Source organism: Bradyrhizobium ganzhouense, from assembly GCF_049949285.1.
In the GTDB taxonomy this organism is placed as follows: domain Bacteria; phylum Pseudomonadota; class Alphaproteobacteria; order Rhizobiales; family Xanthobacteraceae; genus Bradyrhizobium; species Bradyrhizobium ganzhouense.
On the sequence record NZ_CP181318.1, the window covers coordinates 1397750 to 1507832 of the forward strand.

Here is a 110083-nt window from a genome sequence, read left to right on the forward strand (position 1 = left end):
CTTTGCAGCATTCGGGGGCTGAGGCCGAATGTCACGCACTGGTATCGGACTGCGCGGGTCCACCCGTAGATTTCCCAGAGCCTGGACAAAATCGAGCAGGTCGGTCTCTTGAACTCCGCGTGCAAAGATGAAGCCATTTGCTTCCAATTGGCTCACATCGATCGACATGCCGGGATCGCTTGCTCAAGGTATGTAAAACCGAATCTCAGAGATTCCATTACGCGTATTCAGCCCGAAGTACAACCTTGTTGCAAACTGATCTAACGTTCGTTGCGGCGCTCAGCATCGGCAATGTTCGTCATTCCGTCGAACGCGGAGATAGATTCCGAAGTGTCGCCAACTGCTCTGCGCACGGCGCGGCCCGATGGATCCCGGGCTCGCGGCTTCGCCGCAGCCCGGAATGACGGAATTACGGTGACAGTGCTCTAAATGGTATCAACTGCGCTCGCTTTGGAAATTAGTGCACTGTCACCGTAATACTCGGTCAACAAGGCCTTTGTCGGCAAGAAGCCGCAGACCACGGTGACCGCCACAGCCGCCGGCCGCGGCGCGTTTGCGCGGCATGTGGCGACGTTGCAGGAGATTGTTGCGGGGAGGCAGGTTTAGCGTTGCGAGTCCGATTGTTGCGCGACCTCTTTCGTTGCGGAGAGAGGGCGGCGAGGACGGTAGACAAAGGGTACGCCATACGGCGTTGCTCTCTTCAGGAGACGTCCTCTTTGCCACACCCTATTATGCGCACAGATCGAATTCGTCAGGCAAGTTCATAGATGACCGTGGCATTCAAGGCCAGACTCCAAGGCAATCCTTGGGACCTGTGGGGTCTGTCGAAGATATTCGACGGCACGAATAGTGATGCCACCTGCATCCACGCAAAGGACCCGGCGACTGTTCGGCTCGATATGCGGAAGCCTGAGGACCGAGAGCACTTCAACATGTTCGGCCATGAAACCCATGCCGACCTCACCAGCAACAGCTTCGCGCTGGAATACCCCTTTAATGGGCGCAGTATGTACGAGCTTGCCATGCCGGTAATTAACCGGATCAACGCGATAGGCCGCCTGCTCGACCCTGAGTTTACGCCGGTCACGTTGTTCAGCTGCGATCACCCTAGGGATAAGCCGAATTCGTTCAATCTGTATGGTCCGGGCAAACCGTACAAGAATAAGGCCACCCTGGGCGAACATGGGCAATCGCCCTTCGCGCACGATGTCTTTGAATTGGGCTCGGAAAACTCAGCCATTGATTTCGTGATGGAGACATGGACCCTCCCCACAACGTGGGCCTCCCTGTACCTCATCTACGAAGCGATCCGAGATAACGTCGGCGGACAAACCGAACTTGAGCAGTTCAATTTCGTTACGGGTCAGGAATTGAGAGATTTCAGGTTTGCCGCGAATACTTGCCGGGTGATCTCCGAAGGCATCAGGCATGCAACCCCGCTTGACGAATCTACCCCGTCCCACATTCCGCTATCGGATGCACGCCAGATCATCAACAAACTGACGGTCGGCTGGCTTGACGCATGGCGGGCCCAAGCGTCCGCACGCTGAATCGGCGCGTCATTTATCTCAGAACGGTTTCCGTCCAGACACCTTCCTTCATCGGGTCGTGACCGTCCGTGACCACCTTGTAGAACCATCCGCGCGGGACAACGAAGGTTATCGGCGTATGACGCTGCCCAATGTTCAAAGTGACCATCGCCGTCGGGCTGGCCGCGCATTCAGTGAAGTTATTGGGCAAGGTCACCGCGCTCGCGGCCGTCCCCGCACAAATGGTACCACCCGTGATGTTTCCCTGGGATGGATTGAACGTGGTCATAGTGACCAACCAAGTACCCCTGCTCACGTTCTCGACCGGTTGGCCGAAACTATGTGAGACCACATGTGTTTCTGCCTCGCGGGTAAAGGGCAGAAAGCCGCGATCATACGCAGCGATAAGCAGCAACCCGATAGCCAATGAACAGGCAGCGCTAATGGCTATCGCGCGCGCCGTCTCCTGCTCCGGCCTCCACTTCAACCACCCCGCAGCACGACCGACAAACCAAGCAACAATCGGCGTAACTACAGCCGTGACCAATATACCCAGAGCAGTATCACCAACGTTGTTAAGCACTCGATCCCCCTATTTCCTTGAGCAGCAACAATATCCAAAATCTTCGTTGCAGCAATCTAGAATTGTGACATCATCGCGATGCGTCATAAGACGGATATAAATCAACGAGAAGATAGAGAAATGTTGGGATTCATTGCTGGCGCTGCGGTTGTCGTAGGCGCCTTGACCGGAGCCTTCTGTCAAGGCCAGAATTACGGTGACAGTGCACTAAATGGTATCAACTGCGCTGGCTTTGGAAATTAGTCGTGGATGTCGCGGGGGCCATGGCGGACCTGGCTGCCGGTCGGGTCGCCTAGCTTTGCTGGACAGTTGAATTGCGCCCCTAACCGCTCCTTCAGCGAGCTTCGTCCACTGGCCGAACTTCGCAAAGATTGGAGCGATGGGCTGGCGTACCGCTGACGGGATCTCGCACCGCGGCGTCGACCGTGAGATTGAAGTTGCTGCCGCTCGCTGCGAACGGATCGGAACCGGCAATCCCCAGTTCATCACAACCTTGCCACCAACCGTGTTCGCCGACGACGACGCGTGGATCGAGTTGGTCGCTGAAACGCGCCCTGGCGCGCATCGCGCCGGCAGGGGTCCGCAACTCGACCCAGTCTCCGTTCTTGATCCCGCGAGCAGCGGCAGTCGCGGGATTCAGTTCGATCTCGGGGTGCAATGCACGCTTGCGCAGGCTTGGCAGCGCACGATGTTGCGTCTGACAAAACAGACTAGGTTTGGCGCAAGTCAGAATCAAAGGGAAAGCTGCGGCCAGGTCAGGGCGAGCGACAGGGCCGATTGGCGGCTCGACGAAATCCGGCATGGCCGAATAACCACGATCGAGGAAGGTCTCGGACCAGAATTCAATTTTTCGCGAAGGCGTTGGAAAGCCACGCGGGTTTCCCTTGGCGTCGCTATCGGCATACTTGCGATATCGCGTCGTCAGTGGCTTTCGCAATCCAGCCGGCGCCGCTCGAAGCTGCTCCAGCGCGATGCCGCTAGGACCGAGCTGTTGCCGGTAGCTGGCATCGACGTTGCCGTTCCAGAAATGCTCGCCGAGGCCAAGCCGCGTGGCGAGGTCAAAGATGATATCGGTGTCGGAACGCGCTTGACCGGGCGGCTCAACAATCGCTGGCCGAAGCTGAACATGCGATTGCGCGTCGGCGCTGATATCGAATCCAATTTTGAGAGCCTCGCGTTCGAAGCAGGATGCGACGGGCAGCACAATATCGGCAAGCGCGGCCGTTGGCGTCATGAACAGATCGGCATGGGCGTAAAAATCGAGCGCGGCCAGTGCGGCCCGTCCACGAACGGGATCGCCATAAGCAAGCAAAAGATTGCTGCCAAACCCGATCAGTCCGCGCACGGGATAGGGAGTACCCTCCAGGGCAGCGCGAAAAAAGTCTTGAGCGGAGACGTTGTTCCAGCGCGCCGGTCCCAGCGGGCGTTCGACAAAGCCGATCGTGGGGGCCAGGCGCTTTGCCGCAGGCAGGTCTTCCCCGGGGATAGGGGCGGCAGGTATGGCTGGCAGTAGCACGTTGCCACCAGCCGCATCGAAACTGCCGGTCAACGCATAGAGCATGGCCATCGCCCGCGCCGTCTCCGTGCTGTTGGCGTGATGCTCGTGCCCGCTCCAGGCGTAATACGAGACCGGCCGGGCCTGCCAGATCGTGCGTGCAGCTTCCTCCAATTGGCCAGGTGCAATCCAGCAGGTCCGTTCGATCACATCTGACGAATATGTTCTGCACAGCTCTGCGTAGCGATCGAAGACCGGCCGGCAGCTGACGACGCCGTGCATGGTTGCGACATTGAATTCGCCTCGCAGGGCAAGATGTCCGGCGGTCGCCTCGTAGCATCCGGCCGCCGGATCATAGCTGACGGTGCGGTTGGCCAACGAATCCCAGGCCACAAACTGGCCTGAGCTACCCCCGGAAGCCAGTTCGTTTGCGGTGAGCAACCTGTCGGTATCCGACCGCACCAAAAGAGGTCCGTTGCTCCAAGCGCGCACGAATTCATGATCGTACCAACCTCGCTCGATCATGACGTTGGCCAGACCCAATGCGAGCGCACCGTCAGTTCCGGGGCGCACGCGCAACCAGACGTCGGCCTTGTTGGCCAGCCCGACGTTGCGCGGATCGATCACGATCAGCTTCATTCCGCGCTTCAGGGCGGCAACGGTCGCTGTCGCGTGAGTGATGCGCGAAAATGAAGGGTTATAACCCCACAGGATAAGGCAGCCGGATTCGGCGATGTCGGGCATTGCGCCGCCAAGGTTTGTCGCAACGGTGCCAACGCCGAACACATAGCGCGTCGCAAAGCCGCGCCCCCAACCGCACAAGTCCAACCCCGACACCAAATTTGGCGTACCAAATGCGTTCATCAGTCTTCGGATATAGCCAGCGGAATCCGCGATCGCAGTTGTTGACGGGGACGATTGGCTGAAGGCTACCGCTTCTGGTCTGTGTTGCTCGGCGATGCGACGCATCGCAGCGGCGATCTGATCGAGCGCCGCATCCCACGAGATTTCCTCCCACCCCGGATCGGCATCGCCTTTCGGTCGTGTTCGACGCAGCGGTCTCGTCAACCTGTCCTTGTGGTAGACCAGTTCCGGAGCCGCTCGGCCCTTGGCGCAGATTGCGGCGCCGGTGGGGTGCGTCGGATCGGGATCGAGCCGCGTGAACCTGCCATCGGTCAATGTCGCGACCGTGCCGCAACGAGCGATGCAAAGACCGCAGTAGCCTTGCACCTGACGCACGTCCGGGGTTTCCGCTGACATGCACAAGCTCCGTTGTGACAATCGATGCGTGTGTCGGATCGCGCCTTCGTTTCGATGGCCGGTAAGCTGCCGCATGGTATCATAAACCGCAGGCCATGCGGATCGTGTCCGGTTATGGGCCCATCTGAGACTTCTCGATCCGGCCGAATGTCCGGTTTGCGCAAATACCGTCCGCGCCGACAGCCGGGCCGTCGCGCCGCCAACCCGGCGGCCCATGGATCGGGGCTCGCGCCCAAGCGTGCGAGCGGCGGAATGACGGGGATGGGGGCAACACCCCTTGAGACCCGCGCCGATTCGTGCGACCTCCGCCCCCAGCAAAACCCCTCATTTCGAGCCCCGTATGCACATTCTCCTCCTCGGTTCCGGCGGCCGCGAACATGCCCTGGCATGGAAAATCGCAGCCTCTCCCCTGGTGACCAAATTCTGGTGCGCGCCCGGCAATGCCGGCATCGCGCGGGAGGCGGAATGCGTGGCGCTCGATGTCGCCGACCATGCCGCCGTGATCGACTTCTGCAAGACAAATGCGGTCGAGCTCGTGGTGGTCGGCCCGGAGACGCCGCTGGCGGCCGGCATCGTCGATGATCTCACCGCCGCCGGCATCAAGGCGTTCGGGCCGAACAAGATCCCCGCCCAGCTCGAAAGCTCCAAGGGCTTCACCAAGGCGCTCTGCACCGAATTCGGCATTCCGACCGGCGCCTACAAGCGCTTCACCAATGCCAACGATGCGCGCGACTATGTGCACAGCCAGGGCGCTCCGATCGTCGTGAAGGCCGATGGTCTTGCCGCCGGCAAGGGCGTCGTCGTCGCCAAGACCGTGCGCGAGGCCGAGGACGCCATCGCCATGATGTTCGAGGGCGCGTTTGGCGAAGCCGGCGCCGAGGTGGTGATCGAGGAATTTCTGCCGGGCCGCGAGATCAGCTTCTTCGCGCTCTGCGACGGCGAGACCGCCATCCCGCTGGCCTCCGCCCAGGACCACAAGCGGGTGTTCGACCACGATGTCGGGCCGAACACCGGCGGCATGGGCGCCTATTCGCCGACGCCGTTGGTGACGCCGGCGATCCACGACGCGATCATGGCCAAGATCATTCTGCCGACGGTCGCCGGCATGAAGCAGCGCGGCACGCCGTTCCGGGGCATTCTCTATGCCGGGATCATGCTGACGACGCAGGGCCCGAAGCTGTTCGAGTTCAACGTCCGCTTCGGCGATCCCGAGTGCCAGGTGCTGATGCTGCGCATGATGTCCGACATCGTGCCAGCGTTCATCGCCGCCTGCGACGGAGAGTTGAAGCATTTTGATCTGCGCTGGTATCCGGAATCCGCGCTGACCGTGGTGATGGCCGCGAAGGGCTATCCCGGCGACTATCAGAAGGGCACGCGAATCGAGGGGCTCGACGAGGCCGCGAAGGTCGACACCGTCGAGATCTTCCACGCCGGCACGGTCGCGAAGGATGGCGCCATCCTCGCCAATGGCGGCCGCGTGCTCAATGTCTGCGCGCTCGGGGCGACCGTGACCGAAGCGCAGGCGCGCGCCTACCAGGCTGTCGACCGCATCCACTGGCCGGAAGGTTTTTGCCGCCGCGACATCGGCTGGCAGGCGGTGGAGGCCGAGAAGGCGAGGAGCTGACGGCGGTTTTTGCGGCTCACGCGCAACGTCTGGCCGCGCCCGCCGGCACTCCAAAAATGTGCAGGCAGGTCTTGAACTTAGCTACTGTGCATGGGGTTGTTTTCGACTTTCATGTCGAGGCGCCCTCGCGACTGACCAGATAAGGATGCAGAAGATGTCCGATCTCGCCGACCTCTATCCCGGCTTCGCCTCCGAATGGATCAACACCTCGTTCGGCCGCATCTTCGCCCGCGTCGGCGGCAAGGGACCGCCGCTGCTTCTCTTGCACGGCTTCTCCGAGACGCATGTGATGTGGCACCGCGTCGCGCCGCTACTGGCCGACCGGTTCACGCTGATCATCGCCGACCTGCCGGGCTATGGCTGGTCCGACATGCCCGAGAGCGATGCGCTGCACATGCCTTACAGCAAGCGCGCGATGGCCAAGGCCATGGTGGAGGCGATGGAGAGCCTCGGCCACGTGCACTTCGCGCTCGCCGGCCACGACCGCGGCGGCCGGGTGTCGTATCGGCTGGCGCTCGATCATCCGGGCCGGCTGTCGAAGCTCGCCGTGCTCGATATCCTGCCGACCTATAATTACTGGGAGCGGATGAACCGCGCCTATGCGCTGAAGATCTATCACTGGACCTTCCTCGCCCAGCCCGCGCCGCTGCCGGAGACGCTGATCGCAGGCCAGGGCGAATTCTTCCTGCGCTTCAAGATGGCGAGCCAGACCAAGTCGAAGACGCTGGACGCGATCGACCAGCGCGCGCTCGCGCACTACATCGCCCCGTTCCGCGATCCTGCCCGCGTGCATGCGATGTGCGAGGACTACCGCGCCGGCGCCTATATCGACTACGATCTCGACAAGGCCGATTTCGATTCCGGCAAGAAGATCACGGTCCCGATGCTGGCGCTGTGGGGCGGCGTCGGCATCGCCCAGGCCGCCGCGACACCGCTCGACATCTGGAAGCAATGGGCGACCAATGTCGAAGGACAGCCGGTGGACTCCGGCCACTTCCTCACCGAGGAGAACCCCGACGTCACCGCCAAGGCGCTGCGGGAGTTTTTCGCTAGTCGTTAACGCCGCTCGCGAAAGAATTCCTTGAGCAGCCGCGCCGCCTCGCTCTCGCCGACGCCGGAATAGACATCCGGGGCGTGGTGGCAGGTTGGCGAGGCAAAGAACCGCACGCCGGACTCGACGGCGCCGCCCTTGGGGTCGGCGGCGCCGTAATAGAGCCGGCGGACCCTTGCAAAGGAGATCGCGCCCGCACACATGGTGCAGGGCTCCAGCGTCACGTAGAGGTCGCAGTCGACCAGTCGCTCGCTGCCGATCCTTTTCGCCGCCTCGCGCAGCGCAATGATCTCGGCGTGTCCCGTGGGGTCGTAGTCGGTCAGGGTCCGGTTGGCGGCGGTGGCGATGACCTCGTAATTGCGGACCACCACGCACCCGATCGGAACTTCGCCCGCCTTTCCGGCATTTTCGGCCGTTTTGAGCGCCAAATCCATGAAAGAGGGGGCTTTCAAGCCTCGTATCATCCGAAGAAACCTGCTAGTAGCTGCGCCTTCAGCAGAAGTGCTTATCGATTTTGCCTGAGCATGCGGCTCGCAATGAGCGCGCGCAATGCTTTCCGGCCACCCCCTGAGTGAGATTATTCATGCCTCGCGACAGCGACAAAGACAACGATTCCCGCGGCCGGCGAGGCCCGGCCAAAGGCGGCCGCAGCGGCAAGCCGCGCGGTCCCGACAAGAAATTCGCCAAGCGCGGTTTTGAGGGCAAGGGCGACGGCGACAAGCGTCCGCCCCGCGGCGATCGCGACAGCCGCCCGTTCCGCCGCCGCGAGGAGGGCGACGCCCCGCGCCGCGATTTTTCCGACCGTCCGAAATTCAAGCGCGACGACCGTAGCGGTGGGGAGCGCGGTGAGCGCAGCTTCAAGCCGCGTGGCGACCGTCCGTTTTCCGATCGTCCGTCGCGCGATGGCGAAAAGCGGCCGTTCAAGCCGCGTGGTGATCGTCCATTCTCCGGGCGCGACGACCGTCCGCCGCGCAGCCGGGACCGCGACGATTCGCGTCCCGCCGGTCGCTTCGGCGACAAGAAGTTCGGCGACAAGCGGCCATATGCGCCACGCGGCGATCGTCCGGAGCGCAAGTTCGACGGCGAGCGGAAGTTTTCGCGCGATCGCGGCGAGCGGGATGATTCAAAGCCGTGGCAGAAGCGCGATGATCGTCCGCGTGGCGATCGTCCGCCGCGCAAGGACTTCAGCAAAGGTCCGCGCAAGGATTTCGGCGGCCGAGACCGCAGCGAAGACAAGCCCTGGCAGAAGCGCGAAGGCGGTGGTGAGGACCGTCCGCGCTTCTCGCGTTCGCGCGACGACCGCGCATCAGGCGATCGTCCGTTCCGCGAGCGGCCGAAGTACGATCGACCGCGCGATGACCGTCCCAAATTTGACCGACCCCGTCGTGACGGCGATGGCGACCGCGGTGGGCGCAGTGGTGACCGCCCGAAATTCGATCGTCCGCGTGAGCGCTCTGAAGGCCGCTCCGACTGGCACGAGCATCCGCGCAACGAAGGGCGCTTCGGCGATCGGCCGCGCCGCGAGAACGAGGACGAGAGCAGGATCTTCGAGAAGCGCCCGGCCTTCGGCGGCCGCGGCGCCTATCGCGCGCGCGAGCGTGATTTCGAAGGCCGCCCACGTCGCGAAGAGGCGCCGAAGCCGAAGAAGGCCGGCGAGCGCATCGCCAAGGCGCTGGCGCGTGCGGGCCTCGCTTCCCGCCGCGATGCCGAGGAGATGGTCACGCAGGGGCGTGTCACCGTCAACGGCCGCGTGATCAACTCGCCGGCGCTCGACATCACGAAGAACGACGTCGTTCTGGTCGACGGCAAGCCGTTGCCGGAGCGCGAGCGCACGCGGCTGTTCCTCTATCACAAGCCGCGCGGGCTGATGACGACGCATGACGACCCCGAGGGGCGTCCGACCGTGTTCGACAATCTGCCCGAAGGTCTGCCGCGGCTGATCTCGATCGGCCGGCTCGACTTCAACACCGAAGGCCTTTTGCTGCTCACCAATGACGGCGGTCTCGCTCGAACGCTCGAGCTGCCGGACACCGGCTGGCTGCGGCGCTATCGCGTTCGCGCGCATGGTGACATCACCCAGGCGCAGCTCGACCAGCTCAAGGACGGCATCGAGGTCGAGGGCGTCAAGTACGGCCCGATCGACGCGACGCTCGAGCGCGACCAGGGCGCCAATGTCTGGCTGGTGTTCGCGATCCGCGAAGGCAAGAACCGCGAGGTGCGTAACGTCTGCGCCCATCTCGGGCTCGAGGTGAACCGGCTGATCCGCGTTTCCTACGGCCCGTTCCAGCTCGGCGAAGTCCCCGAGGGCCAGGTCGAAGAGGTCCGCGCGCGTGTGCTGCGCGATCAGCTCGGCGACAAGGTGATCGAGAAGTCCGGCGCGCAATTCGACGTGCCGCAGAAATCGTCAGGCGAGGGCGATGCATCGGGCGAGAAAAAAACGTCCAAGCGCGACGTGATCGCCGACCGCAAGGGCCGCCGCGTGCTGGTGCAGCGTACCGGCAGCGACGAAGCGCGCGAGCGCAACGAGGAAGAGGCCAACGGCTACGGCCCGCCGCGCCGTCCCAAGCGCGGCTATCACGGCAAGCGCGATTTGACGCCGCGGGAGGACTAGCTTGCGCGTCGTCGGCGGTCGTTTGAAGGGGCGCAATCTCGCCTCACCGTCCTCGCGTGACATCCGTCCCACGGCGGATCGCCTGCGCGAATCCGTGTTCAACATCCTCGTGCACGCCTATGACAATCCGATCGAGGACGCCCGCGTGCTCGATCTCTTTGCCGGCACAGGGGCGCTCGGCATCGAGGCGTCCTCGCGCGGTGCGAAGTTCACCCTGTTCGTGGACAATGGCGCGGAGGCGCGCGCGTTGCTGCGTAACAATGTTGAGTCGCTCGGCCTCGGTGGTGTTACAAAAGTCTATCGCCGCGATGCGACCGATCTCGGCCCCGCGCATCCGGTCGAGCCGTTCTCGCTGGTGTTTCTTGATCCGCCCTACGGCAAGGGCTTTGCGGAGAAGGCGCTCGCGAGCTTGCGTGACGGCGGCTGGCTCACGCCCGGTGCGCTGCTCGTGGTGGAAGAGGCGAAGGCCGCGCAGTTCGCGGCGCCGGACGGATTCGAGGAGCTGGAGCGGCGGGGCTATGACGATACGGAGTTCGTGTTTTTGAAGAGGCCGTAGCCTCGTATCCACGCTACGAAGTTCACCTCCGCCCGAACAGCTTCTCCACATCGGCCAGTTTCAGCTCGACATAGGTCGGACGGCCGTGATTGCACTGGCCCGAGTTCGGCGTGTCCTCCATCTCGCGCAGCAGCGCGTTCATCTCTTCCGGCCGCAGCCTTCGGCCCGCGCGCACCGAGCCGTGGCAGGCCATGGTGGCGGCGACGTGCATCAGGCGGCGCTCCAGCGGCAACGCTTCGTCCCATTCGGCCATGTGCTCGGAGAGATCGCGCAGCAGGGCGCCGGCATTGGTCTTGCCGAGCAGCGACGGCGTCTCGCGCACCGCGACCGCGCCGGGGCCGAAGGATTCGATGGCAAGACCAAAAGAAACGAGCTCGTCGCTGCGTTCGAGCAGCCGTTCCACCGTGGCCTCGTCCATCTCGACGATCTCGGGGATCAGCAGGATCTGCCGCTGCACGCCGTTCTCGGCGAGCGAGGCCTTCAGCCGCTCATAGACGATGCGCTCATGCGCGGCGTGCTGGTCGACGATGATGAGACCGTCGCGAGTCTGCGACACGATATAGGTCTCGTGCAGCTGCGTGCGCGCAGCACCCAGCGGACGATCGACGAGATCGGCCACCGGCTGCGCCTCGAACCGCACATCGGCGCTCGGCGCGCCAACGTCGAACGCGGCCTGCGCACGCTCGGCGAAGGCGGGCGCGGCGGAGCCTTCGAATGACGGCATCGGCGCAACGGGGGCGGATGGCGAGGCTCGCCAGTCCCAGCTTGCGGGACGCGGCGGTGTGAAGGCGGGCCGGAACGAGGACAATGCGCTCTCGCCGCTGTTGGCCGCGGTACGGCGCCCTTCACGTGCAAGCCCTTCCTTCAATCCGTGCACGATCAGCGCACGGACGAGGCCTGCGTTACGGAAGCGCACCTCGGTCTTGGCCGGATGCACGTTGGCATCGACCTCGCGCGGATCCAGCGTGACGAACAGCGCCAGCACCGGATGCCGGTCGCGCGGCAGGTAGTCGGCGTAGGCTCCGCGCACCGCGCCCAGGATCAGCTTGTCACGCACCGGACGGCCGTTGACGAAGAGATATTGTCCGAGCGCGTTGGCCTTGGTCAGCGCAGGTGCTGCGGCATAGCCGGCGACGACGACGCCCTCGCGCTCTGCATGGACCTCGAAGGCATGGCTGCGGAACTCCGCGCCGAGGATGTCGCCGAGCCGCGTCAGGCGTCCGGCTGCGCCGGGCAGCGCCGCGGCCCAGGTCACCGGCGCGCGCTCCTCGCCTGCGAGCGTGAAGGCGACATCGGGCCGCGCCATGGCCAGCCGCCGCACCACCTCGCGGATCGCCTCCGCCTCGGTACGGTCGGTTTTCAAAAATTTCAGCCGGGCCGGGGTCGCGTAGAAGAGATCGTTGACCTCGACGCGGGTGCCGTGCGCGAGCGCGGCCGGCATGATCTCGGATTTCTCGCCGCCCTCGACAGTGAGCGCCCAGGCATGCGGCTCGCTGGCATGCCGCGTGGTGATGGAGAGACGCGCGACCGAGCCGATCGAGGGCAGCGCTTCGCCGCGGAACCCCAGCGTGCGGATCTGGAGAAGGTCCTCGTCGTCGAGCTTGGACGTGGCATGGCGCTCGACTGCGAGCGACAGGTCCCGCTGGGTCATGCCACCGCCGTCATCGGTGATGCCGATCCGCCGCCGCCCGCCGCCATCGGTGAAGACGTCGATCCGGCTCGCGCCGGCATCGATCGCGTTCTCGACGAGTTCCTTGACCACGCTCGCCGGGCGCTCGACCACCTCGCCGGCGGCGATGCGATTGACGACTTGTTCTGGAAGCTGACGGACGGGCATGGGGCTTTCGATTTGGATTCGCTGACGACGCTATTCTAGGCCGTGTTGCGTCAAAAGCATGTGTTGGGCAACAGGTGTGTCGCGCCCTGGGGAAGAGGGATGCCTATCACATTGAAGATATTGGGCGTTCGAGAAAATCGCACAACCGGAGCGGACCGAGCTCCGGCTGCGGTCCTGATTGTGAGGTGCCGGGCAGCGGTGTAGCATCGTGAAAAAATGGCAAGAGGACGGGAGGACGCCATGTGCCATCTCTTCGCGCACCAGCCCCAACGCGACTATGAATCCCAGACCCGGTCTTTGCGGATCGGCGGGCACTGCACCTCGATCCGGCTGGAGTTGGCGTTCTGGGATACGCTGGAGGAGATCGCGGCCAAGGAGAACATGAGCCTCGGCAAGTTCCTGACCACGCTCTACAACGAGGTGCTCGACCATCACGGCGAGGTCAACAATTTCGCTTCGCTGCTGCGCTGCTCCTGCCTGATCTATCGCTCCAGGAGTACGGTGCCGGTGCAGGAGTTCAAGGCGACCGTTGCGCCGATTCTCGATGCGGCCGAGTAGCTGCTAAGCGCGAGCCCGCATTCACATTCTCGATGTCGTCCCGGCGAACGCGGGGACCCATACCGCGGAATCCATCGAGTGCGGGTGATCGGAGTACCGAACGACTAGTCTTCATCACACTCCTCCCTGTGGTTATGGGTCCCGGCTTTCGCCGGGACGACACCTTGAGCGTGGATGCAGAATCTCTCCTCAACGCCGTCTTGGGCGACGTAAGATCAAATCTCCTTTTTCTGCATCGCCCCCGCAATGTAATCCGCCTGCCGGATCGCGAGTGCGACGATGGTCAGTGTCGGATTGCAGGCCGCGCCGCTGGTGAACTGGCTGCCGTCGGAGACAAACAGGTTCTTGACGTCGTGGCTCTGGCCGAACTTGTTGACCACGCCGTCGCGCGGCTTCTCGCTCATCCGGTTGGAGCCGAGGTTGTGCGTGCTCGGATAGGGCGGCGTTGGATAGGTCACGGTGGCGCCGACGGCGTCGTAGACCGCCGCACCCTGCTTGTAGGCGTGCGCCCGCATCGCGAGGTCGTTGGGATGATCGTCGTAATGCACGCTCGCCACCGGCTGGCCAAACTTGTCTTTCACGGTTGGATCGAGCGTGATGCGGTTGGTCTCCTGCGGCATGTCCTCGCCGACCAGCCACATGCCGGCCATCCGCGGATAGCCGTCGATCGCAGCGGTGAACGGCCGGCCCCATGAGCCGGGATTGAGGAACGCGGCCATGAAGGGCAGTCCGAGCGAGAGCGTTTCCATCTCATAGCCGCCGACAAAACCGCGCTGCGGATTGTTGGCGGCCTCGTCGCGGATGATGCCGGCCATGGTGGTGCCGCGATACATGTGCACGGACTTTTCGAACACGGCGTAGACGCTGCCGGTCATGTGACGCATGTAGTTGCGGCCAACCTGTCCCGATGAATTGGCGAGGCCATCGGGGAACATGCTCGAAGCGCTGTTGAGCAGCAGCCGCGGGCTCTCGATCGAATTGCCTGCGACCGCAACGATCCGCGCCTTCTGGCGCTGCATCGCCCCACTCTCGTCGGCATAGACCACGCCGGTGGCCTTGCCGCTCGCATCGTGCTCGATCTTGACCACCATGCTGCTGGGGCGGACCTCCAGATTGCCGGTGGCCTCGCCCTTGGGAATCTCGGTGTAGAGCGTCGACCATTTTGCGCCGGATTTGCAGCCCTGGAAGCAGAAGCCGATCTGCTGGCAGGATCCGCGTCCGTCGCGTGGCTGGCTGTTGATCGCCATGTTGCCGGTGTGCACGGTTTTGTAGCCGAGCTTTTTCGCGCCGGCCTCCAGCACCCTGAAATTATTGTTGCCGGGAAGTCCGGGGATGCCGTTGGTGCGGGTCACGCCCATCTTGTTCTCGGCCTTGGCGTACCACGGCTCCATCTCGGCGAGCGTCACCGGCCAGTCCAACAGATTCGCACCGGGAATGTTGCCGTAGGTGCTCTTGATCCTGAACTCGTGCTCGTCGAAGCGCAGCGATGCGCCCGCCCAGTGCACGGTCGAGCCGCCGACCGCCTTGACGATCCAGGCGGGCAGGCCCGAGAAATCCTTGGCGACGCGCCAATTACCCGACGTGGTGCGGGCATCGGTCCAGGCGAGCTGGGTGAAGCTCTCCCACTCGTCGTTGACGAAGTCCTGGTTCTCGATGCGTGGGCCGGCCTCGAGAATGACCACCTTGACGCCCTTTTGTGCGAGCTCGTTGCCCAGTGTGCCGCCGCCGGCGCCGGAGCCGACGATCACCACAACGCTGTTATCGTTCAGATCGAATTTTGCCATATGCGTTCTCCTGAACCGTTGGGTGGCCGTTAAGCTTTCGGCAGCCAGTCGATGTCGGCAAAGCCGCGGTTGATGTAGCCGCCGTGCTCGGCGGAGGAGCCCTCGTAGCCGAACCTCGGCCAGACTTCTTTCTGGTTGTAGAGGGAGACCACGAGGTCGCCGCGCACCTTCTGGAAGAAGTCGCTCTGCTCGATCTCCTTCAGCAGCACCACGCGATCGGCTTCCCAGGGCACCTCGGCGTAGGGCGCCTTGTGGCGATCCCTCGCGTTCTGATCGAGCCTGGCAATGCCGTCGCTGATGAGCGCCTTGACGGCCGGGTCCTTGGCGGCCTTGTCGTCCCATGGTTTGATCGCGGTGATGTAGTAGCTGTCGCCGAGAACGTCGTGCGGATAGATGTCGCGCGCGACCTTCAGCAGCGTCTTCATCGTGGCGGACGAAAGTGTGCCGGCCTCATCGGCCCAGGCGCTCTCGATGCTGACGCCTACGCTTGTGGCCGCGGCCACGACCGGCACGGCAGTCACCGCGCCCTTGAGAAAGACGCGACGGCTATGCTTGCTTCGACGATCGACTTCTCTCATGGCATTCCTCCGTAGATTTTTTGGATTTTATGTTCTGGTCAGTTGAAGCGTCCGCCTCGCTGGATCACCTCGATCTTGTAGCCATCGGGATCGCTGACGAAGAAGAAGCGCGCCAGCGTCTTGCCGTCGTGCTTGAAGTCGCGCAGCGGCCCCGGTGCTAGCTGCTCGCGCGCGAAGCGGGCATGTTCGGCATCGAGATCCTCGACAACCACGGCGAGATGGCCGTAGCCGTCGCCGAGCTGGTACGGTTCCTTGCGATCGGAATTCACCGTCAGCTCGACCTCGAAGGGTGAGGAGGGGTGACGCAGATAGATCAGCGCAAAGTCTGGAAACTTCAGATGATCTGCGACTTCGAGGCCGAAAGCGCGCCGGTAGAAGTCGAGCGATCGTGCTTCATCGAGCACGCGGATCATGGAATGGACAGGCTTGGCCATTCAGTTCAGCTCCTTGAGATAGGCGATGATGGCAGCGCGCGTCTCCGGCTTGCCCTGGCGATAGGCCATGACCACGCCGGGAATGACGGCCTGCGGATTCGTCAGCCAGGCGTCGAGCCTGGCGTCGTTCCAGGTGAAGTCCGCTTTCGCGAGACCGTCAGAGTAGTGAAAGCCTTCGATCTTGCCGGCCGTCCGCCCCACGACCTTCACCAGCGGCGGACCTTGCCGCATTGGTTCCGAGAGATTGGTGGTGTGGCACACTGCGCATTGCTGCTTGAACAGCGTCGCGCCATCCGGCGGCTTCGCGGCCGGCAATGGCATCTGCGCATCGGCAACGCGCACCACCAGCACCATCGCGGTGCACAATCCCAGCATGACTCCGCGCATCGCCAAAGCCCGTCCATCCACGTCACGTTCAGCGTGCGCAAACTCTAGGCGGCACAAAACATGCGGTGGTAGTAGCGGGCTGTTTCAACTGGGAACAAAGCGCAATTCGCGCGATGGGCCTGATGCGATCGACGGCTGTAATCCTTAGTCGTCGAAGCCGCGCCCGCGCTTGGACTTGAGGTCGCTACGACGCTTCTTGCCGTCGAGCCGTCGCTGCTTGGAAGCGAAAGTCGGTCGCGTCGCACGGCGTGGCGTCGGCCGGATCATCGCTTCGCTCAGGATCTCGACGAGGCGGTCGATGGCGTCCTGCCGGTTGCGTTCCTGGGTGCGAAAGCGCTGGGCGTGGATCACGATCACGCCGTCCTTGGTCATGCGCTGGCCGGCGATGCGGGCGAGCCGGATCGTCGCATCCTCGGGGATGGTCAGCTTGCGCGTGTCGAAGCGCAACTGGGCCGAGGTCGAGACCTTGTTGACGTTCTGCCCGCCCGGGCCGGAGGCGCGGACAAAGGCGATCTCGATGTCGTCCTCGTCGATGACGAGATCGCGGGATATCCGCAGCATGATGGCACCATTCGTGATGTCCGGACATACCTTGGACATCGACGTTCGGCAATGGCGCCCATGCGAAACGCAAATGGCCGGGCGAGCCCGGCCATTTCAGGAAACGTCAGGTGACGTCAGTTCGACTTCATCGCCGGTGCGGCCGCCGGTTGTGCGGCAGCCTGCGGGGCGCGGCCGACGATGACAGTCAGAAGGCCCTGGCCCCACAGCCGCTTGGCGGCGGCCTTGGCGTCGTCCAGCGTCACCGCGTCGACGATGCCGTTGCGCTTCTCGATATAGTCGATCGGCAGCTTGTCCTGCTGATATTGCAGCAGCGCCTGCGCGAGCTTGGAGGAGGTATCGAGCGCCAGCATTTGCGAGCCCTTGAGGTACGACTTGGCCTCGTCGAGCTCCTTTTGCGTCGGGCCTTCGTCGGCGATGCGGCGCACTTCCTTCTCGATGGCATCCATGGTGTCGCCGGCACGGTCGGCGCGGGTGCCGGTGTTACCGATGAAGATGGCCGAATGCTCCATCCAGAGCAGCGATTCAAATACGGAGTAAGCCAGCCCGCGCTTCTCGCGGACCTCGTGATAGAGCCGCGAGGACAGGCCGCCGCCACCGAGGATGTGGTTGACGACATAGGCCGCCATGAAGTTTGGATCGCTGCGCTTCACGCCGGGACCGCCGAAGGTGATCACGGTCTGCGGCACGTCGAGCGGCACGAACGCGCGCTGCGGCGGCTTTGCGGCCTCAACGTCGGCAACCGGCGTCAGAGTGGCCTTGGCAGGCAGGCTGCCAAACGTGTGGTCGAGCAGCTTGCCGAGGGTCGCCGGATCGACGTCGCCGACGACGGCGATCTTGAGCGTGTCCTTGGCAAGGTTGTGGCTGACGTAATCCTTCATGTCGGCGACCGTGATGGTCGGCACGCTCTCGAGCGTGCCGTTGGTCTGCCGTCCGTAGGGATGATCGCCGAACGTCATCTCCAGGAATTTTCGGCTCGCGAGCGAGCTCGGGTTGGTGGTCTCGCGGCGCAGGCCCGAGATGACCTGCGAGCGGATGCGCTCGACATCGGCCGTGTCGAAATGCGGCGAGGTCAGCGCGGACCGCAACAGATCGAAGGCCTCGTCCTTGTTGTCGCGCAGCATGCGCAGGCTGCCGCGGAAGGTGTCGCGGGTGGCGCTGAAGGAGAGCTCGATGGCGCGGCGGTCGAGCCGCTCATGGAACGTCTTGGAATCGAGATCGCCGGAGCCCTCGTCGAGGAGGTCGCCGACCAGATTGGCGACGCCGGGCTTGTCCTTGGGATCCTGCGCCGAGCCGCCGGCAAAGGAATATTCCATGGCGATCAGCGGCACGGTCGCGTCCTGGACGAACCAGGCCTCGATACCGCCCGGCGAGACCAGGTGCTGGATTTTTGCTGCCGCCTGCGAGGGCGAGACCGCGGCGAGCGCGAGTGCCGCGCCGGTGGCGACGGACAGCGCGAAGCGTCTGGTGAGTAGGAAGTGTCTTGCGTGAAGGAAGGGATGGGTCACGAACGCTTCTCCTCGCGCTTGGCGGTAGCGGTGTCCTTGATCAGATAGCCTGTCACCGAGCGCTTCTTCTCGAGCCATTTTTGCGCGGCTTGACGGACTTGCTCGGCGGTGACGGCGCGGATGCGGTCGGGCCAGCTTCGGATGTCCTCGATCGACAGGCCCGTGGACAGCGCGCCGCCATACCAGCGCGCCAGCACGGCCTGATTGTCCTGGGCGTAGATCGCTTCCGCGATGAGCTGGGTCTTGACCCGCTCGAGATCCTCGGCGCGGATCGGGTTCGCAACGATGTCCGCGATGACGCCGTCGATGACCTGCTCGATGTCTGCGAAGGTGACACCTGATTTCGGCGAAGCCGAGATCATGAACTGGGTCGGGTCGAGCGAGATGCTGGAATAGCTGGCGCTGGCGGAGACCGCGAGCGGCTTGTCGACGACGAGGGCGCGGTAGAGATAGGAGTTGCTGCCGCTGCCCATCAACTGCGCCAGCACGTCGAGCGCGGCGCTCTCGCCGGCCGCAGCCGTCGTGGCCGAGGGCACCAGGTAAAAGCGGCGAAGGCTCGGCTGTTCGACGCGCGGGTCGGACAGCGTGACCGTGCGCGGTGCCGCCGGCTCCGGCTCCTGCGGGCGGATGCGCTGCGCGGGGATCGCCGGCTGGGCCGGGATCGGGCCGAAATTGCGTTCGACCAGCGGGCGCACGTCGGCGGCCTCGACGTCGCCGGCGATCACCAGGATCGCGTTGTTCGGCGCGTAGAAGCGGCGGTAGAAGGCGAGTGCGTCCTCGCGATTGAGCTTCTCGATCTCCTGGTGCCAGCCGATCACCGGCCGGCCATAGGGATGGTTGAGATAGAGCGCGGCCATGACCTGCTCGTTGAGCCGCGCGTCAGGGCTGTTGGCGACGCGCATGTTGTACTCTTCGAGCACGACGTCGCGCTCGGGCAGCACATTCTCGTCCTTGAGGATCAGGCCGGTCATGCGATCGGCCTCGAACTCCATCATGGTCGGCAATTGTTCGCGCGGCACGCGCTGGTAGTAGTTGGTGTAGTCGACCGAGGTCGAGGCATTCTCGTTGCCGCCGACCCGGAGCACGGTCTGCGAGAATTCACCGACCGGATGCTTCTCCGTGCCCTTGAACATCAGGTGCTCGAGGAAGTGGGCGAGGCCGGATTTGCCCGGCGTCTCGTCGGCCGAGCCGACCTTGTACCAGATCATCTCTGTGACCACGGGCGTGCGGTGGTCAGGGATCACCACGACCTGCAGGCCGTTGCTGAGCGTGAAGCTGGCGGGCGGCGCGGACGTGACCGTCGTCTGGGCGAGTGCGCTGCCGACGTCGAGGGCAGATGTCGAGAGCAGCGCGGCGAAGAGGCAGGCAACCGATCGGTGTGAGGACATCACGATCCTTGTGAAAGCCCGGACCCCGATGTCCGGGCGTGAAAGCACGGCATGCTACACCGCGCGGTTTTGAGCTTCGGGTCACGAAGCAGAGAACGCGGTCAAGTTGTACTTAAAAATAGGTCATCTGCCGCGTCCGGCCTACACCGGACGATTGCGGCGAGTCGACGCCTGCGTGCTACGGGCAAGGAGCCTATTGCTCCTTTTCCTTACCCGACCTGACGTCGAAATAGGTCCGCCGCGACTTGTCCTCTCCGGTACCATAGGCATAGTTCGACGAAGGCGTCTGATATCCCGGCGGCGGCTCGGTCAGAGACTGGCGCGGCGGCTCGGACGTGAATTGCTTGCTCTCGTCCTTGTTGTTCGAAAACATCTTGAACAGGCCGCCGGTGTAGCCGAGCTCGGCCGGGCTCATAGCCGGGTGGTTGACGTTGGAGCCCGGCTGGACCGGATCATTGACGGTCTTGTCGGGGCCAACCGTCTTGTGGGCGTCCAATTCGGCCGGCGACAGCGGGCGGGCGTTTTGCAAGTACTCCGCTGCCTTGTTGCCCCCCTTCTTCCGCTGAGCGATAGCCTCCTTGCGGCGCTTCTCGTCGGGGTCCTTCGGCCAGTTCGGTGCGTTCGCAGCGTCGGCGCTGGCGGGCGGCGGCAGGTCGAGCTTGGGAGGCACCACCAGCGGCGACCGCTCGCGGTACTCGATGCCCTTCTTTTCCATGCTCCTGCCGCCGATGCCGGACATCAGGTTGTCGATGAGCTTCTCTTCGAAGGTCATGTCGTCGTCATCGTCGCCGTCGTCACCGGCGCGGACCGGGCCTGCCGACATCACGAGACCGATGCCAAGGGCGACGGCTGACAATTTCAGCGCCAGCCAAAGTCCCCGCCGGGCGTCTCGGCCTATCGAACCGCTGGTCTCGGAGCTGCGCATGCCTGTACCTGTTCCATATTGTGGCAGTCTTGATGATAAAGGTCTTGCCGCGTCGCGCGCGACCACTCCTCGCCAAGCAAGGTTCCGCCTCCGGCCCGTATCAGCCGGGATCAGGGCGCTTTTGCGGCGGGTACCCCCAGGAAGGAATCATACAATAGGGCCGCCACCCCAGCAACGATGGCCACGTCTGCCAGGTTGAAGACGTACCAATTATAGGTAATTCCGCCGATTTCGATGTGGAACAGGGCGAAATCGACCACCGCGCCATAGGCCAGGCGGTCGATGCCATTGCCGATCGCGCCGCCGATGATCAGTCCGAGCGCCACCGTGGCGAGCCGGGTCTGCGACCGCGCCATCCAGACCGCGAGCGCAATCACTGCGATGACCTTCACCGCCATTAGCGCGAGCTGCGCGGCCTGACTGTCATTCTGGAGCCAGCCGAAGCTGATCCCGATGTTCCAGGCCAGCACCAGGTCGAAGAACGGCGTCACCTTCACCACGCCGCGCCGGGCCAGGTCGAACCCATTCAGCAGCCAGAGCTTTGAGGCCTGGTCGGCCACGAGCGTGACCAATGCCGCGAGGATGCCGGCGCGGAGCGGAGTCATGGGCTGGGATCAGACGCTCACGCCCAACGCCTTCCATTCGCGCAGCGCCTTGGCGTCGCGCGGGGTGACGTCGGGATATTCAGGGTCCTCACCCACGGTCGGCGAGATCTTCCAGGAGCGGGCGCATTTGGTGCCGACGGCCTTCTCCACCACGACCGCGACGCCGGGCACGGCATCGAGACGGAATGCAGCGGTCGGCGCCTCGCCCTCACGCACCTCGTAGTTCGAGGTGATGCAGATCTCGGCGAGATCGGTGTCGAACAACGTCGCCAGCATGTCGCGGTCGGCGACATAGATCACGGGCGAGGCCTCGAGCGAGGAGCCGATGTTCTTGGCGGCACGTTCGAGCTCCAGCGCGCCGGTGACGACACGGCGGACGTTGCGGATGGTCTCCCACTTCGCGGCGAGCTTGTCGTCGCGGAATTGTTCGAGGCCTTCCGGGAACAGCGTCAAATGCACCGACGGTTCGGCATCGGGCTTGTACATGCGCCAGCCTTCTTCCGCCGTGAAGCTCAACACCGGCGCCAGCCATTTCAGGATCGAATTGCACAGCAGGTCGATCGTGGTCAGGGCCGCCTTGCGTGTCAGCGAGGATGGCGGATCGCAATAGAGCGTGTCCTTGCGGATGTCGAAATAGAACGCCGAGAGTTCGCTGTTCAGGAAGGCGGAGAGGGTCGCGACCACGCTCTTGTAGTCGAACGTCTCATAGGCCTTGCGGACCAATTCGGCGCGGAGCGCAAGCTCGTGCAGCATCAGCCGCTCGAGCTCGGGCATCTCGGCAGGCGCGACCGCGTCGGCCGGCTTGTAATGATGCAGCGTGCCGAGCATCCAGCGCACGGTGTTGCGCAGCTTGCGGTAGGTCTCGACCGTGTTCTTCAGGATCTCCGGGCCGATGCGCTGATCGTCGGTGTAGTCGCAGGACGCGACCCAGAGTCTCAGGATGTCGGCACCGGATTCCTTGATGACGGACTGCGGCTCGATGGTGTTGCCGAGCGACTTCGACATCTTGCGGCCGTCCTCGGCCTGGGTGAAGCCGTGGGTCAGCACGATGTCGTAGGGCGCGCGACCGCGGGTGCCGCAGCTCTCCAGCAGCGAGGAATGGAACCAGCCGCGATGCTGGTCCGAGCCTTCGAGATACATCACGGTGTCGGTGCCGCCGTCGACCTTGCGCTTGATGCCGGCGAGGCCGGGGAAATGCACGGGGTCTTCGAGCACGAAGGCGTGCGTCGAGCCGGAATCGAACCAGACGTCGAGGATGTCGTCGACCTTCTGCCAATCCTCGTTGGCACGCGGCCCCAGGAAGCGCTCGCGCGCCCCTGTCGCGTACCAGGCATCCGCCCCTTCCTTTTCGAAGGCATCGCCGATGCGGGTGTTGACAGCCTCGTCCTGGAGGATTTCGGCCGAGCCGTCGCCCTTCTCGCGGACGAACACGGCGATCGGCACGCCCCAGGCGCGCTGCCGCGAGATCACCCAGTCGGGGCGCGCCTCGATCATGCCGTTGATGCGGTTCTCCCCTGACGGCGGCACCCATTGCGTCACCGAGATCGCGTGCAGCGCGCGGGCGCGCAGCGTATCGCCGGGTTTGGTCTTGCCGTCGGCCGCGATGTCCTTGTCCATCGCGATGAACCATTGCGGCGTGTTGCGGAAGATCACCGGCTTCTTCGAGCGCCAGGAATGCGGATATTGGTGCTTGAGCCGGCCGCGTGCGAGCAGCATGCCCTTGTCGACGAGTGCCTTGATCACGGCCTCGTTGGCGTCGCCCTTCTCGCCCTTGTCATTGATGACGCGCTTGCCGGCAAAGCCCGGCGCGTGGTCGGTATAGGCGCCGTTCTCGTCGACGGTGTAGGGGATCGCGCTGTTGATGCCGCGGGCGTCGAGCTCGCGGGTGCTCGCTGTCCAAACGTCAAAGTCCTCGCGGCCGTGGCTGGGCGCGGTGTGCACGAAGCCGGTGCCGGTATCGTCGGTGACGTGGTCGCCGGAGAGCAGCGGCACGATGAAGTCATAGCCGCCGGCGAGGCCCTTCAGCGGATGGGCGCATTCGATCGCGTCCATGGTGTCGCCGGGGATGTCGCGCACCTTCTCAAAGGCCGTGACGCGCGCCTGCTTGAAGACCTCTGCGGCAAGCGCGTCGGCGAGGATCAGCAGATCGCCGGTCTTGGCCCAATTGTCGGCCGGAGCGTCCGTCACCTTGTAGAGGCCATAGGCGATCTTCGGCGAGAACGAGATGGCGCGGTTGCCGGGCAAGGTCCAGGGCGTGGTGGTCCAGATCACGACACTGGCCGAGGCCAGCGCGCCATGCGCCGGCGAGGTGACCGGGAATTTCACCCAGACCATGTCGGACGTGTAGTCCTCGTACTCGACCTCGGCTTCGGCGAGCGCGGTCTTCTCGACCACGCTCCACATCACGGGCTTGGAGCCGCGATACAGCGTGCCATTGGCGGCGAACTTCATCAGCTCGCGCGCGATCTGGGCTTCGGCCGGATAGTTCATGGTGGCGTAGGGATGAGCCCAGTCGCCGATCACGCCGAGACGCTTGAACTCCTCGCGCTGCACGTTGAGCCAGTGCGTGGCGTAGGCGCGGCACTCCTTGCGGAAATCGATCATCGCGGTGCTGTCGCGGAAGTCGGGCTTCTGCTTGCCCTTCTTGCGATAGTTCTCTTCCTCGACCTTCCACTCGATCGGCAGGCCGTGGCAATCCCAGCCCGGGACGTAGTTGGAATCGAAGCCGAGCATCTGCTGGCTCTTGGTGACGAGATCCTTGAGGATCTTGTTCAGCGCCGTGCCGATATGGATGTTGCCGTTGGCATAGGGCGGGCCGTCATGCAGCACGAACTTGTCGCGGCCCTTCGCGCTCTCGCGCAGCTTCTCGTAGAGGCCGATCTCGTACCAGCGCTTGAGAATCTCCGGCTCGCGCTGTGGCAGGCCGGCGCGCATCGGGAATTCGGTCTGCGGCAGGAACAGGGTTTTTGAATAGTCTTTAGCTTTTTCGGACATCAGGCTGACTGGCTCGGAATGGCGCGGGAACGGATGGCGATGCGGAATCGCGGGGTGAGACGACAAAATCCCGGTCTTGCGCCGAGCCGGAGCTCAGGCGGAAGCCGGGCCGCTAATCCCTATGATGCGCCGCGCAAACATGGGCTCTCCATAGCAGGGGGCCAGGGGAAGCGCAAAAGGTAGAAGCGCAAAGGTCCGGCGGGCCGGCTTTGGGCCCTTAATCGACGGTCCCGAGCCGCGGAAACGCGTCCGGGGCGGCCGCCAGCATGGCGCGGGCGCGGGCGGAATCGTCGTCCATCTGACGGATCAGGGCCTCCAGGCTGTCGAATTTCAGCTCCTCGCGGATGAAGCCGATAAAGGCGCAGTCCAGCGCCTGCCCGTAGAGGTCGCCCTTGAAGTCGAACAGGAAGATTTCCAGCAGCGGCGCGCCATTATCAAAGGTCGGGCGGCGGCCGAAGCTTGCCACCCCCTCCAGGCGCTCAGGCCCGCGGCCGACCCGCACCGCATAGATTCCGTGCTTCAGGCCGCAATTGGCATCGAGGCGGATGTTGGCGGTGGGATAGCCGAGGTCGCGGCCGCGCTTCTCGCCATGGATGACCTCGCCGGTGATGAACCAGGGCGCGCCCAGCATGGTGGTGGCCTCGTCGATGAGCCCCTCCGCGAGCGCGATCCGGATCGCACTGGAGGAGACCGGCCGCTCGTCGATATCGACATGGGGCTGCACGTCGACCTCGATGCCGAGCCGAGGGGCTTCGTTGACCAGAAGGCCGGGCGAGCCGACGCGTCCTTTGCCGAAATGGAAGTCGTAGCCGACCGCAATGCCGCTGACGCCGAGGCGCCCGATCAGCTCATGGTGAATGAAGTCTTGCGCGGTGGTCCCGGCGCGGGCCTTGTCGAAGGTCATGACCACGGCGCCGGTAAGCCCGGTCCCGGCCAGGAGCCGCAGCTTGGCCGGCTCGTCCGTCAGGCGGAATTGCGGGGTGTTGGGGCTGAAGAACCGCCGCGGATGCGGCTCGAAGGTCAGCGCCAGCGCAGGGCGGCCATGCGCCCGGCCCATTTCCAGAGCAGCTGCAATGACGGCCCGGTGCCCGAGATGGACCCCGTCGAAATTGCCCATGGCGACCACCGCCCCCTTCAGGATGGCAGAATCCGGCGTGGTATCGCGGATAACGGTAAATTGCGGGGCCATCAGGGGAATTCTCAAGCCGGCGGGACCGGCCGGGACCGTGGCGTGACCCGGCCGATGAAGTCAAGCGTTAGGGGTTGGCCGCACTGAACGCGATTTCAATTCATCGGGGCGACCCCAGTTAACGCGCTGTTTAACGCCTTGGTGCTAGTCCTTGAAACGTGGAACCGCGGGCTACGGCCCGGCAGGTTCGATTATAGTATTTCCTGGGTTTGCGTTGGGGGAGTCGAGATGGCGGTTGATTTGTCGATGTCGGTTCTGGTGGTGGATGACTACAGCACCATGATCCGTATCATCCGGAATCTGCTGAAGCAGCTTGGCTTCGAGAATATCGATGATGCCAGCGACGGTTCGGCGGCGCTGAACAAGATGCGCGGCAAGAAGTATGGCCTCGTGATTTCCGACTGGAACATGGAGCCGATGACGGGTTACGACCTGTTGCGCGAAGTGCGGGCAGATCCCAACCTCGCCACCACGCCTTTCATCATGATCACGGCGGAATCGAAGACCGAGAACGTGATCGCGGCCAAGAAGGCCGGCGTGAACAACTACATCGTCAAGCCGTTCAATGCGGCGACGCTGAAGACCAAGATCGAGGCGGTCTTCCCGGACATGGCGAGCGCGTAAGCGCGCGATCTACGTCGTCTGCTGAGTTTGGAAAGCCCGGGCGCTTGTCCCGGGCTTTCTGTGTTTGCAGCGACGACGGCTAGGCCGTCACCACTTCAATTCGCGCATCAGTGCCTTCGGCGGGTGGCCGAACAATTCCGTCACTGACTTGGGATCGAGCTGGTCGAGACCTTCGAACTCCTCGGCATGGATGCCGCGGGTGACGAACAGACAGTCAATGCCGAATTCACGCGCGCCGGTCAGGTCGGTGCGGACGGAATCGCCGATCGCCAGCACCTTCTTCCGGTCGATTGGGTGGCCCTGGCGTTCGCCGGCCAGCCGCATCGCGCGCTCGTAGACCGGCCGGTGCGGCTTGCCGTAGAAGATCACCTCGCCGCCGAGCTCGCGATAGAGCTCGGCAATCGCGCCGGCGCAATAGATCAGCCGGTCGCCGCGCTCGACCACGATGTCGGGGTTGGCGCAGACCAGTGTCAGCTTGCGCTCGCGCGCCTTGAGCATCATGCCGCGATAATCTTCCGCGGTCTCGGTCTCGTCGTCAAAGAGGCCGGTGCAGACGATGTAGTCGGCCTCTTCCAGCGGCGCGGTCTTCGCGTCGAGACCGCGATAGATCGAGTTGTCACGCTCTGGGCCGAGCCAGAACATCTTGCGTCCGGGATGCTCGGCGACATAGAGCCGCGTCAGGTCGCCCGAGGAGACGATCGCGTCATAGGTCTCGTCGGCGACACCGAGCTTACGCAACTGCCGCTGCACGGAGTCGGCCGGGCGCGGCGCGTTGGTGATCAGGATCACCGTACCGCCACGGCTGCGATAGGTGTGCAGCGCCTCGCAGGCCTCGGGGAAGGATTCCAGTCCGTTATGGACGACGCCCCAGATGTCGCTGAGCACGACCTCGACCCCGTCCACGAGCTCGCGCAGGCCTTGTGCGAAATGCAGCGTGGTCATGATGCGTGCGGCCGATCAGATGCGGCGCGCCAGCGCTGCGTTGCCGGTGATGCGCGATGACGGGGCGGCAGGCGCCGCAGCTGATGTTGCGCTTGGGCTGGGTGTTCCGGAGCCATTGGATCCCTGAATGTCCTGCGCCGGGTTCGACGCGGCCCCGCCGGTAGCAGATGCCCCCTCGGGCCGCAATGGCCGGGGAGGCGCGAATAGGAAGCCCTGGCCGAACCGCACGTCATAGTCGAGCAGATCGACCACCGCGCGCTCGCCCTCGATCCGCTCCGCGATTAAATCGATGCCGAAGCGGCCGAGCAGGTCGGACAGGTCGGAGGGATGAATGTCCGAGGTCGACGCCTGCTTCGGGTCGAGCAGGAGCGAGGCCGGGACCTTGATGAAGCGCACGCCGCGGTCGGCGAGTTCGCGCGGCTCGATCCGCAAGTCGGTGACATGGTCGATCGAGAAGCGGAAGCCGCGTTGCGCGAGTGCCGCGAGATTCTCGGTCTCTGCAGGGCCGAGGCCGCGGAAGGTCGACTGTTTGAACTCCAGCACCAGCGACGGCGCGAGCGCCCGGTTGGCCTCGAGGAAGTCGAGGCATTGCGCGAAGGTGGTGGAATTGCCGAGCGTCGACGCCGCGACGTTAGAGAACACGCCGACATCCTTGTTGCGCACCATCAGCCGGCGCAACACCTGGACACAGCGCAGCAACACCATGTTGTCGATGCGTCCGATCAGCCCGGAGGCCTCGGCGATGCTGATGAACTCTTCCGCCGCAATCAGCTGGTCGCGCTCGTCGCGCACCCGGGTCACGGCCTCGTAGAAGCGGACCTTGCGCTGCGGCAGCGTCACCATCGGCTGCAGGAAGATGTCGATCCGGTTCTCGTCGATGGCGTTGCGCAACGTCGCCAGCATCTGGGTCTGGTTGCGGCCGCCGGCCGTCGAAACGGCATTGGCGGTCTTGCTCTGGACGGCCGGCGCCGTCGGCCGCGGCGGAGCAGGAATCGGCGGAGGAGCCGCCGGCCGCTCCGCGAAGGGCGCAATCAGGTCGATCGGCGCTTCCGGCTCGAGCCTGGCGACCGGAGCGGGGGACGGCGCGTGACCGGCCAGCAGGTCCTCATGGGTCGACACCGTGGCGGCAAGCTGCCTGATCAGCCCGCCGAGTTCGTTGATCTCGCCGACCACCGACTGGACCCGATCGGAATTGGTCGAATTGGACGAGGCGATGCGGCCCTCGACCGCGGCGAGCCGGCGGCCGAACTCGGCCACCTGGCGGGCGAGGTCGGCGGTGCCGCGCGACAGGTCGGCGATCTGGCCGCCGACGTCACTGCGGTCGCGCAGCCGCATCGAGACCGCGTTATAGAGGATCAGGAAGGTCAGCGCGGTCAGCGCCACGATCGCGGATTCGGTTCCGCTGATGCCGGCGACCGCGTAGAGCACAAGCCCGAGCGAGGCCGCGACCAGAACCATGCAGATGGCGATGAAGATCGTCGAAATGCGAATCATGCCGCGCGCCACGCCTCAAGAGCTGATTGCCTCACCCGGGAAAACACGGGCTGCAATACGCACCCGTCGCGCCTCATGCTCCCCAAGCCGCTTCACCCTAACATCATTGTTGATTCGAGGGGATAGTTCAGCTCCGCCCCGAACATGACCACGATGGCGGACATCCACATCATCAAGCTGATCGCAACCCCGAGCGAGCCATAGGTCGCGCTGTAATTGGCGAAGGCTTGTCGAGCTGCTCGCTGTGCCCCGCACACATGTCAGGCGTCCAGTCCGTGACGGTCGGGGGATGAACGTGGCGGGATTTGGCTTGTTCCGCCGGAGCGGGCTTGCGCCTGGCGGATCAGCCGAGATCGGCGGCCGCGATCCAGAACACCTCGCCCTCGGAGTCCTCGGTGTCGAGCCAGAGCAGCGGCAGTTCCGGAAAGGCCTCGTCGACCAGCTCGCGGCCGCGGCCGATCTCGCAAAGGAGACCGCCATCGGGCGTGAGATGGTTGGGCGCTTCGTGCAGGATACGGCGGACCACGTCGAGGCCGTCCAGGCCGCCGTCGAAGGCAAGCTTCGGCTCGGCCCGGCATTCCGGCGGCAATGCCGCCATGCCTTCCGCGTCGACGTAGGGCGGGTTGGTGATGATCAGATCGTATTTGTTGGCGCCGAGCGGCGCGAACAGGTCACCCCGGTGGAGCGTGATCCGCTCACCCAGCCCATGTTCCCCGACATTGCGCGCGGCGACTTCCAGCGCGCCCTTGGAGATGTCGACGGCATCAACCAAGGCATTCGGGAAATGATACGCGGCGAGGATCCCGAGACATCCCGATCCCGTGCAGAGATCGAGCACGCGCTCGACGGCCGTGGGATCGTCGATCAGCGAACCCGCTTCGCCGTCGCCGCCGAAATGCGAATCCAGCAGCTCGCCGATGAAGGAGCGCGGAACGATGACGCGCTCATCGACATAGAACGGCAGGCCGCGCATGTAGATCTTGTTGACGAGATAGGCCGCCGGTTTGCGCGTCGTCACGCGCTTATGGATGAGGTCGAGCAGGGTCTTGCCTTCCGCTGATGTGACGCAGGCATGGCCAAAAATCTCGAACTGGTCCGGATGCAGGTGCAGGGCCTCGCAGACCAGGAAGACGGCTTCCGCGACCGGATCGGTCGTGCCGTGGGCAAAAGAAAGTTTCGCCTCGACGAAGCGGCTGACCGCATAGCGGACGAAATCGATCAGGGTGAGCAGCTCGCCGCGGCCGACCTTCGCGAGTTTTGGCGCGGCGCGGCCGCGCGTGGTCTTTCTCACAGCTCTTGCCATCAGGATATTGCCATCAGGATCGGGTCCAGCGTGCGGCGGCCTCGTCGTCACGGGCTTGGGCCTCGACCCAGCCGGTGCCGGTGGCGCTCTCTTCCTTCTTCCAGAACGGCGCGCTGGTCTTGAGATAATCCATCAGGAACTCGGCCGCCTCGAACGCCGCCCGGCGGTGTTGCGACGCCGTGAGCACCAGCACGATGTTCTGGCCGGGCATGAACCGCCCGACGCGATGGATCACCGTGACGCCGTTGAGCGGCCAGCGCGAAATGGCCTCGTCGACATGGCGCTTGATCTCTTCCTCGGCCATATCAGGATAATGCTCGAGCGTGAGCGCGGCGATCTTCGAACTATCCTCGTCGGCGCGGCAGATGCCGGAGAAGCTCACGACCGCGCCGATGTCGGTGCGGCTCTCGGTCAAGAGCGCGATCTCGCGCGCAATGTCGAAATCGTCTTCCTGGATGCGGATGACGACGGGGCAGGTTGTGACAGGGGAAGTCATGGCCTAGCCGCCGGTCATCGGCGGGAAGAACGCGATCTCGCGGGCGCCCGCGATCGCGGCGTCGGCCTTGACGTGGGCGTGGTCGATCGCGGTGCGGATCACCTTCGGCTTCTCGAACGCATAGGCATAAGCCTCGCTTCTGCCGGACAGCCAGGCGATCAGCTCCTCGACGGTGCGCACGGTTGCGGGCGGCTCGATCGTCTCCTCGGCCTTGCCGACGCGCTCGCGCACCCAGGCGAAATACTTCACCTTCATCCCTCATCCTCCTTGATGAGGTGATGGATGCCGGCGCGGAAATAGTCGTAGCCGGTGTACATGGTCAGGATCGCCGAGGCCCACAGCAGGACGAGGCCGATCAGCGAGACCATAGGAATGACCTCGTCGCCGGCCGGACCGGCGAGCAGGAAGCCGATGGCGACGAGCTGAACCGTGGTCTTCCATTTGGCGAGCTTGGTCACGGGCACGCTGACACGGAGCGCGGCGAGGTATTCGCGCAGGCCCGAGACCAGGATCTCGCGGCACAGGATCACGATGGCGGCCCACAGCGACCAGCCATGGATGATACCGTCGGCGGCCAGCATGAGGAGGCAGGAGGCGACCAGCAGCTTGTCGGCGATCGGGTCGAGCATCCGGCCGAACGCCGATTGCTGATTCCAGATCCGCGCGTAATAGCCGTCGAGATAATCCGTCACCGCAGCGCCGATGAAGATCGCGACCGCGACCCAACGCAGCCACAGCGGGTAGTCCATGATCGACTGCGCGTAGATGCATCCGACCACGACCGGGATCGCGGCGATCCGGCCATAGGTCAGGATGTTCGGCAGGGACATCGCGCGGCTGGTTGTCCCTCGTGTCGTGGCGATGTTCATCCGTCCTACCAATACCGCTCAAGCCTGAAGGTCAACCGTCCGTCCCTAATTGGGGTGCGGGATGCGACGACCATATGACTACGGCTCCTTTAGTTCACCCCGGCTGGGGATGGAAATAGTCGAAAATCCTGCGAGCGCTTTCGGCGCTCACCCCAGGAACCTTGCCGAGATCGGCGATCGAGGCGCGTTCGATCTCCTTCAGGGTTCCGAAATGGTGCAGCAAGGCACGTTTGCGTGACGGGCCGATGCCCGGAATCTCCTGCAAGCCGGCCTCGCGAATGTCCTTCTTGCGCAGCTTGCGGTGCGAGCCGATGACGAAGCGGTGGGCCTCGTCCCGCAGGCGCTGGATGAAATAGAGCACGGGGTCGCGCGGCTCCAGCTTGATCGCTTCGCGCTCCGGCATGAACAGGGTCTCGCGGCCGGCATCGCGGTCCGGCCCCTTGGCGACCGACATCAGCGACACCTGGGTCAGGCCGAGGGTGGTGAAGATCTCCCGGACGGCGTTGAGCTGGCCGCGGCCGCCGTCGATGATGACGAGGTCAGGCCATTGCGGGAAGTCGTCGTCCTTGGCTTTGGCCGCGCCCTCTTCAGGCGGGTTGATCAGGCGCTTGAAGCGGCGCTCCAACACCTCGCGCATCATGGCGAAGTCGTCGCCCGGTGTGATCCCTTCCGACTTGATGTTGAACTTGCGGTACTGGTTTTTGACGAAGCCGTCGGGGCCGGCGACGATCATGGCGCCGACCGCATTGGTGCCCTGGATGTGGCTGTTGTCGTAGACCTCGATGCGCTTGGGCGGATGCGGCAGGCTCAGCGTGGTGGCCATGGCGTCGAGCAGACGGCTCTGCGTTGCGGTGTCGGCGAGCTTGCGGCCGAGCGCCTCGCGCGCATTGGTCAGCGCGTGGGTCACGAGCTCCTTCTTCTCGCCGCGCTTGGGCGTGATGACCTCGACCTTGTGGCCGGCCTTGATCGACAGCGCGTTGGCAAGCAGCTCGCTCTCCTCGATCTCGTGTGAGAGCAGGATGGTCTTCGGCGGCGGCTTGTCGTCGTAGAACTGGGCGAGGAAGGACCCCAGCACTTCCTCCGGCGTGTAGGTTTTCTCCGCGCGCGGGAAATAGGCGCGGTTGCCCCAGTTCTGGCCGGTGCGGAAGAAGAACACTTCGACGCAGGAGAAGCCGCCCTCCTGGTGGATAGCGAACACGTCGGCTTCCTCCACCGTGCGTGGATTGATGCCCTGCTGCGACTGGATCGCCGACAGCGCGGCAAGGCGATCACGATAGAGCGCCGCACTCTCGAATTCGAGCTCGCCGGAGGCCTTCTCCATCTCGCCCGCGAGCTCCTGCTTCACCGCCTGGCTCTTGCCGGACAGGAAGTCGGTCGCTTCGCGCACCAGCGTCGTATAGCCGGGGAAGTCGATCTCGCGGGTGCAGGGGCCGGCGCAACGGCGGATCTGGTACAGCAGGCAGGGCCGCGAGCGGCTCTCGAAGAAGGAATCCGTGCAGGAGCGGATCAGGAACGCGCGCTGCAGGGCCGTGATGGTGCGGTTGACGGCGCCGGCAGAGGCGAACGGTCCGAAATAGCGCCCGGGCCGGGTCTGCGCGCCGCGGTGCTTCAGGATCTGCGGCGCCCAATGGTCGCCGGTGATCAGGATGTAGGGAAACGATTTGTCGTCGCGCAGCTGCACGTTGAAGCGCGGCCGCAGCTGCTTGATGAGGTTGGCTTCCAGCAGCAGCGCCTCGGTCTCGGTCGTGGTCGAGATGATCTCCACGGTCACCGTGGCCGCGATCATGCGCAGGATGCGCGCCGGCAGCGGCGCACTCTGGCGCGCGTAGTTGGACAGGCGCTTTTTGACGTTCTTGGCCTTGCCGACATAGAGCACATCGGCATTGGCGCTCAGCATGCGATAGACGCCGGGCGAGGTGGGCGCGAGCCGGACCGCGCGCTCGATCGCCTCGTGACCGGTCGCCAGCGGCTCTTCGCCGATCGCGCCGCTCTCTTCCAGAATGTCCGGCAGCCGCGCATCGTCTTCGTCATCGCCACCCGCGGTGGCGGGATCGAGGTCGGGCGGCGCCGTCTCGCGCGATGTCTCTTGGGGCGGGGCATCGGCGGTCGCTGCTCGCGGCGATTTGCGCGCGCGTGCGTCGTCCGGATTGTCGGTGGAATCGTGAACCATGGTGCGAATTTAGGCGCTGGGGGAGCCGATTTGAAGTTCCGGCCGTGCCGCACGCACAGGATGGCGGCGCAGTTCCCGGTAACGCTTTCTTAAGTCTGTTAACAGCGCGGTAACGGGTCTTAACAGCCCTTTAACTTAAAACTCTCGATAAATCTTACGCGAAAAAGTGGTGGTTCCGTAACCATGCGGTTTGGCCTTGCGCGGCGGCGCAAGCCTCGCACCCGGTTGCGGCAGTTGCGTTGGAGTGTGTGATGAAGGGGCTCGTTGTGGGCGCGGCCGCGCTGGTTGCAGCCGGCTGGACGGCGTCGGCAGAGGCCGCCGATCTCAGTTACGGGGAGCGTGCGCCCTATACGGTCAATCAGCCGCTCAATGGCTATAGCTGGGCCGGCCCATATCTCGGCGCCAATCTCGGCTATGAATGGGGCTCGGTGAGCAACACGCCCGTGAAGCCCTCCGGCTTCGTCGGCGGCGTGCAGGCCGGCTACAATTTCCAGAACGGCCCGTGGGTGTTCGGCGTCGAGGGTGACATCCAGGGCGCAGGCGCCGACGACACTTTCGCGCCGTGGAAGTTCTCCAATCCCTGGTTCGGCACGCTGCGCGGTCGCGCCGGCTATGCCTTCAACAACATCCTGTTCTACGGCACCGCAGGCCTCGCTTTCGGCGAGCTACGCGCGCAGACCTTCGGCTGGACGGAATCGCACACCACCGCCGGCTGGACCGCCGGCGTCGGCGCGGAAGTCGGCTTCGCGCCGAACTGGAGCGCGAAGCTCGAATATCTCTACATCGATCTGTCGTCGAGCCAGTTCGCAATTACAGGCGTGTCAAACGGCTATAGCGCCAGCGTTGTTCGCGCAGGCGTGAACTATCATTTCTGATCGCCAAATAAGAAAATACCGGACTACAGCCTCCCGGCCGCTCGCGGCCGGGACTTTTTTTGCGTCAGGTTTCCCGGGGCAGGTCCGCTACGAAAGGATCACAAGATTGACCGCCTTCGGCCCCTTCCCCTTCTTGTCCGGTTCGACTTCGAATGTGATACGCTGTCCTTCAGCAAGGTCCTTCAGTCCCGCCCGCTCGACAGCGGTGATGTGAACGAAGACATCGCGGCCGCCGTCGTCCGGCTTGATAAAGCCGTAGCCGCGCTCGCCGTTGAAGAACTTAACCGTTCCCGTATTGGCCATCGGGAAACTCCCCCTCATTGCTCCTCCGTCGCAACGCAGACGCGCGCTGCGACATGACCGGGCATCACGAAGCCCGGGAGAGCTGGCCATCCTTGGGCAGACCCTTCGGTCCGACTGGATCTTTCTTAGGCCTTCACTCCGCCGCAACCATTCGCGGAAGCGGAACGTAAAGCCAGTCACGCAAATAGCATAATACGGTTCTTTGCAGATTGACTACCGCTACTGCATATTTTTCCCAAGAATGGCGGCGCTTTAGGGGTAAGGCTTTGGTGTTTCCAATCGGAATCTGGCAGCGCCACCCTGGCCGAGCGGCATCTCCAACTCGGGCAGTATCGTCTTCAACTCGCCCTGCAGCGTATAGGGCGGATTGACGATTAGCAGTCCGGCCGAGGTGAGGGCCGCGCCGTCGACCTGTGGTGCGACGCTGAATTCGAGTCGCAAACATTTTCCCGGAGTCTTTGCTGCCGCTGCGGTCCGCGCCACCAGTTGCGCGAGTGTGTCGGTGGCGCGCCGGCTCTTGGCGGGATACCAGATTACATAGATACCGGTCGGCCATTTCGCGAAGGCGGTGGAGAAGGCCTCGCCCAGTCTTTCGAATTCGTCCTTCGCCTCGAATGGCGGGTCGATCAGCACGAGTCCGCGCCGCTCCTTCGGCGGCACGAACGCCGGAAGCGCCATCCAGCCGTCGAGATCGACTACGCGCGCCTGTTCGTCGTGCCGCAGCACGTCGATCAGCGCCTTGCGCGCCTTCGGTTCGAGTTCGCACGCCACGAGCCGGTCCTGCGGCCGCATCAGGCCGCGCGCGATCAAGGGCGAGCCCGGATAAGCCTTGAGCTCGCCCTTCGGATTGAAGGCGCGAACGATGTCCATGTACGGCTTGGTCAGCGCGACCGTCTCGTTCGAAAGGCGCGCCTGCATCAGCCGCGCGATCCCCGTCAGCCACTCGCCGCTGCGGCGCGCCTCGTCGCTGTCGAGATCATAGAGGCCGGCACCCGCATGGGTGTCGATGACGCGGAAGGCGGCCGGCTTGTCCTGCAAATAGGTCAGGATGCGCGCCAGCACGATGTGCTTGATGACATCGGCGAAGTTGCCGGCGTGAAAGGCGTGGCGGTAGTTCATGCAAGAGCACTACGCCACGTGACGGCCTGAGCAAAGAGGCACGAGGGCCTGAACTAGCCACCTCTGATCGGCGGCATCGTCACCTGGTCGCGCCGGCAGGCGCGACGTTCCATTTCCTCGCAGGCGCGGAACTGCAAATCCTTGCTGAGGCAGATGCGGACCTCGGAGAGCCGGGTGCGGTTGCAAGTGACCGAGACGGCTGCGTTGCTCAGCCCCGGATTGGCCTTGATGAAGGCTTCTTCCACCTCGCCCGGCGCCACGGTCTTGGCCTGCGACAGGTCGAGATATTCGGCCGGAATCTTGATCGCGGCACGGGCCTTGCGGATCGTCTCGAAATAGTTGCGGTCCGTCAGCCCGGAGCAGGTGCCGTGCTTGTCCCACTCGTTGAAGATCAGCCCCGGCGCCGGCATCAAATCGAGCATCGAGGAGACGATGTTGCGATTCAGCCGCGGCGACGGCCGCTGGCAGTATTCAGGGAAGCCGTTCTCATATTGCGGCCACAGCCCGTGCACCACGAAGGAATAGGGGCGTCCCTCGCACTGGATGTTCGAGCGCCCGCCGCCGCGGCCGCGCTCGGCCGCCTCTTCGCAGAAGGACGGCGACCAGGACAGCGACAGCACATAAAAATCGAATTCGCCGGGCGCGTTCTGCCGTTTGTCCTGCGCCTTCGCGCCGCCGGCCAGCGAGATCAGCCCGGCCGCAACGGTCAGGGAGATCAGAAGGCGGGAGAACGAAAGCAATCTAAAATGAAACATGGCGACGCCCCTCAACCAGACTGTGCAATCAGCCTAGCAGGCAACAAGAACATTTCAAGAACAAATTTCGGCCGACCGTCGATCGGCCGCTTGATCGGTCCGAATCAGGACCTTCGACTTACTGCTTTGCGGCGCGGCAGGCCGGATTGTAGGCCCAGTTGCGGTCGAGCCCGACCACGCACCATTCCACGCCCTGACCGTAGCCGGCAAAGCCGCCATCCTCGACGATCGAGAAGTGCACCTTGCGCACCTTGCCGTCATTGAGCATGGCCTCGCCGGTGCAGTAGCGGCGCGGAATATTGTCGGACGCCCAGGGCCGGAACGCGGTCTCATGGACGGCCGCGAAGCCCTCGATTCTCAACGGCGAATTCCAGAACGAGCCTTCCTTCTCCGAGAACTGGCTCGCGATCATCGGCAGTGCCTTCTCGCAATCGGCGACATTGCCGTCATAACGCGGTCCGCTCAGCCAGAAATTCAACTCCAGCGGATTGGCAGCCCTGGCCTCGCTGAGCGACAGCGCTCCGAACAGGAGGCCAAGAACGGCGGCAAAACGAAGCGGTTTCAGGGAGGTCGAGGCGCGCATGTGCAATCCAGACTGCATGATCTGCGAAGGTCGGACGGTGCCGCGAAGGGCGGGGGAGGTCAAGTGCAGCGCGGCAACACTTGGCCAGGAGTTGATCACAACGGTGCAGTCAGCCGGCCTTCCGTTCTTTCCACCGCCGCGCCGGCACCGTAAACTGCCTCCAATCAATCGGAGTGACGGGAATGCGAATCATTGCGGCCGCGGGCCTTCTTGCCAGCCTGGTTGTCTCGGGGATCATGGCGAGCCAGTCGGCGCGTGCCGACATCCTTCCGGTGCCGCCCTTCAAGGGCAACGACACCGGCGGCATCATCGCCTATTCGATGGCGACCCAGACCGATGCGCGCCAGGCCGCGGTCGATCACTGCGCGCGCTACGGCAAGGTGGTGAAATTCCTCGCGGTGCAGGCCTATGAGGGCGGCTACATCTCCTTTGCCTGCCGCTGGGTGCCCTACGGCGCGGCCGATCGTCCGATCCGCACGCTCTACTGAGGCGTTTCGGAACGCCAGCCACGACATCTCAGCCGGGAGTTTCTCCGATGACGCGCAAGCTTGCTTTGCTCGGATCAGTCGTTTGCCTCGCGTTGTCGGCAGGTAGCGCCTTCGCCGACGACCTGCCACTGCGCAAGGCCGGTCTCTGGGAATTGAAGATGGTCCGGTCCGGCTCGGCCATGCCGGAAATGACCATGCAGCATTGCACCGACGAGACTGTCGACAAGGAGATGAATAACAACATCTCGCCGATGGCCAAGCAGGTCTGCTCCAAGCAGGACATCAAGAAGACCGCGACCGGCTATGTCAGTGATTCCGAGTGCAGCGTCGCCGGCATGAGCACGACCTCGCATGCCGAGATCACCGGCGATTTCAATTCGGCCTACACGGTGAAGACCTCGTCGCATGCGCAAGGCGGCGCTGTCGGTGCCGCGGGGCGCGACAGCACCATGACGCTCGAAGCGAAATGGCTCGGCGCCTGCAAGCCCGACCAGAAGCCCGGCGACATCGTGATGCCCGGCGGCTTCAAGATGAACGTGCGCGACGTCGACAAATTGAAGGCGCTGTTGCCGAAGTAGGCGGGGCGAGGTAAGGGCAGCTACACCGGAATCCGCACGCTCGCCCTCAATCCGCCCATCGGGCTGTCGCCGAGCGTGATGTCGCCGCCATGCGAGCGGGCGATGTCGCGGGCGATGGCCAGCCCCAAGCCGGTGCCGCCTTCGTCCTGGTTGCGAGCGTTGTCCAGCCGCAGGAACGGCTTGAACACTTCCTCGCGCAAATGCACAGGGATGCCCGGCCCGTCGTCGTCGACCGTGACGGTCAGATAGCGGTGATCGCGCTGGCCGGAGATGGCGATGGCCTTGCCGTAGCGCGCTGCATTGGTGACGAGGTTGGCGAGGCAGCGCTTGAACGAGGCCGGCTTCACCGTGACCACGGGCAGGCCGCTGAATGTCACGGTCGCGGTGTGGCCGTGGCGTTCGGCATCGCTGCGCAGCGCCTCGAGTGCCTGCGCCATGTCGGTCGGCTGCGACTGCTCGCCGGAATCGCCGCGGGCAAACGCAAGGTAATCCTCCAGCATCATCGACATCTCGTCGACGTCCTTGCGCATGCCCTCGAGCTCGGGACTGTCGCCGATCAGCTCCAGCTCGAGCTTGAAGCGGGTCAGGATGGTGCGCAGATCGTGGCTGACACCGGCGAGCATCGCGGTGCGCTGCTCCATCGCGCGCTCGATGCGCGACTTCATCTCGAGGAAGGCGCCCGCCGCGCGCCGCACCTCGCGCGCGCCGCGCGGCCTGAAGTTCGGCGCCTCGCGGCCCTTGCCGAAACTTTCTGCGGCGTCCGCAAGCCGCAGGATCGGCTTGATCTGGTTGCGCAGGAACAGCACCGACACGATCAGCAGGATCGACGATGTGCCGACCATCCAGAACAGGAAGATTTCCGAATTCGACGCGTAGGCGGCGCTGCGCTGCGCGAACACGCGCATCACGGCATCGTCGAGCTGGATGCGGATCTCGACGAGGTTGGAGCGGCCGACCGTGTCGATCCAGAACGAGCGTCCGATCTGGCGGCCGAGCTGCACCGACAGCGTCTGGTCGAGCAGTGAGAAAAACGGCTTTGGTCCCGGCGGCGGCATGTCGCCGACGGGAAGAAAATCGACCACCAACTGCATGCGCTCGGCGATGCGGCGCAGCTGCGCGCGGTCCTTGTCCTGCGGATAGCCCTTGTAGACGTCAATGAGGCTGGCGACGTCCTGCACCACGGCCTGCGACAAGCGCCGCGTCACCGTGTTCCAGTGCCGCTCCATGAACACGAAGGCGACCACGGTCTGCAGGATCACCATCGGCACGATCATGATCAGCAGCGCGCGGGCATAGAGGCCGGTCGGCATCCAGCCCTTGAACGCGTTGCCCATCCAGCCATTGGCGGCGGAGACGCGTCCGGCGGCGCTTCGCAGCAGCGTCAGGCCGGTATCGATCGTGCTCATCGGTCGTGCTTCACTGCTTCTATGGCGAGGCTACCAGCCGGTAGCCGATGCCGCGCACCGCTTGCAGAAACAGCGGATTGGCGGGATCGGTCTCGATCTTGCGCCGCAGACGGTTGATCTGCACGTCGACGGCGCGCTCGTTGACGCTGCCATTGCCGGTCAGCGCACTGCGCGGAATGGTCTCGCCCGGCGTCTCCGAGAGAATCCGCAGCATCTCGCGCTCGCGGTCGGTGAGATGGATGACCTCCTCGCCCTGGCGCAACTCGCCGCGCTCCAGATGGTAGACGTAGGGACCGAACGCGATCTTCTCCACGGCCGCGGCCTGGACCGGCGGCGCAGCGCGCTTGAGGATGTTGTTGATGCGCAGCGCCAGCTCGCGCGGCTCGAACGGCTTTGCCACGTAATCATCGGCGCCGATCTGAAGGCCCTCGATGCGGGCCTCGGCTTCATGGCGCGCCGTCAGCATCACGATCGGCACCGAGGAGGACGTGCGGATGAAGCGGGCGAGATCGAAGCCGGTCTCTCCGGGCATCATGACGTCGAGGATGAGCAAGTCGAAATGCAGGCCCAGTAGTTTTGACCGCGCATCACCCGCGCTCGAAGCGGTGGTGACGCGATAACCTTCGGCCGCGAGAAAGCGCGACAACAGATCGCGGATGCGGCGATCGTCGTCGACCAGCAGCAGATGCGGGGCGTCGTCGGCCGGTTGCACCGGCGGGCGGGCGAGCGTGGCAGCGAGCGGCACGGTCACTCCTTTGAGTCTTGATGGCTGGCGAAGATCGTCTCGAGCACCTTGTCCGGATCGTCGCGATCGATCATCGCGCGCAGGAAGCGCTTGACCGTCTCGGCATCCTGCGGCGCCATCTCGGCGAGCGCCTTGGTGATCCGCGTGGTCTGGAGGCCGGCGAGCTTCTGCACCAGTGCCTCGCCCTTCGGCGTCGCGTAGAGCAGGCGCTGGCGGCGGTCGTTGTCGCCGGTCTTCTGCACGATGTAGTCCTCGTCCAGGAGCTGCTTGAGCACCCGGCCGAGCGACTGTTTTGTGATGCGCAGGACGTCGAGCAGGTCGGCAACCTTCAGGCCCGGATAGCGATAGACGAAGTGCATGACCCGGTGGTGGGCCCGGCCGAAGCCGAAAGCCTCCAGCTCCTGGTCGGGGTCACCGACGAAATCGCGATAGGCGAAGAACAGCAGCTCGATGATATCCCAGCGCAAATTGCCTCCAACGCCTGCCGCCGGCCGTGGCTCGGCGGCGTCTTGAGAGGGAGTCGCGAAATTTATGTCAGGCATATTGACGTATCTTGGGTTCAATGTTACAAAACGATCAGCCCGCACGAAATTTTAGGTCGTTTCGCGTCGGGTGGCATTTCTAACAGCGGCCGGAGTGAGCCAGACAGGCGGCAACGGCCGGATCAGATCTACCGTGCGATTGTCGAGCGGCATTTCGGCAAAACATACTGGACTTCCGCCTTCCGCAAAAGCATGTCCTCGGATGACATGCTGGCCACGGAAACCGGCCGTAACAAGGCTGGCGGTGGTTCGGCCAGAAACCACATAAAGCCAGCCGGGCCCGACAACGGGTAGGCGGGCGCCAGAACAGCGCCGCCACCGGCAGCGGGAGGCAAGGACATGAGCATGAAATTCGACATCCAGCCCGCATCCAATCCCACTCCTGAGAAGGACCGGGTCGCCAAGCTGGTGGACCCGGGCTTCGGACGCGTCTTCACTGATCACATGGCTGTGGTCCGCTACAACCAGGCCAAGGGCGGCTGGTATGAAGCGAAGATCGAGGCGCGCGCCAACTTCCAGATCGATCCGGCCGGTGCGGTGCTGCACTACGCCCAGGAAATTTTTGAAGGGCTGAAGGCCTACAAGCGCGACGACGGCGGCGTGAACCTGTTCCGCCCCGACGCCAATGCGCGCCGCTTCAAGGACTCCGCCGATCGCATGGCGATGGCGCCGATCCCCGAGGACGTTTTCATCGAGGCGGTCGAGCAGGTCGTGCGCATCGATCGCGCCTGGATGCCGGGCGGCGAGGGCAGCCTTTATCTGCGCCCCTTCATGATCGCGAGCGAGACCTTCCTCGGCGTCAAGCCGTCGTCGGAATACATTTTTGCGGTGATCGCTTCGCCAGTCGGCTCTTACTTCAAGGGCGGCCCCGCGCCGGTCTCGATCTGGGTCTCCGAGAATTACACGCGCGCGGCCGTCGGCGGCACGGGCGCCGTCAAATGCGGCGGCAACTATGCGGCGAGCCTGCGCGCGCAGGCGGAAGCGATCCAGCATGGCTGCGATCAGGTCGTGTTCCTCGACGCGATCGAGCGCCGCTACATCGAGGAGCTCGGAGGCATGAATGTCTTCTTCGTGTTCGACGACGGCTCGCTGTCGACGCCGCCGCTCGGCACCATCCTGCCCGGCATCACCCGCGACTCCATCATCGCGCTCGCCCGCGATGCCGGGAAGACCGTGCGCGAGGAGCCGTATTCGCTCGACCAGTGGCGCAAGGATGCTGCCAGCGGCAGGCTGAAGGAAGCCTTCGCCTGCGGCACCGCGGCCGTGATCTCGCCGATCGGCAAGGTGCGCTCGGTCAGCGGTGACTTCGAGATCAGCGGCGGCGCTGCCGGCCCCGTCGCCATGGGCCTGCGCAAGCAGCTCGTCGACATCCAGTACGGCCGCACCAACGATCCGCACAACTGGATCAAAAAGGTGATCTAGGAGGTCTTGTGTCCCGGACGCGCTGCAGCGTGCAACGCTGCTGCGCAGAGCCGGGACCCATCTCACCGCGGATGGACCCCGGATCAGCAGCGCACCACGCCGCCAAGGGGCGACGCGCTGCGCAGCATCCGGGGAACGCCAGCTGAGAGCGAAGGCGAAAGCCGGCAGTTGCCGCATCGCGCGTCGGCTGGTAAACGCCCGCATGGCCGAAAAACCCAAAAAACCCCAGAAACTGAAGGCGCGGCTGCCGCGCGGGCTCGAGGATCGCGATCCCGCCGCGATCCGGGCGACGCGCGAGATGGTCGAGAAGATCCGCGCCGTCTACGAGCTCTACGGGTTCGAGCCGGTGGAGACGCCGGCAATGGAATACACCGATGCGCTCGGCAAATTCCTGCCCGACCAGGACCGTCCGAACGAGGGCGTGTTCTCGTTCCAGGACGACGACGAGCAGTGGATCAGCTTGCGCTACGATCTGACCGCGCCGCTCGCGCGCTATGTCGGCGAGCGATACGGGACTGACGGTCTGGTCTTGCCCTACCGCAGCTACCGCGTCGGCTACGTCTTCCGCAACGAAAAGCCCGGCCCCGGCCGCTTCCGCCAGTTCATGCAGTTCGATGCCGATACGGTCGGCTCGGCGACGCCGGCGGCGGATGCCGAGATCTGCATGATGGCCGCGGACACGATGGAAGCGCTGGGCGTTGCGCGCGGCCAGTACGTTGTGAAGGTGAACAACCGCAAAGTGCTCGACGGCGTTCTGGAAGCCATCGGGCTCGCAGGTGAGGAGAACGCAGGCCGCAGGCTGACCGTGCTGCGCGCGATCGACAAGCTCGACAAGTTTTCCGCCGACGAAGTGCGCAAATTGCTTGGCCCCGGACGATGGGATGGCGGCGAGGAAGGCAAGGGCGACTTCACCAAAGGCGCCAATCTGAGCGCGGCGGAGGCTGACGTCGTTCTCGCCATCACCAAACCGCGCGACGACTGGAAAGAGGCCGTTGCTGCGGCAGAAACCTACCTCGCCAAGAGCGAAATTGGCCAGGCCGGCGTGAGCGAACTGGAAGAGATTGCCAAGCTGGTCACGGCGTCGGGTTACGGCGCAGACCGCATCAAGATCGATCCGTCCGTCGTGCGTGGTCTCGAATACTACACCGGCCCCGTCTACGAGGTTGAACTCCTGCTCGACACCAAGGACGAGAAGGGCCGTCCGGTGCGCTTTGGCTCTGTCGGTGGCGGCGGACGTTACGACGGCCTGGTCTCGCGCTTTCGTGGCGAGCCGGTGCCGGCGACCGGTTTCTCGATCGGCGTGTCGCGGCTCCAGGCCGCGCTGACCCTGCTCGGCAAGCTCGACACGCGGCCGGAAGTTGGCCCCGTCGTCGTCACCGTGTTCGACCGCGACCGCATCGCTGACTATCAGAAGATGGTGGCGTCCTTGCGCAGCGCCGGCATCCGCGCCGAGCTCTATCTCGGCAATCCCAAGAACATGGGCAATCAGCTCAAATATGCCGACCGCCGCAACTCACCCTGCGTGATCATCCAGGGCTCGGATGAAAAGGCGCGCAGCGAGCTGCAGATCAAGGATTTGATCGAGGGCGCCAAGGCCGCTGCCGCGATCGCCTCCAACCAGGAATGGCGCGAGACCCGTCCGGCGCAATTCTCGTGCAGCGAAACCGATCTCGTTTCAAAAGTGCGCGAGGTCCTTGCGCGCCATGACGTAAACTGGGGCTAGCCATTCGTTTCGATTGTCGTGCCCGGGCTTGTCCCGGGCACCCACGTCTTGTTTGATAGCGATATCCGTGGATGGCCGGGACAAGCCCGGCCATGACGGAGAGGCGAGAGGGAGAAATAATATGCCTGAGATCACCGTCAGCATGGCCGAAGGCCGCACCGACGAGCAGAAGGCCGGCATGATGCGCGACATCACGCAGGCGCTGGTGAAGAATCTCGGCGTCGACGCCGATGCCGTCGTCATCCAGATCAACGAAGCGCCCCTCCGCCACAAGATGAAGGGCGGCAAGACGTTTGTGGAGCGCGCCGCGGCCGCGAAGAAGTAGGCGGCGCTGTAGCAACACACGCAACTGTCGTCCCGGCGAAAGCCGGGACCCATAACCACAGGGAGTGGTTGTGGTGGCGAGCTGGTAACTCCGAGTCTTCGCCAAACTCGATCCTGTGGTTATGGGTCCCGGATCTGCGCTTCGCTTGTCCGGGACGACACTGAGTAAGCCCCATGGACGCACGCGACTTCATCACGATCGGCATGAGCGCCGAGCGCACGCTGGTGGTGCCGGCCGAGCGCACGGTCGGGCATTTCGTGCCCGGCATGCCGATGGTCTATGCGACGCCGATGATGATCCTGGAAATGGAGATGGCGTCTGGCGATGCGATCCGCGCCGCGCTTCAGCCGGGCTGGGTCACCGTCGGCACCGAGGTCGACATCCGCCATCTCGCCGCCGCCCTGGTCGGCGCCACGGTGCGGACCACTGCGAAAGTGATCGCAGTCGAGCGCCGCGTGATCCGCTTCGAGGTCGAGGCCTTCGAGGGCACGCGCAAGCTCGGCGAAGGCCGCCATGCGCGCGGGCTCGTGAACGTCGAGATGTTCAACAAGCGGTTGGGCGCGTAGCGGCTACTTCGCCAGTTCCTTCGACCGCTTCGTCGCCGCCGCAATCGCGCGGATCATCAGGTCGCGCAGGCCGGGCTCGCCCATCAGCACGCCGAGAGCCGCAGCGGTGGTGCCGCCGGGCGAGGTGACGTTCTGGCGCAGCGTGCTGGAAGGAAGATCCGACTGGTGCAGCAACTCGCCGGAGCCCGCAACCGTTTCGCGCGCGAGCTTCGTCGCGAGTGCCTCGGGCAGGCCGGCTTCCACGCCGGCGCGCGCGAGCTCTTCGGCGAGCAGGAACACATAGGCTGGGCCCGAGCCGGAGACGGCGGTCACCGCGTCCATCAGGCTTTCATCGTCAACCCATTCGACCGAGCCAGTGGCGCGCAGCAATGCATCGGCCACCGCGCGCTGGCCAGCACTGACGTTCTTCGCCGCGACGGCCACCGTGATGCCGCGGCCGATCGCGGCCGGCGTGTTCGGCATCGCGCGCACCACGGCGCCGCCGCAGACCTCCTCGAGCGACGCGATCGTGGTCCCCGCCATGATCGAGACCACCGAGGTTTTTTCCGTGACGAATGATTTCAGCTTGGCACCGGCCTCGCGGAACATCTGCGGCTTCACCGCGACGACCATCGTCTCGACGTGGCCTGCCGCCTTCGCGTCAGGATTGAGCGCAACGCCCTTGGCGGCGAGCGTGGTGATCTCGGGCGAGAGATGCGGATCGACCACCGCGACGCGGCGCGGATCGAGCCCGCCTGCCAGCCATCCGGTCAGCATCGCGCCACCCATCTTGCCGGCGCCGGCGAGCAGGATGGTGCCGGTGATGTTCTGAAGAGTGCTGTTTGCCATCGCTATTGCCAATACTCAGTGTCGTCCCGGCGAAGGCCGGGATCCCCGCGCGAGCGCTTGCGCTCGTCGCATAACCACAGGCGGTTCTAGTGGATGGAGGTGTCGGCAACAAGCCGCGTGCCGCAAGTGAAATCACGCGGTATGGGTCCCGGATCTGCGCTTCGCTTGTCCGGGACGACAGCGGAGAACGAGGCGATCCTTACGCCTCGCCCACCGTATCGAACATCGCGGCGTCCATGGCCTGCGAGGTGGTCTTGCCCGCCCATACCACGAACTGGAACGCCGGAAAATAACGTTCGCAGGCGTGGATGGCGCCGGCGAGCATGGCTTCGCATTGCGCGGTCGAGGCGGTGAGGCCGCCCGGCAGCACCAGCGCCTGGCGGTGCATGATCATGCCGGTGTTGGTCCACAGGTCGAAATGGCCGATCCACAATTGCTCGTTGACCGCGGCGACGAGCCGCTGCACCTCGCCCCGGCGTGCGACCGGAATCTTCATGTCGAAAGCGCAAGCCAGATGCAGCGCTTCGATCTCGCCCATCCAGGTGAACGAGATCTGGTAGTCGGTCCATTGTCCCTTGGAGACAATGGTCAGTTCGTCTTCGCCGGAGCGTTCGAACGGCCAGTTGTTGCTGGCAGCGATATCCTCGACGACCGCGAGTGGATGGCTTCTGGAATCGATAGTGCCTTCGAGCAGGGACATGCCGTCTCGACCTCTTGCCTTCTTGTTGTCTTTGATACGCACGCGGTTGGTCCGGCGCGCGCTCCCTTAATGTCGTTAAGGCGATCCCTTGGGAGTCGCTGTTACGATCCCGGGATCAGCGCGGGCTTGTCGCGGATCAACTGATGTGATTTGCGGAATCTGCGCAACCGGCTGCCGAGTCCGTCCACAAGTCAGGACTCGTTCGTCCACAGCTCATCTCGGCCACAATTATTAACGAAGAGAACAAACCGGAATCGGATCGACCGGTCCTTGCTGCATTCCGTGCGCCCGAGCCCTCCTTGCGGTTCCGGATCGGTCCCGCCCTGTTCGATTTTCTGCCCCGCAGGATTTTCGCAGAGTTTCGCCCTGACGTCATAGGCACATGCGCAGTACCCATAAGGAAGGTCCTTGCTGGCGGGCTCCCTGTTCGTCATAATTCGAAATAGTCCACTCATAACGGGTGGATAAGTTCTCAGGGCGGGGTGAAAGTCCCCACCGGCGGTAAGGGCCGAAAGGCCTAAGCCCGCGAGCGCCTTCCCCAAGGGGATTCCTGAAAAGGATATTCTCCAAAGGAAAGGGTCAGCAGATTCGGTGCAACTCCGAAGCCGACGGTTAAAGTCCGGATGAAAGAGAACGGTCGGTGGCAGACGCATCGGAAGGTGCGGCTGTTTGTCGTTCCGTGTGCCCTGATTCTGGTCCTTAACTGAGGAAAGCCATGAATCAGATGTTGCAAGATCCCCAAGCCGAAACTTCCCAAGTCCAAACTTCCCAAACCGAAACGTCTCAGACAACCCAGCCGCCGGTTCCAGTGGATCCGCCGGCGACCGAGCACCCGCGCTTTGCAAAGCCGCAGCGGGTGGCGTTCGTGCAGGCCTGCTGGCACCGCGACGTCGTCGAGGAAGCCCGCATCGCCTTCATCAAGGAAGCCGAAGCGCGCCACCTCACCCATGTCGACGTGTTCGAGGTGCCGGGCTCGTTCGAGATCCCGCTACATGCGCAGGTCCTCGCCAAGACGCGGCGTTACACCGCGATCGTCGCGGCCGGCCTTGTCGTTGACGGTGGCATCTATCGCCACGAGTTCGTCGCCGACACCGTGATCAAGGCGCTGATGGACGTGCAGCTGCGCACCGAGGTGCCGGTGTTCTCCGCCGTGCTGACGCCGCAGCAATTCCACGAGACCGAAGTGCACTACGATTTCTTCCGCAGGCACTTTGCGATCAAGGGCGTCGAGGTCGCGGCAGCCTGTGCGGAGACGCTGCTCGGCCTGGAGCGCCTGCGCGGCCAGGTCGCGGCGGGGATCGTGTGAGCGCTCCCTTCACACGCCGCTGATTGTCAATCCCGCCGCCGTCCCTATAAAGTCGGCGGCGGGAGGAGGCCGTGCCGTGGAGACGGGCGGCCGACAAGATCATGTTCGAAGGACACGATCCCTATCTCGTCGCGCTCTCCGTGGCGATCGCGAGTCTGGGCGGCTATACCGGCTTTGCGCTTGCGGCTCGCATCCGCAACACGCCCGGCGTCAGTAGCCGCGTCCTGCTCGCGGGGGCGGCCGCGTTTCTGGCCGTAGGCATCTGGACCATGCATTTCGTCGGCATGCTGGCCGCGCCGCTGCCACCCGACACAGTCTATCTGGTGCTTCCCACCATCATCTCGTTCCTGATCTGCGCGCTGGTGGTTGGCATCTCTCTCTTCTTTGTCTCGGTCGGCGAGCCGAGCTTGAAGCGCGTGGCGTCGTCGGCAGTGCTGCTCGGCGTCGGGATTGCGAGCATGCATTATGTCGGAATCCATGGACTGGCCGGTCCGTTCGGCATCGTGCACGACCCGATCATGGTGCTGCTGTCGGTCGTCGTTGCAATCGTCACGGCCTATGGCGGCTTGCGCGCCTTCCTGGCGCAGCAGGAAGGCGTTCGGCTGATCGTCAGCTCGATTGCTTTCGGCATTGCCGTTTCCGGCATGCATTACACCGCGATGCTGGGCATGCATTTCGAGCCGCTGACAGGCGCGGCGCATCAACATGCCGGCGGCGGTCTTGCCGCGTCGCAGCAAGTTTTGTCGATCATCGTCGCGGTGCTGTGCTTTGTCATTGCGGCCGGCTTCCTTCTGTCGCTCGTGCCAGATCAACGCCGGCAAGCTTCGGCCACCGTCGCCGCCGATCCAGTTGCTCCGCCGGTCGCACCAGCCATGGTCGAACCGGTTGCCGTACCCGCCGCGCCTCCGCGGCCGATGGCGCCGCTCGGCGGCCTCGGCCAGCCGCCGCGTGCGCCGGTTCCCCGGTTGCCGGTCGAAAGCGCAGACGGGACGCATTTCATCGAGACGGCCAATGTCCGCAGCGTCCGGGCTGATGCGCATTACACCCGCGTCCATGACGGTACGCGGGAGCGGATGTGCCCCTGGTCGATCTCCGAGGCTGAAGCCCAACTCGATCCCTCGCTGTTTCTGCGAGTGCACCGCAGTCATATCGTCGCGATTCCCCATGTCGCGCTGGTCCGCAAAGAGGGCGACGGCGCCGTGCTCGAGCTCGACGGCCCGTCGCCGCACCGGGTGCCGGTGAGCCGTGCCAAGATCGCCGAGCTGAAGGCGCGGCTCGGGCTGGTGAACCGGCGGCAGGCGTAGGAACTCCGCTCTCTCACTCCCTCGCCCCGCTCTTGCGGGGAGAGGGTGGGGTGAGGGGCCTCTCTCCACACGCGAGATATCCGTGAGACCTGTACCCCCTCACCCGGATCGCAAGGGCGATCCGACCTCTCCCCGCAGGCGGGGAGAGGTCAAGAGCCGCGCCATACGTTGCCAAAGCTGACGCAATTCGTGCGTTCCCTGCCGCAACTCGTGCGAAATCCGCTGTTCCGTGCCCGAATGATTGCGGCCCGCCCCGCCGGGAGTGACCGTCCCCTCCAACGTCCGCGCCGTCACGCGCAAAGGACGACGAGGAGGAGATGATGATCCCAGGCTCATTCAGCTATCACCGGCCGGCGAGTGTCGCCGACGCCGTCAAACTTCTATCCGACCTCGGTGAGGATGCGCGGCCACTGGCCGGCGGGCACAGTCTGGTGCCGATGATGAAGCTTCGGCTTGCCACCCCCGCCCATCTGGTCGATCTCCACGGCATCGCCGCCCTGAAGGGCATAAGCCGCGCCGGCAACAATCTCGTCATCGGCGCGATGACCACCCAGCATGAGCTGCTGGCCTCCGACGAGGTCGCGAAGTCGATGCCGATCCTGCATGAGGCGGCGCTGCTGATCGCTGACCCGCAGGTGCGGTACCGCGGCACGATCGGCGGCAATGTCGCTAATGGTGATCCCGGCAACGACATGCCGGCGCTGATGATGACGCTGGGCGCGACCTATCGCCTCGAAGGCGCCGGCGGCGCCCGCGACGTTCCGGCCGCGGACTTCTACCAGGGCGCCTATTTCACCGCGCTCGAGCCCGGCGAGATCCTCACCTCGGTCTCGGTGCCCGTACCCGCAGCCGGCCACGGCTACGCCTACGAAAAGCTCAAGCGCAAGGTTGGCGACTACGCCACCGCGGCAGCCGCTGTCGTGCTCACCATGTCCGGCGGCAAGGTCGCAACCTGCTCGATTGGCCTCACCAATGTCCACGAGACGCCGCTGCTCGCCGCTGACGCGGCCAAGGCCGTGATTGGAACGAGCCTCGATGCCGCCACGCTGAAGACGGCGGCCGCTGCGGCCGAGGCGATCATGGCGCCGGCGGCGGATGCGCGCGGCCCGGTCGAATACCGCAAACATGTCGGCGGCATCATGGTGACGCGCGCGCTTCAGCGCGCAGCTAGCCGAGCGAAGTAAGGGAGGAGACCAATGGCCAAAACACACGTCACCATGAAGGTGAACGGCGCAGAGGTCGAAGGCCTCGTCGAGCCGCGTACGCTGCTGGTGCACTTCATCCGCGAGAACCTGCAGATGACCGGCACTCATATCGGCTGCGAGACCACGCATTGCGGCGCCTGCACCGTCGATATCGACGGCATGTCGGTGAAATCCTGCACGATGTTCGCGGTGCAGGCGCAGGGGAGCGACATCACCACGGTCGAAGGCATGGCCAATGCCGACGGCACGTTGTCTGCGCTGCAGGAAGGTTTCCGCATGATGCACGGCCTGCAATGCGGCTTCTGCACGCCCGGCATGATTGTCCGCGCGCATCGGCTGCTGAAAGAGAATCCCTCGCCGAGCGAGCCGGAAATCCGCATGGGGATCTCCGGCAACATCTGCCGCTGCACCGGCTACCAGAACATCGTCAAAGCCATTCAATACGCCAGCGCCAAGATCAACGGCGTCGAATTCCAGGAGGCCGCAGAATGAACGACCTCACTCCCACGCGGGAACAACGCACCGCCGCACTCGAAGGCATGGGCTGCAAGCGCAAGCGCGTCGAGGACATCCGCTTCACGCAAGGCAAGGGCAATTACGTCGACGACGTCAAGCTGCCGGGCATGCTGCATGGCGACTTCGTCCGCTCGCCGCATCCGCATGCGCGCGTCAAGAAGATCGACGACAGCGCGGCGCTGAAGGTACCGGGCGTGCTCGCGGTCATCACTGCCGAGACGCTGAAGACCGTCAACCTCGCCTGGATGCCGACCTTGGCCGGCGATGTGCAGATGGTGCTGGCCGACGGCAAGGTGCTGTTCCAGAACCAGGAGGTTGCCTTCGTCGTCGCCACCGACCGTTATGCGGCCGATGACGGCATCAACGCGGTGATCGTCGAATACGAGCCGCTGCCGCCTTTGGTCGATCCCTTCAAGTCGATGGACAAGGACGCGCCGATATTGCGCGAGGACCTCGTCGGCAAGATGTCCGGTGCGCATGGTCCGCGCAAGCACGACAACCACATCTTCGAGTGGACCGTCGGCGACAAGGAGCTGACCGACGCGGCCTTCAACAAGGCCGAGGTCAAGATAAAGGAGATGATCTCCTATCACCGCACCCATCCGTCGCCGCTGGAAACCTGCCAGTGCGTCTGCTCCTTCGACAAGATCAAGGGTGAGCTGACGATCTACGGCACGTTCCAGGCCCCGCACGTGATCCGCACCGTGGTGGCGCTGATCGCAAAGCTGCCGGAGCAGAAGATCCACGTGATCGCCCCCGACATCGGCGGCGGTTTTGGCAACAAGGTTGGCGCGTATCCCGGCTATATCTGTGCAGCGGTGGCCTCCATCGTCACCGGCAAGCCGGTGAAATGGGTCGAGGACCGCATCGAGAACCTGACCGCGACATCATTTGCGCGCGACTATCACATGACGACAGAGATCGCCGCAACGAAAGAGGGCAAGGTCACGGGTCTTCGCGTGCACGTGCTCGCCGATCACGGCGCGTTCGACGCTTGCGCCGACCCGTCGAAATGGCCGGCCGGCTTCTTCAACATCGTCACCGGCTCCTATGACTTCCCGACCGCACATCTTGCGGTCGACGGCGTCTACACCAACAAGGCGCCGGGCGGTGTCGCCTACCGTTGCTCGTTCCGCGTCACGGAGGCCGCCTATTGCATCGAGCGCGCCATGGATATCCTGGCGCAAAAACTCAATATGGATCCGGCCGAGCTGCGGCTGAAGAACTTCATCAAGCCGGAGCAGTTCCCGTATCACTCGGCGCTGGGCTGGGAATACGATTCCGGCGACTACCACACCGCCATGCGCAAGATGATGGAGACCACCGGCTACGCCGCGCTCCGGAAGGAGCAGGCGGAGAAGCGGGCCGCGTTTGCCCGCGGCGAGACCCGGGAGATCATGGGCCTCGGCATCTCCTTCTTCACCGAGATCGTCGGTGCCGGCCCGTCGAAGAACTGCGACATCCTCGGCATTGCAATGTTCGATTCCTGCGAGATCCGCATGCATCCGACCGGGGCGGGCATCGCGCGCATGGGCACCAAGAGCCAGGGCCAGGGCCACGAGACCACCTGGGCCCAGATCATTGCGACCGAGATCGGCATTCCCGCCGACAACATCATGGTGGAAGAGGGCAACACCGATACCGCGCCTTACGGGCTCGGCACCTACGGCTCTCGCTCGACGCCGGTGGCGGGCGCGGCGATCGCCATGGCTGCGCGAAAGATCAAGGCCAAGGCGCAGATGATCGCGGCCTACAAGCTCGAGGTCCACGAGGACGACCTCGAATGGGACATCGACGGTTTCCGGGTGAAGGGCCTGCCGGAGAAATTCATGTCGATGAAGGATATCTGCTGGGCAGCCTACAACTCGGTGCCGCCGGGGATGGAGCCGGGGCTGGAAGCGGTGAGCTATTACGATCCGCCCAACATGACCTATCCGTTCGGCGCCTATCTCTGCGTGATGGACATCGACGTCGATACCGGCGTGTACAAGGTGCGGCGCTTCTATGCGCTCGACGATTGCGGCACCCGCATCAATCCGATGATCATCGAGGGCCAGGTGCATGGCGGCCTGACCGAGGCTTTTGCGATCGCGATGGGCCAGGAGATCCGCTACGACGAGGTCGGCAATGTCGTCACCGGCTCGTTCATGGACTTCTTCATGCCGACCGCGGTCGAGACGCCGCATTGGGAGACCGACTTCACCGTCACCCCGTCGCCGCATCACCCGATCGGCGCCAAGGGCGTCGGCGAGAGCCCGAATGTCGGCGGCGTGCCGGCCTTCTCCAATGCCGTCAACGATGCGTTCTCGTTCCTGGGGAGCACGCACATCCAGATGCCGCACGACTTCTGGCGCAATTGGAAGGCGGCGAAGGATCTGGGGGCGGTGGCATAGCTATGAAAGGCCGTGACGAGATCGCGCAAGCCTTGGCTGCATCGGACTACATCGCCGATGCGGATCTCGCGACCGCGATCTCGCTGATGCAATTGCTGCGGCGTCCGCTGTTGCTCGAAGGCGAAGCGGGCGTCGGCAAGACCGAAGTCGCGAAGGCGCTCGCCAAAGTGCATGCGACCGAGCTGATCCGGCTGCAATGCTACGAGGGGCTCGACCAGTCCTCCGCGCTTTACGAGTGGAACTACCAGCGTCAGTTGCTGGCGATCCAGGCCCATCGCGGCACCGACAGCATCGAGGACCAGGTGTTTTCGGAAAAATATCTGCTGGAGCGTCCCCTGCTTGCGGCGATCCGCCGCTCAAAAGCGCCGGTGCTGCTGATCGACGAGATCGACCGCGCCGACGACGAGTTCGAGGCGTTCCTGCTGGAGCTGCTGTCCGACTTCCAGGTCTCGATCCCCGAGCTCGGCACGATTTCCGCCGTCACCATCCCGCACGTCGTGCTGACCTCGAACGGCACGCGCGAGCTCTCCGATGCGTTGCGCCGGCGCTGCCTCTATCATTACGTCGATTACCCCGACGTCGACCGCGAGACCCGGATCATCCTGGCGCGCGTCGCGGGTGCCAGCCCGTCGCTGTCGCTCCAGATCGCGCGCATGGTCGAAAGCGTGCGCAAGGAGGAGCTGCGCAAAGTCCCTGGCGTCGCGGAGACGCTGGACTGGGCGGCGGCGCTGGTCGGTCTCGACGTGCGCGATCTCCACGACGCGCCCGAGACCGTGCATGAGACGATGGTCTGCCTGCTGAAGACCCACGAGGACCGCGCCCGTGTCACGCCCGAGGTGACGCAGCGCCTGCTGGGGAAAGTCGCATGAGCTGCTGCGGTTCCAGCCCTGGTTACGACGACCTCAACGAGGTCTCCCGCCTCGTCTCCGCGAAGCTTGCCGCTTTCCTGCGTACCCTCCGTGATGCCGGCTTCCGCGTCGGGCTTGCCGAAGGTCAGGATGCCGCGACGCTGATGTCCGCAGGCTATGCGGCGCGACCGGGCCTGCTGCGCGCGGCGTTCAAGCATCTGTTCTCGGCGCGCAAATCCGACTGGGACAAGTTCGACGGGCTGTTCGAAGCGTTCTGGCTGGGCAAGCGCGTGCGCTCGCGCTCTCGTACGATTGGCTCGGCGCCCGGCGCCGGCAATCCGTCGCTGAAGAGCTTGCAGGACACGGCCGCAGAGCAGGGCGGCAGCCAATCCGTCACCGACCAGCTTCCGTCACTCGATGACGCACCGGACGGCCGCTCCGGCGAGGGCCGGATGGAGGGCGCTTCGCGCGCTGATAATCTCGCAGAGGTCGATTTCAGAAAGCTCAGCGACCCCGATCAGATCGCGCAGGCCCATGAAGCCGCGGCACAGCTCGCCAAAGCGATGCGTACGCGGCTGACCCGGCGTGATCTGGCGCGCCGGCGCGGCTACCGTCTCGATCTCCGCCGCACCATTCATCGCAACATCAGCCATGGCGGCGTGCCGATCAGCCTGGTGAAACGACAGCGCAAGGACAAGCCGTTGCGGCTGATCGTGCTGCTCGATGCTTCCGGCTCGATGAGCATGTACACCTCCGTGTTCCTGCGCTTCATCCACGGCGTGCTCGACCAGTTTCGCGAGGCGGAGGCGTTCCTGTTCCATACTCGGCTGGCCTATGTCTCCGATGCGATGAAGGAAAAGGATGCCGGTCGTGCCCTCGACCGGCTCTCGATCATGGCGCAGGGCGCAGGCGGCGGCACCAAGATCGGCGAGAGCCTGCAGACCTTTAACCGCTGGCACGCTTCGCGCGTGATCCATTCGCGCAGCTGCGTGATGATCGTCTCCGACGGCTACGAGACCGGCGATGCCGCATTGCTCGGCCGCGAAATGGCGGCGCTGCATCGCCGCTGCCGCCGCATCGTCTGGCTCAACCCGATGATGGCCTGGGAGGGCTATACGCCGCAGGCGCGGGGCATCAAGGCGGCGCTGCCGCATGTCGACCTCTATGCGCCGGCGAATTCGTTGCAAAGCCTGCGTGCGCTCGAACCCTATCTGGCGAAGCTCTGAGGATACGCCGATGACCGCTCACGTCGAAGTGCTGGATCTCGTAGCGCAGATGAAGGCCGCCGAGCGCGCCTTCGTGCTCGCGACGGTCGTACGCACGGTGTCGGTGACCGCCGCAAAGGCTGGGGCGAAAGCGATCATCGCGGCCGACGGCACAATCGTTGCGGGTTGGATCGGGGGCGGTTGCGCCAAAGGTGCGGTGCTGAAGGCGGCGCGTGAGGCTTTGGCCGACGGCGAGCCGCGCATGGTGTCGGTGCAGCCGGAAAATCTGCTGGCCGAACTCGGCGTCAGCGCGGGCGAGAGCCGCGACGGCATCCGCTTTGCCAGCAACATGTGCCCGAGCAAGGGGACAATGGACATCTTTGTGGAGCCGGTGCTGCCGCATCCCTCGCTGGTCATTCTGGGTGCGAGCCCGGTGGCGCTGTCACTCGCGGCGCAGGCACGCGTGCTCGGCTATCACGTCACACTCGCGGCACCCGCCACCGATCTCACGGCGCAGCCGGACGCCGATACGATCATCGACGGCTACCGGTTCGGCGAGTTCAACGACGCCAAACGCTTCGTCGTGGTCTCGACGCAAGGCAAGGGCGACGAGGCCGCCTTGCGCGCGGCGGTCGCGACGAAAGCCTGTTATCACGCCTTCGTCGGTAGCCGCCGCAAGATGGCCTCGCTCCGCGCAAAGCTCCTTGCGGAAGGCGCCAGCGCTGCGGCGATCGACGATTTCAAGGCGCCGGCCGGACTCGATCTCGGCGCCATCACGCCGGAGGAGATCGCAATGTCGATCCTCGCCGAGATCACCGTCGAACGTAGGCGCGGCCAGCGCGCCGCGGGTCAAACAGCCAACAGAGAGTGAGACATCGATCATGCAGATGAACGACAGCCAGCGTATCCCCGCGTCGCGCGAGCAAGTGTGGGCAGCGCTGAACGATCCCGCTGTGCTGAAGCAATGCATTCCCGGCTGTCAGTCGCTCGATGTGACCGCGCCGAACGAGATGACCGCTACGGTGGTCTTCAAGGTTGGCCCGGTGAAAGCGACATTCAGCGGCAAGGTGACCCTGTCCGATTTCGATCCGCCGAACTCCTACCGCATCTCGGGCGAGGGTTCTGGAGGCGTTGCCGGTTTCGCCAAAGGCGGCGCACTGGTGCGACTTGAATCCGAGAGCGCCGACATCACGGTGCTGCACTACGATGTCGACGCGCAGATCGGCGGCAAGCTCGCGCAGTTGGGTGCGCGGCTGATCAACTCGACCGCGACGAAGCTTGCCGGCGAGTTCTTCAAGTCGTTTGCCGAGGTCGTGAGCGCGAAGGCCGAAGCAAACTGACAGACCGTAGGTACGCCCTGCGGTCTGTGCTTCGCGCAGTCGCAGGGCTAATCCACCCTACGATCGATGCAACGTTCGCCTTCAACCCAGCGACACACCCGCTTTGGCGCGGCTGATCCCCAGGGTCAGGATGCGATGCAGGAGCTCCCTGTATTTGAGCCCGTCATGTTGAGCCGCCGTGGCGAACTCCTGGCTCTTGGCGATTTCCGGATTTGGGTTGGCTTCGATAAAATACGGCGTGCCGTCCGCGGCGAGACGGAAATCGATGCGCGCGTAGCCGTCGAGGCCAAGCGCCCGGTAGATGCGTTTCGCGGCACGCTGGATGCGCGCGGTGACTTCGGGGGCGAGATCTTTCGCCGGCCCGTCGACGATGCCGACCTTCTCCTGATAGTCGGTGTCGTGCTTGGCCTTTTCGGTCGCGATGTGACGTGAGCTGCGGCCGCCCATGCTGCCGAATTTCAATTCCCAGACCGGCAGGACGCGCAGCCGGTTGTTGCCGAGCACGCCGACATACAGCTCCCGCCCCTCGATGAACTGCTCGGCGATGGCGGCGGATTCGACTCGTTCGTGGATGAAGGCGACCCGTTCGGCCAGCTTCTCGTCCGTATCGACGATCGATGCCTGCGAGATGCCGAAGGATCCATCCATGTTCAGGCTCTTGACGATCAGCGGCAGCGCAAGGCGCGTCGGGCGTTTCACCTTGCGGCGCATCGGAAAGACGGCGAAGGCCGGCGCCGCAATCCGGCGGTGATGCACCAGCGTCTTCGACAGATCCTTGCCGCGCGCCAGGATCAGGCCGCGCGGATTGCACCCGGTATAGGGGACCTTCATCAGTTCGAGATAGCTGGCGATGTGCTGGTCGTAGGCGACGTTGTTGTGGAATTCCTCCAGCAGCGTGAAAACCACGTGCGGCTTGAACCCCTCGATCGCTTCGCGGATGGGCCTGATTTCCTCCTGCGCGCCGAGTGCGCGGACCTCATGGCCAGCCGCGCGCAAAGTGCTCACGACGTCGTATTCCGTTTTCCAGGTGTTGATCTCCTGCGGGGTGTATCCGTCGGTCGAATCCGGAGGCAGGAAGTCCGGATGCATCAGCACGAGAATACGGAATCGTCTCATAGCGCGATCCATTTGCGCCGAGACGGGCCAAACAGCGCGTGCATCGTCTTGGCGGTCACGAGGACTGTGAAATCGAGAACGAGCTTCTGTTCAGGGCCCACCGCGCGCAGATCGAGCTCGCGGCAGCGGGAGATCATGTCGTCAAGCACGGCGTCGAGCGTAAGCTGGTTCTCGCCGGTCCATCGCGCGACCAACTGTCTGATCTGGGCACGATGTCGCCTGATCAGGCTCGAAGCCGGTTTGGACCGATGATGCCGGGGATCGGCGGAAAACAGCCGGGAGAGGTCGCGGTCGTAAGTCTTCGGTGGCGTGAAGGCGTAGAAAGCCTGCTTCTTTGCGTAGTGGTCTTCGAGCGTCTGGCTGAGCTTGCTCAATGGATCGACACGCTCGCGCGTCGTGATCAGCGGCCGCTTTCCCGCAATCTCGCCCATCAGCTCGTCGACATATTCGAGCTTCTTCAGCGCCGGCCAGCCGGCATATCGCGTCCGCCAGTTCGAGCGCGGCCTCAGCCACACCGCGAAGGTTTCAGCAAAGTCCTCGTCCGGGTGGCTCTGCGCGTACCAGAGACGCAGATGCTGGACGTAGCGCCGGCTTGCCGGGTTGGGCCGGTAGTAGCGCGGATAGTGCTTTGACGATGGACCGAACAGCTGCTGCCAGCGCCGCCGGCGCTGCAGTTGGTAACCGTGCTGCAGCGCGTGGCCGGCCTCGTGACGGAGGATGGCCATGCACTCGCGCCAGGTTCCGCCCTCGACGTCGAACATCATCTTCTTCTCGAGCTTCATCAGGCGGGGATGGGCGAGATAGAAGGGGATGGCGATGCCGGGGACATCTCCCGGACTGAACCATTCGCTCGAGATCCACGTGTGCGGCCGCAGCCGGATGCCGCGCTCTTCGAGCTCTTCGTGAAGTGTGCCAACGCAGTCTTCGAGCCAGGTGCCTTCGACCGTAACCCTCAGGCTCGAGAGGCGCTGCTTGAGCAGCTCGTCATCCGACAGCTTCTCCCAGGCGAATTTCCGGCGGGGCATCAGGTATCCAGAGGGCAGAGATGACTCGGAATCCGGATGATGTCATGGGCAGCGGTTGGCAACAACCCGTGGGGCTGTAAGGCGTGTTGCGGTGCGTCAGGATTCGATGCCGTAAGGTGGGCAAAGCGGAAGCGTGCCTACCAAAAGGAAAAGGTGGGCACGGCGCGCTGCGCCTTTGCCCACCCTGCGACACCGTGAACCTAACTTAGTCGAACAGGCTCGAGACCGACTCTTCCGCCGCGGTGCGCGCGATCGCGTTCGAGATCAGGCTCGCGATCGGCAGCGTGCGGATGTTCGGTGCCTTGGTCACCGCTTCCGTCGGCAGGATCGAGTCGGTGATGACGAGCTCTTTCAGCTTCGAGCCGGCGATGCGGGCCGCGGCGCCGCCGGAGAGCACGCCGTGGGTGATGTAGGCGTAGACATCCTTGGCGCCCTTGGCGATCAGCGCATCGGCCGCGTTCACCAGCGTGCCGCCGGAGTCCACGATGTCGTCGACCAGGATACAGCTGTAGCCGGAGACGTCGCCGATCACGTTCATGACCTCGGATTCACCCGGACGTTCGCGGCGTTTGTCGACGATCGCGAGCGGGGTGTTGATGCGCTTGGCGAGGCCGCGCGCGCGGGCCACGCCGCCGACGTCGGGCGAAACCACCATCACCTTGCCGAGGTCGAAACGTTCGCGAATGTCGCGCACCATCACTGGGGCAGCGAACAAATTGTCGGTCGGGATATCGAAGAAGCCCTGGATCTGGCCGGCATGCAGGTCGAGCGTCATGACCCGGTCGACGCCGGCATGGGTGATCAGATTGGCGACCAGCTTGGCCGAGATGGGTGTGCGCGAGCCGGAGCGGCGGTCCTGCCTGGCGTAGCCGAAATAGGGGATCACTGCGGTGATGCGGCGCGCCGAAGAGCGGCGCAGCGCGTCGGTGATGATCAGCAGCTCCATCAGATTGTCGTTCGCCGGAAATGAGGTCGACTGGATGATGAAGGCATCCGAGCCGCGGATGTTCTCCTGGACCTCGACGAAGATCTCCATGTCGGCGAAACGCCGTACCACCGCTTTGGTCAGCGGCACATCGAGGCCCTGCGCGATCGCCTGCGCGAGGGCCGGATTGGAGTTGCCGGCGACAAGCTTGATGGAGCCGTTCTTGGCCGACATGGACGCTTCCTCCCGCGCTTTGCTGGATACGACGTTCAACATCAGAGAATACCCACTGGCAGCACGGTTATGACGGGCGAGGAAATATCAGGCCGAAGCCCGCAATGGCAACCCGGGATGCTACGTTTTCCCTCTGAAAATCCTGAGTCGGGCCAACGGCTTGGCTGGTACTTGGGCCCGTGGTTTAGCGGGGGTTATTGCCGGGCATAGCCGAGCGCCGAGGCCGGCATCTCCGGCGCCGGAGCCTCCGGCGTCATGCTTGCCACGGCGGGGCCGCGCAGACCGGGAACCGAACCCGGCGCATCCGCCGGCGCTCCGTTGATCATATTGGAAAGTCCGCTGAATCCGGCCTGGGCGATCTTCCGCAGCACGAGGTCGTCGGCGGCCTGCCAGGGGTCACGGCCGGCCTTGGCTGCCGTCGGTTCCTCGCCGGAGAGGCGCAGCGCCCGCTGCTGGTTGGCATCGTAGACGTCCCAGACCCAGGCGATCACGGTCTTGCCGCGGACCACCTGGGCGGAGAGGTAGCTGCGCACGCGGTAGGCAGCCGTCCCCTCGCGGGAGACCACGGACAGACTGCGAAGCTTGGATTCGGTGTCGAGCACGCCGACCATGCGGTCGAACACCTGCGGCGGCGGCCCGTCGATGGATTCGAAGGCGACCGTCGCCCCGGATCCGGTGCTCGGCGCCATCGCGTAGGAATTGGCGGGCGCGTTGCCGCCGGCGCAGCCGGCCAGCGCGGTCGCTGCTGCCAGCAGCATGACCGCCAGCCCGCGCGAGCCCGCGCGGCGCAAGATGGATGACGCTTCCCTCATTGAGGGGCAGCGATATCGTTAAAATCGATTAAGGTCTAGGGCAGAGGCGACACAGATCCGGTGCATTGCGGGCGCGAAGTCTGTGCATCGCCCCGGAATGAAACGACGTTGCCGGTGTGTTCACCCTTCCAGCGCGATCGCGTGAATGTGGCGGCCGTAATCCGGCTCCTTGCGATGAACCGAGCGGCGATAGCTGAAGAAGCGCTCGTCGGCGTAAGTGTCGAGCCCGAGATCGTCGATCATCAGAATGCCGGCGGCTTCCAGCCGCTTGCGGATGAAGCCGGCGAGGTCGAACATTGCGTGGCCCTCGCGCACCGACGGGATGAAGAACACAGCGTTGTCCGCATCCGCCTCGATGAAGCGCACGACGAACTCGTTGCCGACCTCGTAGCTGTCTTGGCGGATCAAGGGGCCGATCGCGGCGATGATGCCGCTACGGGTGGCGCCGAGTGTCTCCATTGCCGAGATCGTGGCTTCGAGCACGCCCGTGAGCGCGCCCTTCCAGCCGGCATGCGCGCCGCCGATCACACCCGCGTTGGGATCGACGAACAGCACCGGTCCGCAATCCGCGGTGGAGACGCCGAGCGCGATGCCCGGCGTCCTGGTCACCAGCGCATCCCCCTTCGGCCGCGGGCCACTTGGCCAGGGCGCAACGGCGACGCGGACGTCGGGCGAATGGATCTGATGCAGGCTGAGGAACCGCTCCGGTGCAACGCCGACATGCTCGGCCATGCGGCGGCGGTTCTCTGCAACAAGGGTCTGGTCGTCGCTGGAGCCGAGCCCGCCGTTCAGCGCGGCATAGATGCCGTTGGAGACACCGCCTTCACGCGTGAAGAAGGAATGGCGCAGGCCCGGCACCGCCGACAGCAGCGACGAAGTGAGGGTCATCAATGGCCTCCGGCCTGTTCGAGATCGCTGAGACCGGCAAGGCCCGTCAGTCGCGGCTCGGAGATGCCGAGCACCTTGAACATCGCGCCCATGCCGCTGCGCCCGGTGTCGGTCAGCCGCTTCAGCGCCACGGAAATGTCGGTGGCGACCTCCGGCGTCGCCTTCTGCATCAGCGCGGCTGCGCGCGTGTCGATGCCGACACGCTTGAGGAAATCGCCTTGCGTTACCGGCCCGTGCACGCTGGCGCCGACATCCTCGGCCGCGCGCGCCAGTGCCTGGAAATCGACATGGGCGGTGACGTCGGCCTGGCCCGGCGCCTTCAGCGGGTCGGTGAAGGTGTGACGCGCGATGGCCTGAAAGGTGTCGCCCGCATCGCTGCGCAGATGGCCGTAATCGATGATCAGCGCCGCGCCATCCTGGTCGCGCACGCGTGTGGCGAGCTTCATGATCTCGGTATCGGGCCGCCATTCGAACACCGCGCCGACGGGAGCTGCGCGCACCAAAGGCGGCAGCAGCACCTCGAAGCGTGGCGTCGGTTCGGCGGCCGCGCCGAACTGAAGCTTGCCGTTGGGGTCGATCTCGATCACTCGCTCGTGCCAGCCGTTCTCGAGCTTCACCATCTGGTGGATCGGCAGCACGTCGAAATATTCGTTGGCGAGGATGATGCTCGGTCCCTCGGGCACGTCGTCGATGCTGTCGTGCCAGGCGATGTTGTTGCGCACGCCCGACAATGTCGCACTCTGTCGCTCGCGCAGGACCGGATTGACCTCGACCAGATGAATGCTGAGCCCCTGATAGAGCGGCGGCAGCACACGCAGTGCGCGCAGCGCGTCCGCCATCATGGTGCCGCGGCCGGGGCCGATCTCGATCAGCCGCAGGAATTGCGGCGAGCCCATCTGCTTCCAGACCGAGGCGGTCCACAATCCCAGGAGCTCGCCGAACATTTGGCTGACCTCGGGCGCGGTGGTGAAGTCGCCTTCGCGTCCCAATGGATCGCGCGAGACGTAATATCCGTAGCGCGGATGCATCAGGCACGATTCCATGTACCGCCAGACCGGCATGGGGCCTGAGGATTTGATCAGCGCCTTGATCTCGTTGAGCAATGGCTGTTCGGTCACGATCTGTTGTCTCGAAATGAACTAACTGATGACATCGAGCGCCTTGGGCGCGCCGCGCCTGACAGCCCATACAATAAGTATACCGCCGACGATAAGCATCGGGATCGACAGCAGCATGCCCATGGTTAATCCGCCCCAGAGGAAGCCGAGCTGGACGTCCGGCTCGCGGAAATGCTCACCGGCGATGCGGGTCAGGCCATAGATCAGGATGAAGCTGCCGAGGATCATGCCGGGGCGCTTGAGCGCGCCGAGGCGGATCATCACGGCGAGCACAGCGAACAGCAGAATGCCCTCCATGCCCGCCTCATAGAGCTGGCTCGGATGGCGCGGCAAATGCGAGGGATCGTTGGGGAAGATCATGGCCCAGGGCACGCTCGCATCGGTGGCGCGGCCCCACAATTCGCCGTTGATGAAATTAGCGATGCGTCCGAGCAGAAGCCCGATCGGCGCGACCGCGGTGGTGATGTCGCCGAGCGACAGGATCGAGATGCCGTTGCGATAGGCAAACCACATCACCGCGACGACGCAGCCGAGGAAGCCGCCGTGGAACGACATGCCGCCTTCCCACAGCCGGAAGATCGCAGTGGGATGATCGATGAAGAAGGGCAAATTGTAGAACAGCACGTAGCCGGTGCGGCCGCCCAAGATGATGCCGAGCGTGACCCAGAGGATGAAGTCGTCGATCTGCACCAGCGACATCGGCGCGGGGCCGCCCCACAGCCGCTCATTCTTCAGCAGCGAGCGGGCGTACAACCAGCCGATAACGATGCCGCCGATATAGGCCAGCGCGTACCAGCGGATCGCGAACGGCCCGATCGCGACCGCGATCGGGTTGAAGGACGGAAAGTCGATGAGCAGAAAGGGCATCGCGCCTTCTATGACTGGACGAGATTGCGGCGATAGAGCGCCAGCAAGCGTTCCCAATGCCGCTCGGCGGCGTCTCGGTCATAGACCGGGCGCTTGGGGAAGGCGAAGCCGTGATGGGTGCCGGGATAGATCTCGACCTCGGCCTTGGCGCCCTTCATGCTGTCGGCTACTTTCGCGATCACCTCCGGCGGCGCGTAGATGTCGCTCTCCGCGCAGGCGAAATACAGCTCGGCCCTGGTCTTGCTTGCGGCAAGATGCGGGCTGTTGTCCTCGTCGGTCGCCAGATGCGTGCCGTAGACCGAGGCGGCGGCCTTGACGCGATCAGCAAAATGCGTGGCGGCGTTGACGGCATAGCGGCCGCTCATGCAATAGCCGACCGTACCGACGATGTCGGTGTTCGCCGCCGCCTGGCCCTCGGCATAGGCGAGCAGCGCTCGTGTGTCGTCCATGATCATGGGAATATTGAGCGAGGCCATCAGCTGGAACATGCGCTTGCGCTCCGGCGAATTCGGATCGGCCGGCAGCGGCCCGATCTCCATCACGCCGGAGCGGTAATAGAGGTTCGGCAGCATCACGTAGTAGCCGGACGTTGCGAGCCGGCGCGCCATGTCGCGCAGCTCTTCGCGGATCGCCGGCGCGTCCATGTAGAACAGGATGACCGGGAAGGGGCCGCCGCGCTCGGGATGGACGATGAAGGTCGCGGTGTGGCCGTCCTTGGTGGGAATTGCGATCTGCTGCTCGAACATGTCTTGCGTTCCGCCTTGTGATTCTTGTTATGCAGGGACGTTGAATACGATTGCAAGGAAACCGGGGCATGACAAGGATACCGCCGCGCGGCCCTTGAACCGGCCTCCGCGGATTGCCATTGTCTTATCCGCCGTTCGCGCAAAGTTTATCGCAGGCCGCCAAGAGACCGATCAGGAGACCGACATGACCCAGACCACCAACCGGTTTTTCGACGAGATCGGCCGCCTCATGAACGATGCCGCCGGTGCCGCGCAGGGCGCCAAGCGCGAGTTTGATACGGTGCTGCGCAACCAGGCCGAAAAATTCCTGCGCGACATGGATCTGGTCAAGCGCGAGGAGTTCGAGGTGGTCAAGGACATGGCCCGCCTCGCCCGCGAGGAGAACGAGGCCCTGAAGGCACGCATCGCCGCGCTGGAGGCCAAGCTCGGCGGGTAAGGCCGGTCCGTAGCCCGGATGGAGCGCAGCGTAATCCGGGGCGCTGCGCCCGCGGAACCACCCGGATTACGCTTCGCTCCATCCGGGCTACCGTTCCCGCCCCCACCGCCCATTCTCCTTGTCATTTCCGCATCTTCCGGGTAAAAGCCCGCCAGTTCGTGGCCCCCGCACCCCTGGAGGCTTGCTGCGAACGATGCCATGGGCCGCGCTGCGGCCCATTAACTTTTGCAAAAACAAGGACTTAGACTATGGCGACGACCGTCAAGGAATTGAAGGCGACCGCACGTCCGAAGAGCGGCAAGGGGGCCGCCCGGGCTGAGCGTCGCGCCGGGAAAGTGCCCGGAGTGATCTATGGTAACAAGCAGCCCCCGCTCCCGATCTCGGTTGACGATCGCGAACTGCGCCAGCGCATCCTTGCCGGCCGGTTCCTGACCACGCTGGTCGACATCGACCTCGACGGCAAGAAGCACCGCGTGATCCCGCGCGACTATCACCTTGATCCGGTCAAGGACTTCCCGATCCATGTCGACTTCATGCGTCTCGGCGAAGGTGCGACCATCCGCATCAGCGTTCCCTTGCATGTCGTGAAGGCGGAAGGCTCGCCCGGCGTGAAGCGCGGCGGCGCCGTCAACATCGTCGCCCATGCGATCGAGATCGAATGCGGCGTCGAGAGCATCCCGCAATACATCGAGGCCGACGTCGGCTCGCTGGAAATCGGTCATTCGCTGCATCTGTCGGACGTCAAGCTGCCGACCGGCGTGAAGGCGCTGACCCGCGAGGACGCAACCCTCGTCACCATCGTGCCGCCGTCCGGCTACGCCGAAGAGCAGAAGGCCGCGGCTGCGGCTGCTGCTGGTGGCGCGGCTCCGGCGGCTGGTGCAGCTGCTCCGGCGGCCGGCGCAGCTCCGGCTGCGGGTGCTGCTGCTCCCGCGGCTGCTGCCAAGGCTCCGGCCGGCGGCGACAAGAAGAAGTAATCTCTCATAGCTGGCGCGCGGTCTCTGATCGCGCGCCGAGCGAGGGGCGCGCCGCGTCATGCGACTCTTTGTTGGGCTCGGCAATCCCGGCGCGAAATACGCACGTAACCGGCACAATATCGGCTTCATGGCCGTCGACGAGATTGCGCGGCGTCATGGTTTCGCACCATGGCGCCGTCGTTTTCAGGGCGAGACCTCGGAAGGCACGCTCGGCACTGAGCGCGTGATCCTGCTCAAGCCGACGACCTATATGAACGACTCCGGCCGCAGCGTTCAGGAAGCGGCGAGCTTCTTCAAGATCGCGCCGGGCGACACCACGGTGTTTCACGACGAGCTCGAACTGCCGCCGGGCAAGGTGCGGGTGAAGATCGGCGGCGGCATTGCCGGGCATAACGGCCTGCGCTCGATCTCCGCCCATATCGGCAACGACTACCGCCGGGTGCGGCTCGGCATCGGTCATCCCGGCGTCAAGGAGATGGTGCACGGCCATGTGCTGTCGGACTTCGCCAAGGCCGACAACGACTGGGTGACGACGCTCTGCGACGCGGTGGCCGAGCATGCCGCACTGATCGTCAAGGGCACGGACGCGACCTTTGCCAACAGGGTGCATCTGGCGATGCAGGCGAAGGGATTTTTGACCAAGGACGAGAACGGTAAGGAATAACGCTCGTGGGATTCAAATGCGGAATCGTCGGATTGCCCAATGTCGGCAAGTCGACCTTGTTCAATGCGCTGACCGAGACGGCCGCGGCGCAGGCCGCGAACTATCCGTTCTGCACCATCGAGCCGAATGTCGGCGAGGTCGCCGTGCCCGATCCGCGGCTCGACAAGCTGTCGGCGATCGCCGGATCGGCGCAGATCATTCCGACCCGGCTGACCTTCGTCGACATCGCCGGCCTCGTGCGCGGCGCCTCCAAGGGCGAAGGCCTCGGCAACCAGTTCCTGGCCAACATTCGCGAGGTCGACGCCATCGCGCATGTCGTGCGCTGCTTTGAAGATTCCGACATCACCCATGTCGAGGGCAAGATCGCGCCGCTCGCCGACATCGAGACCATCGAGACCGAGCTGATGCTCGCCGACCTCGACAGCCTCGAGAAGCGCGTCGACAACCTCACCAAGAAGGCCAAGGGCAACGACAAGGACGCCAAGGAGCAGCTCGACCTCGTCAACCGCACGCTGGTGCTGCTGCGCGAAGGCAAGCCCGCGCGCCTCGTCGAGCGCAAGGCGGAAGAAGAGCGCGCCTTCGGCATGCTCGGCCTGTTGTCGTCGAAGCCCGTGCTCTATGTCTGCAACGTTGAGGAAGGCTCGGCCGCGACCGGCAATGCGTTCTCGAAGGCGGTGCAGGACCAGGCTGCCAAGGAAGGCGCAGTTGCCGTCGTCATCTCGGCCAAGATTGAATCCGAGATCGCCACCATCTCGCGCGAGGAGCGCGCCGACTTCCTGGAGACGCTGGGCCTCGAGGAGGCCGGCCTCGATCGCCTGATCCGCGCCGGCTACACGCTACTCGACCTCATCACCTATTTCACGGTGGGGCCGAAGGAAGCGCGCGCCTGGACCATCTATCGCGGCACCAAGGCGCCGGGCGCGGCGGGCGTGATCCACACCGATTTCGAGAAGGGCTTTATCCGCGCCGAGACGATTGCGTATGAGGACTACGTCGCGCTGAACGGTGAAGCCGGCGCCCGCGATGCCGGCAAGCTGCGCCTCGAAGGTAAGGAATACGTCGTCGCCGACGGCGACGTGATGCATTTCCGGTTTAATACGTAAGACAGGGCGAGGGCTCCCGTAGCTTCGTAGGGTGGGTTACGCCTTCGGCTAACCCACCTACGGCACCTGCGCTTGCTTCACCGCACCCCGCCGCCCTGATCCCGGATCGCGCCGAGATGCTCGTTGATGCGGAACACGATCAGGATCAATTCCGCGGCGATGCGCGAGAACACGACGCCGACGACGACGCCCGCGATCGATTCCAGCACCACCAGAAAGCCGGCGAACGGGCTGATCGCCATCGCGGTGAGGCCGGCAAAGATTCCCGAGAGCCCGAACAGGCAGATCACGCCGATCACCAGCCAGTAGAAGGTCTTGATGATCGTCGGCGTGATGAAGCGGTCCCATTGAAACAGGTCGCTGAATGAAAACATCTTTCTCCCCCGGGCAAATCGCGCCCCCGGCCACGCCAATCCGAGGCAGGTCCGGCCTGACTCGCCGAATGTAGCATGAGCCATGCGGGCCGGCGGGTTGAGATTGCCGCAAAGTGCGGCCACAATCTGGCATTCGCAAAGCATTCCCAAGATGACCCTGACCTTCGAAGATTTCCCGCCCGGCCGGTACGGAACGTTCGGCCCGCGCCATGTCACCCGCGACGAGATCCTGGCTTTCGCCGCCGAGTTCGATCCGCAACCGATGCATCTGGACGAGGAGGCCGCTGCCGCGAGCATGCTGCGCGGCCTGTCCGGCTCGGGCTGGCACCTCTGCTCGCTGATGATGCGGATGATGGCCGACGGTTTTATTACCCGCGCCGCGTCGCTGGGATCTCCCGGCGTCGACGAGGTGCGCTGGCTGTCTCCTTTAAGGCCCGGCGATGACCTCATGCTCGACGTCGACGTCGTGGAAGCCCGGACCTCGAAGAGCAGGCCGAACCTCGGCATCGTCAAGTTCAAATGCATCATGCGCAACGCCAGGGGCGAAGCGCTGTGCGAGATGACCTCGCCGATCCTGATCGAGCGGCGTGAGGGGGCAGTCTGATGCCATTCTTCGAGGAGATCGAGATCGGACATCGCCGCGAGATCGGCACCTACAATTTCACGGCGGAGTCCATCAAGACATTCGCCGCGAAATTCGATCCGCAGCGCTTCCATCTCGACGAGGAGGAAGGCAAGAACTCGCTGTTCGGCGGGCTCGCCGCGTCCGGCTGGCATGTCGGCTCGGCCTGCATGAGCCTGCTTGTCGCGGACGGCCAGCGCGCGGCGCGTGAGGCCGCGGCGCTTGGCGAGGAGGTCGCGGTGTGGGGCCCGTCGCCGGGTTTTCGCGATCTGCGCTGGATCAAGCCGGTGCTGGCCGGCGACACCGTCAGCTATGCCAACGTCGTTATCGACAAGCGTACCTCGGCCTCGCGCCCCGGCTGGGGCATCCTGACCGCCCGCACCACCGGCACCAACCAGCGTGGCGAAGAGGTCTATTCCATCACGGCTAGCGCCTTCGTGCCGATGCGGAAGGACCGTTAGACCAGTTCCAGGATGAATGGCCGAAATCAGCGCGGAAGTGTTGCCCGCGCGCTATGGACGCGATTCCGGGTGACTGCCATAAGCCTCGGCGAGATGGCTGGCCGTTGCGAAGCAGCTGCCGGAACCATCGAGTTGCTAACCAATTATGAACCTGTCGCTGTCTATTTGAACGAACCGGGCAGAGGACAGGGGACGAGAACAATGGCAGACCGCGGCGCACTCAAGCTGGTCGGATTTATCTTCGCTACCGCGACGCTGGCCGTGATGCTGGTCGCCGGCATGGTGGTGAAGGGCTATGCCGATGGTGGCTACACCCTGGAAGCCTCGACGATCGACGCGAGCCGTTAAGCGCTCGTTAACTCCGCGGGGCCACGAAGTGGCTTCCGCGCGGGGCCGCGACGCGGCCTCCGCCCTCAGCGGCTATAGACGAACGCCAAAATAGCGATCGCAACCGCCAGCAGCCCGACAAAGCGCAGCATGATGGTCCCGAACTGGTTCGGCGCGGGCCGCAGCGGTATCGGGTCCGTGTTATCGGGCCGAATGCTTTCCATCTGAAAATGTCCCCGAGGCCCGGCCGCAAGGCTGCGAGCGCTAGGCATTGGTCGCCGGGGATGGGTGGCGGGTTCAAGGCGCGGGCTCTTCTTCACCTCATCCCCGCTTGCGGGGAGAGGTCGAATTCGATCGCAGATCGAATTCGGGTGAGGGGGTACAGATCCCTCGACAGTCTCACGTGCGGAGAGAGGCCCCTCACCCCAACCCTCGCCCCGTAAGAACGGGGAGAGAAACATCCTCCTGAATCAAAACCGCCGCGCTCCTTTCGGAACGCGGCGGGTGGTGATGCCTATGCTTGCGATCAGCTGTTGCGCAGGCCGTCGGCGGCGCGCTTCCACTGGGCGACGTTGTCGGCGATCATGCGGGTCGACTTCATCGCGGCCTGGCTGAGCTGGGCGTAGCCCGAGATCTCGCGCTGGACGCGCTGGCCTTCGGCATGGAGCAGGTCGCGCAGGCTCTCGAGCTCGGAGATCAGATTCTCGATCTCGGCAAGCGAGGTGCCGGCGACGCGCTGGATCAGCGAGTTGACGTTGGTGACGGTGGCTTCCGCGCTCGGATCAAGCGGCGGCGCATCGGCGGTGGCGGTCGCGGCCGGCCGGCGCAGATAGGCGATGTCGTTGCGGACGAAATCGCGGATGCCGGCTTCGACTTCCGTCACGGCGGCGAGGTTGGTGTCGACCGTCTCGGTCTCGGTGGTCTCGGTCTTTTCCGGACGCGTGGCGTTCATCATTATTCCCCTGTTCGCGTTGAGCGCAGCGCGAGTGTCCCCCGCACGACGATGTGTGTCAGGCCGGTGCATCAGGGCGTCCGATTTTGACCGCAACGGGGCCAAGATGCGGCAAGGGCGGACGATTCGGGGGTTTTGCCGTGGCGTATGGTTACGGGATTCTAAAGAAGGCTCACCAGCTCTTCTTGAAGCCCGCGGTCAGGCTCTTGTTGACCGCGCCTTGCGAGGTCTCGCCGACCGAGCCGGAGACGGTGACGTTGTCGAACAGCTTCTGCTCGGCGCCGAACTTGCGCAGCCATTTGTCGTCGGTGGTCGACATGGTCTGGCCGACGGTGACGCTGGTGCCGGTATCGGTGATCGTCACCTTGGCGGCCTGGTCGGTCTCGTAATTGCGGGTGACGTGGCCGACGACGCCGGGCAGCGCCGTCGTGCCCTGCTGATTGACGCTGTAGCCATTCTGGAGCGTCAGCGAATAATCGGTCGACAGCGGCACCGATTTGGTCAGCGACGCTCCGAGCTTGCTCTGCTCGGCGCCGGGATCGACGCGGGCTTCGACCGCGGTCTTGTCCCAGACGGGGCCCGCGCCCGGCGCGGTCGCGGCCGCCCAGGCACTGCCGGAGGATTGCGGCAGGTTGCCGCCATTGGCAGCCTTCTGCGCCAGCAGTTCCGACATCGTGGTCGGTTCTTTCGCAACCGTCATGTCGGCGCCGATGCGGGTATCCCAGAACGAGGACACCGACTGCTTCACCTTTACCCCCGAGGAGCCGTTCGCGTTGGCGTTGGTCGACCAGTCCATCCCGTCCCTGGCGGCGGCCTGCGCGCGCTTCTTGGCGGCGATGATGTCGTTGAGCGTGCCGGCGTCGATGGCGAGTTGGCCCCAGTCGAGCTTGTCGACGTCGATGCCTTTGAGCACGTCGGGGTCGTTGACATCGGCGGTCTCCGCGGCGTCGGCCTCGTCGTCAGGCGCTGTCGCGGCGGGGGGAGGGGAGAAGGGCGGGATGATCTGGGCGGAGGCCGTCAGCACCGAGCCGAAAATGAACGCGGCCGCCAGCGGCAGCCTGGTCCAGCCAAAACCTGTCGTGAATTCCATTGCCTTGCCCGCAAGCCCAGTTCCCGCAGAAGATGCGGCGCTATCGTTGCAAAATTGTGGCGCAGAGCATGATCCGGAAAAGTGTGCGCGGTTTTTCGAAAAGATCATGCTCAAACAATGGAATGACGAACCAACGGGCCGCGCACAAGACGCGCGCGCCCAATGACGAGCATCTCCACGACGGCGTCCGGCGGGGCTGGAGGCCAGGACGTGTCGCGGGAGCATCAATCGATCGGTCCCGCAGTGCGGAGCCCGTTGGTGTCCCCCTCAGCCGACGCTGGTCATCTTTGGCAGATGAATGGCGCGGCCGAGTGCCTGCTCGACCAGGTCAAAAGTGTCGACCAGCACGCGCAAGCTGATGAGCCGGTCCGCTTTGAACTGGGCGAACTGCGCCACGCGCAAGCTGATCGGCTTGTCGGAATCGAGCGCCGTGAGCGAATAGCGCAGCATCGAGGAGGCGGAATCGACGCCCAGCATGATGCTCTCGCGGTCGAAGCGGCGGACGTGGAAATTGTCGGCGAGCTGGCGGATGACCTGGAGCACGGCCGCCTTGCCCTGGCGCGCGCCAAGGAACGGAAACATGTCGATCGGGCCATAGATCGCCCACTCGACGTCCTCGTCGATCAAGGCCTCGATGTCCTCGAAATGCCGGTCGTTGATCGCGCGGTGCAACGCACGCGAGAAACGCCAGAGGCTGTGCTCTGTCATTTTGGGGCGTCCTGAAACTGGCTTGCAGAAAAAGGGAAAACAACCCCATGCACAGCAATGTGCGAGGCGGTTGCTCAATCCATTCGTATACGAACAAAATAGGCACGATCTGCGCGAATGCAAATCACGATTTTGCAATGCACAATTGAGAGCACTTTGTGAGATTTACAATAGAACCCCGTAATCTTACCGGGGTTCGGTCAGTCTCGGCCGCGCACCGGTTCCCGCTCGATCGCGATGGCGTCGTCGCGCATGGCCATCAGGGCGAATAAAGCCGCGCCGCCGGTCCCGCCGATCGCAGCACCCAGCGGCATGAAGGTGAAGAACACCAGCATGCCGCTATAGCCTTCGAAGCTCGTGGTCTGCGCGATTTCGACCCAGGCGAGCCCGGCGCCAATGCCGAGCGCGGCTCCGCCCAACGCCCCCAGGAACAGCCCCAAGATTGCAAGCAACGCGACTTTCATCGGCCCGACTTCGCCTCCGGCGCGCAACGCCTAGGGATTGGGTCTTGGGAGCGGTGAGGGAGGTTCAACGGAGGCTTGTGGAGATGCGCGAGCTCGCGCCACACATTCGATGTCGTCCTGGCGAAGGCCAGGAGGCCATAACCCTGCGTGGCGAGCGCCGGAACCCGGACCGGCCCCAGCTCGTTGAGACGGTGACACCGCATCCGGAGACATCGATCATGAAATCCCCGTTCATCGCCGTCGCTGCCGCGCTGCTCATGCTGGGCGCGACCTCCGCCGCCAGCGCCAAGGGCTGCATCAAGGGCGCCGTCGTCGGCGGCGTCGCCGGCCATTATGCCGGCCATCACGGCGTGCTCGGTGCCGCCGCCGGCTGCCTCTACGGCCGCCACCGCGCCAATGAGCAGGACAAGCAGCAGCAACAGCAGAGCCAGGTGAACGGGCAGGGCAAGCTGTAAGCGTCTTTCGTCATTCCGGGGCGCGCGAAAGCGCGAACCCGGAATCCATCGCGCCCCTGCTCCGACTCTGGAATGGGCGTGAGCCACCTCACATCGCGCGTCTCCCGCTGCGGCTAACATCATCCGCATGTCATCAGGGAGACGTGCCATGGCCGTCACCGCCGCCGCGAGAAAATCCCGCCTGCGCAACGCGCTCGAAGGCTTTGCGCTGACCGCGATCCTCCAGAGTTTCCCGACCTTCGCCGCTGCCGCGCTGCTGCTCAAGCTGTTCGGCAACCACGACCTCGTCGGCGACCCCGGCGTCGCGATCTTCGTCGCCTTGGCCTCGCTGGTTCACGCGACGGTTGCGGTCACGCTCGGGCCGAGCTTCCCGGCGCTGTTCAAGACCCTCTACGAACCAAAATTCTTTGATTGTACGCTGTCGCTCTCCGACAAGATCACCGAATGGCGCACCCACCCGGTCGCCTCGCTGCAACTGGTGACCATCGTGCTGCTGCTGTCGGTGATGGCCGTGGTGGCGGCGAGCGTGGGGTGAGGGGAAGGGAATCTATCTCCCCGTCATTCCGGGGCGCCGCAAAGCGGCGAGCCCGGAATCCATAACCACGAATGGGTGGCTTAGACTGCTTCTCAATTATGCCGGTGCGAGCGCAGGAACTCCTTGGCCGCGTCTCGGGTCGGAAAGCGGCCAAGTTCCTCATAGTCAGGATCGTCCTCCGCCCCCTCGGGCGAGCGCAGCACGAGGAATTTTCCGCCTTCTTCCGCGATCAGCTCGGTCAAATCCTCGCTGTTGAACGGGGTCATGTCGCGGAAGCCGCAGTGCGGGCATTCATCGTCGCAGGTGCAAGACCATTCATCGGTCCATATCTCCCTGCAACGGCCGCATCGATAGAAATTCAGAAACCAAGCCATGTCGGACCTCACGATTTCAAACGGTAGCTGCCGCGAGAAACGAACTCGATAAATCCACGATCACGTAGATATTGAAGCTGTTGGCGTATCTTTGGCCTGACGTTCTGGTTACCCGGGTAAAGATCGCTGAGATGCCGGTCGAAGGCATAGGCTTCCTCCAGCGTGAACTCACGCTTGCCGAGCGATTCCACACATTTCAGCACATCCAGCAACCAGCCACGTGCTTCCAGAGACTTGCTTCGCAGGAAGAGCGTCTTCCGCCACTCTTCAAGTACAAGTTCTTTGGGCCGGACTACGCCGTTCTGCACGACATGGATCTTACCCGATTCCGGCACCTTGCTCAGCAGAATGTTCGATCCGATCCAGCCCGCACGCCGTGCGGTGGCCGCGAGTGGTTTTCGTTCTTGAATGATTTCCGGGACGAAGAAGTGCTTAGGCACGACGAAGAGATTGACGACTGCGAGTGATTGACGGTCGTAGTTCATCAGCAAAAGGTTAGGGTTGTTGCTGGCAGCAAGCCGTTCACACTTCGTCTTGTAGGCCCCGTCCGACACCGACGGGCCGAACTTTCCCTTCTGGCTCTTGAGCTCAAACTCCTCTTTGCAAGTGGTGCAAAGGAAATCGGCGACAGGGCTGTTGTTCGGAAACTGCGACATCTTGGCGTTGCCGCAATGCGGACAATATGCCCATGCTTTGACCCAAGCTTCGGTCCAGGCGCGAGCGCTCTGCGAGCCGCTGGTGTAGGTAGACTGGATTTCCTCGAAGCCAAGCTTCATGCTTCGATATCGTTTGGCTGCAGCACGGGCACAAGTTCGTACCTCTTGGGGCAGTCCGGATCGCGATCATCTTCCCCCTTGTCGATCAAGCCGATTGCCAACGAAGAGGCCAAGACCTTCTCGGTCAGAGCAACCAACAAGTTCTCAAACAAGCCCAGAATGTTCTGTTCCAGGAGGGCTAAAGTATCAATGAGCGCCTGAGGTCTAAATAGATCGAGCTTGTCGTTCCTTAATTGCCATGTCGGGAGTTGAATTTCACGATTTGCCAAAAGCCTGAAATTGTTGACCCTCACGAAATAATTCTCTTTCGGGTGCTCGAAGGCGTTTCGGACCTCTCCCCAGGCGTTTATCCAAATTTCGTCAGCTCGTAGCATTTGCGAAAGGGTGTCGGCCTCTCCAAAGGTGCTAGATGCCCATTTCGCGATACGGTCAAACTTGCCCCTCTTGAAATCTTGTTCAAAGAACGCGGGAAACAACTCCGAGATTGAATTCAGAGTATGATTTGCGAGCAAAACCACGGACCGAAAGTCGATTTCTAAGCTCTCAACTATCGGCACGGGCGGTGGAGAAGGACCGAGCGCGTAGAGCGAATAGTCAGGCAGAATTTCGTCTCTTTTTGAATCAATCGCAGTTCGGAGTCCATTGATCTGACTCGAAATTGCCAAGAGTGATGTCATCACTTCCCATGCAATATCCCGAACTCGGCGTTGTTGATCCTCGCTTGGAATAAATCGCAAGAAGTCTTCAGCCTGCAGAACCGTCCGCGCGACGATGGGATTTCGCGATCCCTTGCCCGCCACTAAGGTTTGCGCGATGGGAGCGTCATCGTGCTCCATTTCCGGATCGAGATCATTCGGAAAATTCACGCGAATAGTCTTGTCCAGACTGATAGCGTATAACCCATCTCGCCGCGAAATCATCGCAACGATTCTATCTCTAGCTTCAATGCCCAACCTCGCGAAAATCGCGCCATCACGTCGATGCTTGATGCTACCTTTATCGATCATCTGAGCCCGCAGATGCTCCTACCTCTTCTTCCACCCACCCCGCTGCCCCGGCATCCCACCGGTCGACTTCGGCGCAGGCCCGAACTCGGGCCCGGACTGCCGCGAGTCCGTCGGCTGGATGATGCGGCTTGTGCTGCCGAACGGCTTTGCCGGCAGCGTCTGTTTCTCACGGTAGGGCAGCGATTCCGGGCCGTGCATCTCGTCGAGATGCGGCTTGTGCACTTTCGAGCCGCTGCCGCGGCCACCGCCGCTGGCCTTCAGCGCGGAGCTCACGGTCTTTTTCTTCATCGCGCTGACGGGGAGGTTCGCGGCGTCGCCGTATTTCTTCGCTCCCGCATAGGCGCCGGCCTTGCCTGCGACGGCGCGCTGCTTGACGGTGGGGTCGTCGACCACCGCGAGCTCGGTGGCGCGCAGGCGCTTGACTTCGTCGCGGAGGCGCGCGGCTTCCTCGAAGTTCAGGTCGGCTGCCGCCTCGCGCATGCGGGTTTCGAGGTCGGCGAGCACGGCTTCAAAATTGTGGCCGATCGAGATGACGTCGTCGGTCATGTCGTGACCACCGACCTCGACCAGCACATGGTCGCGCTCGTAGACAGAGTTGAGGATGTCGCCGATGTTCTTCTTCACGCTCGCCGGCGTGATGCCGTTGGCGGTGTTGTACTCGACCTGCTTCTCGCGGCGCCGGTTGGTCTCGGCGATGGCGCGCTCCATCGAGCCCGTCATCTGGTCAGCATAGAGGATCACCTTGCCATCGACATTGCGCGCGGCGCGGCCGATGGTCTGGATCAGCGAGGTCTCGCTGCGCAAAAAGCCTTCCTTGTCGGCGTCGAGGATCGCGACCAGCGCGCATTCGGGAATGTCGAGGCCTTCGCGCAAGAGGTTGATGCCGACCAGCGCGTCGAAAGCGCCGAGGCGGAGATCCCTGATGATCTCGATGCGCTCGATGGTGTCGATATCGCTGTGCATGTAGCGGACGCGAATGCCCTGCTCATGCAGATATTCGGTGAGATCCTCCGCCATGCGCTTGGTCAGCACTGTTATCAGCGAGCGATAGCCGGCATTCGCCGTGGCGCGGACCTCGCCGACGAGATCGTCGACCTGGGTGCGGGCGGGGCGGATGTCGACGGGCGGATCGATCAAGCCGGTCGGGCGGATGACCTGCTCGACGAACACGCCGCCGCTCTCGTTCAGCTCCCAGCCGCTCGGCGTCGCCGACACAGCGACCGTCTGCGGCCGCATCATGTCCCATTCCTCGAAGCGCAGCGGACGGTTGTCCATGCACGAGGGCAGGCGGAAGCCGTATTCGGCCAGCGTCGCCTTGCGGCGGAAGTCGCCTTTGAACATGGCGCCGATCTGCGGCACCGTGACGTGACTTTCGTCGGCGAACACCAGTGCGTTGTCGGGGACGTATTCGAACAGCGTCGGCGGCGGCTCGCCGGGCAGGCGGCCAGTGAGATAGCGCGAATAGTTCTCGATGCCGGCGCAGCTTCCCGTCGCTTCCATCATCTCGAGGTCGAAGGTGGTGCGCTGCTCCAGCCGCTGCGCCTCTAGCAGGCGTCCCTGGTTGTTCAGCTGGTCGAGCCGCATCTTCAATTCGGATTTGATCGACTTGATCGCCTGCACCAGCGTCGGGCGCGGCGTCACATAGTGCGAATTGGCGTACATCTTGATGAATTCGAGCTCGTCCTGCTTGTGGCCGGTGAGCGGATCGAATTCCTCGATATTCTCGATGGTGTCGCCGAACAAATTCACGCGCCAGGCGCGGTCCTCATAGTGCGCCGGGAAGATGTCGATGACATCGCCGCGCACGCGAAACGTGCCGCGGGTGAAGTCGGCCTGGGTGCGCTTGTACTGGAGCGCGACGAGATCGGCGATCAGCTGGCGCTGGTCGATGCGCTCGCCCTTCTTCAGCGCAAAGGTCATCGCGGTATAAGTCTCGACCGAGCCGATACCGTAGATGCAGGACACCGAGGCGACGATGATGACGTCGTCGCGCTCAAGCAGCGCGCGCGTCGCCGAATGGCGCATGCGGTCGATCTGCTCGTTGATCGATGAGTCCTTTTCGATGTAGGTGTCCGTGCGCGGGACATAGGCTTCCGGCTGGTAGTAGTCGTAATAGCTGACGAAATACTCGACCGCGTTGTCGGGGAAGAAGCTCTTGAACTCGCCGTAGAGCTGGGCGGCCAGGGTCTTGTTCGGCGCCAGGATGATGGCCGGGCGCTGCGTCGCCTCGATCACCTTGGCCATGGTGTAGGTCTTGCCCGAGCCGGTGACGCCGAGCAGCACCTGCGAACGGTCGTTGCGCTGGACGCCCTCGACCAGCTCGGCGATCGCGGTCGGCTGGTCGCCGCGCGGCTCGTATTCCGACTTGATCTCGAAGCGCACGCCGCCCTCGGACTTTTCCGGGCGCGGCGGGCGATGCGGTGTCCAGACTTTCGTGGAGCCGTCATCCCTGCGGAACTCGGGCCGGCCCTCGCGGATCAGCGATTCCAGCGCTTCCGCGGTCGCTTTGACGCCGAGCGCCTCCATCTTGTTGCGCGGCGGACGCGCCAGCGCCTCGGCGTCGTCCTCCTCGGTGGGAAGGCCGAGCTGGCGGGCCAGTTCCGGATCGAGCGTCGGGATGGTGGCCGCGGTTCCGTAGTTGGCCTGCGGCGCCTCGTCAAATCCGCTGACGTCTCCGCTCCCTCCCCCTTGGTGGGGGAGGGCTGGAGAGAGGGGTGAGCCACGAGTCGCGCTGGCCGATGCGTTATCCTGCGGAAACTCCTTCGGCGTCGAGGCGCGCGCCCGATGCGCGGCGGCCTCGCCCCCGGCGCGGCGGTCGCGCGAATTGTCCGGCGGCGGCTGCAGGCCGGTGCCCGATCCCAGCCCGGCATCGCCGCGATTGATCGCGGGATTGAGCAATTCGGCCAGCGCCGGCCCGATCGGCTGCACGTCGGGGCGGTGCGCCTTCGAGTGAGGTGCCTTGGATCTGGGGGATTTTGGGGGAGCAGGTTTCTTCGCCATGCCCCGAATATGGGACGAGTCCGCCGCCCAGAAAAGGGAGAATGCTCATCCGTGCAGAGGCTGCTGACAGCAGGTTGGCAGCAGGATGCTGCGTCAAGCCGCGCTCTCCCCGCAGAGCGAGGAGAGCCAGCCCGATAGTGGGCTAGTTTGCCACCATCGCATGATCGGCGAGGTTTACCGTCACCATGTCATAGCGCGATTGCGCCAGCGTTCGTACGCCGACCTGGTGGAAGCCGATCTTGAGCTCCTCCTTGTCGACATGGATGCGCAGATAGCCGTAGTTCTGGTCGTCATACTTCTCGAGCAGCAGCTGCTTGGCCCATGCCGGCTTGTGCTTGCCCTCGAGATAGCCGACGTCGGAGCCGGCATGCGGTTCCTGAGCCGGGTGGCCTCGCGCGGCGCGCACCAGCGGATTGACGTTATGGCCGCCGTCGCCGCAGACGATGAACGGCACGTCGATCTCCTTGCCGCCGAACTCGACGACGCGGGTATAGCGCTGGTAATTATGGGCATGCGCCGACAGGAAGGCATGCGGACAGACGCCTTCGGCGCGGCAGACCGCGTCGATCTGCTGGAGCATCACGGTGCTGGAGCCGTGGTTGCCGCCGGCTCCCCCGCCCGTGCCGCTCGGCGCGTAGCTGAAGGGCGGGTGATGCGTCGCGATCAGAACCGCGCCGTTGTATTTCTCGTCCTTGATCTTCTTGAGCTGGGCGTGGAGGAACTTGATCTGCACGTCGGAGACGTCGTGCCATTTGCCTTCCTGATTGGAGATCACGCCGGGGTCCTCGAGCGCATTGCTGAACAGGCCGATGATCCTGACGAAGGGCGCGTCCAGCGCGAAATAGACCCCGGGCTGGATCATCGCAGTCCGGTGCAGCGAGCCGGCCTCCTGCGTGATCGTGCGGTCCTTGGCGCAGAAATTGCGCTGGAAGGTGGTCAGCGGTTCGTGCCCTTCCTTCGTGCCCGGCACGACGAAGGAATCATGGTTGCCGGGGATCGCGAAGATCGGTGCGGGATAGTTCCGGAAGGGTTCGTAGAACTGATCGTAGTAGTATTGCGCCTCGCCGAAATTGTAGACGACGTCGCCGAGATGGAACAGGAAGGCAGGCTGGTTGCCTCCCGATGACGACGCGGCGTCCAGCGTCACCTGGTCGGCGACATGCAGCTCGTTGGCAAATCTGCGCACGTCCGACGCGCCGGAATCGCCGAGCGCATGAAAGATGATCTTGCCGGCATCCTGGATCATCTTGATGACCTGCGGCCCGTGGCTTCCATAGGCGTCCGAGAGCGGAAGCACGGTATTGTCAGCGGCTCGCGACGGTGGAATCGCGACGACATCCTTCGTCAATAGGTCCTGGATCTGGGAGTAAAGTGCCGAATCGCTCGGATGGGAGGTGGAGAAACCGTTGGGGTCTGGCAGTTTCCCAGTCTCACCGAAAACGGGTTCGTGAAAAATCGGATCAGGAAGATGGGAATGAGCGCGTCGGGCCATTGGACGACCTCCTGTCTGGAAAGCCGCAATGGTATTGTGTTTTTGTTACAACCTTAAGAAGACGGTTGCCTGATTTTCACCAGGGGTTTCCGCCCGATCGTGCCACCACGGCAGGGCCGGTCGCGTCTCACGCCGGCAGCGGTCCTTCGCCGTCCACGACCGTCAGGCGCGGCTCGAGGATGTCGAGATGGATCCCGCCGCAATCGGTGCAGCGCATGGTCCAGTACTCGCAGCCGGCGTGGCCGCCGATCACACGGAGCACCGTGAGATCGCCGTCACATTCCGGGCATATCGCGAGTACCTTGCGCGAATAGATCTTCGGCCGCTGAGCGTCTTCGACGTCGATGACTGACATGAACCGGTGTCCCCTGTTGCGCCAAGCTGTTGCTCGATAGGTCTATTCGTCGTCGATGTCGTCAGTGCGCCGGCGGAAGCGATCGATGTGATGCTTGGCGTCCGCGATCGCAGCATCGGGATCTGGCCAGGCGAAGCCGACTTCCATGGCCGGAAACAGCACGCCGTCGATGGCAACCGGGCTGAAATCGGCGCGCCGGATCCGGGCGTGCCACAGTCCCTTGCCAGCTTCGAAGGATTCGATGTCAAAGCCGTCGTAAATGGTCGTCATTGGTGGTCCCCAAATCCTCTCTTGTCGGAGGGTGAGAGGACCACGTTTGCGGATTTCGAAATGTGAAGCCGTTCACAAGCGGCCGGCTTTTTCACCCGAAAGGGTGATGGGCCAGAGCGTTTTCGAGCGAAGTGGATACCGGTTCGCGTAAGGAAAGCGCGTCAAAACAAGAATCTAGCCCCGTCCGGCGCGCCCGGACCGTCGCGGCCGGGCCGCGGGTTCCGCAGCAGCCCGCATGATCCAGCGGCGGAACGCGGCAAAATCGCGCTGTTCGGTCTGAAAACTGCGGTAGAGCAGGTACCAACGCATGCCCTTGGGCACCGAGAGGTCGAACGGCGCGATCAGGCGTCCGGCGGCCAGGTCGTCGTCGATATAGGGCCGGATGCCCATGGCGATGCCGAGCCCGTCGGCGGCGGCCTGGAGCGCCTGGCCGTAGAACTGGAACTCCGGCCCGCGCGCGTTGATCCGGGTGAGGCCGGCGGCCTTGAGCCAGAGCGGCCAGTCTTCGGTCGAATGCGTGACGCGGATCAGGCTGGGGCCTTTGAGATCGGCCGGGCGTTTCAGGCCGGAGGCGAGACGGGGCACGCAGACCGGCGTCAGGTCGCCGGCGAACAGCGGCTCGGCGACGAGCCCCGGCCAGTCGCCGGTGCCGAGTTTGATGCCGCAGCTCCAATCCTCGCCAAATGGGACTTCGGCGCCGCCGGTGGTGAAGCGCACCTCGATGTCGGGCTCCTCGCTGCGAAACTCCGACAGCCGCGGGATCAGCCAGCGCATCGCAAAGGTGTGGCCGACGCCGATCGTGAGCACGCGGACGCTGGAGGGCGCCGTCACTTGCGCGGTGAGGCTTGCGAGCGCGTCGAAGATCGGCGTCAGACCGCTTTGATAGGCGCGGCCTGCCTGCGTCAGCACGAGCTTGTTGGCCTTGCGCTCGAACAGCGCGACGCCGAGCCGCTCTTCCAGCAGATGCACCATGCGGCTGACGGCGGCCGCCGACACGCTCAGCTCGATGCCGGCCGCGGCAAAGCTGCCGGTCCGCGCCGCCGCCTCGAATGCCTTGATGCCGTTGAGAAAGAGCAGCCGCCGCAAACCAAGGACCCTCAGGAAAGCTGATGCCAGGCCAAGATAACTCAGTTTGCGAAGGAGGGGCAAGCGAGGCACAAACATCAGCGTAATTCATGCTGATTTGTCGAAGCGGAGGCTGCCTCTTCGCCTCTCCCCGCTTGCGGGGAGAGGCCGGAATCCAAGCGCAGCTTGGAGTCCGGGTGAGGGGGACTCTCCGCGAGTCCAACTGCCGCCGTGACTGCGGAACCCCACCCTCTCCCCGTAAGAACGGGGCGAGGGAGTGAAACAGTCTGCGTCCCTTACTCGCCTGCCGCCACCGGAGACTCTCGTGACGCCCATCATGATCGCTGCCCTTGGATTGCTGATGGTCGCCACCGCGTTCCTGTCGGGGCTGTTCGGCATGGCGGGCGGGCTGGTCCTGATCGGGGTGCTGCTCGCCCTGATGCCGCTGCCGACCGCGATGGTGCTGCATGCGATCACGCAGATGGCCTCGAACGGCTGGCGCGCCCTGCTGTGGCGCGCGCATATCCGCTGGCGGCCGGTCGCGAACTATATGGTCGGCGCTGCCATCGCGCTGGCGGCCTGGTCGCTCACCCGCTACGTGCCGGACAAGCCGACGGCGCTCCTGATGCTCGGTGCCACGCCGTTCATGGCACGGCTGCTGCCCACTAATATCAAGCCCGATCCGGACCGCCTCTGGCAGGGCACCGTCTATGGCACGATCTGCATGGGCCTGATGCTGATGACCGGCGTCTCCGGCCCGTTGCTCGACACCTTCTTCCTCGGCGGCGATTTCGGCCGCCGCGAGAAGGTCGCGACCAAGGCGATGTGTCAGGTCGTCAGCCATTTCACAAAACTGATCTATTTCGGCGGCGTCATCGACCAGGCCGCCACGCTCGATCCCGTGCTCGCCGGCGTCGCGATCGCAGCCTCGATGCTCGGCACCACGCTGGCGCGGCGCCTGCTCGAGGCCATGACCGACCAGCAATTCATCGCCTGGTCGAACAAGCTGATCACCACCATCGCCTGCTACTACATCGCCTATGGCGGCTGGCTGCTGGTTCGTACGCCGGTACTGGCTGCCTTCGACAAGGGAGGTTTGCAATGAGCGAGACGGCCGACCCGCTGGTGCTGGACTTCGTCGAATGGATCGCGCGCGAGCCGCGCGCCTATGCCGAGGTGATCTCGACCTGGAAAACCTCGTGCCCGCGCCTCACCATCTGGGAGGACGCCGCCGATCGCGGCTTCGTTGCGCGCGAGACGCTGCCCGGCATCGGCCTGATCATCGCGGTGACGGAAGACGGCGAAAGGCTGCTGCGAACCAACGGGCGGTAGCGCCACAACGTCATTGCGAGCGCCAGCGAAGCAATCCAGAATGTCTCCGCAGCGGCGGACTGGATTGCTTCCGCCTCCGCTAAGGCTTCGGCGGACAAGTCGCTGCGCTCGCAATGACGGAACACCAATATGTCGCTCAAACTCTACGAACTCGTCGGCACCGATACCTCACGTCCATTCAGCCCCTATTGCTGGCGCACGCGGATGGCGCTGGCGCACAAGGGGCTGACGGCAGAATCGCTGCCCTGGCGTTTCACCGAGAAGAGCACGATCGCCCCGCATGGCTCGGAAAAGGTTCCGGTGCTCTTGCATCACGACAAGCCGGTGGTGGATTCCTGGGCGATCGCGAATTATCTCGAAGACAATTTTCCGGATCGCTCCTCGCTGTTCGGCGGCGAGGGCGGTCGTGCCATGGCGCGCATGCTGAACGCGTGGGGCGACATCGCCATCGTCGGCGGTATCTTTCCGCTGATCATTGCCGACATTCCCAAGAACCTGGCCGAGGTCGATGCCGCCTATTTCCGCCAGTCGCGCGAGGCGCGTTTCGGCGGCAAGAGCCTCGAAGAGATCATGGCGAGCCGCGACAGCAGCGTGGTCGCATTCCGCAAATCGCTGGAGGTGCTGCGGCAGACTCTAAAGAAGCAACCCTTCATCGGCGGCAGTGCGCCGAACTATGCCGACTACATCGCGTTCGGCGGTTTCCAGTGGGCGCGTGTGGTGAGCCCGTTCAAGCTGCTCGAGGCCGATGATCCCGTTTATGCCTGGCGCGAAAAGCTGCTCGATGCGTTCGACGGCATGGCGCGGACATCGCCGGGGTATCCAGTCTGACCTTCGTAGCCCGGATGGAGCGAAGCGTAGTCCGGGATTCGTGCCACAAGCGATGACGGCCCCGGATTACGCTTGCGCTCCATCCGGGCTACGCGCTGCCTCCGCCGCCTTCCGCAAACACTCGCGGCACAGGCAATCCTCGCCCTTGACCGGCATCGGCAGCTTTGCCGTCTCCTCGGCGCACCAGCACTTGCCGGAGAGATCGCAGCCGAACTCGGTGCCGCAGCGGGAACAGGCGAGGCGGCGCGGGGCTGGTTGCGGATGCGTGATTTCTTGCGGATTTGTCATGATTTACGCAAAAGCTTTGCCGTCATTTTCATGTCGGGTTCATCTCCGGCTGCGGTATATTAGGCGCCGCGTACAGACCAGGGAAGCGGTTGGCACCGTGCGGAGGACAAATCGATGGCCCGCGATTCGCAAGCCGCCCTCGTCGCGCTGAACCGCTTCGGCTTCGGCGCCCGAGGCGGGGCCTCCGGCGATCTCATCAATGCGGCCTCCGATCCCCGAGGCTTCGTGAAGGCGGAACTGGCGCGTCCCTTTGGCGTGCTGCTGGAGGCGCCGGGCCTGCAATCGACGCCGCAGCTCGGCCAGGCTGTGTTCGCCTATCAGGACCAGGTCAAGCAGGCGCGCGAGGCGGCGGCAAAGGCCGGCACGCCGACCGAGGCGCCGGCGCCGCAACCGCCGGCTGACCAGAAGCCCGACAATCAATTGCGGCGCAATCTCTCGCTCAACACGGTGGCGATCGAGATCGGCGGTCAGATGGCCGAGACGAAGTCGGCCGACAAGGCGGCAAAGCCTGACAGCATGCAGCCCAGTGCCACCGCGCCAGCCGCTGCAAAGCAGGCGCCGCAGCCTCTCAACGTGATCCAGAAGACCTTTCGCGCCGAGGCACTGGCGCGGCTGCAGCGCGCGATGATGGTCGATTGCGGCTTCACCGAGCGCCTGGTCGTGTTCTGGTCCAATCATTTCTGCATCTCCGCGGGCAAGGGCGAGCTGGCGCGGATGTGGGCCGGTGCGTTCGAGCGCGAGGCGATCCGCCCGCATGTGCTCGGGCGCTTCGCCGACATGCTGAAGGCGGTCGAGCAGCATCCGGCGATGCTGTTCTTCCTCGACAACCAGCAATCGCTCGGACCGGATTCGCGCGCAGGCCAGAACCGCAAGCGCGGGCTGAACGAAAATCTCGCGCGCGAGATCATGGAGCTGCATACGCTCGGCGTCGGCGGCGGCTATACGCAGGAGGACGTCACCTCGCTCGCGCGGATCATCACGGGATGGACCTTTGCCGGCCGGCAGGGGCAGCTCGGGGCGCCCGGCTCGTTCGTCTTTAATGTCAACGCACACCAGCCCGGGCCGCAATTGTTGCTCGGCAAGACCTATGAAGCGACGGGCCTGGCGCAGGGCGAAGCCGCGCTCGCCGACATCGCGCGCCATCCCTCGACCGCGAATTTCATCGCCACAAAATTCGTCCGCCATTTTGTCGCCGACGATCCGCCGCCGGCGCTTGTGGCGCGGTTGCGCGATGTCTTCGTCAGGACCGATGGTGATCTGAAGGCGCTTGCCACGGCTTTGGTCGATTCCAATGAGGCCTGGCAGGCGCCGCTCACCAAGATGCGCTCGCCTTACGATTTTCTGGTCGCGAGCGGCCGGCTGCTCGCGCGCGTGCCGGAGGACCCCGGTGGTTATCTCGGCAATCTGAACCTGCTCGGCCAACCCTTGTGGACACCGGCCGGCCCGAACGGTTTCCCCGACACGTCTGCGGCCTGGGCCGCTCCTGAGGGCATGAAGCTCCGGCTCGACATTGCCTCGCAGATGGGCGCGCGGCTCGGGCCGAACATCGATCCGCTCGACTTGCTGGAATTCGCTGCGGCCGATGCGGCGTCGACCGAAACGCGGCGAACCATCGAGCGCGCGGAATCGCGCCAGCAGGCGCTGGCACTGCTGCTGATGTCGCCGGAATTGCAGAGGAGATGATGATGATCGACTGCATCGAAAACCGGCTCCTCACATCACGCCGCGGCCTCCTGCTCGGCGGCGCCTCATTCGCGGCCTGGGCTTATCTGCCGAGATTCGCGCGCGCGGCCGACGGGCGCGACCCGCGCCTGGTCGTGGTGATCCTGCGCGGCGCGCTCGACGGGCTCGCGACCGTCGCGCCGATCGGTGACCCCGACTATGCAGGCCTGCACGGCTCGATCGCGCTGACCGCGGATGGCGCGCATCCCGCGCTCATGCTCGACAGCTTCTTCGCGCTGCATCCGTCGATGCCGGAATTTGCGCGGATGTATCGCGCGCAGCATGCCGCGGTGATCCATGCGGTGGCGACGCCGTATCGCGATCGCTCGCATTTCGACGGCCAGGATGTGCTCGAGAGCGGCTATGCCGGCCCGGGCCGCGTGCAATCCGGCTGGCTCAACCGCGCGCTGGAAGCGCTGCCGCGTGGTGAGCGCGTGTCGAGCGGACTTGCGGTCGGCCCGACCACGCCGCTGGTGCTGCGCGGCAACGCGCCGACGGTCGGCTGGGCGCCGGTCGCGCTGCCGCAGGCCGACGACGACACCGCGATGCGGCTCGTCGAACTCTACCGTCATCGCGATCCCGCTTTGGCCTCGGCGCTGTCGCAAGGTCTCCAGCTCGAGAAGGCGGCATCCGGCGACGACATGAAGCCGAAGCCCGGCAATCAAGTTGCGCAGATGCGCCAGGTCGCGCGCGGCGCGGCAAAACTGATGGCCGCCGATGACGGTCCGCGCATCGCCGCGCTTGCCTTCGACGGCTGGGATACGCACGCCAACGAAGGCGGCCCGGTCGGGCGCCTCGCCTTCCTGCTCGGCGGTCTCGACGGCGCGCTCGCCGAATTCGAAAGCGGCCTGGGCGATCGCTGGCGCGACACCGTTGTCGTCGTCGCGACCGAGTTCGGCCGCACCGCGCGGATCAACGGCACCGACGGCACCGATCACGGCACCGGCACCATCGCGCTGCTCGCCGGCGGCGCCGTGAAAGGCGGCCGCGTCATCTCCGACTGGCCCGGCCTCAAGCCCGCCAACCTCTTTGAAGCCCGCGACCTCAAGCCCACCACCGATCTCCGCTCCGTGATCAAGGGCGTGCTGCAGGGACAGTTTGGCCTGTCGGATCAGGTGCTGGCGCAGACCGTGTTTCCGGACAGTGCCAGCGCAAGACCGATGAAGGGACTGGTTACTTAACCTCTCCCCGCTCTTTGCGGGGAGAGGTCGGATTGCGTAGCAATCCGGGTGAGGGGCAGGGCACATGCGTGGACAAGACGAAAAGTCCATTCGACTCGCTCGACGCCTGCGCATCGATCAAACAGATGCGGAGACGGTTCTCTGGAATCGCATTCGCAATCGACGCATCGATGGACACAAGTTCGTCAGGCAAGAGCCGATCATCGGATACATCTGCGACTTCGTATGTCGTGAGAAGCGGATTGTCATTGAAGTCGATGGTGGCCAACACAATGAATCGCGAGCAGATGCTGTTCGTGATGAACGTCTGAGAGAGAAGGGCTACAAGATCCTTCGCTTCTGGAACAACGACGTGCTCGAGAATATCGACGGCGTTCTTATCGTAATTTAGATCGAACTCGCCGAGACAGCCCCTCACCCCACCCTCTCCCGTAAGAACGGGGCGAGGGAGCGAGAGGGTGGTGCGTCCCTTACTCCACGTCCTCCAAGAGTTCGGTGCGTGCCGCGGTCCTAACCTCTCCCCGCTCTTTTGCGGGGAGAGGTCGGATCGCGCAGCGATCCGGGTGAGGGGCGGGGCAAACTGTTGCCAGGAAGACAGTCTATCCGTCTTGCACAACGACCGTGCGCAGGCCACGCACATCGCCTACAATTCGCACCGAACTCGCGGAGACAGCCCCTCACCCCACCCTCTCCCCGTAAGAACGGGGCGAGGGAGTGAGAGAGCGGTGCTTCCGTCACATCAGGAGACCACCCGCATGTACATCGCCATGAATCGCTTCCGCGTCGCCAAGGGATCGGAAGCCGCCTTCGAGCAGGTCTGGGCGTCGCGCGACACCCATCTGGACAAGGTGCCGGGCTTCGTCGAATTCCATCTGCTCAAAGGGCCCGAGCTTGAGGACCACACGCTCTACGCCTCACACACCGTGTGGGCGAACCACGCGGCGTTCGAGGCCTGGACCAAGTCGGAGGCGTTCCGCGCGGCGCATGCGCGCGCTGGCGACAACAAGCCGCTCTATCTCGGTCATCCCCAGTTCGAAGGTTTCGAGGTCAAGCAGACCGTCGGACGCGGCGCGAAGTAGCGCCGCGCCGCAAGGATCAGCCCTTGGTGATCTCATCGATCTCGGCGAGATCGCCCGCGCTGAGCTGCCAGGCGATCGCCTTGACGTTCTGCTCGACCTGCTCGACGCGGGTGGCGCCGGCGATCACACTCGACACCTGCGGACGCGCGGCGAGCCAGGAGAAGGCGAGCTCGAGCATCGAATGGCCGCGGGCCTTCGCAAAGGCCTGGAGCTTCTCGACGATGTCCTCGTTGCGCGGCGTGACGTAGCGGTCGCGCAACGCCGGCGCCTTGCCGAAGCGCGTATCGGCGGGGGCCGCGGCGCCGCGCTGGTACTTGCCGGTGAGCAGGCCGCTCGCGAGCGGGAAGAACGGCAGTAGGCCGAGCTTGTATTCCTGGGCCGCGGGCAGCAGATCCTTCTCGATGTCGCGGACGACGAGGCTGTACTCGTCCTGCGCCGAGACGAAGCGGCTGACGTTCATCGCGCGCGCGGTGAACTCGGCTTCGGCGATACGCCACGCCGGAAAGTTGGAATGGCCGATGTAGCGGACCTTGCCCTCGCGAACGAGATCGTCGAGCGCGCGCAGCGTCTCTTCCATCGGCGTCAGCGGATCGTAATCATGCTGCTGGTAGAGATCGATGTAATCGGTCTTGAGCCGCGTCAGGCTGGCCTCGACCGCATTCATGATGTAGCGGCGCGAGGCGCCCTGCTTGGTGCCGTCGGCCGCCATCGGCTTGGAATATTTGGTGGCCAGCACGATGTCCTTGCGGCGGTCGCCGAGCACGGTGCCGAGCACCGTCTCTGAGCCGCCCTGGCCTGCATAGATGTCGGCGGTGTCGAACAGCGTGATGCCGAGATCGATCGCGCGGTGGATCACCTTGCGCGACGTCTCCAGATCGGTGCGCTGGCCGAAATTATTGCAGCCGAGTCCGACCGCGGACACGCGCAGGCCGGAGCCGCCGAGATTACGAATTTCCATGGGAGATCCTGTCAGAAGAGAGCAGGCGCCCATTGTGACCGCGGTGCACGGCACCGGCAAGCGGCTGGCTGCGTTGCTGCCATGCTGAAAGGAACTGCGGACAAAAAAACGCGGCCCCTGTCAGACGCGGCGACTGACGGGGACCGCTTGGGGCGCTTGATCGGTGACGGGGGGCCTGATCAGACGCAACTGCAACTTAGTCCAGGTGTGTTACGCGCCAGTGACACGCAAAGTTATCCACAGGGGCGTCCACGCCGCAAAAATCAGAAGATCTTGCGATAGACGATGAAGCCGGAGCGTTCCGCGACCTTGTCGTACAGACTCTGCGCCGTAGTGTTGGTCTCGTGTGTCTGCCAGTAGACGCGCGGCGATCCCGCGAGTTTTGCGCGCTCGTAGACGCCATAGATCAGCGCCGAGGCGACGCCCTTGCCGCGAGAAGCCTCGAGCGTGAACAGATCCTGCAAATAGCACGATGGCTCGATCGCCGTGGTGCTGCGATGGAACAGATAGTTCGTCATGCCGAGCAGGCGGCCGTCGCTCTCGGCAACCAGCCCATGCACCGGCTCGTAGGCATCGAAGAAGCGCTGCCACGTTACCTTCGTAATCTCAGGCGCGAGCGCGGTCGGACCGGAGCGGCCGTAGAAGGCATTGTAGCCGTCCCACAGCGACAGCCATTGATCGTAATCCTGCCGAGTGACGGGGCGAATGGTGAGCGACATCTGGGAAATCCGCGATCGTTGAGGCGCCCTTCATACGTGATGATGGGCGCATCGATCAATTGCGATGTCGCGCATCACTCCGCGATGCGCAGATACCGGATCAGATTCCGCCCCGTGGGATCGCGCAGCGCGCGATAATAATCGGCGCGCGCGGGCGCGTCGGTGTGGCGCACGAGGTCGGTCACGGGCGTGTAGCTCAGCATGCGGCCGCCGTCGGGCAGCGCGGTGCAGACGAAACGCAGCACCTCGCCGTTGCGCAAATTGATATTGATCGGCGTGGCGTCGCCGATCCGCACCATCTCCATGCGCTGCGCGATGAAGATGCCGAGCTCGTCCTCCGGCAGCTCGAAGGCACCGGTGTCGCGGCTGTGATACATCAGTGCGATGAAGGGCGGCTTGTCGTCGGCCTTCTCGTCCGGCAGCGCGAAATAATCGCGGAAAGCGCGATTGATGAATTCGGCGCGGGTCTCGGCATCGAGCAGCACGATGCCGATATCGACCTGGTCAAGCGCTGCCGACAGCCGCGCGGCAATGGCGTGGCTCTGGCGCTCGGCTGCAAAGGTGTCGAGCAGTCGCTCGCGCATGAGGCCGGTGATCCCAGCGGTGCCGAAGGCCGCCACCGCGAGGAGCCCGATCAGATCGGCGGCGGCATGGAGGGGCATGGCACGGTGGCCGAGGAAGAACAGTGCGGCGCCGATCACAGCGAGGGCCGCGCTGGTCATGGCGGAGGCGAAGCCCGACAGCGCGCCCGCAAGCGCGACAACACAGACGAACAGCGGCGCAGGCGAGGGAAGGGGAACGGCGCGGTCGAGCACGATCGCCAGCAGTGCGATCGCTGCCGTCAGCACGGGACCGGAAATGGCACGCCATCCGAACCGCATGGGCCTCCCCGTTCCGTCCTGAACGAGACAAGGCCATCAGACTGACCGATGGTTGCGCAAGCGCAATCCGGTTTCGCCCGCGGTGCTTAAGGGGGACTTGCGTGAGCGCCCAAAGCTTTCGGATGATTTTAGACCAAATGCGTATGCCCGATGCGCTGCTGCAGCGCCGGCGCAATCAGTGTCGACGTTCCCGGGCCCTTGCGGGTGCCGACGAAAATCAAAAGCGACGCCGCGACCAGGATGGCCGCGGTCAGGGTGATTGCAACGATGACCACAGGCGATTTCATCATTGTCCTGTCGCGATGCCGGTCGGCGCGGGTCCCGCCGCGCCGGGAAGGCTGGTCCAGGATGAAACGGGGATCAGACCGGCAGGCCCATCGCCATGGTCGCCTTGGTCGACAGCACCGTGAGGGTGACGATCAGGCATAGCGACAGGGCGGCGACGGCGAGCGAGGCCGCGACCGCGTTGGTCAGCCGGGGAGACGAGACGGTATCGGATTGGCCTTGAAAGCCGACCGTGCCGGACGCCCGAATCATGGGTCTAAATCCTTCAACGTGCGAGCGAATCACCCGCGACGCCGAACAACCTCACAATTTCAGCGGGCAATAATGGGGCGGCGATTACACCGAAAACGGCGGGAATAGGGCAAAGGTTAACGGAATACCCGCTATTTCTTAACGCTGCACCGGTTTTCAGGCCCCGGCCGCGATGCTGGCGGGGTCGTCGATGTCGGCGGGACGCCAGTCCATCGCCACGAAGCCGGGCGCGGCCTCGACGCGCTTCAGCCAGTCCCGGATCTCCGGGAAGGGTGACAGGTCGAAATCGCAGCGGTCGGCGAGATGGGTGTAGCCGTACAGCGCGATGTCGGCGACGGTGAGCTGGCGGGCGGCGAAATAGGCGTTGGTCTTGAGATGGTTTTCCATCACCTGGAGCGCGCCATAGCCGCGCTCCATCCAGTCCTCCAGCGCGTGGGTCTGCAGGTCGCGGCCGCCCTTGACCAGCGACAGCCAGAAATAGGCGGCACCGATATTGGGCTCGAGCGCGTGCTGCTCGAAGAACATCCATTGCAGCGCCTCGGCGCGATCGATCCGGTTCTCCGGCGCCAGCGGCGTGCCGACGGCGACATACCAGAGGATGGCGTTGGACTCGGCGAGATAGCGATTGTCGTCGACCTCGAGCAGCGGCACCTGTCCGGACGGATTCTTCGCCAGGAAGTCCGGCGTTTTGCTCTCGCCGCGCAGAATGTCCACCTCGATGGGTTGGTAGGGCACGTTCAACAGTGCCAGCGCGAGGCGGACCTTGTAGCTGTTGCCCGAGCGTTGCATCGAATAGAGCTTGTACATTCTGGGAGTTCGATTCCGAGGGACGGGATGGCGCGGCGCTTGTCGCCCCGCACCGCGGCTAAACAATGATGCCGATGCGAATCCGCCGCAAGGGCTGCCCCATAGAAAAACTCGAAAACCCTACCGCACTGCAACGCTGCGGAAGATCATGTTCGTGCGACGCTGCAAATCAGATCACGCTTGCGTCAACGTGCGCGGCGCATCGCTTCGCGCGATCGTGTGCAAGGCGATGACTGGTCGCAAGCGCGGCGCAAATTGCTCCGAGGACAAGCCTTGCCGGATATGAGCGATTTGCCCGGCAAAGTTGCGGAAAATTGCGGAAAATCGCGCCTTGAAACGCTCCAAGCCCCGTAAACTTTTCCGAGATCGGGCTGAAGTTTCTTGCGGTGCAGCGGCACACGTTTTAGGGTGTCTCCATTCCCACAATTGGAGTCGTGAGGCCAAAGGGTTCACGACGCTTGCCAGGAGATGACGATGGCCTTCCTTGCTGCTGCGCTCGACCGTGTGAAGCCGTCCGCGACCATCGCGGTCACGGATAAAGCACGCGCGCTGAAAGCGGCGGGCCGCAACGTCATCGGCCTCGGTGCCGGCGAGCCCGACTTCGACACGCCCGCCAACATCAAGCTGGCGGCGATCCACGCCATCGAGTCCGGCAAGACCAAGTACACTGCGGTCGACGGCATTCCCGAGCTGAAGGACGCGATCATCGCGAAGTTTCAGCGCGAGAACGGCGTCGCCTACAAGCCGAACCAGATCATCGTCGGCACCGGCGGCAAGCAGGTGCTCTACAATGCGCTGATGGCGACCATCAATCCGGGCGACGAGGTGATCATCCCGGCTCCCTATTGGGTCAGCTATCCCGAGATGGTGGCGCTCGCCGGCGGCGAGCCGGTGCCGGTGGTCTGCACCGCCGCTGATGGCTTCAAGCTCCAGGCCGAAGCGCTCGATCGCGCGATCACGCCGAAGACCAAATGGGTGATCCTGTGCTCGCCGTCGAACCCGACCGGCGCGGCCTACACCAGGGCCGAGCTCAAGGCGCTCACCGACGTGCTGGTCAAGCATCCGCATGTGTGGGTGATGACCGACGACATGTACGAGCACCTCGTCTATGACGACTTCCAGTTCACCACCGTCGCGCAGGTCGAGCCCAGCCTCTACGACCGCACGCTCACCGTGAACGGCGTGTCGAAAGCCTATTGCATGACCGGCTGGCGCATCGGCTACGCCGGTGGCCCCGCGCCGCTGATCAAGGCGATGTCGACCATCCAGTCGCAGTCGACCTCGAACCCGTCCTCGATCTCGCAGTGGGCGTCGGTGGAAGCGCTGAACGGTCCGCAGGACTTCATCGCCGCCAACAACAAGGTGTTCAAGGAGCGTCGCGATCTCGTCGTCTCCATGCTCAACCAGGCCAACGGTATCGAGTGCCCGCGTCCCGAGGGTGCGTTCTACGTCTATCCGTCCTGCGCCGGCACGATCGGCAAGAAGGCGCCGTCGGGCAACGTGATCTCCAACGACGAGCAGTTCGTCACCGAGCTCTTGGAGACCGAAGGCGTCGCCGTGGTGCAGGGTTCGGCCTTCGGCCTTGGACCTGCCTTCCGCATCTCCTACGCGACCAAGACCTCGGACCTCGAAGACGCCTGCAAGCGCATCCAGCGCTTCTGCGGTAACCTGCGCTAAGCATCTCGCGACAGTGCAAATTAGAAAGGCCCGCTTCGTGCGGGCCTTTTTGTTTGTGGTTTTCGAATGAGCGGAGTCGGATAGACATTTGCTCGGGTCAACGTCCTGCCCGGCCCCTCACCCGGATTGCTTCGCAATCCGACCTCTCCCCGCAATGAGCGGGGAGAGGTTTAGAAAGCGGCCGGCCGTCGTTCACTTGCATCGTGAGGGGCGCGCCGCTCTCTCGCTCCCTCGCCCCGTTCTTACGGGGAGAGGGTGGGGCGAGGGGCTCTTTCCGCGAGTTCGGTTTTAGACGTGTCCGATCTGGCACCCACAACACTCTTGTGGCATAGACCATCGCGCGCCTCGGGAATGGCGCCTGCTCTGCTCGCATCACATTCATAGCCGGAGACATTTTCATGCGCCGCTCACTCCTCCTTGCCGGACTCACTGCCGCCGGCCTCGTTGCCTCCGTCGCGGGCGCCAGCGCGCAGTCGCGGCTGGTGCAGGTCGGCGTGCTCGAATGCCGCGGCGGCGCCAGCATCGGCTTCGTGGTGGGATCGGTGACCAATCTCGGCTGCGTCTTGCGCGTCGATGGCGTGCCCGACGACCGCTATGTCGCGACGATCCGCAAAGTCGGCGTTGACCTCGGCATCACCCAGGAGACGGCGCTCGCCTGGGGCGTGTTCGCGCCGGTCAACCGGCTCGGCCCCGGCGATCTCTCCGGCAATTATGCCGGTGCGCAGGGCAGCGCCTCGGTCGGCGTCGGCCTCGGCGGCAACGCGCTGGTCGGGGGCTCCAACAATTCGATCGCGCTTCAGCCGCTCAGCGTGCAGGGCCAGGTCGGCCTCAACGTCGCGGCCGGACTCGAAAGCCTGGAACTCCGTCCGGGCCGTTGACGAATTGAAATTGCGTGAAACGCGCCGTTCCATCGGCGCGTTTCCGCAACGACGCACCGCAGCGACGTTTGACGCTTGCCAAATCTCGGGGACGGGCAGAGCATCTGCGTTTGCCGACCCAATCACGGGCCGAGCTCCACACCAAGGAGGCGGCGAATGGGACAAGACGTCAGAAGTCCCCGAGGTCCACGGTGCATTGCGCTGGTGGGCCCATTCCAAAGCGGTAAAACCACACTTCTCGAAGCGATCCTGGCGCGAACGGGCGCAATCCCGCGCGCCGGCAGCGTCGATGCCGGAACCTCCGTCGGCGACGCCACGCCCGAAGCCCGTCATCACAAGATGACCGTCGGGCTCACTGCCGCCACCACGAGTTTCATGGGCGACAGCTACACCTTCCTGGATTGTCCCGGTTCCGTCGAGTTCGCCCACGACATGCGCGCCGCGCTTCCCGCGGTCGATGCCGCGGTCGTGGTATGCGAGGCCGACGAGAAGAAGCTGCCGCAGCTTCAGATCATCCTGCGCGAGCTGGAGGAGCTGAAGATCCCGCGTTTCCTGTTCCTCAACAAGATCGACCGCGCCAACAAGCGCATCCGCGAGACGCTCGCGACGCTCCAGCCCGCCTCGCGCGTGCCGCTTGTGCTGCGCCAGATTCCGATCTGGAAGGGCGAGCTGATCGAGGGTTTTGTCGATCTCGCGCTGGAACGCGCCTTCATCTATCGCGAGCACAAGGCATCCGAAGTGGTTGCGCTCGCAGGCGGCGATCTCGATCGCGAGAAGGAGGCCCGCTTCTCGATGCTGGAGAAGCTCGCCGATCACGATGACGCGCTGATGGAGCAGTTGCTGGAAGACATCCAGCCGCCGCGCGATGCCGTGTTCGACGATCTCGCCCGCGAATTGCGCGAGGGGGTGATCTGCCCGGTTTTGCTCGGTGCTGCCGCGCGCGAAAACGGCGTGCTGCGTCTGATGAAGGCGCTGCGCCACGAGGCGCCCGGCATTGCGGAGACCGCAAGACGTCTCGGCGCGCCGGAAAGCAAGGACGCGCTCGGCTTCGTCTTCAAGACGCTGCATTCGCAGCACGGCGGAAAACTGTCGCTGACGCGGCTGCTCGCCGGCCATCTCGAGGACGGCGCCACGCTGCAATCCTCGTCGGGCGGCGCGAGCCGCATCTCCGGCATCCTCGCCGTCAACGGCGCCTACGACACCAAGCGTGCCTCGGCTGAAGCCGGCGACACGGTGGCGCTCGCCAAGCTCGATCCAGTCAATACCGGCGACACGGTCTCGAGTGGCAAGAACCCGCCCGCCGCGCTCGACGCCGCGGAACCAACGCCGCCGGTGCTCGCGATTTCGGTTGCGGCCACCGACCGCAAGGACGACGTCAAGCTCGGCCAGGCCTTGATGCGGCTGCACGAGGAGGATCCGTCACTCGTCGTCGTGCAGAACCCCCAGACCCACGACACCGTGCTGTGGGGACAGGGCGAGATGCACTTGCGTGTCGCGAGCGAGCGGCTGCGCGATCGCTTCGGCGTCAAGATCTCCTCGCATCCGCCTGCGATCGGTTACCAGGAGACCATCCGCAAGCCGATCACCCAACGCGGCCGCCACAAGAAGCAATCCGGCGGTCACGGCCAGTTCGGCGATGTCGTGCTCGACATCAAGCCGCTGCCGCGCGGCGAGGGCTTCAAGTTCGCCGAGAAGGTCGTCGGCGGCGCGGTGCCTCGCAACTATATCGGTGCGGTGGAAGAGGGCGTTGTCGACGGGCTTACACGCGGCCCGCTCGGCTTCCCCGTGACCGATCTGCAGGTGACGCTGACCGACGGCTCCTATCACAGCGTCGATTCCTCCGACCTCGCCTTCCGCACGGCGGCGCGGGTCGGGCTCAACGAAGGCCTGCCGCAATGCCAGTCGGTGTTGCTGGAGCCGATCCACGTGGTCGAGATCGTCTGTCCGACCGATGCCACCGCCAAGATCAACGCGATCCTGTCGGCGCGGCGCGGCCAGATCCTCGGCTTCGACACCCGCGACGGCTGGAGCGGCTGGGACTGCGTCCGCGCCATGATGCCCGAAGCCGAGATCGGCGAGCTCATCGTCGAGCTGCGCTCGGCCACGGCGGGCGCCGGCAGCTTCACCCGCCAGTTCGACCACATGGCCGAAGTCACAGGCCGCGCCGCCGACCAGATCATCGCCGCGCATCAGCACGCGGCGTGAGTCTGTCTCTCGCGCAGTGAGGGGCGTCCTGCTCTCTCACTCCCTCTCCCCGTTCTTACGGGGAGAGGGTGGGTGAGAAGCCGTCTCCACGAGCGCGGTGTTTCACGTGGGCCGTGCCCCCTCCACGCGTCATTGCAATGACGAAGGACGCGCTTGCGTTCACCCTCGAATGATGTATTTTACATCATTGTACATGCGCAGCATATCACTTATAACCGTTGACACGTGAGGCCAAGGTGATCACGTCATTCCAGATGCGGGCAGCCCGCGCGCTGCTCGGCATCGACCAGAAAACCCTGGCCGAGCTTGCCGGCGTGTCGTTGCCGACCATCCAGCGGATGGAGGCGTCTACCGGCAATGTGCGCGGCGTGGTCGAGACCTTGATCAAGGTGGTCGAGGCGTTCGATCGGGCCGGCGTCGAGCTGATCGGCGAGCAGGCCCGCAGCGACAGCGGCGGACGTGGCGTTCGCCTGAAAGAGCCGGGGCCGCCGCGCCGGGTGGGGGCATGATCGCTTCGATGATCATGCTCGGGAGCAGGTTGAACTAGCGCATCGTCGCGCCGGAACGCGCGGGCCGCACGATGCATCGGAGCATTGTGGGGCATGAGCATTACAGGCGAACACGCAGGCAAGCTGCATCAGCTTCGTCGACCGACCTTTACCGAACTCTATCTGCCAAAGCTCGTGACCGTTTGGCGCGAGGGCTATGGCTTGGCCGATCTCCGCGCCGATGTGTTCGCGGGCCTTACGGTCGCGATCGTCGCGCTGCCGCTGTCGATGGCGATCGCGATCGCCTCGGGCGTGACGCCGGACCGCGGGCTCTACACTGCGGTTGTCGGCGGCTTCATCGTGTCGCTGCTCGGCGGCAGCCGCTTCCAGATCGGCGGCCCCGCGGGCGCCTTCATCGTGCTGGTCGCGGTGACCGCAGAGCGGCATGGCGTCGACGGCGTCATTCTCGCCACCATGATGGCGGGCATGGTTCTGATCGCCGCGGGCCTGCTGCGTGTCGGCACATACATCAAGTTCATTCCCTATCCCGTCACGGTCGGCTTCACCGCCGGCATTGCCGTGATCATCTTTGCAAGCCAGCTGCGCGATCTCTCGGGCATCACGCTCGCGGGGAAAGAGCCGAGCGAGTTCGTGCCGAAACTCGTCGCGCTCGCAGGTGGCCTTCACACCGTCAATCCATCTGCGTTTGGCGTCGCTCTCGTCAGCATCGCCATCATTGCCGGCTTGCGGCGCTGGCAGCCGTCCTGGCCCGGCATCCTGATCGCGGTCGTGCTCGCGGCCATCGCGACGGCTGCACTGTCGCTGCCGATTGAGACCATCGGATCGCGCTTCGGCGGCATCCCGCGCGAATTGCCGTCGCCGGTGCTGCCGGCGTTCTCGCTTGCGAAGGCGAAAGCGGTGCTGCCGGATGCGATCTCGTTTGCGTTGCTCGCGGCCATCGAATCGCTGCTGTCGGCGGTGGTTGCCGACGGCATGACCGGACGCCGTCACCGCTCCAATTGCGAGCTGGTGGCGCAAGGCGCCGCCAACATCGGCGCGGCGCTGTTCGGCGGCATCTGTGTCACGGGCCTGATTGCGCGCACGGCGACCAACATCCGCGCTGGCGCGCGCGGGCCGCTGGCGGGCATGCTGCACTCCGTCTTCCTGCTGCTGTTCATGCTGGTCGCAGCGCCGCTCGCGAGCTACATCCCGCTCGCCGCGCTTGCGGCCGTGCTGGTCGTGGTGTCCTGGACCATGGCGGAGAAGCAGGAATTCGCCACGCTGCTGCGTTCGTCCCGGGGCGATGCCGTCGTGCTGCTGGCAACTTTCCTGCTCACGATCTTCCGCGATCTGACCGAAGGCATTCTGGTCGGCTTCTCGCTCGGTGCGGTGCTGTTCATCCATCGCATGGCGGAGATGACCGGCATCGAGGAGCGCTCGCCGCTGGTGGCGGCCGATCGTCCCGATGACGGCAATGGCGAGCGCGTGCCCTACGATCCCGCGCTCGCGGTCGACCGCGACGTCCTGGTCTATCGCATCACCGGCGCGTTCTTCTTTGGTGCTGCGTCTGCGATCGGAGGCGTGCTCGACGGCATTGCCGACAAGCGCAAGGCGCTCGTGGTCGATTTCGCCGCTGTGCCGTTCCTGGACTCCACCGCGGCGAACGTGTTGGGGCGCGTCGCCGCCAAGGCCCAGCGCCAGGGCATCCGGCTGTTCATCACGGGGGCCTCGCCTGCGGTCCGCCGCGCGCTGCTCACCCATGGCGTGAGCCCGCAGCGCGCGCGCTATCGCCAGACCATCGAGCGCGCGGTCGCCGATATCAAGGCAGCCCCCGGCGTGACCGAATCCACGGTGCCGTCCCCGCCTGCTTGACAGGACCGCCCGGACGCGAAATGGATCGCCCTCGACACGACCCGAGGGAAAGATGACCGTGCCCAAACCGCCAGCGGCCTGCTTGATCGGATGGCCGGCCGCGCATTCGCGCTCGCCGCTGATCCATCATTACTGGCTGCGCACGCTCGGCATCGCAGGCGGCTATGTCATCGAGGCCGTTCCGCCCGAGGATTTGCGCGATTTCGTGTTGCGGCTGTCGCTGCGCGGTTTTGTCGGCGCCAATGTCACCATTCCGCACAAGGTCGGCGTGCTGGAGCTGTCGAGCCCCGATGCGCGCGCCAAGGCCGTGGGTGCCGCCAACACGTTGTGGTTCGCCGATGGCGAGCTGCGCTCGACCAATACCGATGTCGAAGGCTTTCTCGGCAATCTGGACGCCAGCGCGCCCGGCTGGGACAAGGCCGACGAAGCGCTGGTGCTGGGGGCCGGCGGCTCCTCGCGCGCGGTCGTGTTCGGCCTGCTCGAACGCGGCTTTGGCCGGGTCCATCTCGTCAACCGCACCCTGGCGCGGGCCGAGGCGCTGGCGGCGCAATTCGGGCCGAACGTGCATCCGCTGTTGTGGGACGGCATCAACGACGTGCTGCCGCGGGCAAAACTTCTCGTGAACACGACCTCGCTCGGCATGCACGGCCAGCCCGCGCTCGAGGTCGATGTGGCGCGGCTGCCGCAAGGGGCCGTCGTCGCCGATCTCGTCTACGTCCCGCTGGTGACGCCGCTGCTCGCAGCCGCCAGGGCCCGCGGGCTCAAGACCGCCGACGGGCTCGGCATGCTCCTGCATCAGGCGGTGCGCGGCTTCGAGCTGTGGTTCGGCCAGCGGCCTGAGGTGACCGCGGAACTGCGCGCGCTGGTCGAGGCCGATCTCACAAAGACTTGAGAGAATAGTGCGCCGTCTCCGGCGTTCTATCCCCGTGGGGATAATCGGAGACATTCATGACGATCCAACGTGCCAATTTCACGCGTCCGCTCATCGCTGTTGCGATGGTGGCTGCTTCCACCTTTGCTGCCGTCGCGCAAAAGGCGCCGGTGCCGACCCGCGTGCGCGGCACGATCGAGAGCGTCGAGGGCGACACCATGCTGGTCAAGTCGCGCAGCGGTGAAGACGTCAAGCTCCGCATCGCATCCGACCTGCGGGTCGCGGGAGTCACCAAGATTTCGCTGGCCGATATCAAGGTCGGCTCGTTCGTCGGCGCGACCACCGTGCCGGGATCGGACGGCGGCGAGAACGCCGTCGAGGTGCACGTGTTTCCGGAGAGCATGCGCGGCACCGGCGAAGGCTCGCGGCCCTATGACCTCAAGCCCAATTCCAGCATGACCAATGCCACGGTGTCCGAGAGCGTGGTCGGCAATGACGGCCATACGCTGCTGGTGAAGTACAAGGACGGCGAGAAGAAGGTGTTCGTCTCCGATATGACGCCGGTCGTGACCTTCGTGCCGGGCGACAAGTCCGAGCTGAAGGCCGGCACCAAGGTCATCGCCTTCATGAAGCAATTGCCGGATGGCTCGTTCGAGACCAATCGCGTCAATGTCGGCCGCGACGGCCTGACCCCGCCGATGTGATCACACATTCCCGGAATAGCGGCGGTCGCGCGGGGTTTGCCGTCTGATCGCCGCAAGGTGCCTGAAGGGACAAGGCCATGACACGGACGAACATGACACCGACCAACTGGATGCCACGCGCCGCCGTGGCCGCATTCGCCACCTTTATCGCCGTATCGGCCGCCTCGGCCCAGCAGCAGACGTCGATGGTCCGCATTCGCGGCACCATCGAAAACGTCGACGGCAACACGCTCGGCATCAAGACGCGCGAGGGTACCGACGTGAAGGTGAAGATGACCGACAACGTCGCCGTCTTCGCGGTGGTGAAGACGCAGCTCTCCGAGATCAAGGAGGGCTCCTATATCGGCGTCACCGCCATGCCCGAGCCCGACGGTACCCAGAAGGCGATTGCCGTCCACATCTTCCCGGAAAACCAGCGCGGCGCCGCCGAAGGTTTCCGACCCTGGGATGCCCGCGCCAACTCGACCATGACCAATGCCACCGTGGCGCAGACGGTGGAGGGTACCGACGGCCTGAACATCACAGTCAAATACAAGGACGGCGAGAAGAAAGTCGTGGTGCCGCCGGGGACTCCGATCGTCACCTTCGTCGCCAGCGACAAGTCGGAAGTGAAGCCCGGCGCCAAGCTGATCATCTTTGGTGCGGCGAAGAAGGATGACGGCACGCTGGAAGCGAACCGGGTCAATGTCGGCCGCGATGGCGTGACGCCGCCGATGTGAGGGGCGTAGCTGTAGCGCGAACCGTCGCCCCAAACTCCACTGTCGGCCCGGATCAGCGCTTCGCTTCGCTGCGCTTGTCCGGGACGACAGCTGCCATTGCCGCTGCATCCCGGCTAGCGATCACATCGCAATAATATGATCGCCGATCTCGTCGATCCTGTTGACGCCGCACAGGCCCATGGTCGTGAGCAGCTCTTTCCGGATGATGTCGATCGCCTTGGCGACGCCGGCCTGGCCGCCGGCGCCTAGCCCGTAAGCATAAGCGCGGCCGATCATGCAGGACTTTGCGCCGAGCGCGAGCGCGCGCATCACGTCCTGGCCGGAGCGGATGCCGCCGTCGAACATGATCTCCATCTTCTCACCGACGGCGTCGGCAATCTCGGGAAGCACCTCGATCGAGGACGGCGCGCCGTCGAGCTGACGGCCGCCATGGTTCGACACCACCAGCGCCTGCGCACCGGTCTTGGCCGCTTCCTCGGCGTCCTCGACGTCAAGGATGCCCTTGATGATGAGCTTGCCCGGCCAGATGCTCCGGATCCACTCGACGTCCTTCCAGTTCAGCGAGGTGTCGAACTGCGAGGCGGTCCATTCGGCGAGGCGGTTGAGGTCCTCGGTGTTCTTCACGTGGCCGGCGATGTTGCCGAAGGTGCGGCGCTTGCCCTGCAGCACGCCGGAGACCCAGGCCGGCTTGGTGGCGAAATCGATGAATTTCGACAGCGACCATTCCGGCGGAATCGTCATGCCGTTCTTGATGTCTGCATGGCGCTGGCCGATCACCTGCAGATCGACGGTGAGCACGAGCGCGCTGCACTTCGCCGCGATCGCGCGCTGGACCAGCTCCTTGATGAAGCCGCGGTCCTTCATGACGTAGAGCTGGAACCAGAACGGCTTCTCGACATTGGCGGCGATGTCCTCGATCGAGCAGATCGACATCGTCGACTGCGTGAACGGGATGCCGGCGGCCTGCGCCGCGCGGCAGGCGTAAATCTCGCCATCGCCATGCTGCATGCCGAGCAGGCCCACGGGCGCCAGGATCAGCGGCATGGTCGAGGGCTCGCCGAGGATCATGGTCGAGGTATCGCGTTTGGAGACGTCGACCAGGATGCGTTGGCGGAACTTGATGTCCTGGAGATCGTCGCGATTGGCGCGCAGCGTCTCCTCGGCATAGGAGCCGCGGTCGCAATAGTCGAAGAACGCTTTCGGCACGCGGCGCTTATGCAGAGCGCGAAGATCGTCGATACAGGTGATGTGCTTCATGAACGTTTCCCGGCCGGTCTTAGTTCGCAAGTCTTGTATCAAAAGTCTTGCATCGGAAGGTTTCGGGGTCATCTAGCATGGTTGGATGCACAGCCAAATCGTTTGCGAGAGGGACGCCATGACCAAGCCGCACGTCGGACCTTCGCCGGAAGAAATCAAGGAGAAGCGTGACCTCGAGGAAGCGCTGGAGGAAGGGCTGGAAGAGACCTTTCCAGGCTCCGATCCCGTCAACGTCACCCAGCCGGCACCGAGCCGTGGGGACCGTCACGTCAAGCGAACGGATTAGCCCGGAATTCCCGCTCCTACCGCGCTTCAGCAGGACATATAATGTTAACAATAGGTTACCGGGGTGAGGCTAGCCCCGGTTCCGTAATGATTCATCATATTTTTTGAAGCCAAGTTAGCCGCGAACGCTTTATAAGACCCCTGCGTAATCAGGGATGGCGGAGCCGTACAAGGCATCCGGAAGTTGTCGTGGGGATCCCTGGTTGTTGCGTGGGGGACGATATGAGCCGCAAATATTTCGGGACGGACGGGATCCGGGGCCGCGCCAACGGACTGATCACGCCGGAGCTCGCGCTCAAGGTCGGTCAGGCCGCGGGCCTTGCGTTCCAGCGCGGTGAGCACCGCCACCGGGTCGTCATCGGCAAGGACACCCGCCTGTCCGGCTACATGATCGAATACGCGATGGTCGCGGGCTTCACCTCGGTCGGCATGGACGTGCTGCTGGTCGGCCCGATGCCGACGCCGGCGGTGGCGATGCTGACCAAGTCGATGCGCGCCGATCTCGGCGTCATGATCTCGGCCTCGCACAATCTGTTCGAGGACAACGGCATCAAGCTGTTCGGCCCGCAGGGCTTCAAGCTTTCCGACGACGTCGAGAAGCAGATCGAGCAGCTGCTCGACGAGCCGATCGAGAAGAGGCTTGCACAAAGTGCGAGCTTGGGCCGCGCCCGCCGTATCGACGGCGTGCATGACCGCTACATCGAATTCGCCAAGCGCACGCTGCCGCGCGATCTCTCGCTCGATGGCCTGCGCGTCGTGATCGATTGCGCCCATGGTGCCGCCTACAAGGTGGTGCCGGAAGCGCTGTGGGAATTGGGCGCCGACGTGGTGCCGATCGGCGTCGAGCCCGACGGTTTCAACATCAACAAGGATTGCGGCTCGACCTCGCCGGAAGCGTTGTCGCGGAAGGTGCGCGAGATGCGCGCCGACATCGGCATTGCGCTCGACGGCGACGCGGACCGCGTCATCCTGGTCGACGAGCGCGGTCATGTCGTCGATGGCGACCAGCTGCTGGCGGTGATCGCGCAGAGCTGGAAGGAAGACGGGCGGCTGTCGCGTCCGGGCATCGTTGCGACCGTGATGTCCAATCTCGGCCTCGAGCGCTTCCTGAAAGGGCAGGGGCTCGATCTCGTGCGCACGCCGGTCGGCGATCGCTACGTGCTCGAGCAGATGCTGAACGGCGGCTACAATCTCGGCGGCGAGCAGTCCGGCCATATCATCCTGTCCGACTACGCCACCACCGGCGACGGCTTTGTCGCCGCGCTGCAGGTGCTGGCCGTGGTGCAGAAGCTGCGCCGGCCGGTGTCGGAAGTTTGCCACCGCTTCGACCCGCTGCCGCAGATCCTCAAGAACGTCCGCCACAAGGGCGGCAAACCGCTCGACGATTCCGAGGTGCAGTCGGCGATCTCCGACGGCGAGAAGCGGCTCAACGGCCACGGCCGCCTGCTGATCCGCTCCTCCGGCACCGAGCCCGTGATCCGCGTCATGGGCGAGGGCGAGGACCGTGTCCTGGTCGAGGACGTCGTCGACACGATTGTTTCCGCGCTGGGACAGGCTGCGGCGGCTTGAGGCGCATCACTACGAGAAGCGCGATCGTAGCCCGGATGGAGCGCAGCGAAATCCGGGGTTCGCGCCCGCGTTCATAGCCGTCCCGGATTACGCTTCGCTCCATCCGGGCTACGAAATCCCTGGACCCCTCACGGTGAGGAGCCCGCCAAAGGCGGGCGTCTCGAATCATGCAGGTCGTGCGGCTTCGCAGTGGAATCGGGCGCACGCGCATCCCAGCCATCGACGATTGGCGGTGGTTCGCCCGCTTCCAGCATCGTAGTTAGGCAAGTCGCGGCGGTTCGCCGCGCCTGCCGGAATGCTCCAGTGAACAAGCCTGTCGTCGTACCTGCGGAAACGCTGACCGAGCCGGTCGTCGTTGCCGACATCGCACCCGCCGCGTCCGCAGGGCCGGCGTATATCGTGCTCGCCGGCATCAGCTTCTCGCACTTCCTCAACGACACCATGCAGTCGCTGATCGCCTCGGTGTATCCGATCCTGAAGGACACCTACGCGCTCGACTTCGCGCAGATCGGCATGATCACGCTCGCGTTCCAGTTCACGGCGTCGCTGCTCCAGCCGGTGGTCGGCCACTACACCGACAAGAAGGCGCAGCCTTACTCGCTGTCGATCGGCATGGCCTCGACCTTCTTTGGCCTGCTGCTGCTCAGCGCCGCACACCAATATCTCGTCATCCTGATCGCCGCCGCACTGGTCGGTCTTGGCTCGGCGGTGTTTCACCCCGAATCCGCGCGCATCGCGAGGCTCGCCTCCGGCGGTCGCTATGGGTTCGCCCAATCGGTGTTTCAGCTCGGCGGCAGCTTTGGCACGTCGATGGGCCCGGTGCTTGCTGCGCTCATCGTGGTGCCGTTCGGGCAGGGCAGTATCGCCTGGTTCTCCTCGATCGCGTTCCTCGCGATTGTCATCCTCTGGCGTATCGGCCGCTGGTACGAGCCGCAGATCAAGGCGAAGAAGGCGGCGCAGGTTCAGGCCCATCCTGACGCGCCGAGTTCGCGCCGCGTCGCGGTCGCGCTTGCCGTGCTCGTCGCGCTGTTGTTCTCCAAGCAGCTCTACGTCTCGAGCCTGTCGAGCTATTACATCTTCTATCTGATCGACCGTTTCAACGTGTCGACGCAGGCCGCGCAAATGTACCTCTTCATCTTCCTGGCGGCGAACGCGGTCGGTGCGTTTCTCGGCGGACCGCTCGGCGATCGCTTCGGCCGCAAGATCGTGATCTGGATCTCGATCCTCGGCGCGCTGCCGTTCACGCTGGCGCTGCCCTATGCCGGTCTCTACGCGAGCGCAGTGCTGACAGTGATCATCGGCCTCATCATCTCCTCGACGACGTCGTCGATCATCGTGTTCGCGCAGGAGCTGGTGCCGCATCGCTTCGGCATGATCTCCGGCGTGTTCTTCGGCGTCGCCTTCGGCATCGGCGGCCTGGGCGCGGCCGTGCTCGGCAAGCTCGCCGATCGCACCTCGATCGAGTTCGTCTATCAGGTCTGCGCCTATCTGCCGGCGATCGGGCTGCTTGCGGTGTTCCTGCCCAAGCTGCCGCGGCACGTTCGTTAACAAATCCGTTCTCGCTGCATTGCGGCTTCATCAATCGTTAGCAAATGCGGCGCTTGAGCGCCGCATTTTTGCAACGCTTGCGCCGCATCCGCGCGCCCGTTGCGAAAAAATCAACCTTAAAAATTAGGGTTAAGTGGCGCTTAAGCATTTGGTGCCATCGTCCGCCCGTGAGTTTCCAGAACGTGGGGCATCTGCATTTTGCCCCACCGGCCATAAGGACGAAGCCAATGCGTAGCGTTAAGTCTCTCCTTGCCGCGGGTGCGGCGTCACTGATCTCGTCGATGGCCTTCGCCGCCGATATGCCGATCGCGGCTCCGCCCCCGATGTACGCGCCGCCCGCCCCGCCCGCGGATTTCGGCGGCTGGTATCTCCGCGGCGACGTCGGCATGACCAACCAGAGCGCCAAGAGCATCGACAGCGCGACTTCGGCGACGTTCCCGACCACGACGGCCGGACTCGGCTTCGACTCCTCGCCGCTGTTCGATCTCGGCGTCGGCTATCGCTTCAACAACTGGTTCCGCACCGACGTGATCGGCCAGTATCGCGGCAAGGCCAATCTGCACGGTTCGCAGAGCGTCCTGCTCGGGCCGACCGATGTCGAAGCCAACACCTACACCGGCAGCAAGTCCGAGTGGGTCGTCATGGCCAACGCCTATGTCGATCTCGGCACCTGGTGGTGCATCACCCCGTTCATCGGCGCCGGTGTCGGCGGCTCCTACAACAAGCTCTCGGGCTTCCAGGACAACGGCATTCGCTACACCGGCGGCGTCCTGTCCAACAGCGTCACCAATTTCGCCGACAATGGTAAGTGGAACTTCGCATGGGCCGCCCATGCCGGTCTCGCCTACAAGGTCAATCCCGGGTTCACCGTCGAACTGGCCTACAGCTACATGGATCTCGGCGACGCTGCGCCCGGCAACTTCCGCGCGTTCGATGGCAGCATCTCCGGGCCGACGACCATCAGGGTCAAGAGCATCACCTCGAACGACGTGAAGCTCGGCGTGCGCTGGGAGCTCAACAGCCCGCCGGTCTACACGCCGCCGCCGCTCGTCACCAAGGGCTGATCGTTCGCCCCATCGCTTAACGTCTCTTAACGGCGCGGGATCATCCCGCGCCGTTTTGCTTTGCGTATTTTTCATGGCGCAACAGCGACAAAAGTGTCCGACGCAACCATTGGTTAAGGTTAACGAGCCATGATCACGAGCGAAAGTTCGAGTTCGATGGAGCGTCGCAATGCGTAGGCTTTGGTTGGTGGTGGCGGCTTTGGGATCTGTGTCCGCCGCACACGCGGCCGACATGCCGGATCTGCCCGTCCTGCGCGGCGGCTTCACCGACGGTCTGTCCAAGACGTCCCATAATTGGGATGGCGCCTATGTCGGCGTCAACGGCGGCTACACCAGCAACGCGACCGATTTCAGCCAGAGCGTCGTCGGCCTGACCAACTTCATCTTCCGCGACAGCGTGCTGCAGCAGCCGACCGCGAGTTGGTCGCTCATGAACAAGACCAACACGCAGAGCACGAATTTCGGCGCCTTCGTCGGCCGCAACTGGCAATGGTACGATGCCATTCTTGGTCTCGAGGGCACCTACAGCTACTTCAACAACCTCGCGACGTCGACGTCGGGTAGCAACTCGCTCACGATCGTCAATCCGCCCGGTGACAACCCGCCCACCGGCACGACCGACAACTATAACGTCACGTTGACCGGCACCGCCGCGGCGAAGGTCAAGGACATGATCTCGCTCCGCGGACGCGTCGGCTGGGACGGCGGCGACTTCATGCCGTACGCATTCTTCGGCGCCGCCGTCGGGCGAATGGACGTCTCCCGCACGGTGACGAGCGATGTGACGCTGACCCAGATCGTGACGACAACGGGCGTTGGTGGCGCCACGTCGACCACGAGCAGGACGTTTGACGTTCCCGCGCAGTCGCAGACGCAGAGCCAGCACAGGACCAACGCCTTCGCGGTGGGCTGGACCGCCGGCCTCGGGCTCGAATACTGCATCTGGGAAGGTCTGTTCGCGCGCGTGGAATACGAATACGTGAAATTCTCGCCCGTCATGAACACCTCGGTGACGCTGAACAATGCGCGCGTCGGGCTCGGCTACAAGTTCTGACGCTGCTTCGCTGCGTCGCGGTTGACAGGTCGGCTACGTCCTGATGCTCTGTCGCCAGATGCGGGGCGGCAGCGATGCAGATTTACGGCGATAGCAATTCCGGCAATTGTCTGAAGGTGAAGTGGGTCTGCGACAAGCTCGCATTGCCCTATCGCTGGATCGAGATCGACACGCGCAAGGGCGAGACGCGTACGCCGCAATTCCTGAAGATGAACGGCGCCGGCCAGGTGCCGACCGTGGCCTTCGACGACGGCCGCACGCTGGCGCAGTCCAACGCCATCATCCGCTATCTCGCCCGCGACAGCGCGCTCGTTCCGCGCGATGCCTTTGCTGCCGCCAAGATGGACGAATGGCTGTTCTGGGAACAATACAGCCACGAGCCCTATATCGCGGTGTGCCGCTTCCAGCTGGTCTATCTCGGCAAGAAGCTATCCGAGCTCGACCCGGAGAAGGTCAAGCGCGGCTATGCGGCGCTCGACCGTATGGAGGCGCATCTCACCGCGAGCCGCGTCTTCGCGGGCGATGAGGTCTCGCTCGCCGACGTCTCGCTGCTCGCCTATACCCGCCTCGCGCATGAAGGCGGTTTTGAACTCGGCCGCTATGCCGCCATCCGCCGCTGGATCGCTGAAGCCGAGGCTTATCTCGGTCTACCGCCGGCGCGCTGAGTCCCTGGAGTTTCCCTTTATGAACGCGAAGCCTATCTCCATCCGTCCCGCGCGCCGCGAGGACGTTCCCGCGATTGTGGCGATGCTCGCCGACGATCATCTCGGTCGCGCCCGCGAGCGCGTCGAGGATCCGCTTCCGCTCGTCTACTATCAGGCGTTCGAGCGGGTCGAACGCGACCAAAATCTCACGCTCGTGGTTGCCGAGAGCGAGGGCAGGGTGGTCGGCTGTCTGCAGCTCGCGGTGCTCGCGGGCATCAGCTCGCAAGGCGGCATTCGCGGCCTGCTCGAGGATGTCCGCGTTGCCGCCGATTGTCGCAGCCGCGGCATCGGCGAACAATTGGTGCAGTGGGCGATCACGGAAGCAAAAGCGCGCGGCTGCAATCTGGTTGAATTGCTGACACATCAGAGCCGCGTCGACGCGCAGCGCTTCTACAAGCGTCTCGGATTTTCCTTGAGCCACGCCGGCATGACTGTCCGCTTTTGACGCAGCATCGCGCGACCGTTGCGCATGCTGGACAATCTGATCGCGCGTTCGTTCATCTTAACAGCTGATAAACTACCCGTCCGTCGTTCACGTGGACCCAGGAACGAACGGTGCTACGCCAGCGTCTGAAGCCGGGCTCGGTCGGTTCGGGGATTTCGATGAAAAGCTATTCCATGATCAAGGTCGGCAACGATTACGTTGTGCAGGCCAATGACAAATGCATTTTGAAGGTCAGCAGCCGCCGCCGTGCCGCGCAATTGATCAGCGAGGCCACGGACTTGCTGAACGCGCTCACTGCTGTCGAGGCCCCCAGCCTCGCGCCGGAGGAGCCATCACTCCAGCGTGAGACGCCGGAACTTCCTTGACTGGTCTGCCCGATTCCCGTATCAGCCGCGGCGGGACACCTCCCCCCAACGGGAGGCTTACTATCTGGAAGGGTAGATCATGACTGTAGCGAAGCCCGCTTCGCGGCCCAACGTGCCGCATTTCTCCTCCGGCCCCTGCGCCAAGCGCCCCGGCTGGAACGCCCAAAATCTCAAGGACGCAGCGCTCGGCCGTTCGCATCGCGCGAAGGTCGGCAAGACCAAGCTCAAGCTCGCGATCGATCTGACGCGCGAAGTGCTTGAAGTGCCGGCTGATTATCGTATCGGCATCGTGCCGGCGTCCGATACCGGCGCGGTCGAGATGGCGCTGTGGTCGCTGCTCGGTGCACGGCCCGTCACCACGCTCGCCTGGGAATCCTTCGG

The 110083-nt window shown here is 64.3% G+C and carries 118 protein-coding genes, 2 pseudogenes and 1 riboswitch (2 of these 121 cut by a window edge); of the genes and pseudogenes, 57 read left to right on the plus strand and 63 right to left on the minus strand.

What is annotated here, in order from left to right; all coding sequences use genetic code 11:
* Positions 1-168: the start of a TauD/TfdA family dioxygenase gene (locus ACLFLU_RS06560; protein ID WP_426411501.1), read on the minus strand. It extends 483 nt beyond the left edge of the window; 168 of the gene's 651 nt are visible here — the first part of the coding sequence; its start codon is at positions 166-168; the stop codon falls past the left edge of the window.
* Between the two features lie 312 nt (positions 169-480).
* Here ACLFLU_RS06560 and ACLFLU_RS06565 point away from each other — a divergent pair.
* A pseudogene (locus tag ACLFLU_RS06565) lies at positions 481-606 on the plus strand (transcriptional regulator); the annotation flags it as partial.
* A gap of 161 nt (positions 607-767) precedes the next feature.
* Positions 768-1550, plus strand: coding sequence for a hypothetical protein (locus tag ACLFLU_RS06570; RefSeq protein WP_426411502.1), 783 nt, complete (start codon positions 768-770; stop codon positions 1548-1550).
* A 13-nt stretch (positions 1551-1563) separates the two neighbouring features.
* On the opposite strand, the gene ACLFLU_RS06575 is transcribed toward ACLFLU_RS06570, so the two are convergent.
* Both ACLFLU_RS06575 and ACLFLU_RS06580 read right to left on the minus strand, forming a co-directional pair.
* Entirely contained in the window at positions 1564-2112 is a 549-nt protein-coding gene (locus ACLFLU_RS06575) for a hypothetical protein (protein WP_426411503.1), read from the minus strand.
* A gap of 334 nt (positions 2113-2446) precedes the next feature.
* On the minus strand, positions 2447-4867 hold the full coding sequence (locus ACLFLU_RS06580) for a molybdopterin-containing oxidoreductase family protein (protein ID WP_426411504.1): 2421 nt from the start codon (positions 4865-4867) through the stop codon (positions 2447-2449).
* Between the two features lie 340 nt (positions 4868-5207).
* Here ACLFLU_RS06580 and purD point away from each other — a divergent pair, with 340 nt between their 5' ends.
* A complete protein-coding gene (gene purD, locus ACLFLU_RS06585; protein ID WP_426411505.1) occupies positions 5208-6491 on the plus strand; it encodes a phosphoribosylamine--glycine ligase in 1284 nt (427 codons plus the stop codon).
* Positions 6492-6645: 154 nt separating this feature from the next.
* The gene (locus ACLFLU_RS06590; protein ID WP_426411506.1) at positions 6646-7551 is read left to right on the plus strand and encodes an alpha/beta fold hydrolase; all 906 of its coding nucleotides are present in this window, start codon (positions 6646-6648) and stop codon (positions 7549-7551) included.
* On the opposite strand, the gene ACLFLU_RS06595 is transcribed toward ACLFLU_RS06590, so the two are convergent.
* Positions 7548-8006, minus strand: a complete 459-nt coding sequence (locus ACLFLU_RS06595) for a nucleoside deaminase (RefSeq protein WP_426411507.1) — start codon at positions 8004-8006, stop codon at positions 7548-7550. The genes ACLFLU_RS06590 and ACLFLU_RS06595 overlap by 4 nt on opposite strands.
* A gap of 119 nt (positions 8007-8125) precedes the next feature.
* Between ACLFLU_RS06595 and ACLFLU_RS06600 the strand changes: the two genes are divergently transcribed.
* Both ACLFLU_RS06600 and rsmD read left to right on the plus strand, forming a co-directional pair.
* Complete coding sequence (locus tag ACLFLU_RS06600) at positions 8126-10153, plus strand: pseudouridine synthase (RefSeq protein WP_426411508.1); 2028 nt, start codon at positions 8126-8128, stop codon at positions 10151-10153.
* Position 10154: 1 nt separating this feature from the next.
* Positions 10155-10709 (plus strand): 16S rRNA (guanine(966)-N(2))-methyltransferase RsmD, encoded by a 555-nt coding sequence (gene rsmD, locus ACLFLU_RS06605; RefSeq protein ID WP_426411509.1) that lies wholly within the window; start codon positions 10155-10157, stop codon positions 10707-10709.
* Positions 10710-10731: 22 nt separating this feature from the next.
* Here rsmD and mutL read toward each other — a convergent pair whose 3' ends face one another.
* Entirely contained in the window at positions 10732-12546 is a 1815-nt protein-coding gene (gene mutL, locus ACLFLU_RS06610; protein WP_426411510.1) for a DNA mismatch repair endonuclease MutL, read from the minus strand.
* 240 nt (positions 12547-12786) lie between these two features.
* On the opposite strand from mutL, the gene ACLFLU_RS06615 reads away from it, so the two are divergent.
* Entirely contained in the window at positions 12787-13104 is a 318-nt protein-coding gene (locus tag ACLFLU_RS06615) for a ribbon-helix-helix domain-containing protein (protein WP_426411511.1), read from the plus strand.
* 215 nt (positions 13105-13319) lie between these two features.
* Here the strand turns inward: ACLFLU_RS06615 and ACLFLU_RS06620 are convergent, their stop codons facing one another.
* From ACLFLU_RS06620 to ACLFLU_RS06670, 11 genes are all read right to left on the minus strand, one after another.
* Positions 13320-14888: a GMC family oxidoreductase gene (locus tag ACLFLU_RS06620; protein ID WP_426411512.1), complete on the minus strand. Its 1569-nt coding sequence runs from the start codon at positions 14886-14888 to the stop codon at positions 13320-13322.
* A 29-nt stretch (positions 14889-14917) separates the two neighbouring features.
* Complete coding sequence (locus tag ACLFLU_RS06625) at positions 14918-15466, minus strand: gluconate 2-dehydrogenase subunit 3 family protein (RefSeq protein WP_426411513.1); 549 nt, start codon at positions 15464-15466, stop codon at positions 14918-14920.
* 38 nt (positions 15467-15504) lie between these two features.
* Positions 15505-15900 (minus strand): VOC family protein, encoded by a 396-nt coding sequence (locus ACLFLU_RS06630; RefSeq protein ID WP_426411514.1) that lies wholly within the window; start codon positions 15898-15900, stop codon positions 15505-15507.
* Positions 15901-16287 carry a c-type cytochrome gene (locus ACLFLU_RS06635; protein WP_426411515.1) on the minus strand — a complete coding sequence of 129 codons (387 nt, stop codon included), beginning with the start codon at positions 16285-16287 and terminating at the stop codon, positions 15901-15903.
* A 144-nt stretch (positions 16288-16431) separates the two neighbouring features.
* Entirely contained in the window at positions 16432-16848 is a 417-nt protein-coding gene (gene arfB, locus ACLFLU_RS06640) for an alternative ribosome rescue aminoacyl-tRNA hydrolase ArfB (RefSeq protein WP_426411516.1), read from the minus strand.
* A 116-nt stretch (positions 16849-16964) separates the two neighbouring features.
* Positions 16965-18356 (minus strand): M16 family metallopeptidase, encoded by a 1392-nt coding sequence (locus tag ACLFLU_RS06645; protein WP_426411517.1) that lies wholly within the window; start codon positions 18354-18356, stop codon positions 16965-16967.
* On the minus strand, positions 18353-19744 hold the full coding sequence (locus ACLFLU_RS06650; RefSeq protein ID WP_426411518.1) for a M16 family metallopeptidase: 1392 nt from the start codon (positions 19742-19744) through the stop codon (positions 18353-18355). The genes ACLFLU_RS06645 and ACLFLU_RS06650 overlap by 4 nt, the downstream gene beginning before the upstream one ends.
* Positions 19745-19937: 193 nt before the next feature.
* On the minus strand, positions 19938-20669 hold the full coding sequence (locus tag ACLFLU_RS06655) for a hypothetical protein (protein WP_426411519.1): 732 nt from the start codon (positions 20667-20669) through the stop codon (positions 19938-19940).
* 110 nt (positions 20670-20779) lie between these two features.
* Positions 20780-21274 carry a signal peptidase II gene (gene lspA / locus ACLFLU_RS06660; RefSeq protein ID WP_426411520.1) on the minus strand — a complete coding sequence of 165 codons (495 nt, stop codon included), beginning with the start codon at positions 21272-21274 and terminating at the stop codon, positions 20780-20782.
* 9 nt (positions 21275-21283) lie between these two features.
* On the minus strand, positions 21284-24268 hold the full coding sequence (ileS, locus tag ACLFLU_RS06665; protein ID WP_426411521.1) for an isoleucine--tRNA ligase: 2985 nt from the start codon (positions 24266-24268) through the stop codon (positions 21284-21286).
* Positions 24269-24485: 217 nt separating this feature from the next.
* Positions 24486-25457 (minus strand): bifunctional riboflavin kinase/FAD synthetase, encoded by a 972-nt coding sequence (locus ACLFLU_RS06670; RefSeq protein ID WP_426411522.1) that lies wholly within the window; start codon positions 25455-25457, stop codon positions 24486-24488.
* A gap of 228 nt (positions 25458-25685) precedes the next feature.
* Between ACLFLU_RS06670 and ACLFLU_RS06675 the strand changes: the two genes are divergently transcribed.
* Entirely contained in the window at positions 25686-26081 is a 396-nt protein-coding gene (locus ACLFLU_RS06675) for a response regulator (RefSeq protein ID WP_007596883.1), read from the plus strand.
* 87 nt (positions 26082-26168) lie between these two features.
* On the opposite strand, the gene ACLFLU_RS06680 is transcribed toward ACLFLU_RS06675, so the two are convergent.
* The 8 genes and pseudogenes from ACLFLU_RS06680 to uvrC form a co-directional block, all read right to left on the minus strand.
* A complete protein-coding gene (locus ACLFLU_RS06680) occupies positions 26169-27023 on the minus strand; it encodes a TIGR01459 family HAD-type hydrolase (protein ID WP_426411523.1) in 855 nt (284 codons plus the stop codon).
* Between the two features lie 15 nt (positions 27024-27038).
* Positions 27039-28517 (minus strand): EAL domain-containing protein, encoded by a 1479-nt coding sequence (locus ACLFLU_RS06685; protein ID WP_426411524.1) that lies wholly within the window; start codon positions 28515-28517, stop codon positions 27039-27041.
* A 92-nt stretch (positions 28518-28609) separates the two neighbouring features.
* A pseudogene (locus ACLFLU_RS06690) lies at positions 28610-28741 on the minus strand (ribonuclease BN); the annotation flags it as partial.
* A 119-nt stretch (positions 28742-28860) separates the two neighbouring features.
* Positions 28861-29820 carry a 50S ribosomal protein L3 N(5)-glutamine methyltransferase gene (prmB, locus tag ACLFLU_RS06695; RefSeq protein WP_426411525.1) on the minus strand — a complete coding sequence of 320 codons (960 nt, stop codon included), beginning with the start codon at positions 29818-29820 and terminating at the stop codon, positions 28861-28863.
* Between the two features lie 13 nt (positions 29821-29833).
* On the minus strand, positions 29834-30316 hold the full coding sequence (locus ACLFLU_RS06700) for a molybdenum cofactor biosynthesis protein MoaE (protein WP_426411526.1): 483 nt from the start codon (positions 30314-30316) through the stop codon (positions 29834-29836).
* A 3-nt stretch (positions 30317-30319) separates the two neighbouring features.
* Positions 30320-30571 (minus strand): molybdopterin converting factor subunit 1, encoded by a 252-nt coding sequence (gene moaD / locus ACLFLU_RS06705; protein WP_234685420.1) that lies wholly within the window; start codon positions 30569-30571, stop codon positions 30320-30322.
* Positions 30568-31185 (minus strand): CDP-diacylglycerol--glycerol-3-phosphate 3-phosphatidyltransferase, encoded by a 618-nt coding sequence (gene pgsA, locus ACLFLU_RS06710; protein WP_148777642.1) that lies wholly within the window; start codon positions 31183-31185, stop codon positions 30568-30570. The genes moaD and pgsA overlap by 4 nt, the downstream gene beginning before the upstream one ends.
* 94 nt (positions 31186-31279) lie before the next feature.
* Positions 31280-33355, minus strand: a complete 2076-nt coding sequence (gene uvrC / locus ACLFLU_RS06715; RefSeq protein ID WP_426411527.1) for an excinuclease ABC subunit UvrC — start codon at positions 33353-33355, stop codon at positions 31280-31282.
* A gap of 251 nt (positions 33356-33606) precedes the next feature.
* Here uvrC and ACLFLU_RS06720 point away from each other — a divergent pair, with 251 nt between their 5' ends.
* A complete protein-coding gene (locus tag ACLFLU_RS06720) occupies positions 33607-34230 on the plus strand; it encodes an outer membrane protein (RefSeq protein WP_426411528.1) in 624 nt (207 codons plus the stop codon).
* A gap of 87 nt (positions 34231-34317) precedes the next feature.
* On the opposite strand, the gene ACLFLU_RS06725 is transcribed toward ACLFLU_RS06720, so the two are convergent.
* From ACLFLU_RS06725 to ACLFLU_RS06740, 4 genes are all read right to left on the minus strand, one after another.
* Positions 34318-34533: a cold-shock protein gene (locus ACLFLU_RS06725; RefSeq protein WP_027534220.1), complete on the minus strand. Its 216-nt coding sequence runs from the start codon at positions 34531-34533 to the stop codon at positions 34318-34320.
* A 252-nt stretch (positions 34534-34785) separates the two neighbouring features.
* Positions 34786-35652, minus strand: coding sequence for a 23S rRNA (adenine(2030)-N(6))-methyltransferase RlmJ (locus ACLFLU_RS06730; protein ID WP_426411529.1), 867 nt, complete (start codon positions 35650-35652; stop codon positions 34786-34788).
* A 53-nt stretch (positions 35653-35705) separates the two neighbouring features.
* A complete protein-coding gene (locus ACLFLU_RS06735; protein ID WP_426411530.1) occupies positions 35706-36407 on the minus strand; it encodes a ribonuclease T2 family protein in 702 nt (233 codons plus the stop codon).
* A 118-nt stretch (positions 36408-36525) separates the two neighbouring features.
* Positions 36526-36990 (minus strand): hypothetical protein, encoded by a 465-nt coding sequence (locus ACLFLU_RS06740; protein WP_426411531.1) that lies wholly within the window; start codon positions 36988-36990, stop codon positions 36526-36528.
* 182 nt (positions 36991-37172) lie between these two features.
* On the opposite strand from ACLFLU_RS06740, the gene ACLFLU_RS06745 reads away from it, so the two are divergent.
* Positions 37173-37478: a hypothetical protein gene (locus ACLFLU_RS06745; protein WP_426411532.1), complete on the plus strand. Its 306-nt coding sequence runs from the start codon at positions 37173-37175 to the stop codon at positions 37476-37478.
* Between the two features lie 47 nt (positions 37479-37525).
* A complete protein-coding gene (locus ACLFLU_RS06750) occupies positions 37526-38056 on the plus strand; it encodes a DUF3617 domain-containing protein (RefSeq protein WP_426411533.1) in 531 nt (176 codons plus the stop codon).
* Positions 38057-38076: 20 nt separating this feature from the next.
* On the opposite strand, the gene ACLFLU_RS06755 is transcribed toward ACLFLU_RS06750, so the two are convergent.
* The 3 genes from ACLFLU_RS06755 to ACLFLU_RS06765 are packed head-to-tail and all read right to left on the minus strand — an operon-like array spanning position 38077 to position 40749.
* Entirely contained in the window at positions 38077-39462 is a 1386-nt protein-coding gene (locus ACLFLU_RS06755) for an ATP-binding protein (RefSeq protein ID WP_426411534.1), read from the minus strand.
* 19 nt (positions 39463-39481) lie between these two features.
* The gene (locus ACLFLU_RS06760; protein ID WP_426411535.1) at positions 39482-40213 is read right to left on the minus strand and encodes a response regulator; all 732 of its coding nucleotides are present in this window, start codon (positions 40211-40213) and stop codon (positions 39482-39484) included.
* Positions 40210-40749, minus strand: coding sequence for a MarR family winged helix-turn-helix transcriptional regulator (locus ACLFLU_RS06765; RefSeq protein ID WP_426411536.1), 540 nt, complete (start codon positions 40747-40749; stop codon positions 40210-40212). The genes ACLFLU_RS06760 and ACLFLU_RS06765 overlap by 4 nt, the downstream gene beginning before the upstream one ends.
* A 339-nt stretch (positions 40750-41088) precedes the next feature.
* On the opposite strand from ACLFLU_RS06765, the gene ACLFLU_RS06770 reads away from it, so the two are divergent.
* The 4 genes from ACLFLU_RS06770 (at position 41089) to ACLFLU_RS06785 (ending at position 44785) form a co-directional block, all read left to right on the plus strand.
* Positions 41089-42171 carry a branched-chain amino acid aminotransferase gene (locus ACLFLU_RS06770; protein WP_426411537.1) on the plus strand — a complete coding sequence of 361 codons (1083 nt, stop codon included), beginning with the start codon at positions 41089-41091 and terminating at the stop codon, positions 42169-42171.
* 202 nt (positions 42172-42373) lie between these two features.
* Positions 42374-43894 (plus strand): histidine--tRNA ligase, encoded by a 1521-nt coding sequence (gene hisS, locus ACLFLU_RS06775; RefSeq protein WP_426411538.1) that lies wholly within the window; start codon positions 42374-42376, stop codon positions 43892-43894.
* 121 nt (positions 43895-44015) lie between these two features.
* Positions 44016-44219 (plus strand): tautomerase family protein, encoded by a 204-nt coding sequence (locus ACLFLU_RS06780; RefSeq protein WP_008144861.1) that lies wholly within the window; start codon positions 44016-44018, stop codon positions 44217-44219.
* Positions 44220-44392: 173 nt separating this feature from the next.
* A complete protein-coding gene (locus ACLFLU_RS06785) occupies positions 44393-44785 on the plus strand; it encodes a thioesterase family protein (protein ID WP_426411539.1) in 393 nt (130 codons plus the stop codon).
* Between the two features lie 3 nt (positions 44786-44788).
* On the opposite strand, the gene proC is transcribed toward ACLFLU_RS06785, so the two are convergent.
* Positions 44789-45613 carry a pyrroline-5-carboxylate reductase gene (gene proC, locus ACLFLU_RS06790; RefSeq protein ID WP_426411540.1) on the minus strand — a complete coding sequence of 275 codons (825 nt, stop codon included), beginning with the start codon at positions 45611-45613 and terminating at the stop codon, positions 44789-44791.
* A 199-nt stretch (positions 45614-45812) separates the two neighbouring features.
* On the minus strand, positions 45813-46313 hold the full coding sequence (locus ACLFLU_RS06795) for a YbjN domain-containing protein (RefSeq protein WP_426411541.1): 501 nt from the start codon (positions 46311-46313) through the stop codon (positions 45813-45815).
* Between the two features lie 464 nt (positions 46314-46777).
* Positions 46778-46952, plus strand: a riboswitch (FMN riboswitch).
* A 76-nt stretch (positions 46953-47028) separates the two neighbouring features.
* Here ACLFLU_RS06795 and ACLFLU_RS06800 point away from each other — a divergent pair.
* The 9 genes from ACLFLU_RS06800 to ACLFLU_RS06840 all read left to right on the plus strand — a co-directional run bounded on the left by ACLFLU_RS06800 (position 47029) and on the right by ACLFLU_RS06840 (position 56430).
* A complete protein-coding gene (locus tag ACLFLU_RS06800) occupies positions 47029-47619 on the plus strand; it encodes a 6,7-dimethyl-8-ribityllumazine synthase (protein WP_426411542.1) in 591 nt (196 codons plus the stop codon).
* Positions 47620-47720: 101 nt separating this feature from the next.
* Complete coding sequence (locus ACLFLU_RS06805) at positions 47721-48923, plus strand: MHYT domain-containing protein (protein ID WP_426413915.1); 1203 nt, start codon at positions 47721-47723, stop codon at positions 48921-48923.
* A 320-nt stretch (positions 48924-49243) separates the two neighbouring features.
* Positions 49244-50107: an FAD binding domain-containing protein gene (locus tag ACLFLU_RS06810; protein ID WP_426411543.1), complete on the plus strand. Its 864-nt coding sequence runs from the start codon at positions 49244-49246 to the stop codon at positions 50105-50107.
* Between the two features lie 12 nt (positions 50108-50119).
* Positions 50120-50620 carry a (2Fe-2S)-binding protein gene (locus ACLFLU_RS06815; protein ID WP_426411544.1) on the plus strand — a complete coding sequence of 167 codons (501 nt, stop codon included), beginning with the start codon at positions 50120-50122 and terminating at the stop codon, positions 50618-50620.
* Positions 50617-53037 (plus strand): aerobic carbon-monoxide dehydrogenase large subunit, encoded by a 2421-nt coding sequence (locus ACLFLU_RS06820; protein ID WP_426411545.1) that lies wholly within the window; start codon positions 50617-50619, stop codon positions 53035-53037. The genes ACLFLU_RS06815 and ACLFLU_RS06820 overlap by 4 nt, the downstream gene beginning before the upstream one ends.
* Positions 53038-53039: 2 nt before the next feature.
* On the plus strand, positions 53040-53906 hold the full coding sequence (locus tag ACLFLU_RS06825; RefSeq protein WP_426411546.1) for an AAA family ATPase: 867 nt from the start codon (positions 53040-53042) through the stop codon (positions 53904-53906).
* The gene (locus ACLFLU_RS06830; RefSeq protein WP_426411547.1) at positions 53903-55111 is read left to right on the plus strand and encodes a vWA domain-containing protein; all 1209 of its coding nucleotides are present in this window, start codon (positions 53903-53905) and stop codon (positions 55109-55111) included. Before ACLFLU_RS06825 ends, ACLFLU_RS06830 begins: the two co-directional genes overlap by 4 nt.
* 10 nt (positions 55112-55121) lie before the next feature.
* Complete coding sequence (locus tag ACLFLU_RS06835; protein ID WP_426411548.1) at positions 55122-55961, plus strand: XdhC family protein; 840 nt, start codon at positions 55122-55124, stop codon at positions 55959-55961.
* Between the two features lie 10 nt (positions 55962-55971).
* The gene (locus tag ACLFLU_RS06840) at positions 55972-56430 is read left to right on the plus strand and encodes an SRPBCC family protein (RefSeq protein ID WP_426411549.1); all 459 of its coding nucleotides are present in this window, start codon (positions 55972-55974) and stop codon (positions 56428-56430) included.
* A gap of 81 nt (positions 56431-56511) precedes the next feature.
* Here the strand turns inward: ACLFLU_RS06840 and ACLFLU_RS06845 are convergent, their stop codons facing one another.
* The 8 genes from ACLFLU_RS06845 to ACLFLU_RS06880 all read right to left on the minus strand — a co-directional run bounded on the left by ACLFLU_RS06845 (position 56512) and on the right by ACLFLU_RS06880 (position 64161).
* A complete protein-coding gene (locus ACLFLU_RS06845) occupies positions 56512-57546 on the minus strand; it encodes a D-alanine--D-alanine ligase family protein (protein WP_426411550.1) in 1035 nt (344 codons plus the stop codon).
* Complete coding sequence (locus tag ACLFLU_RS06850; RefSeq protein WP_426411551.1) at positions 57543-58571, minus strand: putative zinc-binding metallopeptidase; 1029 nt, start codon at positions 58569-58571, stop codon at positions 57543-57545. Before ACLFLU_RS06850 ends, ACLFLU_RS06845 begins: the two co-directional genes overlap by 4 nt.
* Before the next feature lie 205 nt (positions 58572-58776).
* On the minus strand, positions 58777-59730 hold the full coding sequence (locus ACLFLU_RS06855) for a ribose-phosphate pyrophosphokinase (protein ID WP_426411552.1): 954 nt from the start codon (positions 59728-59730) through the stop codon (positions 58777-58779).
* Positions 59731-59924: 194 nt separating this feature from the next.
* On the minus strand, positions 59925-60542 hold the full coding sequence (locus ACLFLU_RS06860; protein WP_426411553.1) for a hypothetical protein: 618 nt from the start codon (positions 60540-60542) through the stop codon (positions 59925-59927).
* Between the two features lie 120 nt (positions 60543-60662).
* The gene (gene pgeF / locus ACLFLU_RS06865) at positions 60663-61430 is read right to left on the minus strand and encodes a peptidoglycan editing factor PgeF (protein WP_426411554.1); all 768 of its coding nucleotides are present in this window, start codon (positions 61428-61430) and stop codon (positions 60663-60665) included.
* The gene (locus ACLFLU_RS06870; protein ID WP_426411555.1) at positions 61430-62548 is read right to left on the minus strand and encodes a class I SAM-dependent methyltransferase; all 1119 of its coding nucleotides are present in this window, start codon (positions 62546-62548) and stop codon (positions 61430-61432) included. Before ACLFLU_RS06870 ends, pgeF begins: the two co-directional genes overlap by 1 nt.
* Positions 62549-62569: 21 nt before the next feature.
* Entirely contained in the window at positions 62570-63415 is an 846-nt protein-coding gene (gene lgt, locus ACLFLU_RS06875) for a prolipoprotein diacylglyceryl transferase (protein ID WP_426411556.1), read from the minus strand.
* Between the two features lie 8 nt (positions 63416-63423).
* Complete coding sequence (locus ACLFLU_RS06880) at positions 63424-64161, minus strand: dienelactone hydrolase family protein (protein WP_426411557.1); 738 nt, start codon at positions 64159-64161, stop codon at positions 63424-63426.
* Between the two features lie 184 nt (positions 64162-64345).
* Here ACLFLU_RS06880 and ACLFLU_RS06885 point away from each other — a divergent pair, with 184 nt between their 5' ends.
* The 4 genes from ACLFLU_RS06885 (at position 64346) to ychF (ending at position 67338) form a co-directional block, all read left to right on the plus strand.
* Entirely contained in the window at positions 64346-64597 is a 252-nt protein-coding gene (locus tag ACLFLU_RS06885; RefSeq protein WP_148777675.1) for an accessory factor UbiK family protein, read from the plus strand.
* Between the two features lie 248 nt (positions 64598-64845).
* Entirely contained in the window at positions 64846-65571 is a 726-nt protein-coding gene (locus tag ACLFLU_RS06890) for a 50S ribosomal protein L25/general stress protein Ctc (RefSeq protein ID WP_426411558.1), read from the plus strand.
* A gap of 58 nt (positions 65572-65629) precedes the next feature.
* Positions 65630-66235 (plus strand): aminoacyl-tRNA hydrolase, encoded by a 606-nt coding sequence (pth, locus tag ACLFLU_RS06895; RefSeq protein ID WP_326897657.1) that lies wholly within the window; start codon positions 65630-65632, stop codon positions 66233-66235.
* Positions 66236-66240: 5 nt separating this feature from the next.
* A complete protein-coding gene (ychF, locus tag ACLFLU_RS06900) occupies positions 66241-67338 on the plus strand; it encodes a redox-regulated ATPase YchF (protein ID WP_426411559.1) in 1098 nt (365 codons plus the stop codon).
* Positions 67339-67415: 77 nt separating this feature from the next.
* On the opposite strand, the gene ACLFLU_RS06905 is transcribed toward ychF, so the two are convergent.
* Positions 67416-67712 (minus strand): DUF4282 domain-containing protein, encoded by a 297-nt coding sequence (locus tag ACLFLU_RS06905; protein WP_027534247.1) that lies wholly within the window; start codon positions 67710-67712, stop codon positions 67416-67418.
* Between the two features lie 151 nt (positions 67713-67863).
* On the opposite strand from ACLFLU_RS06905, the gene ACLFLU_RS06910 reads away from it, so the two are divergent.
* From ACLFLU_RS06910 to ACLFLU_RS06920, 3 genes are all read left to right on the plus strand, one after another.
* Complete coding sequence (locus ACLFLU_RS06910) at positions 67864-68316, plus strand: MaoC family dehydratase (protein ID WP_426411560.1); 453 nt, start codon at positions 67864-67866, stop codon at positions 68314-68316.
* Positions 68316-68795, plus strand: coding sequence for a MaoC family dehydratase (locus ACLFLU_RS06915; RefSeq protein ID WP_426411561.1), 480 nt, complete (start codon positions 68316-68318; stop codon positions 68793-68795). Before ACLFLU_RS06910 ends, ACLFLU_RS06915 begins: the two co-directional genes overlap by 1 nt.
* Positions 68796-68996: 201 nt before the next feature.
* The gene (locus tag ACLFLU_RS06920) at positions 68997-69143 is read left to right on the plus strand and encodes a hypothetical protein (protein WP_045003736.1); all 147 of its coding nucleotides are present in this window, start codon (positions 68997-68999) and stop codon (positions 69141-69143) included.
* 65 nt (positions 69144-69208) lie between these two features.
* Here the strand turns inward: ACLFLU_RS06920 and ACLFLU_RS06925 are convergent, their stop codons facing one another.
* The 5 genes from ACLFLU_RS06925 to ACLFLU_RS06945 all read right to left on the minus strand — a co-directional run bounded on the left by ACLFLU_RS06925 (position 69209) and on the right by ACLFLU_RS06945 (position 72336).
* Positions 69209-69346, minus strand: a complete 138-nt coding sequence (locus ACLFLU_RS06925) for a hypothetical protein (RefSeq protein WP_187437467.1) — start codon at positions 69344-69346, stop codon at positions 69209-69211.
* A gap of 302 nt (positions 69347-69648) precedes the next feature.
* Positions 69649-70074, minus strand: a complete 426-nt coding sequence (locus tag ACLFLU_RS06930) for a hypothetical protein (protein WP_426411562.1) — start codon at positions 70072-70074, stop codon at positions 69649-69651.
* 172 nt (positions 70075-70246) lie between these two features.
* Positions 70247-71164 (minus strand): hypothetical protein, encoded by a 918-nt coding sequence (locus ACLFLU_RS06935; RefSeq protein WP_426411563.1) that lies wholly within the window; start codon positions 71162-71164, stop codon positions 70247-70249.
* Between the two features lie 267 nt (positions 71165-71431).
* A complete protein-coding gene (locus ACLFLU_RS06940) occupies positions 71432-71872 on the minus strand; it encodes a nuclear transport factor 2 family protein (protein ID WP_426411564.1) in 441 nt (146 codons plus the stop codon).
* 200 nt (positions 71873-72072) lie between these two features.
* Positions 72073-72336: a hypothetical protein gene (locus tag ACLFLU_RS06945; protein ID WP_426411565.1), complete on the minus strand. Its 264-nt coding sequence runs from the start codon at positions 72334-72336 to the stop codon at positions 72073-72075.
* A 218-nt stretch (positions 72337-72554) separates the two neighbouring features.
* On the opposite strand from ACLFLU_RS06945, the gene ACLFLU_RS06950 reads away from it, so the two are divergent.
* Together ACLFLU_RS06950 and ACLFLU_RS06955 are read left to right on the plus strand one after the other, a co-directional pair.
* Positions 72555-72791 carry a hypothetical protein gene (locus tag ACLFLU_RS06950; protein WP_426411566.1) on the plus strand — a complete coding sequence of 79 codons (237 nt, stop codon included), beginning with the start codon at positions 72555-72557 and terminating at the stop codon, positions 72789-72791.
* Between the two features lie 148 nt (positions 72792-72939).
* Entirely contained in the window at positions 72940-73326 is a 387-nt protein-coding gene (locus ACLFLU_RS06955; RefSeq protein WP_426411567.1) for a hypothetical protein, read from the plus strand.
* A gap of 92 nt (positions 73327-73418) precedes the next feature.
* On the opposite strand, the gene ACLFLU_RS06960 is transcribed toward ACLFLU_RS06955, so the two are convergent.
* The 8 genes from ACLFLU_RS06960 to ACLFLU_RS06995 form a co-directional block, all read right to left on the minus strand.
* Positions 73419-73592, minus strand: a complete 174-nt coding sequence (locus ACLFLU_RS06960) for a hypothetical protein (protein ID WP_426411568.1) — start codon at positions 73590-73592, stop codon at positions 73419-73421.
* A 116-nt stretch (positions 73593-73708) separates the two neighbouring features.
* The gene (locus ACLFLU_RS06965; protein WP_426411569.1) at positions 73709-74476 is read right to left on the minus strand and encodes a DpnI domain-containing protein; all 768 of its coding nucleotides are present in this window, start codon (positions 74474-74476) and stop codon (positions 73709-73711) included.
* On the minus strand, positions 74473-75483 hold the full coding sequence (locus tag ACLFLU_RS06970; RefSeq protein WP_426411570.1) for a hypothetical protein: 1011 nt from the start codon (positions 75481-75483) through the stop codon (positions 74473-74475). The genes ACLFLU_RS06965 and ACLFLU_RS06970 overlap by 4 nt, the downstream gene beginning before the upstream one ends.
* Before the next feature lie 18 nt (positions 75484-75501).
* Complete coding sequence (uvrB, locus tag ACLFLU_RS06975; protein ID WP_426411571.1) at positions 75502-78483, minus strand: excinuclease ABC subunit UvrB; 2982 nt, start codon at positions 78481-78483, stop codon at positions 75502-75504.
* Between the two features lie 142 nt (positions 78484-78625).
* Positions 78626-79780: a metallophosphoesterase family protein gene (locus tag ACLFLU_RS06980; protein WP_426411572.1), complete on the minus strand. Its 1155-nt coding sequence runs from the start codon at positions 79778-79780 to the stop codon at positions 78626-78628.
* A 322-nt stretch (positions 79781-80102) separates the two neighbouring features.
* The gene (locus tag ACLFLU_RS06985) at positions 80103-80330 is read right to left on the minus strand and encodes a hypothetical protein (protein WP_426411573.1); all 228 of its coding nucleotides are present in this window, start codon (positions 80328-80330) and stop codon (positions 80103-80105) included.
* Between the two features lie 42 nt (positions 80331-80372).
* Positions 80373-80600 (minus strand): hypothetical protein, encoded by a 228-nt coding sequence (locus ACLFLU_RS06990; protein WP_426411574.1) that lies wholly within the window; start codon positions 80598-80600, stop codon positions 80373-80375.
* A 174-nt stretch (positions 80601-80774) separates the two neighbouring features.
* Positions 80775-81686: a LysR substrate-binding domain-containing protein gene (locus ACLFLU_RS06995; RefSeq protein ID WP_426411575.1), complete on the minus strand. Its 912-nt coding sequence runs from the start codon at positions 81684-81686 to the stop codon at positions 80775-80777.
* A gap of 304 nt (positions 81687-81990) precedes the next feature.
* Here ACLFLU_RS06995 and ACLFLU_RS07000 point away from each other — a divergent pair, with 304 nt between their 5' ends.
* From ACLFLU_RS07000 to ACLFLU_RS07010, 3 genes are all read left to right on the plus strand, one after another.
* The gene (locus tag ACLFLU_RS07000; RefSeq protein ID WP_426411576.1) at positions 81991-82770 is read left to right on the plus strand and encodes a TSUP family transporter; all 780 of its coding nucleotides are present in this window, start codon (positions 81991-81993) and stop codon (positions 82768-82770) included.
* The gene (locus ACLFLU_RS07005; protein ID WP_148777692.1) at positions 82767-82997 is read left to right on the plus strand and encodes a hypothetical protein; all 231 of its coding nucleotides are present in this window, start codon (positions 82767-82769) and stop codon (positions 82995-82997) included. Before ACLFLU_RS07000 ends, ACLFLU_RS07005 begins: the two co-directional genes overlap by 4 nt.
* Positions 82998-83126: 129 nt before the next feature.
* Positions 83127-83825 carry a glutathione S-transferase family protein gene (locus ACLFLU_RS07010; protein ID WP_426411577.1) on the plus strand — a complete coding sequence of 233 codons (699 nt, stop codon included), beginning with the start codon at positions 83127-83129 and terminating at the stop codon, positions 83823-83825.
* Between the two features lie 66 nt (positions 83826-83891).
* On the opposite strand, the gene ACLFLU_RS07015 is transcribed toward ACLFLU_RS07010, so the two are convergent.
* Entirely contained in the window at positions 83892-84113 is a 222-nt protein-coding gene (locus ACLFLU_RS07015; protein WP_426411578.1) for a cysteine-rich CWC family protein, read from the minus strand.
* Positions 84114-84227: 114 nt separating this feature from the next.
* Here ACLFLU_RS07015 and ACLFLU_RS07020 point away from each other — a divergent pair, with 114 nt between their 5' ends.
* The 4 genes from ACLFLU_RS07020 to ACLFLU_RS07035 all read left to right on the plus strand — a co-directional run bounded on the left by ACLFLU_RS07020 (position 84228) and on the right by ACLFLU_RS07035 (position 88095).
* Positions 84228-85796 carry a DUF1800 domain-containing protein gene (locus ACLFLU_RS07020; RefSeq protein WP_426411579.1) on the plus strand — a complete coding sequence of 523 codons (1569 nt, stop codon included), beginning with the start codon at positions 84228-84230 and terminating at the stop codon, positions 85794-85796.
* Between the two features lie 2 nt (positions 85797-85798).
* A complete protein-coding gene (locus ACLFLU_RS07025; protein WP_426411580.1) occupies positions 85799-87016 on the plus strand; it encodes a DUF1501 domain-containing protein in 1218 nt (405 codons plus the stop codon).
* Between the two features lie 64 nt (positions 87017-87080).
* Positions 87081-87407, plus strand: a complete 327-nt coding sequence (locus ACLFLU_RS07030; RefSeq protein WP_426411581.1) for an endonuclease domain-containing protein — start codon at positions 87081-87083, stop codon at positions 87405-87407.
* A gap of 364 nt (positions 87408-87771) precedes the next feature.
* Positions 87772-88095: an antibiotic biosynthesis monooxygenase family protein gene (locus ACLFLU_RS07035; RefSeq protein ID WP_426411582.1), complete on the plus strand. Its 324-nt coding sequence runs from the start codon at positions 87772-87774 to the stop codon at positions 88093-88095.
* 16 nt (positions 88096-88111) lie between these two features.
* Here ACLFLU_RS07035 and ACLFLU_RS07040 read toward each other — a convergent pair whose 3' ends face one another.
* The 6 genes from ACLFLU_RS07040 to ACLFLU_RS07065 all read right to left on the minus strand — a co-directional run bounded on the left by ACLFLU_RS07040 (position 88112) and on the right by ACLFLU_RS07065 (position 91997).
* On the minus strand, positions 88112-89053 hold the full coding sequence (locus ACLFLU_RS07040; RefSeq protein ID WP_426411583.1) for an aldo/keto reductase: 942 nt from the start codon (positions 89051-89053) through the stop codon (positions 88112-88114).
* A 263-nt stretch (positions 89054-89316) separates the two neighbouring features.
* Positions 89317-89772 carry an N-acetyltransferase family protein gene (locus ACLFLU_RS07045; protein WP_426411584.1) on the minus strand — a complete coding sequence of 152 codons (456 nt, stop codon included), beginning with the start codon at positions 89770-89772 and terminating at the stop codon, positions 89317-89319.
* Positions 89773-89846: 74 nt separating this feature from the next.
* A complete protein-coding gene (locus ACLFLU_RS07050) occupies positions 89847-90653 on the minus strand; it encodes a PAS-domain containing protein (RefSeq protein WP_426411585.1) in 807 nt (268 codons plus the stop codon).
* 128 nt (positions 90654-90781) lie between these two features.
* Positions 90782-90943, minus strand: a complete 162-nt coding sequence (locus ACLFLU_RS07055) for a hypothetical protein (RefSeq protein ID WP_426414236.1) — start codon at positions 90941-90943, stop codon at positions 90782-90784.
* A gap of 70 nt (positions 90944-91013) precedes the next feature.
* Positions 91014-91190, minus strand: a complete 177-nt coding sequence (locus ACLFLU_RS07060; protein WP_426411586.1) for a hypothetical protein — start codon at positions 91188-91190, stop codon at positions 91014-91016.
* A 156-nt stretch (positions 91191-91346) separates the two neighbouring features.
* Positions 91347-91997, minus strand: coding sequence for a glutathione S-transferase family protein (locus ACLFLU_RS07065; protein ID WP_426411587.1), 651 nt, complete (start codon positions 91995-91997; stop codon positions 91347-91349).
* A 474-nt stretch (positions 91998-92471) separates the two neighbouring features.
* Here ACLFLU_RS07065 and ACLFLU_RS07070 point away from each other — a divergent pair, with 474 nt between their 5' ends.
* From ACLFLU_RS07070 to ACLFLU_RS07105, 8 genes are all read left to right on the plus strand, one after another.
* Positions 92472-93674, plus strand: a complete 1203-nt coding sequence (locus ACLFLU_RS07070; protein ID WP_426411588.1) for a pyridoxal phosphate-dependent aminotransferase — start codon at positions 92472-92474, stop codon at positions 93672-93674.
* Positions 93675-94072: 398 nt separating this feature from the next.
* A complete protein-coding gene (locus ACLFLU_RS07075) occupies positions 94073-94552 on the plus strand; it encodes a DUF992 domain-containing protein (RefSeq protein WP_426411589.1) in 480 nt (159 codons plus the stop codon).
* 156 nt (positions 94553-94708) lie between these two features.
* Positions 94709-96757, plus strand: coding sequence for an elongation factor G (locus ACLFLU_RS07080; RefSeq protein WP_426411590.1), 2049 nt, complete (start codon positions 94709-94711; stop codon positions 96755-96757).
* Between the two features lie 236 nt (positions 96758-96993).
* Positions 96994-97266: a helix-turn-helix domain-containing protein gene (locus tag ACLFLU_RS07085; RefSeq protein WP_008566993.1), complete on the plus strand. Its 273-nt coding sequence runs from the start codon at positions 96994-96996 to the stop codon at positions 97264-97266.
* A 93-nt stretch (positions 97267-97359) separates the two neighbouring features.
* Positions 97360-99117, plus strand: coding sequence for a SulP family inorganic anion transporter (locus ACLFLU_RS07090; protein ID WP_426411591.1), 1758 nt, complete (start codon positions 97360-97362; stop codon positions 99115-99117).
* A gap of 52 nt (positions 99118-99169) precedes the next feature.
* Positions 99170-100009, plus strand: a complete 840-nt coding sequence (locus ACLFLU_RS07095) for a shikimate dehydrogenase (protein WP_426411592.1) — start codon at positions 99170-99172, stop codon at positions 100007-100009.
* Positions 100010-100065: 56 nt separating this feature from the next.
* On the plus strand, positions 100066-100692 hold the full coding sequence (locus ACLFLU_RS07100; RefSeq protein WP_426411593.1) for a hypothetical protein: 627 nt from the start codon (positions 100066-100068) through the stop codon (positions 100690-100692).
* Positions 100693-100784: 92 nt separating this feature from the next.
* Entirely contained in the window at positions 100785-101411 is a 627-nt protein-coding gene (locus tag ACLFLU_RS07105; RefSeq protein ID WP_426413916.1) for a hypothetical protein, read from the plus strand.
* Between the two features lie 120 nt (positions 101412-101531).
* Here ACLFLU_RS07105 and ACLFLU_RS07110 read toward each other — a convergent pair whose 3' ends face one another.
* Positions 101532-102668, minus strand: coding sequence for an alpha-hydroxy acid oxidase (locus ACLFLU_RS07110; RefSeq protein ID WP_426411594.1), 1137 nt, complete (start codon positions 102666-102668; stop codon positions 101532-101534).
* A 118-nt stretch (positions 102669-102786) separates the two neighbouring features.
* On the opposite strand from ACLFLU_RS07110, the gene ACLFLU_RS07115 reads away from it, so the two are divergent.
* The 9 genes from ACLFLU_RS07115 to ACLFLU_RS07155 all read left to right on the plus strand — a co-directional run.
* Positions 102787-102954 carry a hypothetical protein gene (locus ACLFLU_RS07115; RefSeq protein WP_426411595.1) on the plus strand — a complete coding sequence of 56 codons (168 nt, stop codon included), beginning with the start codon at positions 102787-102789 and terminating at the stop codon, positions 102952-102954.
* Between the two features lie 221 nt (positions 102955-103175).
* Entirely contained in the window at positions 103176-104522 is a 1347-nt protein-coding gene (glmM, locus tag ACLFLU_RS07120) for a phosphoglucosamine mutase (protein ID WP_426411596.1), read from the plus strand.
* A 303-nt stretch (positions 104523-104825) separates the two neighbouring features.
* Positions 104826-106070, plus strand: a complete 1245-nt coding sequence (locus ACLFLU_RS07125) for an MFS transporter (protein ID WP_426411597.1) — start codon at positions 104826-104828, stop codon at positions 106068-106070.
* Between the two features lie 227 nt (positions 106071-106297).
* Positions 106298-107134 carry an outer membrane protein gene (locus ACLFLU_RS07130; protein ID WP_426411598.1) on the plus strand — a complete coding sequence of 279 codons (837 nt, stop codon included), beginning with the start codon at positions 106298-106300 and terminating at the stop codon, positions 107132-107134.
* A gap of 169 nt (positions 107135-107303) precedes the next feature.
* Positions 107304-108188 (plus strand): outer membrane protein, encoded by an 885-nt coding sequence (locus tag ACLFLU_RS07135; protein ID WP_426411599.1) that lies wholly within the window; start codon positions 107304-107306, stop codon positions 108186-108188.
* 74 nt (positions 108189-108262) lie between these two features.
* A complete protein-coding gene (locus ACLFLU_RS07140; RefSeq protein WP_426411600.1) occupies positions 108263-108853 on the plus strand; it encodes a glutathione S-transferase family protein in 591 nt (196 codons plus the stop codon).
* Positions 108854-108872: 19 nt separating this feature from the next.
* On the plus strand, positions 108873-109337 hold the full coding sequence (locus tag ACLFLU_RS07145) for a GNAT family N-acetyltransferase (protein WP_426411601.1): 465 nt from the start codon (positions 108873-108875) through the stop codon (positions 109335-109337).
* A gap of 173 nt (positions 109338-109510) precedes the next feature.
* Positions 109511-109702 carry a hypothetical protein gene (locus ACLFLU_RS07150; protein ID WP_426411602.1) on the plus strand — a complete coding sequence of 64 codons (192 nt, stop codon included), beginning with the start codon at positions 109511-109513 and terminating at the stop codon, positions 109700-109702.
* A gap of 79 nt (positions 109703-109781) precedes the next feature.
* Positions 109782-110083, plus strand: partial view of a phosphoserine transaminase gene (locus ACLFLU_RS07155; RefSeq protein ID WP_426411603.1) — the start only. Its footprint extends 871 nt past the window's final position; only the first 302 of its 1173 coding nucleotides appear in the window; it begins with the start codon at positions 109782-109784; its stop codon lies off the right edge, out of view.

What these genes read in the sequence shown, in the direction of transcription:
- ACLFLU_RS06570 (WP_426411502.1), top strand. Translation starts at nt 768, where the DNA reads ATGACCGTGGCATTCAAGGCCAGACTCCAAGGCAATCCTTGGGACCTG.
- ACLFLU_RS06580 (WP_426411504.1), bottom strand. Translation starts at nt 4,867, where the DNA reads ATGTCAGCGGAAACCCCGGACGTGCGTCAGGTGCAAGGCTACTGCGGT.
- purD (WP_426411505.1), top strand. Translation starts at nt 5,208, where the DNA reads ATGCACATTCTCCTCCTCGGTTCCGGCGGCCGCGAACATGCCCTGGCA.
- ACLFLU_RS06590 (WP_426411506.1), top strand. Translation starts at nt 6,646, where the DNA reads ATGTCCGATCTCGCCGACCTCTATCCCGGCTTCGCCTCCGAATGGATC.
- ACLFLU_RS06595 (WP_426411507.1), bottom strand. Translation starts at nt 8,006, where the DNA reads ATGATACGAGGCTTGAAAGCCCCCTCTTTCATGGATTTGGCGCTCAAA.
- ACLFLU_RS06600 (WP_426411508.1), top strand. Translation starts at nt 8,126, where the DNA reads ATGCCTCGCGACAGCGACAAAGACAACGATTCCCGCGGCCGGCGAGGC.
- mutL (WP_426411510.1), bottom strand. Translation starts at nt 12,546, where the DNA reads ATGCCCGTCCGTCAGCTTCCAGAACAAGTCGTCAATCGCATCGCCGCC.
- ACLFLU_RS06615 (WP_426411511.1), top strand. Translation starts at nt 12,787, where the DNA reads ATGTGCCATCTCTTCGCGCACCAGCCCCAACGCGACTATGAATCCCAG.
- ACLFLU_RS06620 (WP_426411512.1), bottom strand. Translation starts at nt 14,888, where the DNA reads ATGGCAAAATTCGATCTGAACGATAACAGCGTTGTGGTGATCGTCGGC.
- ACLFLU_RS06625 (WP_426411513.1), bottom strand. Translation starts at nt 15,466, where the DNA reads ATGAGAGAAGTCGATCGTCGAAGCAAGCATAGCCGTCGCGTCTTTCTC.
- ACLFLU_RS06630 (WP_426411514.1), bottom strand. Translation starts at nt 15,900, where the DNA reads ATGGCCAAGCCTGTCCATTCCATGATCCGCGTGCTCGATGAAGCACGA.
- ACLFLU_RS06635 (WP_426411515.1), bottom strand. Translation starts at nt 16,287, where the DNA reads ATGCGCGGAGTCATGCTGGGATTGTGCACCGCGATGGTGCTGGTGGTG.
- arfB (WP_426411516.1), bottom strand. Translation starts at nt 16,848, where the DNA reads ATGCTGCGGATATCCCGCGATCTCGTCATCGACGAGGACGACATCGAG.
- ACLFLU_RS06650 (WP_426411518.1), bottom strand. Translation starts at nt 19,744, where the DNA reads ATGTCCTCACACCGATCGGTTGCCTGCCTCTTCGCCGCGCTGCTCTCG.
- ACLFLU_RS06655 (WP_426411519.1), bottom strand. Translation starts at nt 20,669, where the DNA reads ATGCGCAGCTCCGAGACCAGCGGTTCGATAGGCCGAGACGCCCGGCGG.
- lspA (WP_426411520.1), bottom strand. Translation starts at nt 21,274, where the DNA reads ATGACTCCGCTCCGCGCCGGCATCCTCGCGGCATTGGTCACGCTCGTG.
- ileS (WP_426411521.1), bottom strand. Translation starts at nt 24,268, where the DNA reads ATGTCCGAAAAAGCTAAAGACTATTCAAAAACCCTGTTCCTGCCGCAG.
- ACLFLU_RS06670 (WP_426411522.1), bottom strand. Translation starts at nt 25,457, where the DNA reads ATGGCCCCGCAATTTACCGTTATCCGCGATACCACGCCGGATTCTGCC.
- ACLFLU_RS06675 (WP_007596883.1), top strand. Translation starts at nt 25,686, where the DNA reads ATGGCGGTTGATTTGTCGATGTCGGTTCTGGTGGTGGATGACTACAGC.
- ACLFLU_RS06680 (WP_426411523.1), bottom strand. Translation starts at nt 27,023, where the DNA reads ATGACCACGCTGCATTTCGCACAAGGCCTGCGCGAGCTCGTGGACGGG.
- ACLFLU_RS06685 (WP_426411524.1), bottom strand. Translation starts at nt 28,517, where the DNA reads ATGATTCGCATTTCGACGATCTTCATCGCCATCTGCATGGTTCTGGTC.
- prmB (WP_426411525.1), bottom strand. Translation starts at nt 29,820, where the DNA reads ATGGCAAGAGCTGTGAGAAAGACCACGCGCGGCCGCGCCGCGCCAAAA.
- ACLFLU_RS06700 (WP_426411526.1), bottom strand. Translation starts at nt 30,316, where the DNA reads ATGACTTCCCCTGTCACAACCTGCCCCGTCGTCATCCGCATCCAGGAA.
- moaD (WP_234685420.1), bottom strand. Translation starts at nt 30,571, where the DNA reads ATGAAGGTGAAGTATTTCGCCTGGGTGCGCGAGCGCGTCGGCAAGGCC.
- pgsA (WP_148777642.1), bottom strand. Translation starts at nt 31,185, where the DNA reads ATGAACATCGCCACGACACGAGGGACAACCAGCCGCGCGATGTCCCTG.
- uvrC (WP_426411527.1), bottom strand. Translation starts at nt 33,355, where the DNA reads ATGGTTCACGATTCCACCGACAATCCGGACGACGCACGCGCGCGCAAA.
- ACLFLU_RS06720 (WP_426411528.1), top strand. Translation starts at nt 33,607, where the DNA reads ATGAAGGGGCTCGTTGTGGGCGCGGCCGCGCTGGTTGCAGCCGGCTGG.
- ACLFLU_RS06725 (WP_027534220.1), bottom strand. Translation starts at nt 34,533, where the DNA reads ATGGCCAATACGGGAACGGTTAAGTTCTTCAACGGCGAGCGCGGCTAC.
- ACLFLU_RS06730 (WP_426411529.1), bottom strand. Translation starts at nt 35,652, where the DNA reads ATGAACTACCGCCACGCCTTTCACGCCGGCAACTTCGCCGATGTCATC.
- ACLFLU_RS06735 (WP_426411530.1), bottom strand. Translation starts at nt 36,407, where the DNA reads ATGTTTCATTTTAGATTGCTTTCGTTCTCCCGCCTTCTGATCTCCCTG.
- ACLFLU_RS06740 (WP_426411531.1), bottom strand. Translation starts at nt 36,990, where the DNA reads ATGCGCGCCTCGACCTCCCTGAAACCGCTTCGTTTTGCCGCCGTTCTT.
- ACLFLU_RS06745 (WP_426411532.1), top strand. Translation starts at nt 37,173, where the DNA reads ATGCGAATCATTGCGGCCGCGGGCCTTCTTGCCAGCCTGGTTGTCTCG.
- ACLFLU_RS06750 (WP_426411533.1), top strand. Translation starts at nt 37,526, where the DNA reads ATGACGCGCAAGCTTGCTTTGCTCGGATCAGTCGTTTGCCTCGCGTTG.
- ACLFLU_RS06755 (WP_426411534.1), bottom strand. Translation starts at nt 39,462, where the DNA reads ATGAGCACGATCGATACCGGCCTGACGCTGCTGCGAAGCGCCGCCGGA.
- ACLFLU_RS06765 (WP_426411536.1), bottom strand. Translation starts at nt 40,749, where the DNA reads ATGCCTGACATAAATTTCGCGACTCCCTCTCAAGACGCCGCCGAGCCA.
- ACLFLU_RS06770 (WP_426411537.1), top strand. Translation starts at nt 41,089, where the DNA reads ATGAGCATGAAATTCGACATCCAGCCCGCATCCAATCCCACTCCTGAG.
- hisS (WP_426411538.1), top strand. Translation starts at nt 42,374, where the DNA reads ATGGCCGAAAAACCCAAAAAACCCCAGAAACTGAAGGCGCGGCTGCCG.
- ACLFLU_RS06780 (WP_008144861.1), top strand. Translation starts at nt 44,016, where the DNA reads ATGCCTGAGATCACCGTCAGCATGGCCGAAGGCCGCACCGACGAGCAG.
- ACLFLU_RS06785 (WP_426411539.1), top strand. Translation starts at nt 44,393, where the DNA reads ATGGACGCACGCGACTTCATCACGATCGGCATGAGCGCCGAGCGCACG.
- proC (WP_426411540.1), bottom strand. Translation starts at nt 45,613, where the DNA reads ATGGCAAACAGCACTCTTCAGAACATCACCGGCACCATCCTGCTCGCC.
- ACLFLU_RS06795 (WP_426411541.1), bottom strand. Translation starts at nt 46,313, where the DNA reads ATGTCCCTGCTCGAAGGCACTATCGATTCCAGAAGCCATCCACTCGCG.
- ACLFLU_RS06800 (WP_426411542.1), top strand. Translation starts at nt 47,029, where the DNA reads ATGAATCAGATGTTGCAAGATCCCCAAGCCGAAACTTCCCAAGTCCAA.
- ACLFLU_RS06805 (WP_426413915.1), top strand. Translation starts at nt 47,721, where the DNA reads ATGTTCGAAGGACACGATCCCTATCTCGTCGCGCTCTCCGTGGCGATC.
- ACLFLU_RS06810 (WP_426411543.1), top strand. Translation starts at nt 49,244, where the DNA reads ATGATCCCAGGCTCATTCAGCTATCACCGGCCGGCGAGTGTCGCCGAC.
- ACLFLU_RS06815 (WP_426411544.1), top strand. Translation starts at nt 50,120, where the DNA reads ATGGCCAAAACACACGTCACCATGAAGGTGAACGGCGCAGAGGTCGAA.
- ACLFLU_RS06820 (WP_426411545.1), top strand. Translation starts at nt 50,617, where the DNA reads ATGAACGACCTCACTCCCACGCGGGAACAACGCACCGCCGCACTCGAA.
- ACLFLU_RS06825 (WP_426411546.1), top strand. Translation starts at nt 53,040, where the DNA reads ATGAAAGGCCGTGACGAGATCGCGCAAGCCTTGGCTGCATCGGACTAC.
- ACLFLU_RS06830 (WP_426411547.1), top strand. Translation starts at nt 53,903, where the DNA reads ATGAGCTGCTGCGGTTCCAGCCCTGGTTACGACGACCTCAACGAGGTC.
- ACLFLU_RS06835 (WP_426411548.1), top strand. Translation starts at nt 55,122, where the DNA reads ATGACCGCTCACGTCGAAGTGCTGGATCTCGTAGCGCAGATGAAGGCC.
- ACLFLU_RS06840 (WP_426411549.1), top strand. Translation starts at nt 55,972, where the DNA reads ATGCAGATGAACGACAGCCAGCGTATCCCCGCGTCGCGCGAGCAAGTG.
- ACLFLU_RS06845 (WP_426411550.1), bottom strand. Translation starts at nt 57,546, where the DNA reads ATGAGACGATTCCGTATTCTCGTGCTGATGCATCCGGACTTCCTGCCT.
- ACLFLU_RS06850 (WP_426411551.1), bottom strand. Translation starts at nt 58,571, where the DNA reads ATGCCCCGCCGGAAATTCGCCTGGGAGAAGCTGTCGGATGACGAGCTG.
- ACLFLU_RS06855 (WP_426411552.1), bottom strand. Translation starts at nt 59,730, where the DNA reads ATGTCGGCCAAGAACGGCTCCATCAAGCTTGTCGCCGGCAACTCCAAT.
- ACLFLU_RS06860 (WP_426411553.1), bottom strand. Translation starts at nt 60,542, where the DNA reads ATGAGGGAAGCGTCATCCATCTTGCGCCGCGCGGGCTCGCGCGGGCTG.
- pgeF (WP_426411554.1), bottom strand. Translation starts at nt 61,430, where the DNA reads ATGACCCTCACTTCGTCGCTGCTGTCGGCGGTGCCGGGCCTGCGCCAT.
- lgt (WP_426411556.1), bottom strand. Translation starts at nt 63,415, where the DNA reads ATGCCCTTTCTGCTCATCGACTTTCCGTCCTTCAACCCGATCGCGGTC.
- ACLFLU_RS06880 (WP_426411557.1), bottom strand. Translation starts at nt 64,161, where the DNA reads ATGTTCGAGCAGCAGATCGCAATTCCCACCAAGGACGGCCACACCGCG.
- ACLFLU_RS06885 (WP_148777675.1), top strand. Translation starts at nt 64,346, where the DNA reads ATGACCCAGACCACCAACCGGTTTTTCGACGAGATCGGCCGCCTCATG.
- ACLFLU_RS06890 (WP_426411558.1), top strand. Translation starts at nt 64,846, where the DNA reads ATGGCGACGACCGTCAAGGAATTGAAGGCGACCGCACGTCCGAAGAGC.
- pth (WP_326897657.1), top strand. Translation starts at nt 65,630, where the DNA reads ATGCGACTCTTTGTTGGGCTCGGCAATCCCGGCGCGAAATACGCACGT.
- ACLFLU_RS06905 (WP_027534247.1), bottom strand. Translation starts at nt 67,712, where the DNA reads ATGTTTTCATTCAGCGACCTGTTTCAATGGGACCGCTTCATCACGCCG.
- ACLFLU_RS06910 (WP_426411560.1), top strand. Translation starts at nt 67,864, where the DNA reads ATGACCCTGACCTTCGAAGATTTCCCGCCCGGCCGGTACGGAACGTTC.
- ACLFLU_RS06915 (WP_426411561.1), top strand. Translation starts at nt 68,316, where the DNA reads ATGCCATTCTTCGAGGAGATCGAGATCGGACATCGCCGCGAGATCGGC.
- ACLFLU_RS06920 (WP_045003736.1), top strand. Translation starts at nt 68,997, where the DNA reads ATGGCAGACCGCGGCGCACTCAAGCTGGTCGGATTTATCTTCGCTACC.
- ACLFLU_RS06925 (WP_187437467.1), bottom strand. Translation starts at nt 69,346, where the DNA reads ATGGAAAGCATTCGGCCCGATAACACGGACCCGATACCGCTGCGGCCC.
- ACLFLU_RS06930 (WP_426411562.1), bottom strand. Translation starts at nt 70,074, where the DNA reads ATGAACGCCACGCGTCCGGAAAAGACCGAGACCACCGAGACCGAGACG.
- ACLFLU_RS06935 (WP_426411563.1), bottom strand. Translation starts at nt 71,164, where the DNA reads ATGGAATTCACGACAGGTTTTGGCTGGACCAGGCTGCCGCTGGCGGCC.
- ACLFLU_RS06940 (WP_426411564.1), bottom strand. Translation starts at nt 71,872, where the DNA reads ATGACAGAGCACAGCCTCTGGCGTTTCTCGCGTGCGTTGCACCGCGCG.
- ACLFLU_RS06945 (WP_426411565.1), bottom strand. Translation starts at nt 72,336, where the DNA reads ATGAAAGTCGCGTTGCTTGCAATCTTGGGGCTGTTCCTGGGGGCGTTG.
- ACLFLU_RS06950 (WP_426411566.1), top strand. Translation starts at nt 72,555, where the DNA reads ATGAAATCCCCGTTCATCGCCGTCGCTGCCGCGCTGCTCATGCTGGGC.
- ACLFLU_RS06955 (WP_426411567.1), top strand. Translation starts at nt 72,940, where the DNA reads ATGGCCGTCACCGCCGCCGCGAGAAAATCCCGCCTGCGCAACGCGCTC.
- ACLFLU_RS06960 (WP_426411568.1), bottom strand. Translation starts at nt 73,592, where the DNA reads ATGACCCCGTTCAACAGCGAGGATTTGACCGAGCTGATCGCGGAAGAA.
- ACLFLU_RS06965 (WP_426411569.1), bottom strand. Translation starts at nt 74,476, where the DNA reads ATGAAGCTTGGCTTCGAGGAAATCCAGTCTACCTACACCAGCGGCTCG.
- ACLFLU_RS06970 (WP_426411570.1), bottom strand. Translation starts at nt 75,483, where the DNA reads ATGATCGATAAAGGTAGCATCAAGCATCGACGTGATGGCGCGATTTTC.
- uvrB (WP_426411571.1), bottom strand. Translation starts at nt 78,483, where the DNA reads ATGGCGAAGAAACCTGCTCCCCCAAAATCCCCCAGATCCAAGGCACCT.
- ACLFLU_RS06985 (WP_426411573.1), bottom strand. Translation starts at nt 80,330, where the DNA reads ATGTCAGTCATCGACGTCGAAGACGCTCAGCGGCCGAAGATCTATTCG.
- ACLFLU_RS06990 (WP_426411574.1), bottom strand. Translation starts at nt 80,600, where the DNA reads ATGACGACCATTTACGACGGCTTTGACATCGAATCCTTCGAAGCTGGC.
- ACLFLU_RS07005 (WP_148777692.1), top strand. Translation starts at nt 82,767, where the DNA reads ATGAGCGAGACGGCCGACCCGCTGGTGCTGGACTTCGTCGAATGGATC.
- ACLFLU_RS07010 (WP_426411577.1), top strand. Translation starts at nt 83,127, where the DNA reads ATGTCGCTCAAACTCTACGAACTCGTCGGCACCGATACCTCACGTCCA.
- ACLFLU_RS07015 (WP_426411578.1), bottom strand. Translation starts at nt 84,113, where the DNA reads ATGACAAATCCGCAAGAAATCACGCATCCGCAACCAGCCCCGCGCCGC.
- ACLFLU_RS07020 (WP_426411579.1), top strand. Translation starts at nt 84,228, where the DNA reads ATGGCCCGCGATTCGCAAGCCGCCCTCGTCGCGCTGAACCGCTTCGGC.
- ACLFLU_RS07025 (WP_426411580.1), top strand. Translation starts at nt 85,799, where the DNA reads ATGATCGACTGCATCGAAAACCGGCTCCTCACATCACGCCGCGGCCTC.
- ACLFLU_RS07030 (WP_426411581.1), top strand. Translation starts at nt 87,081, where the DNA reads ATGCGTGGACAAGACGAAAAGTCCATTCGACTCGCTCGACGCCTGCGC.
- ACLFLU_RS07035 (WP_426411582.1), top strand. Translation starts at nt 87,772, where the DNA reads ATGTACATCGCCATGAATCGCTTCCGCGTCGCCAAGGGATCGGAAGCC.
- ACLFLU_RS07040 (WP_426411583.1), bottom strand. Translation starts at nt 89,053, where the DNA reads ATGGAAATTCGTAATCTCGGCGGCTCCGGCCTGCGCGTGTCCGCGGTC.
- ACLFLU_RS07045 (WP_426411584.1), bottom strand. Translation starts at nt 89,772, where the DNA reads ATGTCGCTCACCATTCGCCCCGTCACTCGGCAGGATTACGATCAATGG.
- ACLFLU_RS07050 (WP_426411585.1), bottom strand. Translation starts at nt 90,653, where the DNA reads ATGCGGTTCGGATGGCGTGCCATTTCCGGTCCCGTGCTGACGGCAGCG.
- ACLFLU_RS07055 (WP_426414236.1), bottom strand. Translation starts at nt 90,943, where the DNA reads ATGATGAAATCGCCTGTGGTCATCGTTGCAATCACCCTGACCGCGGCC.
- ACLFLU_RS07060 (WP_426411586.1), bottom strand. Translation starts at nt 91,190, where the DNA reads ATGATTCGGGCGTCCGGCACGGTCGGCTTTCAAGGCCAATCCGATACC.
- ACLFLU_RS07065 (WP_426411587.1), bottom strand. Translation starts at nt 91,997, where the DNA reads ATGTACAAGCTCTATTCGATGCAACGCTCGGGCAACAGCTACAAGGTC.
- ACLFLU_RS07070 (WP_426411588.1), top strand. Translation starts at nt 92,472, where the DNA reads ATGGCCTTCCTTGCTGCTGCGCTCGACCGTGTGAAGCCGTCCGCGACC.
- ACLFLU_RS07075 (WP_426411589.1), top strand. Translation starts at nt 94,073, where the DNA reads ATGCGCCGCTCACTCCTCCTTGCCGGACTCACTGCCGCCGGCCTCGTT.
- ACLFLU_RS07080 (WP_426411590.1), top strand. Translation starts at nt 94,709, where the DNA reads ATGGGACAAGACGTCAGAAGTCCCCGAGGTCCACGGTGCATTGCGCTG.
- ACLFLU_RS07090 (WP_426411591.1), top strand. Translation starts at nt 97,360, where the DNA reads ATGAGCATTACAGGCGAACACGCAGGCAAGCTGCATCAGCTTCGTCGA.
- ACLFLU_RS07095 (WP_426411592.1), top strand. Translation starts at nt 99,170, where the DNA reads ATGACCGTGCCCAAACCGCCAGCGGCCTGCTTGATCGGATGGCCGGCC.
- ACLFLU_RS07100 (WP_426411593.1), top strand. Translation starts at nt 100,066, where the DNA reads ATGACGATCCAACGTGCCAATTTCACGCGTCCGCTCATCGCTGTTGCG.
- ACLFLU_RS07105 (WP_426413916.1), top strand. Translation starts at nt 100,785, where the DNA reads ATGACACCGACCAACTGGATGCCACGCGCCGCCGTGGCCGCATTCGCC.
- ACLFLU_RS07110 (WP_426411594.1), bottom strand. Translation starts at nt 102,668, where the DNA reads ATGAAGCACATCACCTGTATCGACGATCTTCGCGCTCTGCATAAGCGC.
- ACLFLU_RS07115 (WP_426411595.1), top strand. Translation starts at nt 102,787, where the DNA reads ATGACCAAGCCGCACGTCGGACCTTCGCCGGAAGAAATCAAGGAGAAG.
- glmM (WP_426411596.1), top strand. Translation starts at nt 103,176, where the DNA reads ATGAGCCGCAAATATTTCGGGACGGACGGGATCCGGGGCCGCGCCAAC.
- ACLFLU_RS07130 (WP_426411598.1), top strand. Translation starts at nt 106,298, where the DNA reads ATGCGTAGCGTTAAGTCTCTCCTTGCCGCGGGTGCGGCGTCACTGATC.
- ACLFLU_RS07135 (WP_426411599.1), top strand. Translation starts at nt 107,304, where the DNA reads ATGCGTAGGCTTTGGTTGGTGGTGGCGGCTTTGGGATCTGTGTCCGCC.
- ACLFLU_RS07140 (WP_426411600.1), top strand. Translation starts at nt 108,263, where the DNA reads ATGCAGATTTACGGCGATAGCAATTCCGGCAATTGTCTGAAGGTGAAG.
- ACLFLU_RS07145 (WP_426411601.1), top strand. Translation starts at nt 108,873, where the DNA reads ATGAACGCGAAGCCTATCTCCATCCGTCCCGCGCGCCGCGAGGACGTT.
- ACLFLU_RS07150 (WP_426411602.1), top strand. Translation starts at nt 109,511, where the DNA reads ATGATCAAGGTCGGCAACGATTACGTTGTGCAGGCCAATGACAAATGC.